105 protein-coding genes and 2 tRNA genes (1 of these 107 only partly in view) are annotated in these 114,251 nt (G+C 63.1%); 60 read left to right on the top strand and 47 right to left on the bottom strand.

The features are described from left to right. A protein-coding gene (gene msrB / locus CFE28_08405; protein ID OYU71626.1) for a peptide-methionine (R)-S-oxide reductase crosses the window boundary here: on the bottom strand, positions 1-294 show its 5' portion. Its footprint begins 204 nt before the window's first position; 294 of the gene's 498 nt are visible here — the first part of the coding sequence; its start codon is at positions 292-294; its stop codon lies beyond the left edge, outside the window. A gap of 92 nt (positions 295-386) precedes the next feature. On the opposite strand from msrB, the gene CFE28_08410 reads away from it, so the two are divergent. Both CFE28_08410 and CFE28_08415 read left to right on the top strand, forming a co-directional pair. Beyond that, positions 387-2,369 carry an acetyl/propionyl-CoA carboxylase subunit alpha gene (locus CFE28_08410; GenBank protein ID OYU70013.1) on the top strand — a complete coding sequence of 661 codons (1,983 nt, stop codon included), beginning with the start codon at positions 387-389 and terminating at the stop codon, positions 2,367-2,369. Positions 2,370-2,404: 35 nt separating this feature from the next. Continuing rightward, positions 2,405-2,794, top strand: coding sequence for a hypothetical protein (locus tag CFE28_08415; protein ID OYU70014.1), 390 nt, complete (start codon positions 2,405-2,407; stop codon positions 2,792-2,794). Here the strand turns inward: CFE28_08415 and CFE28_08420 are convergent. Beyond that, positions 2,791-3,513, bottom strand: coding sequence for a lipoate-protein ligase B (locus CFE28_08420; GenBank protein ID OYU71627.1), 723 nt, complete (start codon positions 3,511-3,513; stop codon positions 2,791-2,793). The two genes, CFE28_08415 and CFE28_08420, sit on opposite strands and share 4 nt — an antisense overlap. 62 nt (positions 3,514-3,575) lie before the next feature. On the opposite strand from CFE28_08420, the gene CFE28_08425 reads away from it, so the two are divergent. The 6 genes from CFE28_08425 (at position 3,576) to CFE28_08450 (ending at position 8,361) form a co-directional block, all read left to right on the top strand. Beyond that, positions 3,576-3,848: a hypothetical protein gene (locus CFE28_08425; protein ID OYU70015.1), complete on the top strand. Its 273-nt coding sequence runs from the start codon at positions 3,576-3,578 to the stop codon at positions 3,846-3,848. Positions 3,849-4,010: 162 nt separating this feature from the next. Then, positions 4,011-4,095, top strand: a tRNA-Leu gene (locus CFE28_08430). Between the two features lie 68 nt (positions 4,096-4,163). Further along, on the top strand, positions 4,164-5,606 hold the full coding sequence (gene mgtE / locus CFE28_08435; GenBank protein ID OYU70016.1) for a magnesium transporter: 1,443 nt from the start codon (positions 4,164-4,166) through the stop codon (positions 5,604-5,606). A gap of 68 nt (positions 5,607-5,674) precedes the next feature. Further along, entirely contained in the window at positions 5,675-6,751 is a 1,077-nt protein-coding gene (locus CFE28_08440; protein OYU70017.1) for a lysozyme, read from the top strand. Between the two features lie 66 nt (positions 6,752-6,817). Further along, positions 6,818-7,960, top strand: coding sequence for an acyl-CoA dehydrogenase (locus tag CFE28_08445; GenBank protein ID OYU71628.1), 1,143 nt, complete (start codon positions 6,818-6,820; stop codon positions 7,958-7,960). Next, on the top strand, positions 7,957-8,361 hold the full coding sequence (locus tag CFE28_08450) for a hypothetical protein (protein ID OYU70018.1): 405 nt from the start codon (positions 7,957-7,959) through the stop codon (positions 8,359-8,361). The genes CFE28_08445 and CFE28_08450 overlap by 4 nt, the downstream gene beginning before the upstream one ends. Before the next feature lie 245 nt (positions 8,362-8,606). On the opposite strand, the gene CFE28_08455 is transcribed toward CFE28_08450, so the two are convergent. Then, positions 8,607-10,295, bottom strand: coding sequence for a cyclic nucleotide-binding protein (locus tag CFE28_08455; GenBank protein ID OYU71629.1), 1,689 nt, complete (start codon positions 10,293-10,295; stop codon positions 8,607-8,609). Positions 10,296-10,408: 113 nt separating this feature from the next. On the opposite strand from CFE28_08455, the gene CFE28_08460 reads away from it, so the two are divergent. The 7 genes from CFE28_08460 to CFE28_08490 all read left to right on the top strand — a co-directional run bounded on the left by CFE28_08460 (position 10,409) and on the right by CFE28_08490 (position 17,638). Beyond that, entirely contained in the window at positions 10,409-12,031 is a 1,623-nt protein-coding gene (locus CFE28_08460) for a methylcrotonoyl-CoA carboxylase (protein OYU71630.1), read from the top strand. Between the two features lie 93 nt (positions 12,032-12,124). Continuing rightward, on the top strand, positions 12,125-12,967 hold the full coding sequence (locus CFE28_08465; protein ID OYU70019.1) for an enoyl-CoA hydratase: 843 nt from the start codon (positions 12,125-12,127) through the stop codon (positions 12,965-12,967). A 44-nt stretch (positions 12,968-13,011) separates the two neighbouring features. Continuing rightward, on the top strand, positions 13,012-13,971 hold the full coding sequence (locus CFE28_08470; GenBank protein OYU70020.1) for a hypothetical protein: 960 nt from the start codon (positions 13,012-13,014) through the stop codon (positions 13,969-13,971). A 1-nt stretch (position 13,972) separates the two neighbouring features. Beyond that, entirely contained in the window at positions 13,973-15,853 is a 1,881-nt protein-coding gene (locus CFE28_08475; GenBank protein ID OYU70021.1) for a methylcrotonoyl-CoA carboxylase, read from the top strand. Further along, on the top strand, positions 15,850-16,251 hold the full coding sequence (locus CFE28_08480; protein OYU70022.1) for a hypothetical protein: 402 nt from the start codon (positions 15,850-15,852) through the stop codon (positions 16,249-16,251). The genes CFE28_08475 and CFE28_08480 overlap by 4 nt, the downstream gene beginning before the upstream one ends. Positions 16,252-16,385: 134 nt before the next feature. Continuing rightward, complete coding sequence (locus CFE28_08485) at positions 16,386-17,204, top strand: ATPase (protein OYU70023.1); 819 nt, start codon at positions 16,386-16,388, stop codon at positions 17,202-17,204. Continuing rightward, on the top strand, positions 17,201-17,638 hold the full coding sequence (locus CFE28_08490) for a molecular chaperone DnaJ (protein ID OYU70024.1): 438 nt from the start codon (positions 17,201-17,203) through the stop codon (positions 17,636-17,638). The genes CFE28_08485 and CFE28_08490 overlap by 4 nt, the downstream gene beginning before the upstream one ends. Here the strand turns inward: CFE28_08490 and CFE28_08495 are convergent. Beyond that, the gene (locus CFE28_08495) at positions 17,576-18,994 is read right to left on the bottom strand and encodes a peptidase M15 (GenBank protein ID OYU70025.1); all 1,419 of its coding nucleotides are present in this window, start codon (positions 18,992-18,994) and stop codon (positions 17,576-17,578) included. The genes CFE28_08490 and CFE28_08495 overlap by 63 nt on opposite strands. Positions 18,995-19,293: 299 nt before the next feature. Here CFE28_08495 and CFE28_08500 point away from each other — a divergent pair, with 299 nt between their 5' ends. The 5 genes from CFE28_08500 (at position 19,294) to CFE28_08520 (ending at position 22,706) form a co-directional block, all read left to right on the top strand. Further along, positions 19,294-19,728 carry a phasin family protein gene (locus tag CFE28_08500; protein OYU70026.1) on the top strand — a complete coding sequence of 145 codons (435 nt, stop codon included), beginning with the start codon at positions 19,294-19,296 and terminating at the stop codon, positions 19,726-19,728. Between the two features lie 146 nt (positions 19,729-19,874). Continuing rightward, positions 19,875-20,336, top strand: a complete 462-nt coding sequence (locus CFE28_08505; GenBank protein OYU70027.1) for a hypothetical protein — start codon at positions 19,875-19,877, stop codon at positions 20,334-20,336. Then, positions 20,333-21,082 (top strand): glycerophosphodiester phosphodiesterase, encoded by a 750-nt coding sequence (locus CFE28_08510; protein OYU70028.1) that lies wholly within the window; start codon positions 20,333-20,335, stop codon positions 21,080-21,082. The genes CFE28_08505 and CFE28_08510 overlap by 4 nt, the downstream gene beginning before the upstream one ends. After that, complete coding sequence (locus CFE28_08515) at positions 21,079-22,242, top strand: GNAT family N-acetyltransferase (GenBank protein OYU70029.1); 1,164 nt, start codon at positions 21,079-21,081, stop codon at positions 22,240-22,242. Before CFE28_08510 ends, CFE28_08515 begins: the two co-directional genes overlap by 4 nt. 23 nt (positions 22,243-22,265) lie before the next feature. Then, positions 22,266-22,706 carry an HIT family protein gene (locus CFE28_08520; GenBank protein ID OYU70030.1) on the top strand — a complete coding sequence of 147 codons (441 nt, stop codon included), beginning with the start codon at positions 22,266-22,268 and terminating at the stop codon, positions 22,704-22,706. On the opposite strand, the gene CFE28_08525 is transcribed toward CFE28_08520, so the two are convergent. Then, positions 22,703-24,382 carry a lytic transglycosylase gene (locus CFE28_08525; GenBank protein OYU70031.1) on the bottom strand — a complete coding sequence of 560 codons (1,680 nt, stop codon included), beginning with the start codon at positions 24,380-24,382 and terminating at the stop codon, positions 22,703-22,705. The two genes, CFE28_08520 and CFE28_08525, sit on opposite strands and share 4 nt — an antisense overlap. Before the next feature lie 184 nt (positions 24,383-24,566). Then, the gene (locus tag CFE28_08530; protein OYU70032.1) at positions 24,567-25,364 is read right to left on the bottom strand and encodes a uracil-DNA glycosylase; all 798 of its coding nucleotides are present in this window, start codon (positions 25,362-25,364) and stop codon (positions 24,567-24,569) included. A gap of 125 nt (positions 25,365-25,489) precedes the next feature. Here CFE28_08530 and CFE28_08535 point away from each other — a divergent pair, with 125 nt between their 5' ends. The 3 genes from CFE28_08535 to CFE28_08545 are packed head-to-tail and all read left to right on the top strand — an operon-like array spanning position 25,490 to position 29,774. Then, positions 25,490-27,172: an electron transfer flavoprotein-ubiquinone oxidoreductase gene (locus CFE28_08535; GenBank protein ID OYU70033.1), complete on the top strand. Its 1,683-nt coding sequence runs from the start codon at positions 25,490-25,492 to the stop codon at positions 27,170-27,172. 55 nt (positions 27,173-27,227) lie between these two features. Beyond that, positions 27,228-28,910: a hypothetical protein gene (locus CFE28_08540; protein ID OYU70034.1), complete on the top strand. Its 1,683-nt coding sequence runs from the start codon at positions 27,228-27,230 to the stop codon at positions 28,908-28,910. Between the two features lie 9 nt (positions 28,911-28,919). Further along, complete coding sequence (locus CFE28_08545; GenBank protein OYU70035.1) at positions 28,920-29,774, top strand: 4-(cytidine 5'-diphospho)-2-C-methyl-D-erythritol kinase; 855 nt, start codon at positions 28,920-28,922, stop codon at positions 29,772-29,774. A gap of 62 nt (positions 29,775-29,836) precedes the next feature. Here the strand turns inward: CFE28_08545 and CFE28_08550 are convergent, their stop codons facing one another. Beyond that, entirely contained in the window at positions 29,837-31,300 is a 1,464-nt protein-coding gene (locus tag CFE28_08550) for an ammonia channel protein (protein ID OYU70036.1), read from the bottom strand. 25 nt (positions 31,301-31,325) lie between these two features. After that, positions 31,326-31,664 (bottom strand): transcriptional regulator, encoded by a 339-nt coding sequence (locus CFE28_08555; GenBank protein OYU70037.1) that lies wholly within the window; start codon positions 31,662-31,664, stop codon positions 31,326-31,328. Between the two features lie 353 nt (positions 31,665-32,017). Here CFE28_08555 and CFE28_08560 point away from each other — a divergent pair, with 353 nt between their 5' ends. The 5 genes from CFE28_08560 to CFE28_08580 all read left to right on the top strand — a co-directional run bounded on the left by CFE28_08560 (position 32,018) and on the right by CFE28_08580 (position 39,849). Further along, a complete protein-coding gene (locus CFE28_08560) occupies positions 32,018-32,602 on the top strand; it encodes a Nex18 symbiotically induced protein (GenBank protein ID OYU70038.1) in 585 nt (194 codons plus the stop codon). Between the two features lie 83 nt (positions 32,603-32,685). Further along, positions 32,686-33,612, top strand: coding sequence for a glycine--tRNA ligase subunit alpha (locus CFE28_08565; protein OYU70039.1), 927 nt, complete (start codon positions 32,686-32,688; stop codon positions 33,610-33,612). A gap of 3 nt (positions 33,613-33,615) precedes the next feature. Continuing rightward, a complete protein-coding gene (locus CFE28_08570; protein ID OYU70040.1) occupies positions 33,616-35,892 on the top strand; it encodes a glycine--tRNA ligase subunit beta in 2,277 nt (758 codons plus the stop codon). A gap of 12 nt (positions 35,893-35,904) precedes the next feature. Next, a complete protein-coding gene (locus tag CFE28_08575) occupies positions 35,905-38,601 on the top strand; it encodes a pyruvate, phosphate dikinase (protein ID OYU70041.1) in 2,697 nt (898 codons plus the stop codon). 54 nt (positions 38,602-38,655) lie between these two features. Further along, positions 38,656-39,849, top strand: coding sequence for a peptidase M48 (locus tag CFE28_08580; GenBank protein ID OYU70042.1), 1,194 nt, complete (start codon positions 38,656-38,658; stop codon positions 39,847-39,849). Here the strand turns inward: CFE28_08580 and CFE28_08585 are convergent. After that, entirely contained in the window at positions 39,846-40,961 is a 1,116-nt protein-coding gene (locus CFE28_08585; protein ID OYU70043.1) for a beta-ketoacyl-ACP synthase III, read from the bottom strand. The genes CFE28_08580 and CFE28_08585 overlap by 4 nt on opposite strands. Positions 40,962-41,130: 169 nt before the next feature. Between CFE28_08585 and CFE28_08590 the strand changes: the two genes are divergently transcribed. Continuing rightward, complete coding sequence (locus CFE28_08590) at positions 41,131-42,201, top strand: hyaluronidase (protein OYU70044.1); 1,071 nt, start codon at positions 41,131-41,133, stop codon at positions 42,199-42,201. Here the strand turns inward: CFE28_08590 and CFE28_08595 are convergent. From CFE28_08595 to CFE28_08615, 5 genes are all read right to left on the bottom strand, one after another. Then, a complete protein-coding gene (locus tag CFE28_08595; protein ID OYU70045.1) occupies positions 42,198-43,196 on the bottom strand; it encodes an adenosine deaminase in 999 nt (332 codons plus the stop codon). The genes CFE28_08590 and CFE28_08595 overlap by 4 nt on opposite strands. Positions 43,197-43,276: 80 nt before the next feature. Next, positions 43,277-45,607, bottom strand: coding sequence for an ATP-dependent Clp protease ATP-binding subunit ClpA (clpA, locus tag CFE28_08600; protein OYU70046.1), 2,331 nt, complete (start codon positions 45,605-45,607; stop codon positions 43,277-43,279). 6 nt (positions 45,608-45,613) lie between these two features. Then, positions 45,614-45,943 (bottom strand): ATP-dependent Clp protease adapter ClpS, encoded by a 330-nt coding sequence (locus tag CFE28_08605; GenBank protein ID OYU70047.1) that lies wholly within the window; start codon positions 45,941-45,943, stop codon positions 45,614-45,616. 165 nt (positions 45,944-46,108) lie between these two features. Beyond that, on the bottom strand, positions 46,109-47,389 hold the full coding sequence (locus CFE28_08610; protein ID OYU71631.1) for a DNA polymerase IV: 1,281 nt from the start codon (positions 47,387-47,389) through the stop codon (positions 46,109-46,111). 89 nt (positions 47,390-47,478) lie between these two features. After that, complete coding sequence (locus tag CFE28_08615) at positions 47,479-48,093, bottom strand: hypothetical protein (GenBank protein OYU70048.1); 615 nt, start codon at positions 48,091-48,093, stop codon at positions 47,479-47,481. 158 nt (positions 48,094-48,251) lie between these two features. On the opposite strand from CFE28_08615, the gene CFE28_08620 reads away from it, so the two are divergent. Together CFE28_08620 and CFE28_08625 are read left to right on the top strand one after the other, a co-directional pair. Continuing rightward, complete coding sequence (locus CFE28_08620) at positions 48,252-48,617, top strand: two-component system response regulator (protein OYU70049.1); 366 nt, start codon at positions 48,252-48,254, stop codon at positions 48,615-48,617. Between the two features lie 5 nt (positions 48,618-48,622). After that, positions 48,623-49,987, top strand: coding sequence for a PleD family two-component system response regulator (locus CFE28_08625; GenBank protein OYU70050.1), 1,365 nt, complete (start codon positions 48,623-48,625; stop codon positions 49,985-49,987). A gap of 87 nt (positions 49,988-50,074) precedes the next feature. Here CFE28_08625 and rpmG read toward each other — a convergent pair whose 3' ends face one another. Next, positions 50,075-50,242: a 50S ribosomal protein L33 gene (rpmG, locus tag CFE28_08630; GenBank protein OYU70051.1), complete on the bottom strand. Its 168-nt coding sequence runs from the start codon at positions 50,240-50,242 to the stop codon at positions 50,075-50,077. 97 nt (positions 50,243-50,339) lie between these two features. Next, complete coding sequence (locus CFE28_08635; GenBank protein ID OYU70052.1) at positions 50,340-51,053, bottom strand: NUDIX hydrolase; 714 nt, start codon at positions 51,051-51,053, stop codon at positions 50,340-50,342. Between the two features lie 96 nt (positions 51,054-51,149). Between CFE28_08635 and CFE28_08640 the strand changes: the two genes are divergently transcribed. After that, entirely contained in the window at positions 51,150-51,545 is a 396-nt protein-coding gene (locus tag CFE28_08640; protein OYU70053.1) for a cupin, read from the top strand. Here CFE28_08640 and CFE28_08645 read toward each other — a convergent pair whose 3' ends face one another. The 9 genes from CFE28_08645 to CFE28_08685 all read right to left on the bottom strand — a co-directional run bounded on the left by CFE28_08645 (position 51,546) and on the right by CFE28_08685 (position 62,295). After that, positions 51,546-51,974 (bottom strand): transporter, encoded by a 429-nt coding sequence (locus CFE28_08645; protein OYU70054.1) that lies wholly within the window; start codon positions 51,972-51,974, stop codon positions 51,546-51,548. It abuts the gene before it with no gap. Beyond that, the gene (rnr, locus tag CFE28_08650; GenBank protein OYU70055.1) at positions 51,971-54,271 is read right to left on the bottom strand and encodes a ribonuclease R; all 2,301 of its coding nucleotides are present in this window, start codon (positions 54,269-54,271) and stop codon (positions 51,971-51,973) included. The genes CFE28_08645 and rnr overlap by 4 nt, the downstream gene beginning before the upstream one ends. A gap of 20 nt (positions 54,272-54,291) precedes the next feature. Further along, positions 54,292-56,901, bottom strand: coding sequence for a DNA topoisomerase I (topA, locus tag CFE28_08655; protein OYU70056.1), 2,610 nt, complete (start codon positions 56,899-56,901; stop codon positions 54,292-54,294). A gap of 91 nt (positions 56,902-56,992) precedes the next feature. Next, positions 56,993-58,093, bottom strand: a complete 1,101-nt coding sequence (gene dprA, locus CFE28_08660) for a DNA-protecting protein DprA (GenBank protein OYU70057.1) — start codon at positions 58,091-58,093, stop codon at positions 56,993-56,995. Beyond that, a complete protein-coding gene (gene plsY, locus CFE28_08665) occupies positions 58,090-58,746 on the bottom strand; it encodes an acyl-phosphate glycerol 3-phosphate acyltransferase (GenBank protein ID OYU70058.1) in 657 nt (218 codons plus the stop codon). The genes dprA and plsY overlap by 4 nt, the downstream gene beginning before the upstream one ends. Before the next feature lie 148 nt (positions 58,747-58,894). Then, entirely contained in the window at positions 58,895-60,190 is a 1,296-nt protein-coding gene (locus CFE28_08670; protein OYU70059.1) for a dihydroorotase, read from the bottom strand. Between the two features lie 11 nt (positions 60,191-60,201). Then, positions 60,202-60,783: a Rossman fold protein, TIGR00730 family gene (locus tag CFE28_08675; GenBank protein ID OYU70060.1), complete on the bottom strand. Its 582-nt coding sequence runs from the start codon at positions 60,781-60,783 to the stop codon at positions 60,202-60,204. Beyond that, the gene (locus CFE28_08680; protein OYU70061.1) at positions 60,783-61,760 is read right to left on the bottom strand and encodes an aspartate carbamoyltransferase; all 978 of its coding nucleotides are present in this window, start codon (positions 61,758-61,760) and stop codon (positions 60,783-60,785) included. The genes CFE28_08675 and CFE28_08680 overlap by 1 nt, the downstream gene beginning before the upstream one ends. Before the next feature lie 58 nt (positions 61,761-61,818). Further along, complete coding sequence (locus CFE28_08685; GenBank protein OYU70062.1) at positions 61,819-62,295, bottom strand: Holliday junction resolvase RuvX; 477 nt, start codon at positions 62,293-62,295, stop codon at positions 61,819-61,821. Between the two features lie 113 nt (positions 62,296-62,408). On the opposite strand from CFE28_08685, the gene CFE28_08690 reads away from it, so the two are divergent. Together CFE28_08690 and CFE28_08695 are read left to right on the top strand one after the other, a co-directional pair. Next, positions 62,409-62,696 (top strand): Asp-tRNA(Asn)/Glu-tRNA(Gln) amidotransferase GatCAB subunit C, encoded by a 288-nt coding sequence (locus CFE28_08690; protein OYU70063.1) that lies wholly within the window; start codon positions 62,409-62,411, stop codon positions 62,694-62,696. Continuing rightward, entirely contained in the window at positions 62,697-64,169 is a 1,473-nt protein-coding gene (locus tag CFE28_08695; GenBank protein ID OYU70064.1) for an Asp-tRNA(Asn)/Glu-tRNA(Gln) amidotransferase GatCAB subunit A, read from the top strand. It abuts the gene before it with no gap. Positions 64,170-64,254: 85 nt separating this feature from the next. Here CFE28_08695 and CFE28_08700 read toward each other — a convergent pair whose 3' ends face one another. Next, positions 64,255-64,548 (bottom strand): hypothetical protein, encoded by a 294-nt coding sequence (locus tag CFE28_08700; protein ID OYU70065.1) that lies wholly within the window; start codon positions 64,546-64,548, stop codon positions 64,255-64,257. A 106-nt stretch (positions 64,549-64,654) separates the two neighbouring features. On the opposite strand from CFE28_08700, the gene CFE28_08705 reads away from it, so the two are divergent. Beyond that, a complete protein-coding gene (locus CFE28_08705; GenBank protein OYU70066.1) occupies positions 64,655-66,118 on the top strand; it encodes an Asp-tRNA(Asn)/Glu-tRNA(Gln) amidotransferase GatCAB subunit B in 1,464 nt (487 codons plus the stop codon). 46 nt (positions 66,119-66,164) lie between these two features. Here the strand turns inward: CFE28_08705 and CFE28_08710 are convergent, their stop codons facing one another. Further along, on the bottom strand, positions 66,165-68,225 hold the full coding sequence (locus tag CFE28_08710) for a peptidase S9 (GenBank protein OYU70067.1): 2,061 nt from the start codon (positions 68,223-68,225) through the stop codon (positions 66,165-66,167). A gap of 576 nt (positions 68,226-68,801) precedes the next feature. Between CFE28_08710 and CFE28_08715 the strand changes: the two genes are divergently transcribed. Further along, positions 68,802-69,071, top strand: a complete 270-nt coding sequence (locus CFE28_08715) for a hypothetical protein (protein ID OYU70068.1) — start codon at positions 68,802-68,804, stop codon at positions 69,069-69,071. Positions 69,072-69,087: 16 nt separating this feature from the next. On the opposite strand, the gene CFE28_08720 is transcribed toward CFE28_08715, so the two are convergent. Next, on the bottom strand, positions 69,088-69,837 hold the full coding sequence (locus CFE28_08720; protein OYU70069.1) for a polysaccharide export protein: 750 nt from the start codon (positions 69,835-69,837) through the stop codon (positions 69,088-69,090). An 88-nt stretch (positions 69,838-69,925) separates the two neighbouring features. On the opposite strand from CFE28_08720, the gene CFE28_08725 reads away from it, so the two are divergent. The 3 genes from CFE28_08725 (at position 69,926) to CFE28_08735 (ending at position 73,494) form a co-directional block, all read left to right on the top strand. Continuing rightward, the gene (locus tag CFE28_08725; GenBank protein OYU70070.1) at positions 69,926-71,410 is read left to right on the top strand and encodes a lipopolysaccharide biosynthesis protein; all 1,485 of its coding nucleotides are present in this window, start codon (positions 69,926-69,928) and stop codon (positions 71,408-71,410) included. A 123-nt stretch (positions 71,411-71,533) separates the two neighbouring features. Next, positions 71,534-72,235 (top strand): sugar kinase, encoded by a 702-nt coding sequence (locus CFE28_08730; protein OYU70071.1) that lies wholly within the window; start codon positions 71,534-71,536, stop codon positions 72,233-72,235. Next, positions 72,232-73,494 carry an O-antigen polymerase gene (locus CFE28_08735; GenBank protein ID OYU70072.1) on the top strand — a complete coding sequence of 421 codons (1,263 nt, stop codon included), beginning with the start codon at positions 72,232-72,234 and terminating at the stop codon, positions 73,492-73,494. The genes CFE28_08730 and CFE28_08735 overlap by 4 nt, the downstream gene beginning before the upstream one ends. Here the strand turns inward: CFE28_08735 and CFE28_08740 are convergent, their stop codons facing one another. From CFE28_08740 to CFE28_08760, 5 genes are read right to left on the bottom strand one after another with little or no spacing between them, the layout of a single operon-like run. Next, complete coding sequence (locus CFE28_08740) at positions 73,495-74,271, bottom strand: polysaccharide deacetylase (protein OYU70073.1); 777 nt, start codon at positions 74,269-74,271, stop codon at positions 73,495-73,497. After that, the gene (locus CFE28_08745) at positions 74,268-75,200 is read right to left on the bottom strand and encodes a glycosyl transferase (protein ID OYU70074.1); all 933 of its coding nucleotides are present in this window, start codon (positions 75,198-75,200) and stop codon (positions 74,268-74,270) included. The genes CFE28_08740 and CFE28_08745 overlap by 4 nt, the downstream gene beginning before the upstream one ends. Positions 75,201-75,234: 34 nt before the next feature. Further along, entirely contained in the window at positions 75,235-76,245 is a 1,011-nt protein-coding gene (locus CFE28_08750) for a hypothetical protein (GenBank protein OYU70075.1), read from the bottom strand. Positions 76,246-76,269: 24 nt separating this feature from the next. Continuing rightward, the gene (locus CFE28_08755; protein OYU70076.1) at positions 76,270-77,736 is read right to left on the bottom strand and encodes a polysaccharide biosynthesis protein; all 1,467 of its coding nucleotides are present in this window, start codon (positions 77,734-77,736) and stop codon (positions 76,270-76,272) included. A gap of 11 nt (positions 77,737-77,747) precedes the next feature. Then, the gene (locus tag CFE28_08760; GenBank protein ID OYU70077.1) at positions 77,748-79,259 is read right to left on the bottom strand and encodes a hypothetical protein; all 1,512 of its coding nucleotides are present in this window, start codon (positions 79,257-79,259) and stop codon (positions 77,748-77,750) included. A gap of 212 nt (positions 79,260-79,471) precedes the next feature. Here CFE28_08760 and CFE28_08765 point away from each other — a divergent pair. Continuing rightward, positions 79,472-79,561: transfer RNA gene (locus tag CFE28_08765), tRNA-Ser, on the top strand. 28 nt (positions 79,562-79,589) lie between these two features. Here CFE28_08765 and CFE28_08770 read toward each other — a convergent pair. The 5 genes from CFE28_08770 to CFE28_08790 form a co-directional block, all read right to left on the bottom strand. Next, on the bottom strand, positions 79,590-79,877 hold the full coding sequence (locus tag CFE28_08770) for a hypothetical protein (protein ID OYU70078.1): 288 nt from the start codon (positions 79,875-79,877) through the stop codon (positions 79,590-79,592). A 29-nt stretch (positions 79,878-79,906) separates the two neighbouring features. Beyond that, on the bottom strand, positions 79,907-81,499 hold the full coding sequence (locus CFE28_08775; protein ID OYU70079.1) for a peptide ABC transporter substrate-binding protein: 1,593 nt from the start codon (positions 81,497-81,499) through the stop codon (positions 79,907-79,909). Between the two features lie 81 nt (positions 81,500-81,580). Further along, positions 81,581-82,918, bottom strand: coding sequence for a two-component sensor histidine kinase (locus CFE28_08780; GenBank protein OYU71632.1), 1,338 nt, complete (start codon positions 82,916-82,918; stop codon positions 81,581-81,583). Between the two features lie 35 nt (positions 82,919-82,953). Beyond that, positions 82,954-83,682, bottom strand: a complete 729-nt coding sequence (locus CFE28_08785; protein OYU70080.1) for a DNA-binding response regulator — start codon at positions 83,680-83,682, stop codon at positions 82,954-82,956. A gap of 53 nt (positions 83,683-83,735) precedes the next feature. After that, complete coding sequence (locus tag CFE28_08790) at positions 83,736-84,404, bottom strand: MBL fold metallo-hydrolase (GenBank protein OYU70081.1); 669 nt, start codon at positions 84,402-84,404, stop codon at positions 83,736-83,738. A gap of 103 nt (positions 84,405-84,507) precedes the next feature. On the opposite strand from CFE28_08790, the gene hrpB reads away from it, so the two are divergent. Continuing rightward, a complete protein-coding gene (hrpB, locus tag CFE28_08795) occupies positions 84,508-86,946 on the top strand; it encodes an ATP-dependent helicase HrpB (protein ID OYU70082.1) in 2,439 nt (812 codons plus the stop codon). Between the two features lie 7 nt (positions 86,947-86,953). On the opposite strand, the gene CFE28_08800 is transcribed toward hrpB, so the two are convergent. Both CFE28_08800 and CFE28_08805 read right to left on the bottom strand, forming a co-directional pair. After that, positions 86,954-87,745, bottom strand: a complete 792-nt coding sequence (locus CFE28_08800) for an RNA methyltransferase (GenBank protein OYU70083.1) — start codon at positions 87,743-87,745, stop codon at positions 86,954-86,956. Continuing rightward, the gene (locus CFE28_08805) at positions 87,742-88,644 is read right to left on the bottom strand and encodes an SAM-dependent methyltransferase (protein ID OYU70084.1); all 903 of its coding nucleotides are present in this window, start codon (positions 88,642-88,644) and stop codon (positions 87,742-87,744) included. Before CFE28_08805 ends, CFE28_08800 begins: the two co-directional genes overlap by 4 nt. Positions 88,645-88,840: 196 nt before the next feature. Here CFE28_08805 and CFE28_08810 point away from each other — a divergent pair, with 196 nt between their 5' ends. Continuing rightward, positions 88,841-89,410, top strand: coding sequence for a hypothetical protein (locus CFE28_08810; protein OYU70085.1), 570 nt, complete (start codon positions 88,841-88,843; stop codon positions 89,408-89,410). 84 nt (positions 89,411-89,494) lie between these two features. Next, positions 89,495-90,109 carry a TetR family transcriptional regulator gene (locus CFE28_08815; protein OYU70086.1) on the top strand — a complete coding sequence of 205 codons (615 nt, stop codon included), beginning with the start codon at positions 89,495-89,497 and terminating at the stop codon, positions 90,107-90,109. On the opposite strand, the gene CFE28_08820 is transcribed toward CFE28_08815, so the two are convergent. Further along, positions 90,106-92,172, bottom strand: a complete 2,067-nt coding sequence (locus tag CFE28_08820; GenBank protein OYU71633.1) for a lytic transglycosylase — start codon at positions 92,170-92,172, stop codon at positions 90,106-90,108. The two genes, CFE28_08815 and CFE28_08820, sit on opposite strands and share 4 nt — an antisense overlap. Before the next feature lie 204 nt (positions 92,173-92,376). Between CFE28_08820 and CFE28_08825 the strand changes: the two genes are divergently transcribed. The 3 genes from CFE28_08825 to CFE28_08835 are packed head-to-tail and all read left to right on the top strand — an operon-like array spanning position 92,377 to position 94,463. Continuing rightward, positions 92,377-93,261, top strand: coding sequence for a 4-hydroxy-tetrahydrodipicolinate synthase (locus CFE28_08825; GenBank protein OYU71634.1), 885 nt, complete (start codon positions 92,377-92,379; stop codon positions 93,259-93,261). A 12-nt stretch (positions 93,262-93,273) separates the two neighbouring features. Further along, positions 93,274-93,723: an SsrA-binding protein gene (locus tag CFE28_08830; protein OYU70087.1), complete on the top strand. Its 450-nt coding sequence runs from the start codon at positions 93,274-93,276 to the stop codon at positions 93,721-93,723. Beyond that, a complete protein-coding gene (locus tag CFE28_08835; GenBank protein OYU70088.1) occupies positions 93,720-94,463 on the top strand; it encodes a GNAT family N-acetyltransferase in 744 nt (247 codons plus the stop codon). Before CFE28_08830 ends, CFE28_08835 begins: the two co-directional genes overlap by 4 nt. Here the strand turns inward: CFE28_08835 and CFE28_08840 are convergent. The 3 genes from CFE28_08840 to CFE28_08850 are packed head-to-tail and all read right to left on the bottom strand — an operon-like array spanning position 94,460 to position 96,224. Continuing rightward, entirely contained in the window at positions 94,460-94,972 is a 513-nt protein-coding gene (locus CFE28_08840; GenBank protein OYU70089.1) for a GNAT family N-acetyltransferase, read from the bottom strand. The genes CFE28_08835 and CFE28_08840 overlap by 4 nt on opposite strands. Positions 94,973-94,996: 24 nt before the next feature. Further along, a complete protein-coding gene (locus tag CFE28_08845) occupies positions 94,997-95,638 on the bottom strand; it encodes a uracil-DNA glycosylase (protein ID OYU70090.1) in 642 nt (213 codons plus the stop codon). Continuing rightward, positions 95,625-96,224: an NYN domain-containing protein gene (locus CFE28_08850; protein ID OYU70091.1), complete on the bottom strand. Its 600-nt coding sequence runs from the start codon at positions 96,222-96,224 to the stop codon at positions 95,625-95,627. The genes CFE28_08845 and CFE28_08850 overlap by 14 nt, the downstream gene beginning before the upstream one ends. A 34-nt stretch (positions 96,225-96,258) precedes the next feature. Between CFE28_08850 and folK the strand changes: the two genes are divergently transcribed. The 4 genes from folK (at position 96,259) to CFE28_08870 (ending at position 100,219) form a co-directional block, all read left to right on the top strand. Further along, positions 96,259-96,777, top strand: coding sequence for a 2-amino-4-hydroxy-6-hydroxymethyldihydropteridine diphosphokinase (gene folK, locus CFE28_08855; GenBank protein ID OYU70092.1), 519 nt, complete (start codon positions 96,259-96,261; stop codon positions 96,775-96,777). An 80-nt stretch (positions 96,778-96,857) separates the two neighbouring features. Then, positions 96,858-97,502 carry an HAD family hydrolase gene (locus tag CFE28_08860; GenBank protein OYU70093.1) on the top strand — a complete coding sequence of 215 codons (645 nt, stop codon included), beginning with the start codon at positions 96,858-96,860 and terminating at the stop codon, positions 97,500-97,502. A gap of 87 nt (positions 97,503-97,589) precedes the next feature. Next, entirely contained in the window at positions 97,590-97,949 is a 360-nt protein-coding gene (locus CFE28_08865) for a DNA-directed RNA polymerase subunit omega (protein ID OYU70094.1), read from the top strand. Positions 97,950-98,050: 101 nt separating this feature from the next. Then, the gene (locus tag CFE28_08870; GenBank protein ID OYU70095.1) at positions 98,051-100,219 is read left to right on the top strand and encodes a bifunctional (p)ppGpp synthetase/guanosine-3',5'-bis(diphosphate) 3'-pyrophosphohydrolase; all 2,169 of its coding nucleotides are present in this window, start codon (positions 98,051-98,053) and stop codon (positions 100,217-100,219) included. An 8-nt stretch (positions 100,220-100,227) separates the two neighbouring features. Here the strand turns inward: CFE28_08870 and CFE28_08875 are convergent, their stop codons facing one another. From CFE28_08875 to CFE28_08885, 3 genes are read right to left on the bottom strand one after another with little or no spacing between them, the layout of a single operon-like run. Further along, entirely contained in the window at positions 100,228-100,926 is a 699-nt protein-coding gene (locus CFE28_08875; protein OYU70096.1) for a hypothetical protein, read from the bottom strand. A 5-nt stretch (positions 100,927-100,931) separates the two neighbouring features. Then, positions 100,932-104,060, bottom strand: coding sequence for an amidohydrolase (locus tag CFE28_08880; protein ID OYU70097.1), 3,129 nt, complete (start codon positions 104,058-104,060; stop codon positions 100,932-100,934). A gap of 2 nt (positions 104,061-104,062) precedes the next feature. After that, positions 104,063-104,944 (bottom strand): taurine dioxygenase, encoded by an 882-nt coding sequence (locus tag CFE28_08885; GenBank protein OYU70098.1) that lies wholly within the window; start codon positions 104,942-104,944, stop codon positions 104,063-104,065. A gap of 149 nt (positions 104,945-105,093) precedes the next feature. Between CFE28_08885 and CFE28_08890 the strand changes: the two genes are divergently transcribed. The 10 genes from CFE28_08890 (at position 105,094) to parC (ending at position 114,210) form a co-directional block, all read left to right on the top strand. Beyond that, positions 105,094-105,987 (top strand): EamA family transporter, encoded by an 894-nt coding sequence (locus CFE28_08890; protein OYU70099.1) that lies wholly within the window; start codon positions 105,094-105,096, stop codon positions 105,985-105,987. Between the two features lie 63 nt (positions 105,988-106,050). Then, a complete protein-coding gene (pyrE, locus tag CFE28_08895) occupies positions 106,051-106,635 on the top strand; it encodes an orotate phosphoribosyltransferase (GenBank protein OYU70100.1) in 585 nt (194 codons plus the stop codon). Continuing rightward, positions 106,632-107,390, top strand: coding sequence for a pyridoxine 5'-phosphate synthase (locus CFE28_08900; GenBank protein OYU70101.1), 759 nt, complete (start codon positions 106,632-106,634; stop codon positions 107,388-107,390). The genes pyrE and CFE28_08900 overlap by 4 nt, the downstream gene beginning before the upstream one ends. Further along, the gene (locus CFE28_08905; GenBank protein ID OYU70102.1) at positions 107,387-107,785 is read left to right on the top strand and encodes a holo-ACP synthase; all 399 of its coding nucleotides are present in this window, start codon (positions 107,387-107,389) and stop codon (positions 107,783-107,785) included. The genes CFE28_08900 and CFE28_08905 overlap by 4 nt, the downstream gene beginning before the upstream one ends. A gap of 104 nt (positions 107,786-107,889) precedes the next feature. Then, the gene (gene lepB, locus CFE28_08910; protein ID OYU71635.1) at positions 107,890-108,669 is read left to right on the top strand and encodes a signal peptidase I; all 780 of its coding nucleotides are present in this window, start codon (positions 107,890-107,892) and stop codon (positions 108,667-108,669) included. An 84-nt stretch (positions 108,670-108,753) separates the two neighbouring features. Continuing rightward, on the top strand, positions 108,754-109,533 hold the full coding sequence (lepB, locus tag CFE28_08915) for a signal peptidase I (GenBank protein ID OYU70103.1): 780 nt from the start codon (positions 108,754-108,756) through the stop codon (positions 109,531-109,533). Continuing rightward, positions 109,530-110,228 carry a ribonuclease III gene (rnc, locus tag CFE28_08920; GenBank protein ID OYU70104.1) on the top strand — a complete coding sequence of 233 codons (699 nt, stop codon included), beginning with the start codon at positions 109,530-109,532 and terminating at the stop codon, positions 110,226-110,228. The genes lepB (CFE28_08915) and rnc overlap by 4 nt, the downstream gene beginning before the upstream one ends. Beyond that, positions 110,225-111,157 (top strand): GTPase Era, encoded by a 933-nt coding sequence (locus tag CFE28_08925; GenBank protein OYU70105.1) that lies wholly within the window; start codon positions 110,225-110,227, stop codon positions 111,155-111,157. The genes rnc and CFE28_08925 overlap by 4 nt, the downstream gene beginning before the upstream one ends. Positions 111,158-111,166: 9 nt before the next feature. After that, positions 111,167-111,898 (top strand): DNA repair protein RecO, encoded by a 732-nt coding sequence (locus tag CFE28_08930; protein OYU70106.1) that lies wholly within the window; start codon positions 111,167-111,169, stop codon positions 111,896-111,898. A 53-nt stretch (positions 111,899-111,951) separates the two neighbouring features. Next, positions 111,952-114,210, top strand: a complete 2,259-nt coding sequence (parC, locus tag CFE28_08935) for a DNA topoisomerase IV subunit A (GenBank protein OYU70107.1) — start codon at positions 111,952-111,954, stop codon at positions 114,208-114,210. Positions 114,211-114,251: the final 41 nt, after the last annotated feature.

Consider the following 114,251-nt stretch of genomic DNA (forward strand, 5'->3'; position numbering starts at 1 on the left):
GGTGTCGCGGATCCCGAGGACATGGCTCTGGTCGAATGGCGTGTGGAAGCTGGGCCAGCCAGTTCCGCTCTCGAACTTGGTCCTGGCCTTGAACAGGGGCAGCCCGCAGAGGCGGCAGCAGTAGACGCCGTCCTCCTTGTTGTCCAAAAGACCGCCGCAGAACGGGGCTTCGGTGCCGTGATGCAGCAAGACCTCGGCCTCTTCTCGGCTGAGGCCGCTTTCCAGACGCTTGCGTTCCGTTGCGTCGGGGGGTGTCAGATCGAAACCTGAAGGGGAGGCGGCTGGCTTGTCCATGTTGTCCACTCTAATGTCTTTGGCTGATCTACGAAAGCGCCCGTCAAAGGGTTACACCGTCGCGTCGACATAACAGTCCCAAGTCGAGGTCCATGTTTACGAAAATCCTGATCGCCAACCGCGGCGAAATCGCTGTCCGGGTCATCAAGACCTGTCGTCGGATGGGGATAGCCACTGTGGTGGTCTATTCCGAGGCTGACGCCGACTCCATGGCCGTGGAAATGGCCGACGAGACGGTCTTCATCGGGCCGGCGCCCGCTGCACAGAGCTATCTGGTGGCCGACAAGATCGTCGCGGCCTGTCGTGAGACCGGCGCACAGGCCGTGCACCCGGGCTTTGGCTTCCTTTCGGAAAACGCCGGCTTCGCCAAACGACTGGCTGAGGAGGGGATCGTCTTCATCGGCCCCAACCCCCACGCCATCGAGGCCATGGGCGACAAGATCGAAAGCAAGAAGTTCGCAGCCAGGGCCAATGTCTCTGTAGTCCCCGGCCACGTGGGCGAGATCGACGATACGGCCCATGCCATCAAGATCAGTGAAGACATCGGCTATCCGGTGATGATCAAGGCCTCAGCTGGCGGCGGGGGCAAGGGCATCCGCGTCGCATGGAACCGTCAGGACGTAGAGGAAGGCTTCCCGGCTGTCCGGGCTGAAGCCAAGGCCAGCTTCGGGGACGACCGGATCTTCATCGAAAAGTTCATTGAGAGCCCCCGCCACATCGAGATCCAGGTGCTGGGCGACAAGCACGGCAATGTGGTTCACCTGTTCGAGCGCGAATGCTCGATCCAGCGCCGAAACCAGAAGGTCATCGAAGAGGCGCCGTCGCCCCTGCTGGACGAGGCGACCCGCGCCGCCATGGGCGCCCAGGCCGTCGCCCTGGCCAAGGCGGTCAACTATGACAGCGCCGGCACCGTGGAATTCGTAGCTGGCCAGGACAAGTCCTTCTTCTTCCTGGAAATGAACACCCGCCTGCAGGTGGAGCATCCGGTCACAGAACTGATTACCGGGGTCGACCTGGTGGAACAGATGATCCGGTCAGCCTTTGGCGAGGCCATGGCGTTTTCGCAGGACGACCTGGCCATCAAGGGCTGGGCCATTGAGAGCCGGATCTACGCAGAGGATCCCTATAGGGGCTTCCTGCCGTCGATCGGCCGTCTGGTGCGCTATGCGCCTCCGGAGGAGGGGACCCTCACCGACGGCGCCATTGTCCGCAATGACGCCGGAGTGCGCGAAGGCGACGAGATCTCGATGTTCTATGACCCGATGATCTCCAAGCTTTCGACCTGGGCGCCGACCCGTATTGAGGCCATCGACGTCATGGGCTGTGCTCTCGAAGATTTCCATATCGAAGGCCTGGGCCAGAACATTCCCTTCCTGGCGGCGGTCATGGACCAGGAGCGGTTCCGCTCGGGCGCGCTTTCGACCAACTACATCAAGGATGAGTTCCCCGAGGGCTTCAACGGCGTGGCGCCGACCGACTTCCAGAGGGATCTGGTGGCCTCGGTGGCCTGCGCCATGCAGCAGATCCAGACCAAGCGGACCTCGCCAGGTCTGGCCCGTGCCGAGTGGGTTGTGATTGCCGGCTCTGAAACCCGTCACGTCAAGCTCGCCAATGGCGGCGGCGAATACCGGATGACCATGGTCGAGGATGACCGCACGGTGGTTCTGGGCGACATAGCCTGGCGTCCTGGCGATCCGACCTTCCGAGGCAGGCTGGACGGCGTGGCCTTCACCTGTGCGGTCAGGCCGGCGGCCGAGGGCTATTTCATCCGGCACAGGGCGGCCAGCCTGCGGGTTCTGGTGCTCTCGCCCCGGTCGGCGGAGTTGCATGCCAAGCTGCCGCCCAAGAAGGCCGCTGACACCTCCAAGATGATCCTGTCGCCCATGCCCGGTCTTGTGGTCAGCCTGGATGTGACAGCCGGTCAAACAGTCCGTGCTGGCGAGGCTGTCGCCGTGATCGAGGCCATGAAGATGCAGAACATCATCCGCGCCGAGCGGGACGGGGTGGTGAAGTCTGTAGGCGCCGCTGCGGGGGATTCTGTCGCAGCGGACGAGGTCTTGCTGGAACTGGTCTAGACGGCCAGTCTCACCGGGAAGTTGGAGTCGTCAGCGTGAACGGGCAGTCGGACCTGGGTAACCTGCTGTTTTCTGCGGAGGGGCGTCTTTCCCGGACGCCGTTCCTGATTGTGGCTGCGGTCCTGATCGTCACCGCCAGCGTTTACGAGTCCGTGGTGGGACCGACCCTGCACTGGCTGACCGGTTGGGTTGTCTATCCGATCCTGTTCTTCTGTGGCGCCTGCATACTTTCCAAGCGCCTGCACGATCGTGGGCGGTCTGGTTGGTTCGCGGCCCTGATTCTGGTGGCACTTGCGGCGACCTGGCCTGAGCCGGTGGGCTTTTTCGACTTTCTGTTCACCCTGGTCGTCATCTGGGGGGTGATCGAACTGGGCGTTATGAGGGGCGAGCCCGGGGTCAACCGGTTTGGCCCACCAGCCCCCTAGGCAGGGGCCTTGCCTTCGGTTGGGCCGAAGAGATCTTCAAATGCGGATTTGAGGGCGGCGTCAGCCTCATCCATCGTCACGGGCAGGCCAAGATCCACAAGACTGGTGACGCCATGCTCGGTCTGGCCGCAGGGCACGATCCCGCTGAAATGGCCAAGGTCAGGCTCAACATTCAGTGAAATCCCGTGGAAGGACACCCACTTGCGCATTTTGACCCCTATGGCGGCGATCTTGTCTTCGCGGGTCGGCGCGCCTGGGGTCCTGCGCTCAACCCATACCCCGACCCGACCCTCGCGGATCTGGCCCTCCACATTGAAACGAGCCAGGGCGGCGATCACCCAGGCCTCGAGGGATGCCACAAACTTGCGGACATCCCGCTCTCGGGCGGTCAGATCCAGCATGACATAGGCAACCCGCTGTCCGGGGCCATGATAGGTGTACTGGCCGCCTCGGCCGGACTCGAAGACAGGGAATCGGTCGGGCTCCAGCAGGTCCGCAGACCTGGCTGAAACGCCGGCCGTGTAGAGGGGAGGGTGCTCAAGCAGCCACACAAGTTCAGGCGCCTGGCCTTCCGCAATGGCCGCTGCCCGGGCCTCCATGGCCTGAACTGCATCCAGGTACCCGACAGGCCCCCGTGAGATCACCCATTCCACCGCCTGGCCATCTTTTCTCCCGAAAATCGGCGGCGTCTGGGCGGGGCTTAACGACCGGTTCAGCATGATGCCCACAATATGGCGAGGGGTGAGACAAGTCGCCATTCGCGCCTTGTTTTCGTTCGGGAATTCAAAGGTCCAGTATCTTGAGTCAAGTCAACTCCGTTAATGTCGAAATCTCGGTCGTCCTCGGGCGATCGGTTCTGCCCATGGCCCAGCTGCTGAAGATGGGCCGGGGCGCCGTGATTCCCCTCGATGCGACCGCTAACGACGAAGTCTGGATTCTGGCCAACAACTATCCCGTAGCCCGGGGCGAAATTCAGATAAATGACGAGCGGATCTCCATCGCCGTCACCGGTCCAGCCGATGTCTATGACTTTATGGCGGGCGGAAACTCGTAGAGCTCTTTCCCTTTGGATCGAAATATCTAAAGGGAGAAAAAGAGCTATAATTCAAAAACTTGGAGCGTGTTCCAAGGCGATAGCCGGTTCCCACTTATCGCCACACGCTCTAAACGCTTCACAAACCCGCCGGGCTTTGCTACGCCCCGCGGCTCACCACGCGCGGTCGTGGCGGAATTGGTAGACGCGCAGCGTTGAGGTCGCTGTGGGGCAACCCGTGGAAGTTCGAGTCTTCTCGACCGCACCAGTGAAACAGGGTCTAAGCCAAAGGCTGACGTAAAGACGAGTCGACGCATCTAGAAGGGGGAGGTCCGCATGAGCCGCGACACCGATCACCTTGAAGATGTGCGCCCCGTCGCCGATCAGGCCTTGGCCCCCCAGGTCGCCGAAGACCTGGAGGATATGGCGCTTGGCGAAGACTACGCCCTGAATCCCGACTTCGTAGCGATGGTTGTCGACGCAGCTGATCGCGGCGACGCCGAACGTCTGCGGGAACTGCTGGCGGCCCTGCACCCGGCCGACGTGGCCGACCTGATGGGCTTCCTTTCCCAGGGCGACCGTGAAGAAGTTCTGGCGCACCTCGATCCTGAAGCCCTGGCCGAAATCCTTTCGGAACTCGATACCGAGATCCGCGAGGACATCCTTGAGCAGTTGCCGTCATCTACCCTGGCCAAGGCCCTTGGTGAGATGGATTCCGATGACGCCGTGGACGTCGTCGAGGATCTCGAAGACGACAAGCGCGCCCAGGTTCTGGCGGCCATGCCTGAGGGCGACCGCACCGCCATCGAATCCTCCCTGTCCTATGAGGAAGAAACCGCTGGCCGCCTGATGCAGCGGGAAGTGGTCTGGGCGCCGCAATTCTGGACCGTGGGTCAGACGATTGATCACTTCCGGAAGGAAGCGGAGCGACTCCCGGAACTGTTTTTCGACCTCTATGTCGTTGATCCGTCCCACAATCCGGTGGGGGGCATTCCGGTCAGCCACCTGCTCAAGACGCCGCGGGATACGCCCCTGGCGCAGATCATGGATCAGATCACCGAAATCCCGGTCGACATGGACCAGGAAGAGGTGGCCTACATCTTCAACAAGTACCACCTGATCTCGGCGCCTGTTGTCGAGCCGGGCGGTCGACTTGTGGGCCAGATCACCGTCGATGACATCGTCGGGGTTATCCAGGAAGAAAGCGAAGAAGACATTCTGGCCCTGGCCGGCGTGTCCGATGCCGGACGGGACGCCGACATTGTCGGGATCGTCCGCGCCCGCCTGCCCTGGTTGCTGATCAATCTGATGACTTCGGTCGTCGCCTCGACAGTGGTTGGGGTGTTCCAGGACACCATCGCCAAGGTCATCGCCCTTGCTGTCCTGATGCCGATTGTCTCATCCCTGGGCGGAAACGCCGGCACCCAGGCCCTGACCGTGGCTGTGCGGGCCCTGGCAAGCCGGGAGCTGAACGCCGCCAACGCCTGGCGGGTGATCAACCGGGAACTCATTGTCGGCCTGCTGAATGGCCTGGCCCTGGCCCTGGTGATGGGGGCGGCGGTCTTTGTCTTCTTCCATGATCAGAAACTTGCCCTGACCATGGGTCTTGCGATCATGGCCAACCTGTTCGTAGCGGCCTTCGCCGGCATTCTGGCGCCCATCGTTCTGGAGCGTCTTGGCCGGGATCCGGCCGTCTCGTCATCCGTCGTCGTGACCTTCGCCACAGACTTCATGGGCTTCCTGGCCCTGCTCGGGATTGCGCGCCTCATCCTGTTCTGATCCGGCCCCGTTCTTGCGGACGACCCAACGGACGCCTGCGCGTCTGTGTCAAATTGGGTCAACGGGCTATGAAACCGCGATATCAGGTCTCCAAAGCCGCCATCGAGCTCATCAAGAGCTTTGAGGGCTTCCGGAATACGGCCGCCAGCCTGACCGACGGTCGCTGGACCATCGGTTATGGTCATATCCGGAGCACCCGTGAGGGGGCAGAAGTCTCTCAGCAGGATGCCGAAGCCCTGTTGATCTACGACCTGATTGATGTCGCTGACGCGGTAAACACCCTGACCTTTACGCCCCTCTCGCAGAACCAGTTCGATGCCCTCTGCGCCTTCGTCTACAATATCGGGGTAGAGGCCTTCCGGGGATCTGACGTCCTCAAGCACATCAACGAAGGCCGCATGCTTCAGGCTGCCTGCGCCATGGAGCTTTGGCGTCGCGCAGAGTTCCAGGGCAGTTCCCTGATCATTGACGCCATGGTCCGTCGTCGGGCGGCCGAAAAGACGCTGTTTCTGACTCCGGCCAGGGGTTGGGTTCCTGCGCCATCCGCCATCCTGCGCCCCATGCTGGATGTCGATACCCTTGGACAGGTTCCGAGGGAGCCTCCGACGGATGTAACTTCCCCTCTCGAAGGGGCCGATCCGACCCCGGAGCGGGTTGAGCCGCCCCTGAGTCTGGCTCGACCGGCCCCTGCGGCCGTTGGCTCCTCATCTGAGGGCCCGTCGCCATCTCCACCGTCAAACCCTTCCTGGCCCCTCCGATTTGAGACCGGCGACGCCGACCTGCGCTCTGAATCCATGCCGGCGCCAGACGTTCAGAGCGCACCTGATCCAGCGCCCGCGCCCAGGGACACATTCGGCCTTCGGCAGGACCCCTTGCCCGAACCCTCGGTCGCCGCCACCTGGAACATTGTCGACCGTCCCAAGGTCAATCTCGAACCCATCCTGACCGTTGCGGCGCCAGCCCTGGCCCTGACTATTGGCGGGATCTACTGGTCTGGCCACGGAACCCTGGGCGGAGGTTTCTTCCATCCCCTGGTTATTGGCTGGCTGGTCTGCCTGATCGGACTGGCGGGCCTCAGCTACGCCGCCTACCTGCTGCTGGTGGATCTGGGATATATCGAGCCCCTGCACGACACAGGCGACTAGCCCCGCCTCGCGCGAAGGCCCGGCTCATGGTAGATTCGATCCATGATCCCGAACCACAATCCCTCCATGGATTTCGCCCTGAGCGAGACCGCTGACGCCATTCGCGACACGACGGCGCGTTTCGCAGCTGACCGTATCGCGCCGATCGCCGCCGAGATTGACCAGTCCAATGCCTTTCCCCGGCATCTCTGGCCCGAAATGGGCGCCCTGGGGCTGCACGGCATTACGGTCGAGGAAGAGTTCGGCGGACTTGGTCTGGGCTATCTCGAACACGTGGTGGCCATGGAGGAGGTGTCTCGCGCCTCCGCTGCCGTGGGCCTCAGCTATGGCGCCCATTCAAACCTGTGCGTGAACCAGTTGCGGCGATGGGGCTCGCAGGAGCAGAAGCGCCGTTATCTTCCAGGACTGATCAGCGGAGATCACGTTGGCTCCCTGGCGATGAGTGAGGCCGGATCAGGCTCGGATGTGGTCTCCATGCGGCTCAAGGCGGAGCGCAAGGGGGACCGTTTCGTCCTCAACGGAACCAAGTTCTGGATCACCAATGCACCGCACGCCGATGTCCTGGTGGTGTACGCCAAGACGTCTCCGGAGGAGTCCAGCAAGGGCATTACCGCCTTCCTGGTGGAGAATGGCTTCAAGGGCTTCTCGGTGAGCCAGAAGCTGGACAAGATGGGCATGCGCGGATCCGATACCGCAGAGCTGGTTTTTGAAGACTGCGAAATTCCCGAAGAGAACGTCATGGGCCCGCTGAATGGCGGTGTTGGCGTTCTGATGAGCGGTCTGGACTATGAACGTGCAGTCCTGTCAGCCGGGCCGCTGGGCATCATGCAGGCCTGCCTCGATGTGGTCCTGCCCTATGTCCGGGAGCGCAAGCAGTTCGGAAAGCCCATAGGGTCGTTCCAGCTCATGCAGGGCAAGGTCGCCGACATGTATGTCGCCCTGAATTCGGCCCGGGCCTATGTCTATGCGGTAGCCAGGGCCTGCGACGCTGGAATGACCACGCGGTTCGATGCGGCGGGGGCGATCCTTATGGCGTCCGAGAATGCCGTAAAGGTCGCGGCAGAGGCCATCCAGGCCCTTGGCGGCGCCGGCTATACCAAGGACTATCCGGTGGAGCGCTTCCTGCGGGACGCCAAGCTCTATGACATCGGGGCAGGGACCAATGAGATCCGCCGGTACTTGATCGGGCGTGAGTTGATCGGCGCATGAAGGCGGCCGGGGCGATTCTGGGGATCCTGCTCCTGTCAGGATGCGCCACCCTGCCACGGGCGGCCTGCCCGGCCGGTGAGAAATCCATGCTCACCGTGCAGTTATTCTTCGGACGCAATATCGGCGGCAAGCCAGGCGTCAGCGATGCGGATTTCCGCGCCTTCAGCGACGATGAACTCACCCCCCGTTTTCCTGATGGCCTGACGGTTCTGGACGGCGGGGGGCAGTGGAAGGGCGCGGACAACACCTTGATCCGCGAGGCCTCGAAGGTCGTGATGGTGGTCGCGACACCCAGCCGGGACCTGACGCGCCGGGTTGAAGCGGCGAGGGCGGCCTATGTCACCAGGTTCCATCAGGACTCAGTCATGGTGGTGACCCAGCAGGCCTGCGTCGGGTTCTAGCCCGGGCTGGACGTGCAGATATGCGAAAGGCCGCCCCGTCGCCGGAGCGGCCTTTCCATTGTCGGACCGCTCAGCGGCCGCGCAACCTAAAAGAGCCGACGCTCACGCCTCACCAATGGAGGCCCAGGTCACGGTTTCCGCTTGCGGATGAAGACAATGAGACACTGGGTCACCTCCTTTCAGTTGTTTGAACAAGGCCTTGATATGGGCACGGATTCGCACGTCTGCAAATAGGAGATCGAGGGTCAGGTTTCCTGGTGCTGGCTGGCCCGGCGCCGCAGGTCGATCACTGGCTTGGTCAGCTTTGCGATGGCTTCCATCATGGTTTTGTAGCCCGCGCTGACGGCCGGTTCGTAGGCGGCCCAGTCGCGGATTTCGACCCCGGCCACCTCCGGGGTGATGAGCAGGTCTGTCGCCTCCCGGGAAGCGGCCAGATCGCGTCCTGAGGATACGGTGGCAGCCCGCATCAGCAGGGAGACTATGGGCGGGCCCTTGCGCCATTGACCCGACAGGATCCAGCGCCACACAGAAGCTGGCCGGGCCACGTCGTCGGCGGTGATGGACCGTCCGCGGGTGACGTCGACCCCGACAATGGGACCCAACTGCAGGGCCCTCATGATGTCGGCGGGGTAGTTCTTGAGGACAGCGCCGTCCACCAGGACATTGTTGTCCAGGGTCGCCGGCGGCAGGATGCCTGGAAGGGAGATCGTGGCGCGCAGGGCGTCCCTCAGCAGGCCGCGCTTGTGGACGTGATAGGCGCCGGTGGTCAGGTTGGAAGACACGCAGAAGAAGGGCAACCAGAGATCGGCGATATGGACCTCGCCGAAGTGTTCCTGCAGGCGGACATGAACCTTCTCGCCAAGGGTCATGGCCAGGATAGGGAAGGCGATGTCATCGAGGGGACTGGACTCGACGAAGGCCGCCTTGATCCGCTCATCCATTTCCTCCGTGTCCCAGCCCATGGCCACCCCGGCGGCGATGACGCCCCCCATGGAGGCGCCGCAGACGAAGTCCAGAGGTACGCCCTGCTCACGAAGGGCGCGGATGGCGCCGATATGAGCATAGGCCCGGGCGCCGCCGCCTGAAAGCACGAGGCCGACGGACTGCCCGGTCAGGACCCGGGCAATGCGCGCATAGTCCTCATTGCCATCCCGGCGCAGGTGGAAGAGCCGAGAAGGCATGGCGGCGTCCATCCAGGCTTCGGAGCCCTTGGGCCATTTTACCCCGCGCTTCTGGACGAGTATCAGATCCACCAGGTTCTGCGCCTGGAGGGGATCGCTGGACCGCATCAGGCCGTCCTTGGGCGGCGGAGCGTCCCCGCGTCCCACCCGGAACAGCCGGTCTACCTGGCGACCGACAACCTGCCGCCAGTTGATGTCGTCGGCTTCAGCGGCGTAGAGCACGAAATCGTAGTCGTGCTCGACATTGGAGAACCATTCGGTCGGTGCGTGCTGCGCCTCTGCTCCGATGACCGTGACCGTATAGCCCAGCTTACCGATCTCCCGGGCGATCCGGTCCACCAGAGGCCGCAGGGCGACAGGCTCGCCTATGGTCACGAAGCCAAAGACCGAAGGGACGCCCGAGGAGCTCTTGGTCGCCGCCTGCCGGCTGCGCATGATCATCAGCCGCGCCAGTTCGGTCATGACCGCAGGGCTGGCGTCACAGGCTTCGAAGAAGACGTCCCTGGGCAGGGCGAAGATCTCGGAATCCCGCAGGGCGACCACATTTCCGGTGTGGGGCACCCCCGCAATCAGGCTCATCTCGCCAGCAGGCTCCCCCGGTCGGATGACCCCGAGGAACTGCGGCTCCATGCCTTCTTCCCGGCGGAAGGCGCCAAGCCGTCCCGCTCTGAGGAAATAGAGCTGGTCAGAGGGATCGCCGCTCTTGAACAGGGTTGCGCCGCCGGGGAGGGAGAACCAGGTGGCTTCCCCCATGGCTCGTTCATCCTCAAACAGACGGGCGAGGGCCGAGTTCGTCGGGATGTCAGGCAGTGTGACCACGAAGCGGGATGCTAGCTTGCGTCGCCGCGCGGCGCTATGCCTTGCATATGCCAGTCTTGAAGTCCGCCATCGACCCCGCCAGCCCCACCTTCCAGGCCAATGACGCGCTCAATCGCGGCCTGGTCGAGACCCTGCAACAGCGTACAAGCCAGGCCGCCCTTGGCGGGCCGGAGGAAAGCCGCAAGCGACATGTGGCGCGCAGGAAGCTCCTGCCCCGTGACCGGGTCATGCGACTGCTCGACGCCGGTTCGCCCTTCCTTGAAACCGCGGCCCTGGCCGGGTTCGGACTTTACGATGACGAGGCCCCCGGGTCGGGCCTGATCACCGGGATCGGCCGGGTCAGTGGCCGCGAGGTCATGATCCTGGCCAATGATGCGACGGTGAAGGGCGGGGCCTATTTCCCCATGACCGTGAAGAAGCATCTGAGAGCGCAGGAAGTAGCCCTGCAGAACCGGCTGCCCTGCATCTATCTGGTGGATTCAGGTGGCGCCAACCTGCCCCATCAAGCCGAGGTGTTTCCGGATCGCGACCATTTTGGCCGGATTTTCTTCAACCAGGCGCAGATGAGCGCCCAGGGCATAGCCCAGATCGCCTGCGTCATGGGGTCCTGCACGGCAGGCGGCGCCTATGTCCCGGCCATGAGCGACGAGACGGTGATCGTCCGGGGTGCTGGCGAGGAAAGCCAGGGCACCATCTTCCTGGGCGGTCCGCCCTTGGTGAAGGCGGCCACCGGCGAAGTGATTTCAGCGACGGAACTGGGCGGCGCCGACACCCACGGACGCCGATCCGGTGTGGTGGACCATGTGGCCGCCGATGATGACCATGCCCTTCAGATCGTCCGTGACATTGTCGCCAACCTCAATACCCGCAAGCCCGACAGCGTGGTCCTGACCGAACCCTGCGAGCCGCTCTACGATCCTGAAGAGCTCTATGGCGTCGTGCCGGCCGATGTCAGGGCGCCCTATGACGTGCGCGAAGTCATCGCCCGGATCGTCGACGGATCGGAGTTTGATGAGTTCAAGGCGCTCTACGGGACGACCCTGGTCACAGGCTTTGCCCGGATCTGGGGTCAGCCAGTCGCGATCCTCGCCAATAATGGTGTCCTGTTTTCCGAAAGCGCACTGAAGGGCGCGCATTTCATTGAGCTGGCCTGCAAGCGGGGCATTCCCCTTGTCTTCCTGCAGAACATTTCCGGCTTCATGGTCGGCGGCAAGTATGAGGCTGGCGGCATAGCCAAGGACGGCGCCAAGCTGGTAACGGCGGTGGCCTGCGCAGAGGTTCCCAAGTTCACGGTCCTGATCGGCGGCTCCTTCGGCGCTGGAAATTACGGCATGTGCGGCCGGGCGTATTCGCCACGCTTCCTGTGGAGCTGGCCCAACAGCCGGATCAGCGTCATGGGCGGAGAGCAGGCGGCCAGTGTGCTGGCCACCATCCGGCGGGACGGGCTGGAGGCCAGGGGCGGCCAGTGGTCCCAGGCGGAAGAAGACGCCTTCAAGGCGCCTATCCGCGAGCGCTACGAGACTGAAGGCGACCCCTATTTCGCCACGGCCCGCCTCTGGGATGACGGGATCATCGATCCGGCCCAGACCCGAGATGTTCTCGGACTTTCCATCTCTGCAGCCCTGAACGCTCCCATTGGAGAGACCCGGTTTGGGATCTTCCGGATGTAGCCGACCGCGGCGGGAAATTTGCGGAAGGACAAGGGCGTGCCTATCTCACCGTGATAGGCATGATCCGAACTGTGCAACCGGAAGGACTATCCGATGACCAATCCTATCGCCGATCCCATGGTCGAGGGCGCAGACAGCAACGACATGTCTGGCCTGGTCCGCATTGATGCGACCCTGGCGGGGGCGGTCACCGTGACCCTGAACCGCCCGGAGGCGCGCAACGCCTTCAACGCCGAACTGATCGCCGCCCTGCACGAGGCCTTCACCACCCTCCAGGGCGCGGAAGGCGTGCGGGTGGTCTTTCTTAGGGGGGAGGGGGGAACCTTCAGCGCAGGGGCGGATCTGGAATGGATGCGCGAGGCCGCCCAGAGGACCGAAGCCGACAACCATGATGACGCCTTCCGCATGGCGCTCATGCTGAAGGCCCTGTGGGACATTCCGGCCCTGACCGTGGCCCTGGTCGAAGGGGGAGCCTTCGGCGGAGGCGCTGGTCTGGCCGCCGCCTGCGATATGGCCGTTTCGACATCCGCCGCAAAGTTCAGCTTCTCCGAGGTTCGCCTGGGCCTGATCGCCGCAACCATCAGCCCCTATGTGGTCGACGCCATCGGGCCCCGTGCAGCCCGGGGCCTGTTCGCAACCGGTCGGGTTTTCGATGCAGCCCATGCCGAGAAGATCGGCCTGGTGACCGAATGCGTGGCCGACGCCGCCGCCCTCAAGCAGGCGCAGTCCAGGATTTCGGAAGAGATGCAACTGGCCGCGCCAGGCGCTGTTGCGGCGTCCAAGGATCTGGTTCGCGATGTGGCCCACAGGGTTGTGGATCGCGGCTTGATGGAAGACACCGCCCGACGCATTGCCAGAACCCGGGTGAGCGAGGAAGGACAGGAGGGCGTCCTGGCCTTTCTGGAAAAGCGAAAGCCCGGCTGGGCGCAGTCCTGAAGCGGAATTTGCCTCAAGATGAATGGGGCTGACGCCGATTTAGGGTGAATTTCCCGCTTGGCCCCGGCTATGCTTGGGACCTGTCGGGCAAATGGGGCGCCAAGGTGGAGTCTGGGATTCAGGAACTTGCGACCGCGGACCTCGTGGCCGGAGAACTCGGGCGGGCGTCACGGCACAGCGCGCCCCTGGGAACGCCCTGCGCCAACTGTCAGACACCCGTGCAGGGGCCCTGGTGTCACGCCTGCGGCCAGAAGGCCGAGACCTATCATCGATCCATACTGCATCTGATCGGCGAAGCCTTCGAGGGGCTGACGCATGTGGATGGCAGGGTCTGGACCACCCTTCGACGACTGGCCACCAAACCAGCCCAACTCACCAGGGATTATCTGGACGGCAAGCGTGCTTCCCAGATCCCGCCTTTCAGACTCTACCTCGTCGTGCTTCTCGTCCTGTTCATGTCCGGATCAGTGAGCGCCTGGCTGAACCCCATGGAAGGTTCCAAGTTCATCGGCGTCCCGAAACCAGGCGAGGTTCACTTTGAAACCAAGCTCGATGATGGCAAGGCTGGCGCGGCCGTAACTGAGTGGCTTGAGCACCGGGTCATGGCGGCGGCCAGGGATCCGGAAAAACTGGTCAGCGCCATGGAGCACTGGAGCCACCAGTTCGCCATCCTGTTTGTGCTGGTCGCGGCGCCGCTTCTGACCCTGGCCTTCGTATTCCAGCGCCAGTTCTATGTTTTCGACCATCTGATCTTTTCCATGCACTCCCTGTCCTTTCAGGGCTTTCTCATGTCTGTCGTGATCCTGGCTGGAGCCTGGTTCAGCGGATCTGCATGGTTGCTGCTTCTTGCCCCGGTTCACCTGTTCGCTCACATGCGCGGGGTCTATCAGACCAGCATTTTCGGGACCCTGGCGCGCATGGCTTTTCTGTTTGTGGGTTCCTGCTTCGGGTTCGCCATCATGATGGCGGCCCTGGTGCTCGTCGGCCTGGCCCAGTTGCACTGAGATGTTCAGCTCCATCCTCGTCGCCAATCGTGGTGAGATCGCTCGCCGCATCTTCCGCACAGCCCGCCGGATGGGGATTGCGACTTTAGCGGTCTATTCCGACGCGGATGCCGATAGCGCCCACGTCCGCGACGCAGATCATGGGGTCAGGATCGGACCGGCGCCTGCCCGGGAAAGCTATCTCTTGCCAGAGGCGGTTCTTGCCGCCGCCAGGGAAGCCGGGGCTGAAGCCATTCATCCCGGCTATGGTTTTCTGTCAGAGAACGCAGACTTTGCCGAGGCCGTGATGGCCGCAGGCCTGATCTGGATTGGCCCGCCTCCGGCCGCCATCCGGGCCATGGGCCTGAAGGACGCCGCCAAGGCCCTGATGATCCAGGCAGGCGTTCCGGTGACGCCTGGCTATCTCGGCGAAGACCAGGATGCCGGTCGCCTGCAGGCCGAGGCTGACCAGATCGGCTATCCGGTCCTCATCAAGGCGGTCGCCGGGGGCGGCGGCAAGGGCATGAGGCGGGTTGAAGATTCAGCAGGCTTCGGGGCTGCCCTGGCGTCTTGCCGTCGTGAGGCCGCCGCAGCCTTTGGCGATGAACGGGTCCTGATCGAGAAATATGTCTCCCGGCCCAGGCACATCGAAGTCCAGGTTTTCGGCGATCAGTCCGGTCAGGTCGTCCATCTGTTCGAGCGGGATTGCTCACTGCAGAGGCGCCACCAGAAGGTCATCGAAGAGGCTCCCGCGCCTGGCATGACCGCAGCGGCCCGTGAGGCCATTACGTCAGCCGCCGTGAAGGCGGCCAAGGCGGTCGGCTATGTCGGCGCAGGGACGATTGAGTTCATCGCCGACGCCAGCGAGGGCCTGAGACCGGACCGCATCTGGTTCATGGAGATGAATACCCGGCTGCAGGTCGAGCATCCGGTCACAGAAGCCGTCACAGGCGTTGACCTTGTGGAGTGGCAGATCCGCGTGGCGGCGGGGGAGGGGCTGCCCCTGTCCCAGGAACAGATCCGCCTTTCCGGGCATGCCATCGAGGCCCGGCTCTACGCGGAGAATCCGGCCAGCGGATTCCTGCCGTCCATCGGATCCCTCGATCACTTCCGCCTGCCCGAAGGCGTTCGGGTCGACAGCGCCGTGGAAGAGGGTGACGAGGTCACTCCTCATTATGACCCGATGATCGCCAAGCTGATTGCCCATGCGTCCACCCGGGAGGGCGCCTCTGATCAACTGGCGGAGGCCTGTGCTTCGGTCGAGGTCTGGCCCTTGAAGACCAATGCCGGCTTCCTTGCCCGCTGCCTTGACCACGCGGATTTCATCTCGGGCGATGTGGACACCGGGTTCATCGAGCAGCGGCTGGAGGCCCTGGCGCAAAGGCCCGATCCCTCCGAGGCTCTCTTGACGGTCGCTGCTGCTGCGCTGATTGCCGCTGGCGATGACGAGGCAGCTAGCCCCTGGACAGACCTGACCGGGTTCCGCCTGAATGCACCGCCTGCGCCGGATCTGCGTGTCTACCTGGATGGCGTGGCCTTGGAGGCTCCCGTCGCCGATGAGGACTTCGAGGCTGACATACTGATGCATGATGACGCCGTGATCCTGTTCGAAGGCGGCGAGACCTATGTGATTGAAGGCCGTCCCCCCGTGAAGGACCTTGCTGCCCTGGCGGCGGGAGACGGAGACATCCGGTCACCCATGCCCGGCAAGGTGGTCTCTGTTGGCGTAGCCCTTGGTGACAGCGTCACCAGGGGACAGGTCCTGCTGGTGCTGGAAGCCATGAAAATGGAGCACGCCATGACGGCGCCGTTCGACGGCGTGGTTGAGGTCCTGTCTGTTTCGACTGGCGATCAGGTCAGTGAAGGCGTCGCCCTGGCGCGACTGAAGAGTCTGGCGCCGTGACCCTCCACATGATCCGCCTCTGCGTTGGCTGTGACACCATTGATGAGCTGGTGGACTGGCATTCCGCCCGGCCTGGACCTTGGCTTCTGCATACCCGCATGACGCCCAAGCGGGCGGACGAATTGCTGGAGGGCGGATCACTGTACCGGATCTTCAAGGGCATGATCCTTTGTCGACAGCAGATTCTGGAAATCCGGAAGGTGGGCGAGGGCGCAGCTGCAAGGTGCGAGATGGCGCTCAGCCCGGACATCATCAAGGTCGCGCCGACCCCACGACGGGCCTTCCAGGGTTGGCGATACCTGGATCCGAAGGATGCGCCGCCCGATCTGCCATCAGGGGGCGATGCGGAAATTCCTGACGATCTGGCCCGGCAGCTCCGCGAGGTCGGCGCCTGGTAACCGGCTGATTGCCGCAGGATCCTGCTTCGTCCACAGGCTGATGGCCGGTCTGCGTTGACGATCTGCCGGACCTGGGCACAGGTTAGTTTCAGTTCGCCGGGTATGATCCAGGTGTCGAGTGGAGCGTTTCGTTCATGGCCCAACCCAAGGTCATCGTCATCGGCAATGAAAAAGGCGGAGCCGGCAAGTCGACCCTGGCCATTCACCTGGTGACTGGGCTGCTCCACGGTGGCGCGACGGTCTCGATCATCGATCTGGATATTCGCCAGCAGTCCCTGGGTCACTTTTTCTCCAACCGCAGGGCCTGGCTTGCGGCCAATGGCCAGACGGCGCCAATGCCGACGGAGCATGCGCTGGAGGCCGGGCTGGCTTCCCAGCCGGAGGACGTGGTCCTGGCCAGGTTCCAGGCCGCCCTCGACGAAGCTGCAGGCTCTGACTTCATCCTGATCGACACCCCCGGCGCCGACACAGCCCTGAGCCGCGCTGCGCACGGACGGGCCGACCTGATCGTGACGCCGATGAATGACAGTTTTGTCGACTTTGACACCCTCGGGGTCGTGGATCCCGTAACCCTGGAATTGAAACGCCCCAGCCTCTACTCCGAGACCGTCTGGAACAGTCGCAAGCAAAGGGCCATGGACTCCGGCCAGTCCATTGATTGGGTGGTTCTACGCAATCGCCTGGCCCCCACAGAGGCCCGCAACCGTCGACGGGTCGATGATCGGGTCCAGGCCCTGTCGCGGCGGGTGGGTTTCCGCATCGGGCCGGGACTTCGCGATCGCGTCATCTACCGGGAACTCTTCCCATTCGGCCTGACGGTGGCTGACCTGTCGCCCTCCATCAAGCCAGTCGCCATGAGCCTGCAGCATGTGGCCGCCCGGCAGGAGCTTCGGGCCTTGATGGCCTCGCTCAACCTGCCCCTGGACGGGGCCGTTCAGGCGGCCGGAGATTGATCTATTTTCTGGCAGGGGGCGTCGTCCTGGTTCTCCTGGCGTGGATGCGCCAGTCGGGCCCAAGACTGAGGCGACGGGAGTGGCGGCTGGTGGCCGGCGCAATTTCCCTGGCCGCCTTCGCCAGCAGCGCTTTCGTAGCCATTCGGGGCGGCTGGTCTCCGGCGGTGATCCTGTTCCTGCTCGGAATGTGGCTGGCGTCTGTCACCCGGGTGTCCCCCGGTGAGCCTAAACCCCAACCCGAACCGACCATGGCTGATCACCACGCCCGACAACTGCTCGGCGTGGGTCCGAACGCGGATCGAAAGGAAATCCTTGAAGCCTATGCCCGGCTGATCAAGCTGGCCCACCCGGACAAGGGCGGCACGGATGGTCTAGCGGCGCAGATCAATGCGGCCCGGGACCGATTGCTCGGCAAGTCGGGACGAGTCAGCTGACAGTCGACGTATGGTGGGCGTAGTCGCCAGGGAGGCGGTTTGACCGTCGGCTGGATCAACCACCAGGCACGCCTGGCGCTTTTCCTTGAGCGTGCGGCAGGCAGCGCGGGCTGCAGCCTCGTCGAAGCCCTTGAACTGCGCCTTCCAGAGCTTTCGTCCGGCCTCTGAGACAACCGGCGCCGCCGATCTGGTCAGGGACGCGAAGCGCCGGCCAATGGTCTGGACCTGGGTCTCGGCAAGGCTCTTTGAGTTGAAGGCGCCGACCTGGATCGCCCAGCGGCCGCGTTCCGCCGGTCTTGCATCGGTCCGGGTGGACACATGCAGCGTCGTCGTCTTCGGGTCTACAAACTGGAACTTCTCGAGGTTTGTCGGCGCCGGCGCCGAGGTGAAGTAGACCTTTTCCGCTGTCGCATCCGGATTGGAAGCCGGAGCGGGCCTGGCGTAGACGGGCGGCGGGGGCGGTTCGAACAGGTTCTGGGCCACCATGATCTTCTCGCCGCGCTCGCGACGCCCCATGACCTCGAACCCGGTCAGCATGAGGCGCTCAGCGGTCTTGTCCCGCAGGGCGTTGGACGGACCGCCCAGGACTACGGTCACGATCCGTCGGTTATCCCGAACGGCCGAGACCGCAAGATTATAGCCCGAGGCGTTTGTGAACCCGGTCTTCAGGCCGTCTACCCCCTGCATACGGCCCAGCAGGCCATTGTGATTGTTCATCACGGTTCCGCGGAAGGTGAACTGCTGCTGGGTGAAGAGGCGATAATACTGGGGATAGTCGCGCATGACGGCGCGGGACAGGATGGCGATGTCCCGGGCCGTCGAGACCTGTCTGCTGTCAGGCAGGCCCGATGCATTGACGAAGCGGGTATTGGTCATGCCCAGATCCTGCGCCCTCAGGGTCATCATGGCGGCGAACCGGCTCTCCGATCCTCCCAGGGTCTCGGCCAGGGCGACTGCAATGTCATTGGCCGACTTGATGGCCAGGGCCTGCATGGCTTCCGACACGGTGAGGGTGTCACCGACCGGCAGACCCAGCTTTGTCGGCCCCTGGGCAGCAGCACGCGGCGAGATCGTCACAATGTCGTCGGGCTTTAGCCGCCCTGTCGAAAGGGCGTCAAAGGTCAGATAGAGGGTCATGACCTTGGTGATGGAAGCCGGATATCGCAGGCTGTCCGCCCGCTTGGCATAGAGGACCTCGCCTGTGGCGGCGTCTACAACAATGGCGGCGTACTGTGGACGTATGGTCGGCGTCTGCAGGAAGGCGCTCTGCGCCACGGCCTGCGGCGCAAGCAGCGACAGGGAAATGGCGATGCCAGATCCGATTGCAGCCAAAAGGCGGCGGGCGGGCTCGATCATGAGGTTCGTCCGTCGAAAAATACGCCGTCGGCAGGGAGGCCGACAATCAAGCCCATAGCATGACAGGCATTGCCTTGCGCGAGGGTAAACAAAGTTTGACCACGGGTCATTCGGTAGATTTTTGATTTAGCGCAATTTTGCGGCGCCACGGTTCTTAGCCAATTCATGTTGCGGTGCACAAATTCGCCTTGACTGCTGCAGTGCAGCATGAGATTTGTGTTTCGCTTTCAAGGCGAGATTCCGCCTCCCGACTGTTTCGCGGCGCACACGCCGCTTTGGTCCAAATCCGGAGAACTTCCATGGCTGCCGCCCAATCCGCCAAGTCTACCGTTGAGCAGATCACCAACGCCGGCAATTCCGCTTTCAAGGACGCCGTCGACAAGTCCCTTACCGCGCTGAACGACGTCAACGCGCACTCCAAGAAGAACCTCGAAGCCGTCATCGCTTCGGTTACGGCCGCCGCAAAGGGCGCTGAAGCCCTGACCACCGAGACCCTGGCCTATTCCAAGACCGCCATGGAAAACCAGGTCGCAGCCGCCAAGTCCCTGTCCAGCGTCAAGAGCGTGCAGGAACTGTTCGAACTGCAGTCCGGCTTCGCCAAGACAGCCATGGAGTCCTACATGACCCAGATGGGCAAGGTTTCCGAGATCATGACGGCCTCCATGAAGGATGCTGTGAAGCCGATCAACGAGCGGGTCACCGCCACGGTCGAAGCCTTCCAGGCCGCCCGCTAAAACAAGCATCCATCCCCTTCCGGGGGCCATGAGTTCGAGGCCCGAAGCCGCAAGGTTTCGGGCCTTTTTCATTTCCCGGCGGAGTCTGGGGAAATGACGTCGCGGGTCGCTTTCCCTTCAGGACAAATCGGGTCTAGAACGGGCCCATGTCGAACATTCAAGAACGCCTCACCGCCGCCGGGATCGTCCTGCCTCAGCCCGTCGCGCCCGTCGCAAACTACGTTCCCTTCGTGCGGACCGGGAACCTGGTTCATATATCAGGGCAGGTGTCGGTTGACGCCTCGGGCGGGGTGAAGGGCACAGTCGGCGTCGATGTCGACATGGAAACAGCCCGGGCGGCCGCACGGATGTGCGGCATCAACCTCCTCGCCCAGATGCGCGCGGCCTGCGATGGCGACCTGGAGCGGGTGGTCCGCGTGGTCAAGCTGGGCGGATTTGTTCAGGCCGGACCCGACTTCTTTGATATCCCTCAGGTCGTCAATGGCGCGTCTGATGTCATGGTCCTGGCCTTCGGCGACGCCGGAAAGCATGCGCGGTCGGCGGTTGGCGTCTATCGCCTGCCCCTGAATTTCGCGGTGGAAGTCGACGCCGTGGTGGAGGTTTCGTGAAGACGCAGTTCGGTCAGGCCTGGGATCTCCTGTTTCATCCCCCTGTCGCCCATCGGGGCCTCTGGAACCATGAAGGCGCCCCTGAGAATTCCCTGGCGGCCTTCCAGCAGGCCTGCGAGGCCGGCTACGGCATCGAGCTGGATGTACACCTCTCCGCCGATGGCGAGGCGGTCGTGCACCACGACTACAGCGTCAAGCGGATGACCGGCCTTGAGGGGCGCATTCGAGACTATACCGCAGATGACCTCGGCAAGATGAAACTCAAGGGCACGGACGAGGGCATTCCGACCTTGCTGGAGACCCTGGCCCTGATCGGCCACCGGGCCATGGTGCATGTCGAACTCAAGACACCCTTCGGCCAGGTCGGTCCGCTGGAGCAGCGGGTTCATGAGATCCTGATTGATCACAATGGTCCGGTCTGTGTCATCGGGTTCAACCCCTATAGCCACGCCTGGTTCGCCGAGCGGTTTCCCGGCGTTCTGAGGGGGCTGGACAGCTGGGCGTGGTCGGATGAGCAACCCCACCTTTCCAAGGAGCAGCGTCAGTCCTTTGCGCGGCTGGAGCAGGTGGCGATCGCCAAACCCCACTTCCTGGCCATGAGCCTTGATACGGTGAGCGACCCGAAGGTCGCGGCCTATCGTGAAGAGGGCATGCCCGTCGTCGCCTGGACCGTGCGCGATCCCGCCGCCTGGGAAACCGTGAAGCCCTATTGCGACAACCTGATCTTCGAGGGTTTCAGGGCGTGACGCTGAAGCCGGCGGTCAAGGTCAGCCGTCGGGTCGCCGAGATCGGCCGTGAGGCCTGGGACGCCTGCGCGCTCAATCCGGCCTATTGCGCCAATCCCTTTGTGATGTTCGATTTCCTGGACGCGGTTGAAGTGTCGGAGTGCGCCGTCGAACGCCAGGGCTGGGGTCCCCAGCATCTCTCCGTCGAGGATGAGGACGGCCGGGTGGCGGCGGTCATGCCCCTGTATGTGAAGTCCCACAGCCAGGGCGAATACATCTTCGACCACGCCTGGGCCGACGCCTATGAGCGGGCAGGGGGCAGTTATTACCCCAAGCTGCTTTGCGCCGCGCCATTTACGCCGGCGACCGGTCCGCGCCTGCTGGTGAGGCCCGGTGTTGATCGGGAGGAGGCCTGGCAGTACCTGCTGGGCGGTGCGACCGCGCTTTGCGACAGGTATGGCGCGTCTTCGCTGCACATCAATTTTCCAACGGACACGGAATGGACCTGGCTGGGCGAGCAGGGCCTGGCCATGCGCGAAGGCCAGCAATACCACTGGAACAACCAGGGCTATGCCGACTTTGACGCCTTCCTCGACCAGCTTTCATCGGGGCGACGAAAGACCATAAGGCGGGAGCGTCGGGACGCCCTGGCGGAGGTCGAGGTGGTCGCCCTCACGGGGACGGACCTTAAGGAAGAGCACTGGGACGCCTTCTACGCCTTCTACATGGACACCGGCTCGCGCAAGTGGGGACGGCCCTATCTCAACCGAGCCTTCTTTTCGCACTTGAGCCAGAGGATGGCGGACCGCGTCCTGCTACTCATGGCCCGGAGGCAGGGCAGGTGGGTGGCTGGCGCCCTGAACCTGATCGGTGACGACTGCCTCTATGGACGCAACTGGGGCTGTCTGGAGGACATTCCCTTCCTGCATTTCGAGCTTTGCTATTACCAGGCCATCGAATGGGCCATAGGCCGCGGGCTCGCCCGGGTTGAAGCCGGCGCCCAGGGACAGCACAAGATCGCCCGGGGTTACCTGCCAGCTGCCGTTCGCTCGGCGCATTATATCGCAGACCCCTTGCTGAGGGGCCCCGTAGAGGACTTCGTGCGGCGGGAGCGTGCTGCGGTGGAAGGCGAGATGGAATGGCTTTCCGAGGAATACTCACCCTTCAAGAAGGGCGACTAACCCATGGCACTAGGAGCTTTTGAATGAGCCTGGACGGTCAGTACGATCCTTCGAACATTTTCGCCAGGATCCTGCGGGGGGAAATGCCCAGCGCCAAGGTCTACGAGACTGATGACGTCTACGCCTTCATGGATGTCTTCCCCCAAACACGGGGCCATACCCTGGTCATTCCGAAGTCGTCGCAGGCCCGGAATTTCCTCGAGGAGTCTCCCGAACGGCTTGGAGCCCTGATGCAGGGCGTGCAGACCGTGGCGAAGGCCGTGCGCGCAGCACTTGCTCCCGATGGCGTCGTCATCACCCAGTTCAACGGGACTGCAGCTGGACAGACCGTGTTCCACCTGCATTTCCACATCATTCCGCGTTGGGAAGGTCAGGCTGTTGGCCGGCATGCCAGCGGCGGCATGGCGGACCCCGAAGAACTCCGGAGCCTTGCTGCCCAGATTGCGGCGAAAATCGAGGCCTAGGCTCGTCGATGACGGCTGGAACTGCGCACCTTCGCCTTCCTGGGGCTGGGCGCAGGCTGGGCGATAGGAGGCGGGTCTTCATCCCATCGGGCGTCCACATATTTCTGGCCGGAAGCGATCATGTCGAGCGTTCCCAGGTCCTGCCCGAACTTTTTCCGATAGGCCCAGTACGCCGCCATGACCTTCTCGACATAGTCGCGGGTCTCCGGCGCCGGCATGCATTCGATGACCATCAGGCTGTCATCCTCTTCGCCCAGCATCTGCGCCGTTTTCTGCAGGGTGGCCGGTCCGCCATTATAGGCCGCCACCGTCCTGAGGAGGTCAAAGCCGACACCCTGGTTCATCAGCCAGGTGACATAGTCCTGGCCCACCCGCAGGTTGATGCTCGGGTTGAAGAGCGGGCTCATATCGTCCCTCAGGCGGGGATTGCCGCTGGCGTGGACCGCCGTTTCGGGCATGAGCTGCATGAGGCCGACAGCGCCGGCTGAGGACACTACGCCGGGATTGAACCGGCTTTCCTGGCGCACAATCGCATAGACCAGCGCCCTGGGGATGGTGAAGCCCCGGCTGGGATAGAGGGCCGGTGTCGGGTAATCGGGCTCAGCGGACACGCGGGACAATGTGGCGATCGGCCTGTCTTCGGTCAGCTCTGCGTTCAGGGCGGCTGCCAGGGCTTCCCATTTGCGGCGTGTTTCAGGTGAAGCAAGGGACAGGCCGACCCTCAGCTCCTGGCCGGATTCCTCGGCCCGACCGATCTGCGCCAGGGCTGCTGCGCGGTGGGCTCTCAGATCGTCACGAACCAGGGCGATCAGATCAGCCTCGGGAACCACGGGAGGCTTCGCCGCTGGCGGCCGCCTAAAGGGGCGAGGCTCGGTTTCAAGGGGCAAGGCCGAGCCCAGGTTCTGCATCAGGGCCTGCCGCTCGGCGATCATTCCATAAAAGGTATGCGGTGCGGACGCTGCCTGTCGCAGATAGGTCTCGTTGCGCGCCCGGGCCTTGGGGTCTTTTTCGAGGACGGCTTCAGCAGCTCTTGCCGCCCAGAAAGCAGCACCGGCCCGCACCCAGATGTCCTCGGCAGGATCGTGGGACAGTGCGGCGAGATTGCTCTCGGCCTGTTCAAAGGACTTGAGGCGGTAGGCCGCCAGGCCTGCAATCCAGCGGTCTCCCGTCGCGACAGCAAGGCTCAAGGCGCGCACGGCGTCGCCATTGTAGAAGGCGAGCCTGGCCTGGCGTCCGCTGTCGACGTCAAACGGCCCTCCGGTTCCTGGGGGCACAAGAATGGTTGAAGCCCATTGCACGCCTGACAGGGCTGGCTGTGAAAGCGGGGGATCTGATGGAGCCTTTCGCCGCGCCGCCAGCTGGGCCATCCGCTCTGCGGGGGGAAGATCACTGTACTGGGACAGCCAGGCGTTCAGCTCTGCATAGTTGGACTTGTGCGCTGTCGGATGCATCAACTGGCGGAAGTTGAGATAGCCGCTCAGGGATGGATCGCCGATATCCACTGCCAGCAGGGCTGCGCCGACAAAGTCGCCCTGGTCTACGGCAGCGAAGGCCTGGGTGTAGCGCAAGGCGTCGTCGGGCGAGAGGGCCTGGGGCGCGGCGGCCCGGGTCGAAGGCGCAATGAGGCTCAGCCCGATGGCAAGGATCGCGCCCGCCCATCTAGTGAGTCTCGTCATACAGGACCTTCCGGAACCGCGACCAGTGGCCAGCCTGGGCCCGGTCTACCTAGCCGGACTGTTCCTAGAGCTTTATCCTGCGAGACGGAACCGCCTCAAGGGATAAGGCTCCAATTCAAAAAGGCAGGGCAATGTGAGGCGCGGCAGAGTCCCGGTCTGCCGGGGAGTGGGCAAACCTGCCTGATCAGCGCGCAGGGCGGTCGAGACGCTCGCTCAGGGTCAGAAGGTCCGCCCAGGCCATTTTCTTGGCGGCGGGCTGTCGCAGGAGGAAAGCCGGGTGAAGGGTGGCCAGGGCGGGGAGCTCGATCTGACCGTCGGAACTGCGCCACTCAATCCAGCGGCCGCGGAGGGACAGAATGCCTTCGTCTCGCTTCAGCATGGCCTTCGATGAAGGGCCGCCGACACAAAGCAGAAGTCTGGGCTGGACCAGGGCGATGGCCCGCTCGACGAAGGGCATGCAGACCGCCTGCTCTTCGGGCGTGGGGTTCCGGTTGCCCGGCGGTCGCCAGAACACCGAGTTGGTGATGAAGACCCGATCGGTAATCCCTACTGCTGCGAACATCCTGTCCAGCAGTTGGCCCGCACGTCCCACGAAGGGCTGGCCGCGCTGATCTTCCTCCTGCCCTGGGCCTTCGCCGACGACAAAGATCGGGGCCTCGGTCGCGCCGCGACTGAAAACCGCCTGCTTGGCGCCCTGAAACTTCAGGGGACAGCCATCGAATGCGGATATTGCCGCCTGCAGCTCTTCCAGGGTCTGGCATGCCTGCGCCGCCTGCCGGGCGTCCTCGACATGGGCGGAGACGTCCTGCGTTGCGACTGCGGGTTTCTGTCGCCCAGGGAAGGCCTGAGGCGGGGCCGGGCGAACAACCGGAACCGCCCCTGCGGCGATCCGGTCAATCGGCTCATCAAGCAGAATTGAGTCAATGCCGGCCTCAGCCCAGAACGCGAGCAGGCTTTCGGCAGTGGCGTCGGCAAGTCTCATTGCGGTCCGAAAATCAATTTTGGCGGCATTGGTGCTTGACCGCCCTTGTGCAAGCTATTGATAAGTCCCCAAAGGGATCAAGACCAGCCGCTCCTTGATGCGGATGGAAGGGGAGCTTCAGAACCATGAGCCAAGCCGCTGACGCCATCGAACGCGAAGCGATGGAATACGATGTGGTCATCGTTGGCGCGGGGCCATCCGGCCTTGCCGCGGCGATCCGTCTGAAACAACTGGCCGAAGCCGCCGGAACCGAGATTTCGGTGGCCGTGCTCGAAAAGGGCTCCGAGGTCGGCGCACATATCCTGTCGGGCGCCGTGATTGATCCCAGCGGCATTCAGGAACTGCTTCCCGACTGGAAGGAACTGGGCGTTCCGCTTGAAACCAAGGTGAGCCGCGACAAGTTCGTGATGCTGGGCCCGCAAGGCGCGCTGGACATCAGCTTCCTGCCTTTCCCCAAGTGGATGCTGAACCACGGCAACTACATCGCCAGCCTTGGCAATGTCTGCCGCTGGATGGGGGCCCACGCGGAAAGCCTCGGCGTTGAAATCTATCCCGGCATGGCCGCGTCGGAAGTCGTCTATGACGAAAAGGGCGCCGTGAAAGGCGTGGTCGCAGGCGTGTTCGGTGTTGGCAAGGACGGCGAGCCGGGGCCTGACTATCAGCCAGGCATCGAACTGCACGCCAAGTACACCTTCATCGGTGAAGGCGTGCGCGGGTCCCTCTCAAAGCAGCTCCAGGCCAAGTTTGGCCTGACGGAGGGCCGTGACGCCCAGAAGTTCGGCATCGGCATCAAGGAACTCTGGCAGGTGCCGGACGCCAACTTTGAGTCCGGTCTGACCCAGCACACCTTCGGTTGGCCCCTGGACAACGCCACGGGCGGCGGCAGCTTCATGTACCACTTCGGGGACAACTACGTGTCCATCGGCTTTGTGGTGCACCTGAACTACAAGAACCCCTGGATCTCGCCCTTCGACGAATTCCAGCGCTTCAAGACCCATCCTTCCATCCGCGGCTATCTGGAAGGCGGCAAGCGCATCGCCTACGGGGCTCGCGCCATCACGGAAGGCGGATCGCAGTCCCTGCCTCAGCTCTATTTCCCGGGCGGCGTTCTGCTGGGTTGCTCGGCCGGCATGGTCAATGTTCCCCGGATCAAGGGCAGCCACAACGCCGTCAAGAGCGGCAAGCTGGCGGCGGAAGCAGCATTTGCGGCCATCACTGAAGGCCGGGGCGGCGACGAACTGGCGACCTATGAAGATGCCTACAAGACATCTTCCATCGCCAAGGAACTCTGGAACGTCCGCAATTTCAAACCGCTCTGGTCGAAGTTCGGCACAGTGCTGGGCATACCGCTGGGCGGTCTCGACGCCATGCTCGCCACCATTCTTGGCGGATGGTCGCCCTGGGGCACCCTGAAGCATGGCAAGTCCGACGCCGCCTCGACGGGCCTCGCCAAGGACTACAAGGAGATCGTCTATCCCAAGCCCGATAGCGTCCTGTCGTTTGACAAGCTCTCATCGGTCTTCCTGTCGGCGACGAACCACGACGAAAACCAGCCGGCGCACCTGAAGCTGAAGGATCCCTCGATCCCGATCTCGGTGAACCTGCCGAAATACGGTGAGCCGGCGCGTCTGTTCTGTCCGGCGGGGGTCTATGAGGTGCTCTATGACGAGCAGGGCGAGAACCCCAAGTTCCAGATCAACTTCCAGAACTGCGTCCACTGCAAGACCTGCGACATCAAGGATCCGTCGCAGAACATCAACTGGACGACGCCCCAGGGCGGCGACGGCCCGAACTATCCGAACATGTAGGCCTTGAAGGGCGAAGGCGGGTTGCAGCAGGGGCGGAATTCATGAGACTGCGCCCATGACTCAATTCCGCCTCGCCGCCGGTCTCGCTCTCGCTGCAGTCCTTGGCGGCTGCGCAACCCAGCCCCCCCAGATGGCGGACCTGTTTCCGACCTCGTCCTATGGCCTCTATCTGGCGGGTAACGGCGCCCTTGCTGACGGGCGCAATCGGGAAGCCGCTGACTATTTCTCCAGAGCCCAGAATCTGGCTGACGACAGCGAAGGCCTGGTGGGCGAGCGTGTGTTTGCGTCTTCGCTACTTGCCGGTGATGTCACCCGGGCTGCGGCCATAGCGCCGATTGGTGAAGGAGACGAAGTCCAGAGATTTAGTCTCGTCGTTCAGGGAGTAGAGGCCCTGGCCCGTGGCGACGCCAAGGTCGGCCGTCAATTGCTTGCGCCGGAAAAGACACCCTATCCCCATAAGGTCCTGGCGGTTCTGCTCTCGCCCTGGGCAGCAGCCATGGCCGGCGACACCCAGTCCTCGGTGGTCCGACCACAATCGAGCGGCGACAAGGTCGTCGACTATTTCGGCTTGCTCGGACAGGCGCACCTCTACGAGCGGGCTAACCGGTTTGACGAGGCCGAGACCGACTTCAAGATCCTGGCGGCCGGGGATACGCCGTCCACCCTGTCAGCACTGGCCTATGGCGGCTTTCTGGAGCGTCGGGGCCGGCGGCTGGACGCCATTGCCCTCTATGGCAAGGCTCTGGCCGGACAGCCCATGGACTCCCAGCTGAAGGCGGCCCTTCTACGGGCTCAGTCCGGCAAGGGCAGGGCGCCGGCGGCGCCCACCCTGAGACAGGGGGCGGCCCAAGCGATTGTCGCGCCAGCCATTGTCGTCCTGAACGCCAAGCAGAACCAGATGGCTCTGGCCTACCTGCGCCTGGCCCTGAGGCTGGATCCGGAACTCAACAATGCCTGGCTTCTGGTCGGTGACCTCTTGCAGGACGCCGGTGACAGGGATGGGGCAAGGCAGGCCTATTCGATGGCCAGGCCAGGTTCACCGGAGTATCAGGCTGCGCAGTCGAAGCTGGCCTGGTCCTATCAGGCCGCAAAGGACCCGACGACCGCCATCGCCATGGCCCGCGCCATGGCTGCGAAGGGCGACATCGACGCCAGGATGACCCTGGCCGACCTGCTTCGGGTCAACGAGAAGTATGAGGAATCCGCCGAGGTCCTCACGGGGATCATGGGTTCGTTACCGGATTGGCGACTGCTCTACGCGCGGGGCGTGGCCTATGACCGCGCTGGCCGCTGGGCGGAGGGCGAGGCCGATCTGCTGGCTGCCCTGAAACTCCAGCCTGACGATGCAGAGGTGCTGAACTATCTGGGTTATTCCTGGATTGACCGTGGCCAGCACCTCGATAGCGCGCTCAGCATGGTCCAGAAGGCAGTCAGCCAGGCGCCGCAGTCTGGCGCCATGGTCGACAGTCTGGGGTGGGCCTATTTCCGGATGGGTGACTTCAAGAAGGCGGTTGCGACCCTCGAAAACGCCATTGAGCTGGAAGCGGGCGATCCAGACATCAACAACCATCTGGGCGACGCCTATTGGCGGGTCGGCCGTAAGGACGAGGCCGTATTCCAGTGGCGCAGGGTCCTGACGCTCGATCCTGAGGCCAAACTCAAGGCTGAAGTCGAGAAGAAGCTGGTCTCGGGCCTGCCCGACCTTGTCGACGGCCCTGTGCAGCCCAAAGGGGTCTAGGTCTGGCGGATGGCTGGAAACTGTCTGGCTCCGGCCAAGGTAAACCTGTTCCTTCATGTCGGCGCGCCATCGGAAGATGGCTTCCATCCCATCTGCAGCGCCATGGTCTTTGCTGATGTCGGTGATCTGGTGTCCCTGGACCCGCGTCCGGGCCTGACGCTTTCCGGGCCATTTTCCCCCGGCCTTGATGCTGGAAGCGACAATCTTGTGACCCGGGCCATGGGAGCACTCGGCGACCATTTGCCCAAGGGAGCGGGCCTGCACCTTGAAAAGAGACTCCCGATCGCAGCGGGACTTGGTGGCGGATCCAGCGATGCAGGCGCAGCCCTGCGCCTGTTACGCAGCACCTATGCGCCTGAGATGTCTGATACGGTCCTAGAGGCTCTCGCTGCGAGCCTTGGGTCGGATGGGGCGGCCTGCCTCTGGGCGAAATCGGTGCTGGCGCAAGGCCGGGGCGAGCGCCTCTCACCCTGGGATCTACCCCCGGACCTGCATGGCGTCCTGGTCAATCCACGGGTCGCGGTTTCCACGGCGGGGGTCTATCGGAAGTATGACGAGATGGCCGTCTTCTCCGATACGGCTCCGCCTGCGCGTCCGGATCTCTTCGTCGATGCAGAGGCGCTGGCCCGCTGGCTGACGAAAACGCGGAACGACCTTCAGTCGCCGGCCCTGGCGATGGAGCCGGTCATCAGTGATGTGCTTGATGTGTTGGAGTCTGGCCCCGGCGTCCTTCTGGCCCGCATGTCGGGATCGGGTGCGACCTGCTTCGCCCTCTGCAGTGACAGGAGGCGGGCTGAGATCCTTGCCTCCAGAGTGAGCCAAGGTCACCCCGATTGGTGGGTCCAGGCCTGCAGTTTCAACTGACGCCCAAATGAAAACGGGGGCCGCAAGGGCCCCCGTTCCCGGATTGACGAACAGTCTCCAGTCTATTCGTGCAGGGCTTCCCCGTGGAGGGAAGTGTCCAGACCTTCCACTTCGGCCTCTTCCGACACCCGCAGTCCGGTTGTGAACTTGCAGATGTAGAGGATGACCAGGGTGGCGACGGCGGTCCAGGCCATGGTGATGACGACACCCTTGGCCTGGGTCAGGACGTTTGCGCCTTCGCCCAGGGCATTGATGGTCTTGTCAGCGAGGAGGCCGGTCAGAAGCGCGCCGGCAATGCCGCCGATGCCGTGGACGCCGAAGGCGTCAAGGCTGTCGTCGTACTTGAAGATACGCTTCACCCAGACTGCGCCGAGGTAGCAGATTGCGCCAGCGACGATGCCGATGATCAGCGCGCCCTGAGGATTGACGAAGCCGGCGGCAGGGGTGATCGCGACCAGACCGGCTACGGCGCCCGAGGCGAGACCCAGCATGCCGGGCTTCTTGCGCTCGATCCATTCCACAACCATCCAGGCCAGAGCTGCGGCTGCAGCTGCGATCTGGGTGTTCAGCATGGCGGCCGAGGCGACGCCGTCTGCAGCCCATTCCGACCCGGCGTTGAAGCCGAACCAGCCAACCCACAGCAGGCTCGCGCCGATCATGGTGTAGACCAGGTTGGAGGGAGCCATGTTCTCGCTGCCATAGCCCTTGCGCTTGCCGAGGACCAGGGCGCAGACCAGACCGGCTACACCGGCATTGATGTGCACGACGGTGCCGCCGGCGAAATCCAGAACGCCCATCTTCGAGAGGAAGCCGCCGCCCCAGACCCAGTGGCAGACCGGCGCGTAGACGAACACCGACCACAGGGCCATGAACAGAAGCATGGCGGAGAATTTCATACGCTCGGCAAAGGCGCCGCAGATCAGGGCAGGGGTGATGATCGCGAAGGTCATCTGGTAGGTGATCCAGAGCATTTCCGGCAGACCCTTGGCGGCGCTGTAGGCCGTATCAACGGTCACACCACCAAGGAAGAAGCTCTTGAAGCTGCCGATGAACGGCTGCAGGGCTTCATTCTCGTTGGTGCCGAAGGCGAGGCTGTAGGTCGCGACCATCCAGACCACGGTCACCAGGCAGGTGATGGCGAAGGACTGGGCCACGGTCGCGATGATGTTCTTGCGACGAACCATGCCGCCATAGAACAGCGCCAGTCCCGGGATGGTCATCATGAGGACCAGAACCGTTGAGGTCAGGATCCAGGCCGTGCCGGCAGAGTCCAGCTCCAGCTTGACCTGGTGGGGGAGGAGGGCAGGTCCAGGTGCTTCAGCTTCTGGCGCTGCAACAGCGGGGGCTGCTGCTTCCGGCGCTACGGCCGGAGCGGCTTCAGGTGCGGCTGGGGCAGCTTCCGCCGCCGGAGCGGCTGCAGCAGGCGCAGCGGCGTCCTGCGCTATGGCGGAAGCTGCAAACGGCGCCCCCGCCAGAGTGGCGGCGAGGACAAGTCCCGCCAGCCTGTTCATTCCAAAGAGTTTCATGTGTTTATCCCCTGGTCCTGATCCGTTAGAGGGCCGCGGCGCCGGACTCACCGGTCCGGATGCGCACAGCGTCCTCGACATTGAGGACAAAAATCTTTCCGTCGCCGATCTTGCCGGTGGAGGCCGCAGCCTTGATCGCGTCGACGACCTTGGCGGAGGCGCTGTCTTCAATGACGGCCTCGAGCTTCACCTTCGGCAGGAAATTCACCTGGTACTCAGCGCCCCGATAGATTTCGGTCTGACCCCTTTGACGGCCGTAGCCCTTAACTTCAGAGACCGTGAGACCTTCCACACCGGCAGCGACAAGCGCTTCACGCACGTCGTCCAGTTTGAAGGGTTTGACGATCGCAACGATCATTTTCATCCGCTCGCTCCCGCTCGGCGCTGAGGATTCCCCCCGGCCGCGCCCTAAGTGTTTCCAGCCGATCCAAAGGCGGATGGCGTTCCAACGCTAACGAGACATGAATGGAATGATGCGCTGCGGCGGGCTGTCGCGCCGTAAAAGGCCACTGGCGCCTGAAAATCAGGCGATATACGGGGCCTATGGTCTAAAAATGAGCACTTCCTGCCTTCCTCTTGTGCTTGCTCAGCAGGCAGGCGCCTGCAAACCGCCCCGTTTCTGCCTGAAAACCGGTCGGGTAATTCGAGACCGGTAGTCAAACCGGTCCTGTCTCGCTAAGGGCAGGTTCAGATCATTGCAGCTGGGAATTCCTTTCAATGAAGCGCTTCATTTCCATCTTGGCCATGACCGGTTTTATGTCCGGCGTCGCCTTCGCCCAAACTCCGGCCCCGGCTGCACCTCCGGTCGCAGCATCCCTGGCGCCTGTGGCGCCGGCGGGCGATGTCATCGACACCCTCAAGGCCTCAGGTCAGTTCACGATCTTCTTGAGATCCGCTGACGCCGTCGGCCTGACCGCCTTCGTCAAATCCCTGAAGGACGTTACGGTTCTGGCCCCGACAGACACGGCGTTCCGAAGCATGCCTGCTGCCGACATTCAGGCGCTGATGGCTCTGGCCAATCGTGCCGAGCTGCAAAAGACAGTTCTTTATCACTTCATCCCCGCGCGGGTTCCCACGGCGGACTTTGCTGGGGCTGCGCGGACAGCCGTGACCCTGGCCAAGCTTCCCGTCGAGATGGAAGGGGGCAAGCCGCCCGGGGTCAACGGCGTCGCCTTTGTCCAGATGGACATTGTCACCTCCAATGGCGTCATTCATGTGATCGACAGGGTGCTGTCGCCCAATGCGGCGCCGCCCCCGGTTGTCGTTCCGGAAACCGTGGCTCCGGCCGCCAAGCCGAACTGACGACTTTCCTTCACGAAAGCTTGAAGCAATGGTCGGCGGGCCCTATGGTCCGCCGACTTTTTTGCGGTTGCGAAGCCACGCCCATGTCGAACAAAAAGCCGCTTTCCTTTCAGGGTCTTATCCTGAAGCTCCATGACTATTGGAGCGCGCAGGGATGCGTGATTCTGCAGCCTCACGATGTAGAGGTCGGGGCAGGGACCCTCCACCCCGCCACGGTTCTGCGGGCGCTCGGCCCAAAGCCCTGGCGGGCGGCCTATGTTCAGCCGTCGCGGCGGCCCGGAGACGGCCGCTATGGGGAAAACCCCAACCGCCTGCAGCACTATTACCAGTACCAGGTCATACTGAAGCCGAACCCCGAGAACCTGCAGGAGCTCTATCTGGGCAGCCTTGAGGCCATCGGCCTGGACACCCGCCAGCATGACATCCGCTTTGTCGAGGACGACTGGGAAAACCCGACGGTCGGCGCCTGGGGGCTGGGCTGGGAAGTCTGGTGCGACGGGATGGAAGTCACCCAGTACACCTATTTCCAGCAGGTGGGCGGTCTGGATGTCTGGCCGGTAGCCGGGGAACTGACCTACGGTCTCGAACGTCTGGCCATGTACATCCAGAATGTGGATCACTTCACGCAGCTGGCTTTCAATGATCCGGATGGCCCCGCGCCCATGACCTATGGCGATGTCTTCCTGGAAAACGAGCGGCAGCAATCCGAAGCCAACTTCCACCTCTATGACGTGGATACCTTGAAGCGGCAGTTCGAGGACATGGAGACCCAGGTTCCCAGGCTGCTGCAGGGGCGGGGGCCGCAGGGACAGGCGACTGTCCTGCCAGCCTATGATCATGTCCTGAAGGCCAGCCATCTGTTCAACCTGATGGACGCCCGGGGCGCCATCGCCGTGGCTGAACGGCAGAGCTATATCGGTCGCATCCGTGACCTGACCAAGATGTGCGCAGAGGCCTGGGTCGCCAATGAGGGCGGCAATGGATCATCGGCTCCGGCGGAGAAGGCCTGACCCATGCCCCAGTTGCTGATCGAGCTCTTCTCGGAAGAAATCCCGGCCCGCATGCAGATCCAGGCTGCCCGGGATTTCGAGCGCATGGCGCGGGAAAAGCTGGCCGCTGAAGGCCTGTTGCCCGAGGGATTGAAGACATTTTCCGGCCCCCGTCGCCTGACCCTGGTGGCCGAAGGCCTGCCAGCTGCCCAGGGCGATCGCCACGAAGAGCGTAAAGGCCCTCGCGTTGGTTCGCCGGATGCAGCCATGTCCGGCTTCCTGCGTTCAACGGGTCTGAAAATGGCCGATCTGGTGGAGAAGGACGGGGTCTGGTTCGCCCACATTCATCGCGCGGGCCGCCCGACGACCGAGATCGTCGCGCAGATGATGGACGAGATCGTTCGCAACTTCCCATGGCCAAAGTCCATGACCTGGGGCCGCGGAACCCTGCGTTGGGTCCGTCCGCTCAAACACGTGCTCTGCCTGTTCGATGGCGAGCGGGTGCCCTTTACCATTGATGAGGTCGAGAGCGTCGATTTCACCCGTGGCCACCGCTTCATGGGCTCGGGCCGGACCTTCAAGGTCAGGGATTTCGACAGCTATGTCGCCGGACTGGAGAAGCATTTCGTCATCCTCGATCCGGAACTCCGCAAGGAGAAGATCCTCGAGGCGGCCAAGACCCTTTGCTTCGCGCGGAATCTCGAACTGGTGGAGGACGATGGCCTCCTCGATGAGGTCGCCGGTCTCGCTGAATGGCCGACGCCTGTGCTGGGAAACATGGATCCAGCCTTCCTGGACCTGCCGCCCGAAGTGATCCGCACCTCCATGCGGACGCACCAGAAGTACTTCGCCGTCAGGGACGCGGCGACCGACAGGCTCGCACCGCACTTCATCACGGTCGCCAACATCGAAGCGGTGGATGGCGGCGCCGAGATTGCCCGCGGCAATGCAAAGGTGCTGTCAGCCCGTCTTTCAGACGCCCGGTTCTTCTGGGATGAGGATCGCAAGATCCGTCTTGAGGATCGGCTGGAAAAACTCCGTGGCGTGACCTTCCACGCCAAGCTTGGAACCCTGGCCGAGCGGGTCGAACGCCTGGAGCACCTGGCCAAAGCCATAGCCCCCCGGGTCGGCGCTGATCCTGTGAAGGCCGTGCTGGCTGCAAGGCTCTGCAAGGCCGATCTGACCACCGGCATGGTGGGAGAATTCCCGGAACTCCAGGGCCTGATGGGCGGTTACTACGCCCGTGCCGAGAAGATCAGCCCCGTTGTCGCTGACGCCGTCCGCGACCACTACCGTCCTGTGGGTGCCTCCGATGAGGCCCCTGATACGCCTGTCACCATGGCTGTGGCGCTTGCCGAGAAGATCGACACCCTTACGGCCTTCTTCGCCATCAACGAGAAGCCCACCGGTTCCAGGGATCCCTATGCCCTGCGCCGTGCAGCCCTGGGTGTGATCCGCATTCTTCTGGGGTCTGAATCCCGTGCGCCGGTACGGCAACTGGTCAATGACTGGTATGAGTCCCTACGGTGCTATGTGGACCCGGGCCGGGCCCTCTATATCTCGACCCGGCGGACAACGGGCTATCTGGGGCCGGAGTCCCGGGCGCCATCGCAGGTGTTCGCCGCCTACCTTGAGGAATTTGACGCCGCCCTCGTCGAGGGCGTGCCACAGGTCGTGACCACTAAGGACAATTTCGACATCCGGTTCGACCGTACGGCCGCCGCGGGCGATCCCCCGGAAGGCGAGGTCATCTTCACCTTCCGTCGATACGCCGAGGTTTCGGAAGAGGTTCTGGCCTTCCTGGCGGACCGCCTGAAGGTGGCTTTGCGTGATCAGGGCAAGCGCCACGATCTGGTAGATGCGGTCTACGCCCTTGGCGATGACGACCTGGTTCGCATTGTGGCCCGGGTGGAAGCCCTGTCGGACTTCCTGGTGACCGAAAACGGCGCAAACCTGCTGGCGGGTTACAAGCGGGCGACCAATATCCTCAAGGCTGAGGAAAAGAAGGGCGCCCTTCCAGATGGCGACCCTGCGCCCATGGCTGGCGCGTCTTCCGAGGAACTGGCGCTCATCGAGGTGGTTGGGTCTGTTGAACCCAAGGTGGTTCAGGCGATCAATGCCGAAGACTTTGCCGCCGCCATGCGCGCCCTGGCGGGACTGCGTGGGCCGGTCGACGCCTTTTTCGAAAAAGTGCTGGTCAATTCCCAGGTCCCCGCTGAGCGGGAAAACCGACTGAAGCTGCTGATCCAGGTCCGCGACGCCATGGGCAGGGTCGCCGACTTCGGTCAGGTCAATAGCTAGGAGATATCCGCGATGTCGACCGATACGATGGCCAAGGCGCGCTGGGTCTATTCCTTTGGCGGCGGCCACGCCGACGGCGACTCCTCCATGAAGGAAATCCTGGGCGGCAAGGGCGCCAATCTGGCGGAAATGTCAGCCCTGGGCCTGCCGGTGCCGCCCGGCTTCACCATCACGACCGAGGCCTGCAACCACTATTACGACAATGACAAACGCTATCCGGCGGACCTGAAGGACCAGGTCGCATCCGGGCTGGCGACGGTGGAAAAGCTGACAGGCAAGGCCTTTGGCGATCCGCAGAACCCCCTGCTGGTTTCCGTGCGCTCCGGCGCCCGGGCATCCATGCCGGGCATGATGGACACAGTCCTCAATCTTGGCCTGAATGACCAGACCGTCGAAGGTCTGGCCAAGCTGGCCGGCGACCGCCGCTTCGCCTTCGACAGCTATCGCCGCTTCATCCAGATGTTCTCGAATGTGGTGCTCAACATTGACCACCATGTGTTCGAGGAGATCCTTGATGAGCACAAGGACCGGCTGGACCTCTATGTGGACACGGCCCTGTCGGCAGATGACTGGGAAAATGTTGTCCGGGACTACAAGGCCGTCGTGGAGAAGGAGAGGGGAGAGCCCTTCCCGCAGGACCCGCAGGCCCAGCTGTGGGCGGCCATTGGCGCCGTATTCTCAAGCTGGATGAATGACCGCGCCAAGTTCTACCGGCGCATGCACGATATCCCGGAAAGCTGGGGCACCGCCGTCAATATCCAGTCGATGGTGTTCGGTAATATGGGCGACACCTCGGCCACCGGGGTTGCCTTCACCCGCAATCCCTCGACGGGCGACAAGTCCCTTTACGGCGAATTCCTGATCAATGCCCAGGGCGAGGACGTGGTGGCCGGCATCCGCACGCCCCAGGCCCTGACCAGGGCGGCCCGCGAGGAGATGGGCGAGCGCGCCCTTTCCATGGAAGAGGCCATGCCGGAGGTGTTCGGGCAGTTCAAGTCGGTGGTGGAGCGCCTTGAGCACCACTATCGCGACATGCAGGACATCGAGTTCACCGTTGAGATGGGCCGGCTCTACATGCTGCAGACCCGCAACGGGAAGCGCACGGCCAAGGCGGCCCTGAAGATCGCCGTGGACATGGCGAGCGAAGGCCTCATCACCCAGGAAGAGGCGGTGATGCGGGTTGAACCCTCCAGCCTTGATCAGCTGCTGCACCCGACAATTGATCCGAACTCTCCGCGCGACCTGATCACCTCGGGCCTGCCGGCTTCCCCGGGCGCCGCCACCGGCAAGATCGTCTTCGACGCCGATGAGGCCGAGCGGCTGGGAACGGCCGGCGAAGCCGTGATCCTGGTCCGCGAGGAGACCAGTCCGGAAGACATTCACGGAATGCATGCTGCGCGCGGCATTGTGACGGCGCGGGGCGGCATGACCAGCCACGCCGCCGTCGTGGCGCGTGGCATGGGACGTCCCTGCGTCTCGGGCGCCGGAGAGATCCAGATCGACGAAGCCGCCGGTGTTTTCCGCGCCAGGAACCGCACCTTCAAGGCTGGCGACATCATCACCATCGACGGATCCAAGGGCGACGTCCTGTCCGGCCTGGTGCAGATGATCGAGCCTGAACTGACAGGCGACTTCGCGACCCTGATGGGGTGGGCTGACCAGTCCCGCCGTCTGAAGGTCCGCGCCAATGCGGAAACGCCCCTGGACGCCCGGACGGCCCGGCAGTTCGGCGCCGAAGGCATCGGCCTTTGCCGCACCGAGCACATGTTCTTTGATGAAACCCGTATCGCCGCGGTCCGTGAAATGATCCTGGCTGACGACGAGGCTGGTCGGCGCAAGGCCCTGGCCAAGATCCTGCCCATGCAGCGGGCGGACTTCGTCGAGCTCTTCACCATCATGGAGGGGCTGCCGGTCACCATCCGGCTCCTCGACCCGCCCCTGCATGAATTCCTGCCTCATACGGCCGAAGACCTTGAAGCCGTCGCCAAGGCCACGGGGTTGGACGCTGACAAGCTGATGCGTCGGGCCAAGGAACTGCATGAGACAAACCCCATGCTGGGCCATCGGGGTTGCCGGTTGGGCGTTTCCTATCCTGAAATCTATGAAATGCAGGTGAGGGCGATCTTCGAGGCCGCTTGTGAAATCGCCGAAACAGGCAAGACCCCACCGGTGCCCGAGGTCATGCATCCCCTGGTCGCCAAGGGCGAGGAGATGAACTACCTGCGCAAGCTGACGGACCGGGTCGCTGAAGCAGTCATGGCTGAGCGTGGCCTGCGCATCACCTATCAGGTGGGCACCATGGTCGAATTGCCCCGGGCTGCCCTGAGGGCTGGCGATCTGGCCGAGACGGCCGAGTTCTTCTCCTTCGGCACCAATGACCTGACCCAGACAACCTTCGGCATCAGCCGCGACGACAGCGGCCGGTTCCTGAATGCCTATATCGAGAAGGGCATCTTCGATAAGGACCCCTTTGTCAGCCTGGACCAGGAAGGCGTCGGCGACCTGATCCGCATCGCGGCCGAGCGCGGCCGCAAGACCCGCCCGGACATCAAGATGGGAATTTGCGGAGAGCACGGCGGCGACCCTGCCTCCATCGCCTTCTGCGAGGATGTCGGCCTGGATTATGTGAGCTGCTCGCCCTACCGACTGCCCATTGCCCGGCTTGCCGCGGCGCAGGCGGCGATTGGCGAACGGGAAAAGGATCGGTAAGCTTACACTAGGTAAGCTTGGCGGGAGTCGCCGGGCCAGAAGAGGGCTGGGCCATTGGCGCAATTTGATCCCGCTGCGGCGACCCAGGCCTATCTTGCCGTCCTGACGGAGGCGCAACACGCCAAAGCGGTCGCCTACACCCAGGGCGGGCACTGGATGCTGCTCTGGGGCGCGCTCGCAGCCATCCTTGCAGCCGTTCTTGTCCTGCGGTCAGGTATTCTGGTCAGGGTCCGCACCTGGGTGGAAGCGGGCAGATCGAGACCGCTTCGCGCCGTTCTGGCCGTGGTGATTGTCGACAGTCTGCTGGAGTCTGTGCTTGTCCTGCCCTGGTCCGGCTATTCAGACTGGTGGCGTGAAAAGTCCTATGGCCTCTCGAGTCAGGGGTTTGGCGCCTGGCTCGGTGAGTGGGCCCTGACGAATGTCCTTTCCCTCGTCCTGCTGCCGCTCCTTGTTCTTGGGCTCTATGTCCTCATCCGGCGCACGCAGAAGACCTGGTGGCTCTGGGGCGCCTTCCTGTCCGCCGGCTTCCTGATCCTCCTGATGATTGTCAGGCCGATTGTCGTTGAGCCCCTTTTCAACGACTACACCCCGGCGCCGCCCGGCCCGGTGAGGGACGCCGTGGTCGAGATGGCAAAGGCCAATGGCGTGCCGTCGGACAAGATCTTCATCTATGACGGCTCCAAGCAGTCAAACCGCTACACGGCTAACGTATCAGGGCTTTTCGGGACCGCCCGGGTGGCGATGAGCGATGTAATGTTCAAGAAGGACGCCGATCTTGCCGAAGTGAAAGGCGTCGTCGGTCATGAGATGGGACACTATGTCCACCATCACGTCCTTTGGTTCATGGCCGTTTATGGGTTACTGGCCCTGGCTGGATTTTTCGCCGTCGACCGCTTGTTCCCTCTGGTCCTCAAGTGGACAGGCGCCAAGGGTGTTCAAGGCATAGCCGACCCTGCAGGCTTCCCCGTATTCGGCATCATCCTGACCTGCCTGGCCCTGGTGTCGACCCCCGTCCGGGTTTCCATGATCAGGATCGCCGAGACCGACGCTGACAGGTTTTCCCTGGCCCAGGTAAATGAACCCGATGGCCTTGCACGCGCTCTGGCCAAGACCATCGAGTACAGGGCGGCCTCGCCCGGCAAGCTTGAGGAAGTCCTGTTCTATGATCACCCGGCGGTCAGCCGCCGGATCCGGATGGCCATGGACTGGAAGGCGACCCATCCAGCCAACCCGCCGGCCAGGCCCTAGCGCTTGCGGACGAAGACCGTTCCGGCCGAGTAACCCGCGCCGAACGAACAGATCAGACCCAGGTCTCCGGGCGCAAAGTCTTCGTTGGCGGAATGGAAGGCTATGACCGATCCGGCGGATGACGTGTTGGCGTATTCGTCAAGGATGATCACATTCTCCTCGCGGCTGGGGTCGCGGCCCAGCACCTTGCGGCCGATCATCTCGTTCATGTTGATATTGGCCTGATGCAGCCAGAGACGCTTGAGTGACGTTGGATCCAGCCCGAGGTCAGAAGCGTGTTCAAGGATCATTTCCGAGACCATGGGCACCACTTCGCGGAACACCTTGCGGCCCTCCTGGACGAAGAGCTTGTCCCGGGCGCCGATCCCCTCAGGGGCGGTCCGGTTGAGGAATCCGAAATTGTTGCGGATATTGTTGGAGAACTGGGTCTTCAGCCGCGTTCCCAGGATTTCCCATCCGCCCGTCGCCAGGTCGGCGCGCTCGACAATGATGGCTGTGGCCACATCGCCGAAGATGAAGTGGCTGTCGCGGTCGCAGAAATTCAGGTGACCAGATGTGATTTCCGGGTTCACCACCAGCACAGCCCGGGCGGACCCTGAGGCGATATAGTCGACGGCGGTCTTGATCCCGAAGGTGGCGGAGGAGCAGGCGACATTCATGTCGAAGCCAAAGCCGTCAATACCCAGCTCCTGCTGGATCTCGATCGCCATGGCCGGATAGGCGCGTTGCATGTTGGAGGCGGCGCAAATGACGGCGTCGATCTGGCTGGCGTCCTTGCCCCATCGCGCGATTGCGTCCCGCGCTGCGGCCACGCCGATCTCGGCCATGATCGAGGGCTCGTCATTGCTGCGCTCAGCAATGATTGGGCGCATGACCTTCGGATCGACAATTCCGCTGCGGTCGATGACATGTCGCGACTTGATGCCGGATGCCTTTTCGATGAAGGCCTCCGATGATGGCGTCAGGGCCTCTGTTTCTCCGGCGGCGATCGCCTCGGCATGCTCGGCATTATACGCCTCGACATAGGCATTGAAGGCCACGACCAGCTCGGCATTGGAGACGGTCTGCTCCGGCGTATAGAGCCCGGTAGCGGCGATGACGGCTGAATGCATGGGAAGGCTCCACGAAGTGCAATCCATCAGGATTGGAGAGGCACCGAAATAGCAGCTTTTCCCGGAAGGTCAGCAGGTTCTTCACCCCGAAAGGGCGGGCGGAGCCGGGAAATTCTGCCTAGGATGTCGCCAGTTCGCCGCTGAATCGAGACGGACCAAGGGGGATTTCATGTCGGATCTGGCGCCGGTCGGCATTATCGAGGGCTATTATGGGGAGCCATGGTCCTGGGCGGCGCGGGCCGAGCAGGTCTACTTCCTTCAGCCCCATGGCCTCGAATTCTACATGTACGCCCCCAAGGCGGACGCCTTCCTGCGCAAGCGCTGGCGAGAGCCCCATCCGGACGGCCAGGCCCATTCCATCAGCGAGTTCGCCACCCATTGCCGGCAGAGCGGGGTGCGCTTCGGGGTTGGACTCAGCCCGTTTGAACTCTATCGGGACTTCAATGCTGAAGCCCAGGCGGACCTGGCGGCCAAGCTCAAACACCTAGAGAGTCTGGGCGTGGAGGAACTGGGCATCCTTTTCGATGACATGCGCGGTGATCTGCCCGGCCTGGCCGACACCCAGATCCGCATCGCCCACTGGATTGCCGAGCGCTCGTCAGCCAGCCGGATCATTCTCTGCCCCACCTATTACTCCGATGACCCCATGCTGGACCTTGGCTTCGGCCGCCGCCCCCCGGGCTATCTGGAAGCCATGGGGAAAGGGCTGGACCCGTCCATCCAGATGTTCTGGACTGGCGAGGAGGTCTGCGCCCGGGAATACAGCCCCGCCCACCTCCAGCGGGTTGGAGACCAGATGCGCCGCAAGCCGGTGCTATGGGACAATTATCCCGTCAATGACGGCCCGCGCATGTCGCCCTTTCTGTTCATCAGGTCCGTGACCGGGCGTCCGGCGTCGATCCGGCCCCATCTGGCGGCTCACGCGGTAAACCCGGCCCTCCAGCCTGTCCTGTCTCGCATCCCCATCCTGAGCCTGTTCGAGAGCTATGGCGTGGGTGAGGATTATCAGTATCTGGGGGCCTTCAACCGGGCGACCGAGGCAGTTCTGGGAGAAAGGCTGGCTTCGGATGTCCAGCGGCACCTCATGTTCCTGAATGACGTCGGTCTGGAAGGTCTGGGCGAACGGGTGGCCTGGCTCCGCCAGAGATATGCGGCGCATGATCATCCCGCCGCCGTGGAAGTGGTGGACTGGCTTGATGGCCGCTGGCGTATGACCCGCGAGATGATGGATCACGCCTAGCCGGCGTAGGCGTCGATCCGCGCAAGGTGGTTCCGGACCTCCGCCGGCGAAAGGAAGGAGCCGGTAAAGCTGTTCTTCGCCAGAACGATCAGGTCATCGCGGGTGAGATTCAGGGCGCCGGCTGTCTGGCGCCAGTTTTCGCCCAGGTATCCGCCGAAATAGGCCGGGTCGTCTGAGTTGATGGTCGGCTTCAGGCCAAGATCCAGCATGCGCTTGAGGGGATGGACCTTGAGGTCGTCCACCACACAGAGTTTCAGGTTGGACAGGGGGCAGACGGTGAGGGTCATGCCCTCGGCGTTCAGACGGCTCACCAGCTTCTGGTCCTCAAGGGCGCGGTTGCCGTGGTCGATGCGGTCGACCTTGAGCAGGTCCAGGGCCTCCCAGACATATTCCGGCGGACCTTCCTCGCCCGCATGGGCCACCAGCTTCAGGCCCCGTTCCCGCGCAGCTGTGAAGACCTTGACGAAGCCGGAGGGGGGGAAGCCCTTTTCCGAGGAGTCGAGGCCGACGCCTGCAATGCGGTCCAGCCAGGGCTCAGCCATCTTCAGGGTCGCCAGGGCAGCGTCTTCGGGCAAGTGGCGCAGGAAGCAGAGGATCAGCTTTGAGGTGACCCCAAGGTTCTGCTCCGCCCAGGCCATGCCGGCCAGCAGGCCCTCGGCGACAACCGCGAAGGGCACACCCCGGTCTGTATGGGTCTGGGGATCGAAGAAGATTTCGGCATGGACGCCGCCATCGGCCGCGAGCCTGGTGAAATAGGCGACTGCCAGATCACGGAAGTCTTCCTCGGCCAGCAGGACCTGGGCGCCCTGGTAGTAGATGTCCAGGAAGTCCTGCAGGTTTGAGAAGGCATAGGCTGCACGGACAGCTTCGACGCTGGCGAAGGGCAGGGCGATGCTGTTGCGCCTGGCCAGGTCGAACATCAGTTCGGGCTCGAGGCTGCCTTCAATGTGCAGGTGGAGTTCAGCCTTGGGCAGGCCGTTGATGAAGGTGTTCATGGGGCGACCTCAAAAGGAATGGCGGGCGAAGAAAAGCCCCGGAGTCGCCTCCGGGGCCAATCATTGGGAAGGCCGAAAGCCTAGTCCGCCAACTCGGGGGTAGACTTCTTCGATTTGCGTGCCGGCCGCTCGACAATCGGGGCGCCGGGCTCACGGCCCTCTTCCTCGATCTCGAAGGCCAGCTTGCTGTCCTTCAGCACCACCTTGACGTGGCCGCCCTTGACCAGACGTCCGAAGAGGATCTCGTCGGCCAGGGGCTTCTTGATATGCTCCTGAATGACCCGGGCGAGGGGCCGGGCGCCGTAGAGTTCGTCGAACCCGTTCTTGGCCAGCCAGTCGGCGGCTTCGTCGGTGGTTTCGATGGTCACGTGGCGATCGGCCAGCTGGGCCTCCAGCTGCATGACGAACTTCACGACAACCTGACGGATGATTTCCGGAGTCAGGGCGCGGAACTGGACGATGGCGTCCAGACGGTTGCGGAATTCCGGTGTGAAGAGGCGCTTCAGGGCCTCATCAACCTCGTCCTCCTGCTTGCCGCGACCAAAGCCGATGGCGTTGCGCTGGGCGTCAGAGGCGCCCGCATTGGTCGTCATGATCAGGACGACATTGCGGAAATCGACCTTCTTGCCGTTGGCGTCGGTGAGCGAGCCGTGGTCCATCACCTGCAGCAGGATGTTGAACACGTCCGGGTGGGCCTTTTCGATTTCGTCGAGCAGGACCACGCAGTGGGGATGCTGATCGACCGCGTCGGTCAGCAGGCCGCCCTGGTCAAAGCCCACATAGCCCGGAGGCGCGCCGATGAGGCGGCTGACGGTGTGACGTTCCATGTACTCGCTCATGTCGAACCGCATGAGTTCGATGCCCATGGTCGAGGCCAGCTGGCGAGCAGTTTCGGTCTTGCCCGTGCCGGTTGGACCCGAGAACAGATAGCAGCCGATGGGCTTGGTAGGATCCCGAAGGCCGGCCCGGGCCATCTTCATGGCGGCGGACAGCTGCTCGATGGCGTTGTCCTGGCCATAGACGGCGCGCTTCAGGTCCTCATCCAGCTGCTTGAGGGCTTCGGTGTCAGACTTGGAGACCGATTTCGGCGGAATCCGCGCGATCTTGGCCACCACGGCTTCGACTTCCTTGAGGCCGATGGTCTTCTTGCGGCGGCTTTCCGGCAGCAGCATCTGGCTGGCGCCGGCTTCGTCGATGATGTCGATCGCCTTGTCGGGCAGCTTGCGGTCGGTGATGTAGCGGGCCGAAAGCTCCACCGCCGCCTTGATGGCGTCGTTGGTGTACTTCAGCTTGTGGAAGTCCTCGTAATAGGTCTTCAGGCCCTTGAGGATCTTGATGGTGTCCTCGATCGTCGGCTCATTGACGTCGATCTTCTGGAAACGGCGCACCAGGGCGCGATCCTTCTCGAAGTGCTGGCGGAACTCCTTGTAGGTGGTCGAGCCCATGCAGCGCAGGGTTCCTGAGGCGAGGGCGGGCTTGAGCAGGTTGGAGGCGTCCATGGCCCCACCAGAGGTCGCGCCTGCTCCGATCACCGTGTGGATCTCGTCGATGAACAGGATGGCGTCCGGGTGGTTTTCCAGCTCCTTCATCACCTGCTTGATCCGCTCTTCGAAATCGCCGCGATAGCGGGTGCCTGCCAGCAGCGAGCCCATGTCGAGGGAGAAGATGGTTGAGCCCGCCAGGACTTCAGGGACCTGCTTGTTGATGATCTTGCGGGCCAGACCCTCAGCGATGGCGGTCTTGCCGACACCGGGATCGCCAACCAGCAGGGGATTGTTCTTGGTGCGGCGGCAAAGAATCTGGATGCAGCGCTCCACCTCCGGCATGCGGCCGATCAGGGGATCAACCTTGCCCTGCTTGGCCTTCTCATTGAGATTGACGCAGTAGGCATCCAAGGCCTCTCCACCGGTCTTGGTGTTCGGCTTATCCTCGTCTTCGGTGCCCTTCACGGGCTTGGATTCGCTGGCGCCGGCCTTCTTGGCAATGCCATGGGCGATGTAGTTGACCGCGTCGTAGCGGGTCATGTCCTGCTCCTGCAGGAAATAGGCCGCATGGCTTTCCCGTTCGGAGAAAATGGCGACCAGAACATTGGCGCCAGTCACTTCTTCCCTGCCAGAGGACTGTACGTGAATGACCGCGCGCTGGATCACGCGCTGGAAGCTGGGCGTTGGTTTGGCGTCTTCCCCGTCATCCACCACCAGGGACCGCAATTCATTGTCCACGTAATTGGTGAGTGTGGTTTTAAGCGCGCCAAGGTCGACGTCGCAGGCTGTCATCACGCCGACCGAGTCTTCGTCATCGATCAGAGAGAGCAGCAAATGCTCCAGGGTGGCGTATTCGTGCTTGCGCTGCGTGGCGAAAGCGACGGCGCGATGGAGCGAGTCTTCGAGTTGGCGCGAGAATGACGGCAAGGTCGCCTAGTCCTTTTCCATGGTGCATTGAAGCGGATGTTGGTGCCGTCTGGCAGTCTCGATAACCTGAGCTACCTTGGTTTCCGCTACTTCGTAGGTATAGACGCCACACACCCCAACACCGTGCTGGTGTACGTGCAGCATGATCTCCGTCGCCTCTTCGCGAGACTTGTGGAAATACTGTTCCAGAACGTACACGACGAATTCCATCGGCGTGTAATCGTCGTTCAAAATCAACACTCTGTAGAGCGAAGGCTTTTGGGTCTTCGTCTTTGTCTTAGTGATCACCGTCGTACGGTCGCCCGTCGCCTGATCACCTTGCTTACGCTCGGCCATCGAACAGGTCTCCAAACGGCCGCATCGCCGCTCCTGTCCCGTGATTAGATATGGAATCTGGCGCGGTTTGAAAGGGTTGAATTCAAATCAGGCCGACAGATCGTGTGGATGGCCCAAGATTTGCGCCTTCGACAGGAGGCCGGATGGGATGTCTGGCGGAACCATTCAATCCGAAGGCGGTGTTTTCCGGCCAAGGGCGCGGCCGGAAGTCAGGGCGGCGGATCCGAATCGAGCCCGCAGGGCGTCGGCCGTCTTTTCACTGGCCAGGCTTCGCCTTTCCTCATCTCCGAAGAAATCGGATTCCACCGCCTGGGCTTCGATCAGTTCGGAAATGCCCACGCCGATCAGCCGGAAGGCGCGGCCGGGCCGACCAGCCTTGAGTTCGGCCGCCATCAGTTCACGCGCTACCGAGAGTATGGTTCTGCCGGTCTGGGTGGGGACCGGCAGGGCGCGGCGCCGGGTCAGGATCCTGAAGTCGTCGCCGCGGAGCTTCAGGGTGACCACCCGTCCGGCAAAGTTTGAGCTTCGGGCGATACGCCCGACCTTTTCGGCCAGGGGAACCAGCTGATCGTCGAGGTCCTCAAAGGTCTTGAGGTCCGAATTGAAGGTGGTCTCGGCGCTGATCGATTTTCGGATCTGATCCGGATCGACGGCGCGATTGTCCAGGCCCTGGGCGAGTTTGTGGAGGCGAAGGCCATTCTGGCCAAAGTGTTTGGCCAGAATCTTCAGGTCGGCCCGGGCAATGTCTCCCACGGTCGAAAAGCCTCCGGATTCCAGGCTCTTCACCATGGCCGGACCGACGCCGGGCAGAATTCCGACGGGTCTTGTAGCCAGAAAGGTCTTGGCCTCGGCGTGACCAATGACGGAGAAGCCCCGGGGTTTGTCGAGGTCTGACGCAATCTTCGCCAGGAACTTGTTGGCGGCCAGACCGATGGAGACCGTTATCCCGACCTCTGCTTCGATCTGCGCCTGCAGTCTTGCCAGGGTGATGGCTGGTGAAGCCCCATGCAGGCGCGCCGTCCCCGACAGATCCATCCAGGCCTCGTCCAGGGACAGGGGCTGAACCAGAGGCGTCAGGTCCCGCATCATCGCCATGATGCGTTTGCTCTCAGTGCGATACTTCTGGAAATCCGGTTTGATGACAACGGCTTGCGGGCAGGCCTTGAGGGCCTTGAACATGGGCATGGCCGACCGGACGCCCGAAATGCGGGCGATATAGCAGCAGGTGGTTACAACCCCGCGGACTCCGCCACCGACAATGACCGGGCGATCCCGAAGTTCCGGCCGGTCGCGCTTTTCAACCGAGGCGTAAAACGCATCACAGTCCATGTGGGCGATTGAGAGGTCGAAGATCTCGGCGTGAGTCACGATCCTGGGAGAACCACATGCAGGACACCTGCGGTCCATTTCACCGGTCTTGAGGCAATCGCGGCAAAGGCCTTTCACCACTTGGGCTCGCCTGATGTCATCATGTCAGAAGGGACTCGCCAGATTGGGGGCGATCCTGTTTTGTTCCCGATCAGGAGCGTCTTCAACTAGGAAATCGCGGCCTCAATCGCCAGTTGCAGTTCGCTCCAGTCATCGATTCGCCGGTGCAGGTCGGGCTTGGCGGGCGCCATGGTTCTGAGTCTCGGGTCTGCAACAATCTGGAAGCGGCTGATCTGCGGCGCATGCTCGGCCACGGAGTCCAGGTTGGACAACATGTCATCCACGAAGGCGACCGGGCCGGAAACCTGCCTGGCCATTGCCGCCGCCAGGGGCCCTTTGGGACCGCTGTTGAGGATCAGGGGATAGTCCATGCGATGGCGGCCCAGCCAGCGGGCCCGGGCCAGGCGACCATGGCCTGGCGCATTTGTGAGGATCACAATGTTTGCAAGTCTGGAAAGCTCGTGGAGGGCTTCACGACCGCCCTCGGCCAGGGCCATATCCCCGGCGGCGTGCCGGAAAAAGTCGTCGAAATGGGTTTTGCCCAAGCTGACGTCCAGATGCTCGGCTTCACCCGGCTGGTAGATGTTCTGGAAGAGGGCGAAGCGCTCGAGGCGGAATTCCAGTCCCTGAAGGGCCAGGTAGTCGGCAAAGCCCTGCATGAAGAGGCCGAGAACCTCGTCCACATCGACAATCACCAGGGGCCGCGTGCGGTCCAGGCCCATGCCGACCAGGTCGGGACTCTTTACGATTGTGGCGGGTGTCTCTGACACGGTGTCTCCGGCGCGACTAACGTGAGTTTAAGGATATCCGTGTGATCAATCGGGAAATGGTGGGGCCCGGACAAGAATCGCCCGGGTTCGAGTACTTATTCGGGACGTAAATGGTCAAAAAAATCCTCATCGTCGAGGATAACGAGCTCAACATGAAGTTGTTTCATGATCTGCTTGATGCTCAAGGCTATCAGACCCTGCAGACCCGTGAGGGACTGCAGGCGCTTTCGATTGCGCGTGAGCACCGGCCGGATCTGATCCTGATGGACATCCAGCTTCCCGAAATCTCTGGTCTCGAAGTCACCAAATGGCTGAAGGAAGATGATGAGCTTGCCTCCATTCCTGTGGTCGCCGTCACAGCCTTCGCCATGAAGGGTGATGAGGAGCGCATCCGCGAAGGCGGCTGCGAAGCCTATATCTCCAAGCCTATTTCCGTTTCGCATTTCCTCGAAACCATTCGCAGACTGCTGGAATAGCCGCCATGACCGCGCGAATCCTCGTCGTCGATGACATCGAAGCCAACGTCAGGCTGCTCGAAGCCAAGCTGACGGCGGAATACTACGAGGTCCTTGTGGCCTATGACGGACCAACCGCCCTGGCCAAGGCCCAGGCGGAAAAGCCCGATATCATCCTGCTCGATGTCATGATGCCCGGCATGGACGGTTTTCAGGTGTGCCGCCGGCTGAAGGATGATCCCGAGACCCGGCATATCCCCATAGTTCTGGTCACCGCCCTCGACGGCCGCTCCGACCGTATTCTTGGCCTTGAGGCCGGGGCGGACGAATTCCTGACCAAGCCCATCGACGATGTCATGCTTTTCGCCCGGGTCCGCAGTCTGACCCGGTTGAAGATGGTCATTGATGAGCTGCGCGAGCGGGAGGCCTCCGGCCGCCGTATGGGCGTAATTGCCGGCGCGTCAGCACGACTTGGCGGCACCGGCGGCCGAATCCTCATTGTGGATGACCATGAGCGTCAGTCAGAGCGTATCGCTTCGGAACTGTCGATCGAGCATCGTCCCATTGTCGAAAGCGATCCCGAGAAGGCCCTGCTTTCGGCCAAGGGGCCTGTGGACCTGATTATCGTCAACGCCACGGCGCGGACCTTTGACGGTCTGAGGTTCACCGCCCAGATCCGGTCGGATGAAGCCACGCGGCATCTGCCCATTCTGGCGGTCGTCGACTTCGATGAGCGCAACCGGCTGGTCAAGGCCCTGGACCTCGGGGTCAGCGACATCCTGCCCAAGCCGATAGATCCCCAGGAACTGGCCGCCCGGGCCCGGACCCAGATCAAGCGCAAGCGCTATACCGACTATCTGCGGGACAATCTGGACCATTCCCTGGAATTGGCCGTTACGGACCAGCTGACCGGCCTGCACAATCGTCGCTACATGACCGGGCAGCTTGACGCCCTGGTGAAGCGCGCTGTTCTGGGTGGGGATCCCGTCTCGACCCTGCTGATCGACATCGATTTCTTCAAGCGCATCAATGACAGCTATGGCCACGATGTGGGCGACGAGGTCCTCCGGGAATTCGCAGTCCGTCTGGCCTCGAATGTCCGGGCCATCGACATTCCCTGCCGGTTTGGCGGTGAGGAATTCGTCGTGGTCATGCCCGACACCAAGCTGGAAGACGCCGAGCGGATCGCCGAACGAATCCGTCGCCATGTGGCTGGCTCACCCTTCCGGGTCATGGGTGGTTCAGAACTGCTGAGCGTGACCATTTCCATTGGCGTCGCCGCGACGCTTGGTGAAAAGGACAAGCCTGAATTGCTGCTCAAGCGGGCGGATGAGGGCGTCTACGAAGCCAAGGCCCAGGGGCGCAACAAGGTCATCGCCAGGGCCGCCTGAACACCTCGGCCGCCCATTCAGCCATAGAAAAAGCGCCCGACCTTGCGGTCCGGGCGCTTCTTTTTGATCGGTAGGGGCTTTCGCGACCTACTTGATCTTGCCTTCCTTGAATTCCACGTGCTTGCGGACGACCGGGTCGTACTTCCGCATGACCAGCTTCTCGGTCTTGGTGCGCGCATTCTTCTTGGTCACGTAGAAAAAGCCGGTGTCTGCCGACGAATTCAGGCGAATCTTGATTGAGGCGGGCTTCGCCATGATCGATCCTTGGGCGGGGCCGGACGCGGGAGCGCGACGGCGGGTGTTCTAAAGAGCGGCGGAAAATACGAATCCCGGCGCCAAAGTCAATGGCGCGCTACAGAACTCTTGGTTTTGTCGGTCCCATCCGGAAGCGCATGTAGGGAATAGGCCGATCCGGTTCCTCCAGACGGGCCTCGGCTTCCTTGATCACCGAGCGGGTGACCATGGGAAGATTGAGCTCCAACGCCTCTTCAAATTCGAACCAGGCGATCTCTTCCAGCTCACCGCAATCGGGCTGACGTTCGAGGCTGATCAGCCGTTCGGCGTCAGCCATCAGGAACCAGGTGTCGAACCGCTTGGCCAGAACCGGCGGTGTCACTGCACGATAGATTATGGACAGGGCTTCCAGGTCGGGCATGGCGCCCTGAGCCAGGAATTCCCGCCAGGGGCCTGCAGCAGGTCGGGGATCCGCCTGTTTGGCCAGGAGAAGACCAGCCTCCTCAAACGTCTCCCGAATGGCGGCCAGGGCCAGGGCGCGCCCGCGATTGCCTGGCAGGTGGGCGTGGAACTTTCCCGCCACCTCCGGCTTCAGCTCGGTGGCGAAGGGCGCCCGGAAGTCAGCCCGGTCAATCCTGCCGCCGGGAAAGACCCAGAGATTGGGCATGAAGTCATGGCCGCCATTGCGCTTGCCCATCAGGACGCGGGGCTTCGGGCCATCCCGTCTGATGATGAACAGGGTCGCGGCGTCTCTCGGCTTGACGGCGGGGGCGCCTTCAGGGCGCATGCGGGATCCGTCAGAACGACGGACGGGGGGCGTTTCTTCGGTCATGTCCGAAGTCTAGGACCGGTTTTCGTTCTAGGGAACGGTGCCCTTACGTCAATTCTGTACTCTGTTTGCCCGCGTCGCTGATTTTTGGGAGGATCCATGTCCCCGAAACCCTTTGTCCTCAAGCAAGCCGACATCCCCCTTGAGGCGTGGGACGATCCTGTGAAGGGGGTGGTTTCCTGGCGCACCCTGCTGAGCGCTGACCGGACCCCATCGCGGGGCCTGACCATGGGTGTGGCCGATGTGCCGGAGGGTGAGGGCGGGGCGCCCAAAATTCACCGCCATGCCGAGGACGAGGCCTATTACATCCTGTCCGGGAAAGGGGTCATGCAGATCGACGGGGTCGACTATGACCTTGCGCCGGGGGACACCGTTTTCATTCCGGGCGGGGTCTGGCATGGCGCCCGCGGCGTGGGATCAGAGCCCCTGAGGCTGCTCTACGTCTTCGCCGCCGAGTCCTTCGACACCATTGTTTACGAGTTTCCGGAAGCCTGATCAGCCCCGATAGGCGACCAGGACGGCGCCGCCGGCGATCAGGGCCACGCCCAGCCAGTTGGGCAGGGTAAGCTTCTCGCCCAGCAGGGCCGCGCCAAACACAGCCACAAGCACGACCGAAAGCTTGTCCACCGGCGCCACCTGCGCCGCGTCGCCAAGCTTCAGGGCGCGGAAATAGCACAGCCAGGAACCTCCAGTGGCCAGTCCGGACAGAACCAGGAAGGTCCAGGTCTTGCGGCTGACCGAGCCCAGGGGCTGCCACTGGCCAGAGGCGACCACGATCCCCGTGGTGATGGCCAGGATCACGGTCGTGCGGATCATGGTGGCGTAGTCGGAATTGATGTTCTCGATCCCGATCTTGGCGAAGATGGCGGTGAGGGCGGCGAACCCCGCTGACCCCAGCGCCCAGGGAAGCCAGTTGGCGATCATCGCCTCTTTCCCTTGCGCACGCCCTTTGGCGGACCGCCGCGCTTGCGAGCGTCCTGAGCACCGGGTTTGCGATTGCGTTGCGCCATACGGGGTCGGGGGGCGTTCGCATCTGCGGGCGCCGGCGAAGAGAGCATTTCGAAGACCAGGCCGCCGGTCACTGGAGTGGCCTCCAGCAATCGGACGACAACGGGCGTGCCCAGCATCCAGCGGGAACCGCTTCGTTCGCCCACCAGGGCGTGCAGGCGGTCATCATGGATGAAGAACTCATCCCCCAGCCGCGATATCGGAACCAGTCCATCGGCGCCGGTCTCCTCCAGGCGGACAAACAGGCCGAACCGGGTGACGCCGGTAATCCGGCCGGCGAACTCGGCGCCGACCCGGTCTGCGAGGAAGGCGGCGACATAGCGATCCGTGGCGTCCCGCTCGGCGGCCATGGCCCGGCGTTCGGCAAATGTGATCTGCTCGGCCGTGTCCTTGATGTGGGAAATGTCCCAGTCAGTGATCCCGTCGTCCCCGAAGCCCAGCGCGCGGATCAGGCCGCGGTGAACGATCAGGTCGGCGTATCGGCGAATGGGCGAGGTGAAGTGGGCATATTTCGCCAGGTTCAGGCCGAAGTGGCCGATATTCTCGGCGGAATAGATGGCCTGCATCTGGCTGCGCAGGACCACCTCATTGATGATGGCGGCGTGGGGGCTCTCATGGCTCTCGGCCAGCAGCTTGTTGAACCGGTCTGTGCGGGGCGCCTCGCCCTTGGACCAGGCGATGTCCAGGGTCGCCAGGAACTCGGCCAGGGACTGGACCTTTTCCTGACTGGGGGTGTCGTGGATCCGGTAGATCAGCGGGGTCTTCTTCGCCTCGAGGGTTTCGGCGGCGCAGACATTGGCCTGCACCATCATTTCCTCGATCAGCTTGTGGGCTTCCAGGGCGGCGCGGGGCTGGATCGAAGCGACTTCGCCATCGGAATTGATGTTGATCCGACGTTCGGAACTTTCGATGGCCAGGGGCGAGCGTTTGTTCCGTCCGATCTTCATGCACTCATAAGCGGCGTACAAGGGCTCCAGGACGGCCTTGAGCAGCGGGCCGGTCACATCATCCGGCTGACCGTCCACGGCCGCCTGCGCCTGCTCGTAGGACAGTTTCGCTGCTGACCGCATCAGGCCCCGAACAAAACGGTGGCTCCGCTTGCGGCCATCTTTGTCGAACACCATGCGCACGGCGAGGCAGGCCCGGTTCTCGCCCTCCCGGAGCGAGCACAGTCCTGCGGACAGCCGTTCGGGCAACATGGGCTCCACCCGATCGGGGAAATAGACGCTGTTGGACTTTTCCCGGGCTTCCCGGTCCAGGGCTGTTCCCGAACGGACATAGGCGGCCACGTCGGCGATGGCGACCCAGACCACCCAGCCCCCGGGATTGCCGGCGTCGTCGTCCATCTGGGCATAGACCGCATCGTCGTGATCCCTGGCGTCCGGCGGATCGATGGTGATCAGCGGGATGTCGCGCAGGTCTTCCCGGCCAGCCAGGGTCGGCGGCTGTGCAGCGTCAGCTTCCGCTTCGGCTTCGGAACTGAAGCCTGTGGGAATGCCATGGGAATGGATGGCGATCAGCGAAGCGGCGCGGGGATGGTCTTCGCGGCCGACCACTTCAAGGATCTTGCCGCGCTTGGGGCCATAGCGGCGCTCGGAGGCTACAGGCTGGGCCACAACAAGATCGCCGTCCCGAAGGTCGATGACGCCTGCGCCGTCAAGGACGAGGCTGTCCTTGGACTTGCGGTCCACAGGCTCCAGCCTGACCTCGCGATTGGCCTTGCGGACGACGCCGAGCACCTTGTGAACGCTGGTCCCCAGCTTCTTGATCAGACGGGCTTCGATTTCTCCGTTCTCCAGGGTCTCGAAGCGGACCAGCAGGCGGTCGCCCAGCCCAGGGGCGCCAGCGGCTACTTCGGACCTGTCAGGCGACAGCCTTACGGCCCGGGTGTCGTCGCTCTTGGTCAGGCGGACGAAGAGGTCGCCGTCCGTGTCGCGTTCGGTGACATCGACGACCCCGACGGGGGGCAGGGCGCCAAAGGCGGCAAAGCCCTTGCGGCCGCGGCGGCCCAGGTCGCCCGAGCTCTCCAGCTCCTTGATCATGTCCCGCAAAGCCTTGCGGTCAGCCCCCTTGAGCCCGAAGGCCTTGGCAAGGTCGGACTTGTCGGCTTCACCCGCCTCGCGGATGAATTTCAGCAGGGTTTCGCGATCAGGCAGGCCCTGGGCGGGCTTGCTGACGAAGCGTGAGGCTTTGGGGGCGCGGAGTTTGGCCATGGCCCCCTATAGCGCGTGAATCAGGCTTTCGCCGCCTTCTTCGTTGCAGGCTTCTTGGCAGCTGGTTTTTTGGCCGGGGCCTTCTTCGCGGCAGCAGCCTTGGGTTTGGCTGCAGCCTTGGCCTTGGCGGGCTTCTTGCCGCCGCCCTTGGCGACCCGGTCGGCGATCAGCTGCACGGCTTCTTCCAGGGTGATGTCCTTGGGATCTGCGCCCTTGGGAATGTTGGCGTTGGTCGAGCCGTGCTTGATGTAGGGACCATAGCGGCCCGACAGGATCTTGATGGACGCGCCGTCCACCGGGTGGGCGCCAAGATCCTTCAGCGCGGCGCTTTCGCCCCGTCCGCCCCGACCGCCGGCCCGCTTTTCGGCCAGAACGGCGACGGCGCGATTGAGCCCGACCTCGAAGACCTCATCGACGCTGGGCAGGTTGGCATAGACCCCGTTGTGCAGGACGAAGGGCCCGAACCGGCCGATCCCCGCCGTGATCATGATGTTGTCTTCAGGGTGCAGACCCACATCCCGCGGCAGGCGCAGGAGGCGCAGGCCCTTCTCGAGATCCATGTCTGGAGCCGACCATCCCTTGGGCAGGGAGATCCGCTTGGGTTTGTCGCCTTCGCCCAGCTGGACATAGGGACCGAACCGGCCGGATTTCAGGAAGACAGTCAGCCCGGTTTCGGGATCGACCCCAAGTTCGCGGTCGCCATTGTCCTGGGCGGCGTCCTCATCGGACTGGGCGATCTGACGGGTGAAGCGGCACTCCGGATAGTTGGAGCAGCCGATAAAGGCGCCGAACTTGCCGGTCTTGAGGGACAGCTGACCTGCGCCGCAGGTCGGGCAACCCCGTGGGTCAGAGCCGTCAGCCTTGGGCGGGAAGATGTGCGGCCCAAGGGCGACATTGAGGGCGTCGAGGACATTGGTGACCCGAAGCTCGGCGATCTCGCCGACCGCGCCGTGGAAGTCGTCCCAGAATTCCCGGAGGAGGACCTTCCAGTTCAGCTCTCCGGCCGAGACCAGGTCGAGCTTTTCCTCCAGGGCCGCCGTGAAGTCGTACTGGACGTACTTGCGGAAGAACTGCTCGAGGAAGGCCGTCACCAGCCGTCCCTTGTCCTCGGGAATGAACCGGTTCTTGTCCATGCGGACATAGGCCCGGTCCCGCAGGACGGTCAGGATGGAGGCATAGGTCGACGGGCGCCCGATCCCCAGCTCTTCCATCTTCTTGACGAGGCTGGCTTCGGAATAGCGCGGGGGCGGTTCGGTGAAGTGCTGGTCGGCGCGGGCGTCGATCACCCTGGCGTCGGCGCCCTCCTTGACCTGGGGCAGGCGGCCGCTTTCCTCGTCGTCGGCGTCGTCGCGACCTTCCTCGTAGACCGCGAGATAGCCATCAAACAGCACGACCTGACCGGTGGCGCGCAGGCCGGTCTGGCCGTCGCCGCTTTCCAGTTCGATGGTGGTCCGCTCGATCCGGGCGGCCTCCATCTGGGAGGCGATCATCCGCTTCCAGATCAACTCGTAAAGGCGGCCGAGGTCGCTCTCCAGGCGCAGGGACCCGGGATTGCGGGCCAGAGAGGTCGGCCGGATGGCCTCGTGGGCTTCCTGGGCGTTCTTGGCCTTGGTCTTGTAGATCCTGGGCGCTTCGGGAACGTATTCCTTGCCATAGATGCCGCCAATGACCTGGCGGGCTTCCTGCAGGGCCTCAGGCGCAGACTGGACGCCATCAGTCCGCATATAGGTGATCAGGCCGACGGTCTCGCCGCCGATGTCGATCCCTTCGTACAGCTTCTGCGCCGCCTGCATGGTGCGCTGGGCGGAGAAGCCGAGCTTGCGTGCGGCTTCCTGCTGCAGGGTCGAAGTGGTGAAGGGCGGGGCAGGGGACCTGCGGGCCGGCTTTTTCTCGACTGAGGCGATCTTGAAGGTCGCGGCCTTCACGGCAGCCTGCGCCGCCCGGGCGCCGGCCTCGGAATTCAGGTCGAACTTGGTGAGGCGCTTGCCCTCATGCTTGACCATGCGGGCCAGGAAAGGATCGGTTCCAGCCGAGACGTCCGCCTCTACCGTCCAGTATTCCTGGGTGTCAAAGCTCTCGATCTCGATTTCGCGGTCGACAATCAGGCGAAGGGCGACGGACTGCACCCGTCCTGCGGACCGGGACCCCGGCAGCTTGCGCCAGAGGACGGGCGAAAGGGTGAAGCCCACGAGATAGTCCAGGGCACGGCGGGCCAGATAGGCGTCCACCAGCTCCATGTCGATGTCCCGCGGCGACTTCATCGCTTCGGTCACGGCGGTCTTGGTGATGGCGTTGAACACCACCCGCTCGACCTTGGCGCCCTTGATGGCCTTCTTCTTGGAGAGGACCTCAAGCACGTGCCAGGAGATGGCTTCCCCTTCACGGTCGGGGTCGGTGGCCAGGATGATGCGTTCGGCCGTCTTGGCGACATCAGCAATGTCGTTCAGGCGTTTGGCCGCCTTGGGATCGACGTCCCACGACATGGAGAAGTCGTCGTCGGGCCGAACCGATCCGTCCTTGGCCGGCAAGTCGCGGACATGGCCGTAGCTGGCCAGAACCGTATAGTTCGAGCCCAGATACTTATTGATGGTCTTGGCCTTTGCGGGGCTCTCGACAACGACGAGGTTCATGCGCGACGGGTGATCCCAAGGGCCGAAAGCCCGGACTGAAAAGGGAGCGGAAGGTGGGGCTGACCCCCATAGCTGTCAACTGCTCAAGAAATTAGGTCGCAGCTACGGCCCCTCCAGGGCTGAATTCCGCACGCCCTGCAAGTTCAAGTTCCGCAAGGGCCGCGAGCACAGGACCGGCATGTCCGCCGGCTGCGCGGATGAGGTCGTCCCTTGATACCGGGGTCGGCGACAGCAGAGCGGCGACCTGCTCGCAAAGGTCGTCGAGGCCAGTGTCGAACCCGCTTTCCACGTCCGAAAGCCAAGGCGTTTGAGGCGCCTGGAAGCCGCCAAATCCTTCGAGGGCGCGCAGGACGTCGTCAACGCCCTCGCAGATCGCGGCGCCCTGGCGGATCAGGTCATTGCAGCCCTTCGCCCGCGGATCGAGGGGAGAGCCAGGCACGGCAAGAACCTCACGGCCCTGTTCTGCGCCCATGCGGGCGGTGATCAGCGAGCCCGACCGCATTTCGGCTTCCACAACCACAATGGCCCGGCTCAGGCCGGAAATGATCCGGTTGCGCCTGGGGAAGTCGCGGGCCTGGGCGATCTGGCCCGGGCGGCTTTCCGAGACAACGCAGCCCTGGTCGACGATCTGCTGGTAGAGCTTGTCGTGTTCCCGGGGATAGACATCGTCAATTCCGCCCCCCAGCACGGCGACCGTGCCCGAGTGCAGGGCGCCTTCGTGGGCCGCGCCGTCCACGCCCCTGGCCAGTCCGGACACCACCACAAAGCCGGCGGCGCCGAGTTCCCCTGCAAGGGTGCGGGCGAAGCGCTGGCCTGCAGCCGAAGCTATCCGGGCGCCCACAATGGCGACTGTGGGGCGGTGGAGCTGGTCAACATCCCCACGCGTCCAGATCATGGGTGGCGGCGCGTCCAGGGCGGCGAGATTGGGCGGATAGTCAGGGTCACAGGAAAGCAGCAGCCTGGCGCCCAGGGCCGCTCCGGCCTCCAGTTCGGCCTCTATCTCCTCCCGGGAAGGAATGGCGGACGCCGCTTCACGCTCCCGGCCCTGAAAGCCGGTCGGCAGGTTCTCAAGGGCCTTGGTGGGATTGCCATAACGCTTGAGCAGGAAGCCAAACGAGACCGCCCCGACCATGTCGGTGCGCGCCAGACGCAGCCAGTCCCGCCGCTGGGAAGGCGACAGGGCCTGGGTCATTGCTCCGCAGCCTCCGCCGCCTTCTTGGCGCCGATCCGTGGTTCCTCGCCCTTGAGCAGCCTACGGATGTTTTCCTGGTGCCGGACGAAGATCAGAATGGCCATGAAGAGGGCCAGGGCTGTGACGGGGTAGGGTTGGTCAAAGATCAGAAGGGCGAGCAGTGGCGACAGGGCGGCGGAGACCAGGGCCGCAAGGGATGAAATGCGCAGGATGTAGGCGATGATCAGCCAGGTTGCGCCGGCCGCCAGACCCAGGGGCCAGGCTACGGCGATCAGGGTGCCATAGAAGGTCGCCACGCCCTTGCCGCCCTTGAAGCCCAGCCAGACCGGGAAGAGGTGGCCCAGAAACGCAGACCCACCGGCCAGGGCGCACAGCAGGGTGCGGGTCTCGGGCGCCTGCCCGTTGGAGAAAATCCAGGCCAGCAGGACAGCCAGGGCGCCCTTGCCGCCATCGCCAATCAGTGTGAGGGCCGCCAGATCCCGCCGACCAGATCGCAGGACATTGGTTGCGCCGATATTGCCGGAGCCGATGGCGCGGGGATCGCCGGCGCCAGCGGCCTTCATCACCAGGACCCCGAAGGGGATGCTCCCGAGCAGGTAGCCGCCGATCACGGCGATAGCGACCAGTTTCGCGTCAATTCCCAAGGCCAGCATGCGCGTCTTTCCCTTCAGATGATCGTGGAGGAATCCTAGTCGGCGGAGGGGCCGACGTCACCTGCGGGCCCCAGATTGGCGCAATCTGCAGGTGTTCGTCAAATGTTCTCTATTTCAACGTCGGTCAGGTGGCGTGCGCTTGAGGGTCTCAGTCCTCGGCCCGATAGACAATCCGGCCGTCCACGAGGGTCATTTTCACCCCGCCCTGCAGGCGGCGTCCGTCAAACGGGGAGTTGCGGGACTTCGACTTCAGTTTGTCGAGGTCCACAACGATCGGCTCATTGAGATCGCAGATGACCAGATCGGCCGGACTGCCCTTGGCCAGCTTGCCGGCGTCGAGGCCCAGAAGTTCCGCTGGGCGGCTGGTCACGCTGCGCATCAGGTCAAGCAGGGGAATCCGCCCTTCATGATAGAAGGCCAGCAGGGCCGGCAGGAGGGTTTGCAGCCCAACAGCGCCGGGCGCGGCTTCATCAAAGGGCAGGCGCTTGTCTTCCGCCGGCGCCGGGGCGTGGGCCGAGACGACAATGTCGATCAGGCCGCTGGCCAGGGCTTCAATGGTCGCCTGGCGGTCATCCTCGCCGCGAACCGGCGGATCGAACTTCACGAAGGTCCGGTAGTCGCCAATGTCGATCTCATTGAACGACAGGTGATTGATCGAGGTTGTTGCCATGACCGAGAGGCCCTTGGCCTTGCCCCTCGCCAGACTTTCCAGAGCGCAGGCTGTGGTTACCTGGTCCACCAGAAGACGGCCGCCAGTCAATTCGACCAGGGCCAGATCCCGCTCCAGCATGATCTTTTCGGCGATGGGCGGAACGCTAGGCAGGCCCATGCGGCCGGCGAATTCGCCTTCGGTCGCAGCGGCGCCAGCCGAGAGCCAGGGGTCAGCGGGGCGATGGGCGACGATGACGCCAAAGCTGGCGGCATAGGCCAGGACCCGACGCATGACCTTGGAGTCGACAATGGGTCGGTCGGCGTCGGTGACGTAGACACAGCCGGCGTCCCGCATCAGGCCGATTTCGGCCATGCGCTTGCCTTCGCAGCCCTTGGTAGCTGCGCCGGCGGGATAGACGTGGACCAGTTCAATGTCCCGCGACCGGCGCAGGATGAAATCAACGACCGAAGCCTCGTCGATGACCGGATGGGTGTCGGGCTGCAGGACGATGGAGGTGACGCCGCCCGCAGCCGCGGCGAGGGATGCGGACTTCAGGGTTTCCCGGGTCTCGAAGCCCGGTTCGCCGGTCTTGACGCGCAGGTCGATCAGGCCGGGGGCGAGCATGGCGCCCCTGGCGTCAATCACTTCGGCATCATCGGACAGGCCTGCCGGGCTTTCACCCTTGATGACGTCTGCAATCCTGCCGTCGCGGATCAAAAGGGCGCCAGGGCCGTCATAGCGGCTGTCAGGATCGACGAGTCTTGCGTTGAGGATGGCGAGGGGGCGGGACATTCCTGGGGCCTCTATAGCTCGAACCGCTCAAGCCACTTTTCCGAAACCGGCGCCTCATAGGCCGCCAGGGCGTCGAGCAGTGCTGCGGGATCATCGCTGAAGGTCAGCATGTCTCGGTGGACTGGCTTTACGAAGGCCTCTTTCACCGTGTGATCGAGGAAGGCGGCCAGTCCGTTGTAGTAGCCGGAGACATTCAGAAAACCAGCGGGTTTGCCGTGGAAGCCCAACTGGCCCCAGGTCCAGATCTCGAAGATTTCTTCCAGGGTGCCGGCGCCGCCGGGCAGGGCGACAAACCCCTCGGAAAGGTCCGCCATCCGCGCCTTGCGCTCATGCATGGACGAAACGACTTCAAGGCGTGTCAGGGAGGTGTGGGCCAGTTCCTTGGCGGCAAGGGCTTCCGGCAGGACGCCGACAACTTCACCGCCAGCCGCAAGGGCGGCGTCAGCGACGGCGCCCATCAGACCAACCTTGGCGCCGCCATAGACAAGCACCGCATTCCGCTCGGCGATGAGGCGACCCATGGTGGTTGCTGCGGCGAGGTACTGCGGATCCTTGCCCGGGCTGGACCCACAGAAGACACAGACCGACCGCATCAGTCATTGTCCAGGCGAGCGGCCAGGGAAGCCAGGATGGCCATGCGGGCGGCCACACCCATTTCCACCTGATCCTGGATCAGCGAGACATTGAGGTCGTCAGCCACGTCGGAGTCGATCTCGACGCCCCGGTTCATGGGCCCGGGATGCATGACCCTGACATGGGGCGCCGCATGGGCCAGTTTTTCCCTGTCCAGACCCCAGAACCGGAAATACTCCCGCTGGGATGGCGCCATGACGCCATCCATGCGCTCCAGCTGAAGGCGCAGCATCATCACCACGTCACAGCCAGCAATGCCTTCGCGCAGATCATGGAAGATGCTGACCCCCCAGCGGGCGGCCTCGGCAGGCATGAGGGTCGGCGGTCCGACCAGCCGGACCTCGGCGCCCATCATCTGAAGGAGGCCGACATTGGACCTCGCCACACGGCTGTGCAGGACATCGCCGCAAATGGCGATCCTAAGGCCCGCGATCCGGCCAAAGGCCCTGCGCATGGACAGGGCGTCCAGCAGGGCCTGGGTAGGATGTTCGTGCTGGCCGTCGCCGGCGTTGATCACCGAGCATGAGACCTTCTGGGCCAGCAGGGAGGCTGCCCCCGATGATGCGTGCCGGATGATCAGAATGTCCGGCTGCATGGCGTTGAGGGTCACCGCCGTGTCGATCAGGGTTTCGCCCTTGGAAATCGATGAGGAGCGGGGGCTCATATTGACGGTGTCTGCGCCGAGACGCTTGCCCGCAAGCTCGAAGGAACTCTGCGTCCGGGTCGAGTTCTCGAAGAACAGGTTCATCAGGGTTCGACCCTTGAGCAGGTCGAGTTTCTTGGCCGTCTGACGGTTCAGGGTGACGAATCCGTCGGCCAGATCCAGAAGTCCTGCGACTTCGACCGGGTTCAGGTCCTGAATGGATAGGAAATGCCGCCGCGGAAACGGGAAGGTCCGTCCCAGGACCTCGCTCAGACCAAGAGGCGAAGCAGTCATTGAAGAGGTCTATTAGGCGAGGTCGGTGCGGGCGCCAAGGGCCCGGTCTGAACCGCGATCAGGCCTGCAGATTTCTCAGGCGTTCCAGGGCGCCCTGCAGGATCCATCCCGCCGCCATCTGGTCCACCAGGTCTGCGCGCCTGGACCGGGAGGCGTCAAACTCATCAATCAACACCCTGTTGACCGCCACGGTTGACAGTCGCTCATCCCAGAAGGCGATCAGCAGACCTTCACGCAGGCGCAGCAGGTTGCGGGCGAAGGCCCGGTTGGACTGGCAGCGGGTTCCTTCCGTGCCGTCCATGTTGACGGGCAAGCCAATCACAAGCCCGGCCGCCTCCCGATCATCCATCAGCTTGAACAGGGCCGCAGCGTCGAGGCTGAACTTGGTCTTCTCAAGGGTCTTCAGGGGGGAGGATATGGTCCTGGTCGGATCGCTGACCGCCACGCCTATGGTCTTTTCCCCCAGATCCAGCCCGAAAAGCGCGCCCAGACGGGGCAAATGCGCGGGAAGGTCTGTAAGTTCAACGACGGCCATGGGGGTGCATAACCCGTGGCGCTGCGGGCACCAAGGGGCCTAAGTCCACAGCAAGTCTTGTCAAAGCCGCCCTGCCGCGGCTAACCCACACCTTACAGATCAAGGAGGGCCCCATGGCCATCGACGCGGCGACCGTACGCAAGGTCGCCAGGCTGGCGCGCATCGCCCAGCCGGAAGAACGCCTGGAGCCGCTGGCCAAGGAGCTGAGCGGTATCATGGCCTGGATCGAGCAGCTGGCCGAAGTGGACACGGACGGCGTGGTCCCGATGACCTCTGCCGTCTCCATGCCCATGCCCCTTCGCGAGGATGTGGTGACAGACGGCGGCGATGCGAATGTCGTCCTGTCCAATGCGCCGAAGTCCTCCGGCGGGTTCTTTGTCGTGCCCAAGGTGGTGGAATAGATGTCCGACCTCACACGCATGACTCTGAAGGCCGCCCTCGACGGCCTGGAAGCCAGGACGTTTTCGTCGGTCGAACTGACGCAGGCGCATATCGACGCCGTGGCCCAGTCCCGCGCCCTGAACGCCTTCATACTGGAGACGCCGGATCAGGCCCTGGCCATGGCCCGGGATGCCGACGACCGGCGGGCGAAGGGGGAGGCCGGTCCTCTCACCGGCGCGCCCCTGGGCATCAAGGACCTGTTCTGCACCAAGGGCGTCCGCACCACGGCCTGCTCGAATATTCTCGGCAACTTTGTTCCCGAGTATGAGTCCACGGTCACCTCGCATCTCTGGCGGGACGGGGCGGTCATGCTGGGCAAGCTCAACCTCGATGAGTTCGCCATGGGCTCGTCGAACGAGACCTCCGCCTTTGGCTCGGTGGTCAATCCGTGGCGGCGTAGTGGCAGTAATGCAAGTTTGACCCCTGGCGGTTCGTCCGGTGGTTCTGCGGCGTCGGTTGCGGCCGACCTCTGCCTGGGGGCAACCGCGACTGACACAGGCGGATCCATCCGCCAGCCGGCCGCCTTTACGGGGACGGTCGGCATCAAGCCAACCTATGGCCGATGCTCGCGCTGGGGCGTTGTGGCCTTCGCCTCGTCTCTCGATCAGGCCGGCCCCATAGCCAAGACGGTGGAAGACGCCGCAATCCTGCTCAAGTCCATGGCGGGCCATGACCCCAAGGACGCCACCAGCCTGGACGTCGACACCCCGGATTTCGCCAGTTTTGTCGGCAAGTCGGTCAAGGGCCTGCGGATCGGCATTCCGAAAGAGTATCGGGTAGACGGCATGCCGCCGGAAATCGACGCTCTCTGGGAACAGGGTATCGCCTGGCTGAAGGAAGCCGGCTGCGAGATTGTCGAGGTCTCCCTGCCGCACACCAAATACGCCCTGCCGGCCTATTACATCGTCGCTCCGGCCGAAGCCTCCTCGAACCTCGCCCGCTATGACGGCATGCGCTACGGCCTGCGGGTCGAGGGCGGCAACCTGACCGAGACCTACGAAAACACCCGGGCCAAGGGCTTTGGCGAGGAAGTGAAACGCCGCATCCTGATCGGCACCTATGTGCTCTCGGCTGGATACTACGACGCTTACTATCTCAAGGCGCTCAAGGTCCGTCGCCGAATCGCCGATGATTTCGAGCAGGCCTTCGGCAAGGTCGACGCCCTGCTGACCCCGACAGCGCCCTCCGCAGCCTTCGGCCTTGGGGAAAACGCCGATGACCCGGTCGCCATGTACCTGAATGACATCTTCACGGTGACGGTGAACCTGGCAGGCCTTCCGGGCATGAGCATACCGGCCGGCGTTGACGCCAATGGCCTGCCCCTGGGACTTCAGCTGATTGGCCGAACCCTGGATGAGGGGACCCTGTTCTCTCTGGGCGGGGCTCTGGAAAAGGCGGCGGACTTCCGGGCAAAGCCGACCCGTTGGTGGTAGGCGAAAGTCCCTGAGCTCCAGGCAACAAAAAGCCCCCAAGCCGGACCGGCGAAGGGGCTTTTCATTATGGGGTCGAAGGGACCGCTTACGGCTTGGGCAGCTTGTCCAGGTCAGCCTGAACGGTGGCCAGGATTTCGTCGGTCAGGGCGCCCTGGCTGAGGGGCTGAAGGGCCTTCAGGGTCATGGCCTTGAACTGGTCGAACGCCGGATGCGAGGTCAGCATCGGGACGTCCTTGTCGAGAATCGCCTTGGTGGCAGGGTTGGCGGCCAGATCTTCGATGGTGGTGGTTTCGACGTTCGGCGCGTCGGCAGCCAGGGCGGCGCCCGCGGCGAGGATCATGGACAGGCCAGCGAGGCTGGCGGCGAGCATCTTCTTCATGGTCGGGTTCCTTCCCGGGGAGGTTTTTGGTGGCGGCAGAAAGCGCGATTTCATTGACTTGCGCAAGACACTTCCGCTTCGGCGCGGGCGGCACTAGAAGCAAGGCATGTCTGATACCTCAAAGCTGATACAGGGCCGCACCGGCCAGTGGGAAATTGTTCTGGGCCTGGAAATCCACGCCCAGGTCGCCTCGAACGCCAAGCTGTTTTCCGGAGCCGCCGTCGGTTTCGGGGCGGGACCGAACCAGCAGGTCAGCCTGGTGGATGCGGCCATGCCCGGCATGCTGCCGGTGATCAACCGCCACTGTGTCGAGCAGGCGGTGAGGACCGGCCTCGGCCTCAAGGCGCAGATCAATCTGCGAAGCCTGTTTGACCGGAAGAACTACTTCTATCCGGATCTGCCGCAGGGCTATCAGATCAGCCAGTTCAAGGACCCGATCGTCGGAGAGGGCGAGGTTATCGTCGAGCGCGACGACGGTTCGACCTTCACGGTCGGGATCGAGCGCCTGCACCTGGAACAGGACGCCGGCAAGAGCCTGCACGATCAGGATCCCAACGCCACATATGTTGACCTGAACCGGGCCGGCACCGCCCTGATGGAAATCGTCTCCCGTCCCGACATGCGCTCGGCGGAGGAGGCGGCGGCCTATGTGAAGAAGGTCCGCACCATCCTGGTTTATCTGGGCACCTGCGACGGCGACATGGAGAAGGGCAATCTCCGCGCCGACGTGAACGTCTCCGTACGTCGTCCGGGCGAGGGCCTGGGCACCCGCTGCGAGATCAAGAACGTCAATTCCTACCGCTATATCCAGCAGGCCATCGAGTATGAGGCCCGCCGTCAGGTCGAGATTCTTGAGGATGGCGGCAAGATCGATCAGGAGACCCGGCTGTTTGACCCGACAAAGGTTGAAACGCGCTCCATGCGGTCCAAGGAAGAGGCGCACGACTATCGTTACTTCCCGGATCCGGACCTCCTGCCCCTGGAGCTTGATCCCGCCTGGGTCAAGGCGATCGAAGAGTCGCTTCCGGAACTGCCGGACGCCAAGAAGGAGCGGCTGCAGTCGCAGTATGGCCTGACTGCCTACGACGCCGGCGTGCTGATCATCGAGCAAGCCAGGGCGGACTATTTCGAAGCCGCGGCCAAGGGCCGCGACGCCAAGCTGGTGTCAAACTGGGTGACCAATGAGCTGGCGGCCAAGCTGACGGCAGGAAGCCTCGACATCGAGGACAGCCCGCTGAAGCCTGACGAGATCGCCGAACTGGTGGCTCTGATCGAAGAAGGGGTCATCTCCTCCAAGATCGCCAAGGATGTGTTTGAGCGCATGTGGGCGGGCGAAGGCCGCCCGCGGGGCATTGTTGAGGCCCAGGGCCTGCAGCAGGTTTCGGATACGGGCGCGCTGGAGAAGATCATTGACGACCTGATCGCCGGAAATCCCGGTCAGGCGGCGTCTGTGAAGGAAAAGCCGCAGGCCATCGGCTGGTTCGTGGGCCAGGTGATGAAGGCGACCGGGGGCAAGGCCAATCCCGGGACGGTCAATCAGCTGCTGAAGTCAAAACTCGGCATCGACTAGGCGGATACGGAAAGGGGGGCCTGAGAGCCCCCCTTTTTTGTCCTGCCTATTTGGCGGTCCAGCGGTCCAGCCAGTTGAAGACGGTGTCATGCCATTGAAGTCCGTTTTCGGGCTTCAGGACCCAGTGGTTCTCATCCGGGAAGTAAAGGAACTGGCTTGGCACCCCCTTGCGCTGAAGGGCAGTGAATGTGCCCAGGCCCTGCTCCAGGGGGACCCGGAAGTCGTTCTGGCCATGGATCACCAGCTCCGGCACATTCCACTTGGCCACGTGATTGACCGGGTTGAAGGCCTGATAGCCCTTGGGATTGTCATAGGGCGTGCCGCCATTCTCCCATTCAGAGAACCAGAGTTCTTCGGTGGAATAGCCCATGGCGTGGGTGTCGAAGAGCCCGTCATGATTGACAAGGCACTTCCAGGGCTTTGACCAGTTCCCGGCGATCCAGTTGATCATGAAGCCGCCATAGGAGCCGCCCAGGGCGCAGGCGCGATCGCCATCCAGGAAGGAATACTTCCCGAGGGCGTAGGCCCAGCCCTTCTGAAGGTCCTCCAGCGGCCGGTCGCCCCAGTGCTGGGAGATCGCGTCCGTAAAGCCTTGACCGTAACCGGTCGAGCCGTGGAAATCGATCATGACCACGGCATAGCCACGCCCGGCATAGGTCTGGGCGTTCCAGCGATAGTGGAAGAGGTTGCCGAAGCTGCCCTGGGGGCCGCCATGGATCAGGAAGGCGACCGGATAGGTCTTGCCCGGCTGATAGTCAGCGGGCTTCACCACATAGCCATGGACCGTCTCGCCGTTCCAGCCAGGGAAGGTGAACTGTTCAGCCTCGCCCATGGTGATGGCGGCCAGGCGCTCGGCATTGTGGTCTGTGAGGGGAACAGGCGACTTGGCGCCGGTCTTCAGGTGGTAGACCTGGGCAGGCGTCTTGAGATTGTCCTGGGTCAGGAGCAGGCCATCCTTGGCGAAGTCGAAATCAGCGACGTGGCCCTGGCCGGTGATCGCGGTTGGGGCTCCGCCCTTGGCGACCGAGAAGGCGAAGATCCGGGTCTGGCCCAGATCCTGGGCAATGCCGAAGATGGTCTTTCCATCCCTGGACCATTTGAAGCTCTCGACGGACCGGTCCCAGCTTGGGGCGAGCTCTCTTGTGATCCCTGTCTTCAGATCGCGGACCATCAGACCGTTGCGGTCGGACTCGAAACCCGGACGCTTCATGGCCAACCAGGCCAGCTTTGAGCCATCCGGGGAAATTGCCGGAGCCGCATCTCCCGCCAGATTGCCTGCGGTCAGATTGGCTGGCGCACCTTGGCCAGAAAGCGAGACCTTGAAGAGATCGAAATTGGTCTGCCAAGGCTCGTCCCTGCCAGCGATCCGCGCCGAAAAGATCACGGCGGCGCTGTCGGCCGTGAAGGTGAAGTCACCCTCATCGCCGAAGGGCTTGGAGGGCGTGTCGCCATCAAAACCGGGGGTCAGCTCCACGGCGGCGCCGGCGCCAACTCCGTTCTCATCCAGAGACAGGGCGAACAGGTGGTTCTTGGTTCCGTCGGCCCATTCGTCCCAATGCCTGACGAAGAGCTTGTCATAGACCTTGCCGGATTGTGGCTTGGGCGCTTCGTTGCGGGAGACCGTGCACTCCAGCGTCTTGCAGTCCGGATAAACGGCCAATCCGACCACGAGGGACTTGCCGTCAGGCGCCAGACGGAAGGCCTGGACGGGGAGGGGGAGTTTGGTGACCTGGGTCGCCTTTGCGCCATCAGCGTCCGTCTTCCAGACCTGGGGAGATCCAGACCTCGAAGACATGAAATAGATCCAGCGTCCGTCCGTCGACCAGCGACCAGAGGACGCGCCGCCATCTGATATGGCCATGCGTTGTGGAGTCGAAGCCTTGGCGGAAAGGTCCAGGCGCCAAAGGCTTTGTACGCCACGATTCTTTGCCCAATCGGTTGAACGGAGTTGGTAGATGGCGAAGGCGCCCGAGGGGGACACCCTCACGTCGGCAACCCTCTCAAAACTGCCCATATCCTTTGGGGTCAGTCCCTTGATGTCGCCGGCCAGGGCCGAAGAAGCGGCTGATAGCGTGAGGGCCGCTAGGGCGAACAAAAGACGGCGCATGGACGGTCGAATCCTTGGAGCGATGGGTCAGGTGGTTCGCTAGCATGGTGCGCTCTGGCGAGCCAATAAAGCGCGCACCCGATCAGGCGAGTTCAGAGGGCACCTGCGGTCATGGCGTTGTGCTTTTTGTGGTCGTCACCGACCTGCAGAAGCGGCGTGTAGACGTAGATGTTCCTGCAGGCGTTGCTCACCGCCCGGGTAATGGCAAGGTCCGCAGGTAAGACTTCCGTTGTCGCCATGGGTTCATTCCGCTGAATGCGGTGACGCTAGGGTGATTGGCGCCGGAGCCGAAATGGAATTGCTGTACGACCTGAAATTGCGATCGTTCAGGTCGAGAGCCAAATCGATCGACCGGTCCGGCAGACAGGACCGCGACAGTTTGTCGCGGCGTTTAGTGGCCAACTCTACCGTGTAAATACTCAAAATCGGGGATTCAGCGCGTCAAATGGACTGAAATTACAGACAGGCCTAGCGGCGCTTAACTATATCTTCAGCGAAGGTCGACTTTCCTGAACGCATCGGACTTGGGGCGGGCTCCAGAATGGAACCCGGAGAGTCAGAAAAAGGATCGAACTCATGCTTGCGAGCGTGGAATCGGAAGTCGGACTGCCCTTGCCGGGGCCAAACGCCACCGGCGATGAACTGTTCAAGATGGGCCTCCTCTATTCAACTGGACAGGGTGGAGCGCCGCTGGACTATGTTTCAGCGCACATGCTCTTCAACCTGGCGGCCATGCGCGGCTCCAACGAGGCCAAGGTCTATCGTAAGGAACTGAGCCAAGAGATGGGCTCGGAAGAAGTGGCTGAAGCGCAACGCGCCGCGCGCGAGTGGCTGGCCCACGGCTAGACGGGTCCGACAGGGGTCAGTAGGTTTTCTGGCCCAGGGCGTAGTTGAATCCGAACTGGATCGGCGAGAGGTCCCGGAAGTACTGCTGGACGAAGAGGGTTGCGTTGGCGACCCCGCTCTTCGGCACATAGACGATATCAAATCGACGCAGCGGTATCAGCTCGGCTGCGCCTGAGGTCAGCCCTTTCTGCAGGTTGACCGTGCGGATCATGCCACGGCCATCCGGGCCGCGTCGCAGGATGATGACCTTTCTCCGATCTGAAGAATTCAGGAAGTCGCCAGCCTGGATCACGGCGCGCAGGGCGTCGCCGTCACCGACCAGGTCAAAAACACCAGGATTCTTGACCTCTCCTCCCACAAACACCTTCAAGGGCGCCGCCTTTGGCGTGATGTCCACCTGCGGTCGGAGCAGTTGGACCGAATAACTGCGGACCAGGGCGTCATGCAGTTCGTCCAGGGTGCGGTCCGCAGCCATGTGACTGCCAATCAGGGGCAGGGTGATGCGACCGTCCGGTTGAACGATCACAGCCTTGGACAGCTCAGGCGCGGTCGGAATGCTGACGTCGAGCTCGTCACCCGGGTAGAATCGATAGGGCGGCTCGTAGTCGCTCCAGGTCGCATAGGGAATATTGCCGAACTCGCCGGCCGGGGTCTGGGCCCTGATTTCCAGTTTCGCGCCGCCTGATGTCCGCGGGTTGGCGCAGCCGGCTCCCAGCAGCACGAGGATGATGGCGAGACCGGTCATGGAGGCGTGGCGGCTAGGCATGGTCACGAAGGTTAATGAGAATGGGTAATAGATCGTTAATGGTCCGGCGCGAGGTTCAGGGGGTCAAGGCTAGAAAAGTCGAAATTCCATGGTCGCTCAGCTGTCTGCAAATGTCCGTTCAGGGCGGGGAGATGCCATCACCCGTGATGATCTCTATGACTATGTAGAGCGTCTCGCGAGAGAGAAGTGGCTGATTTTAGGCGTTTTCTTCACCATATCTATCCTGGGCGTCCTGGCTGCCACCCAGATGAAGACGACCTATCCAGTCTATTCCAGTGTTCTTGTGCGACTCGGCCAGGAATATGTTTACGAACCAAGGGCTGGCGACGCCGGCCGTGGCGCCGTTCCCGATTCTGATCAGGTCATCCAGTCTGAAACGGAAATTCTCGGTTCAGCCCAGCTGAAACAGCGGGTCATCACCAAGCTTGGGCTCTCCAGGATCTATCCCGAGATGGCCAAGGAATATTCGGCCAGTGACGCCGCCGGCAAGAAGAAGATCATGGCGGACGCGCTTCAGTCTTTGGAAAAGAATACGGAAATTGAGACGGCGCCCGACACCCCGATCATCAAGCTGAGTTTCAAGGGAGACTCGCCCGAGATTGCGGCGCTGGTACTGAACACCCTGCTCGAGGAGTATCTGGTCTATCGCCATGGCGTTCTGGGTGACCCGGTAAGTCCGGCCATCGCCGAGCAGAAGGGCCTGCTTGAGTCGCGTCTGGGCCAGGCGGATCGGGACCTGCAGGAGTTCCTGATGGTCAACCAGATCGGGGACTTCACGGCCGAAAAGACGAATGTCAGCCAGCTCCTCGCCCAGGTGGAACAGCAACGCCTGCAAACTGAGACCCAGTTGCAGGACAGGATCGCCAGGCTCGCAAACCTTTCGTCGCAAATGGGCGTCATCAACAAGGAAGTCGGCCTCTACCGGGATTTCTCTGGCGCCGCGAGCGACAAGCTGGCCGCCCTTCGGGTCCAGAGGGAGGACCTTCTGTCCCGCTACAGGAATGATGCGCGACCTGTGCAGGAGATCGACAGTCAGATCGCCCAGCTGGAAGCCGGGATGGCGGCTGGCCGGACGAAGACCGAAGGCGCCAAGCGTCTGGGTATCAATCCGGTCTATCAGACGGTGGAAACCGAGAGGGTCACCATAGCTGCGGACATCGCTGCCCTGCGGCAGTCCCTGGTGGCGCAGAACGAGCAGGTGTCGAAATTGACCCAGAGAAGCCTCAAGCTCGCTGCGCTTGAGCCCCGGTTCCAGCAACTGACCCTTGGTCGTGACGTCCTGCAGGCCAATGTGCGCGACTACACCGTGAAGGAAGTCCAGAGCCGCGCGTCTCAGGACATCGCCGCCTCGGAAAACGACAATATCCGGATTGTCAGTCGGGCTATCCCACCGACCAAGGGGGTAAGCCTGAAGCGACCCGTGGCCATGCTGGCGGTTCTGGTGGCGGGTTTTACAGCCATGTGTGTTGGCCTGATCCGCATGCTTCTGAGGCCTGGTCTCGTCACCAGACGTGTGGCTGAACGCGCCTTCGCCCTGCCAGTCCTGGCAAGCGCAGGCTTCAAGGCGGGCTGATCCAGCTTGGATCCTGCCCCGCTCGTCAGCGGTATTCGCCGTATTCCGGTAGGGTAATCGGGGACGTACGGTTTCCTGCCGTTTGGCGCTACATTGGCCCATTGCGTAGCCACGATTCGAGTCATGGTCGACCTGAGCGATGAAATTGCGGAGCTGTGGGAAGCCTTGGGTTCGCCAGGGGCGGCAGGGGCTCGCGTCATCCAGGTCGTAGCCGCCCGTCGCGGCGAAGGGGCATCTTCAGTCGCCCGAGCCCTTGCAGCCCATGCCTGCCGCAGCGCCTTGCGCTCAGTGTGGCTTGTAGACCTCGACATTCTTGCCGGCGCACAGTTCTCGGCGCTTTCGGGCGAAGAGGCCCACTATGGGAAACTGGGGCCGGCCGCCAGCGCCAGTCCTGATGGATCGATGTTCTTTACCCTTCGTCCGACTGCGCTCTCCGCCGCAAGGACGCCGATTGCCGATGCAAAATATCTCTCGGCGCATCAGGTGGGCGACGCCAGATGGTGGGTCACCAGGTTTCAGAGCGAGAGACTCCAGCCTGGCCAGAACCTGCATGTGATCGGAGACCCCGCCTACTGGTCTACCCTCCGTCGTCATGTGGATGTCATCATCGTTGACTGTCCATCTCTGGACAGGTCCGGAGCAGCCCTCACCCTGGCTAAGAACATGGATCAGACCGTGATCGTCGTTGCGGCCGATGAGGTCGATGTCCGTCCCCCCGCCATGCTTCGGGATGCACTGGTGGAGGCAGGCGCCAGCGTCAGCGGCCTGTTCGTCAACCGCGCGGGGATGGCGCCAGCGCTCAAGCAAAAGAGCCAGCGACGGTGACGGCGATCCGGGAACTCCCTTTTGAGGAGGCCAGGCCCATCGCCCTGGGGCGGACCGCAAACTTCATTGTCTCGATCGCCATCCTCCTGACCTTCAGCCAGGCGTGGGTTTTTCCCATATTGGGTGACAAGGGGAATGCTGCGGCCAGCGGCCTTGTGCGTAACCTGTTTTTCCCGGCCTATGGCCTCGGGTTGATCCTTCTGGCGACCTCCCTCAGCCAGTCATTTCGAGCGGTCTTGCGCCAACCCTTCCTCATTGCCTTGATGGCGATCGTCACCGCTTCAATTCTGTGGTCGGTGGCGCCTGACCAGACCGAGCGTCGTGTTATAGCCATTCTCGCGACCACCCTTTGCGGCGTGGTGATCGTGGCGCAAAGGTCCTGGGCGGAACTGACCTCGCTCCTGGCGACGACCTACGCAATCCTGGTCGTGCTCTGCTTTGCCTTCGCGATCCTGCTGCCCTCCATTGGCATCATGCACGAGATATTCCCGGGGGCGTGGCGCGGCGTCTGGTCGGAGAAAAACCATCTTGGCGGCGACATGACCCTGGCTGTCTGCATCTTTGCGTCGGCTGCCGTGCTCAATCCCCGGCAAAGAATCCTCTGGGTAGTTTTTGTGGTCCTCGCAATTGTGCTCATCCTGTTATCGACTTCCAAGACCTCACTGGTCGCAGCCGCTCTTGGCCTGGGCGGCCTGGTGTTTGTCTTGCTGGTTCAGAGAGGGGCGATCATGGCCGTGCTGGTCACCTGGATCACTGTAGTCACTGTCGGCAGTGTTGCGGCGTTTGTCTTGCTGGCCCCTCATGTGTTTTTCGACCTGCTGGGCAAGGACGCGACCTTTACCGGAAGAACCAATGTCTGGGGCCCGATCCTGCGGCAGGTCGAGCAGCGTCCCTGGACAGGCTTCGGATATGGTGCGGTCTGGACAGAGGAGGGGCGGTGGGGCCCCTTGCCCTGGATCGTAAAGCAGGCAGGCTTTCGAGCTCAGCACGCCCACAATGCGTGGTTGGAACAGTTGCTAGGGATGGGTATTCCCGGCCTCGCAGCCTTCATACTGATGCAGGTGCAATTCCTGATCGCGAGTATAGTATCTGCCTACCGGAACAACGGAGGATATCTCGGGCTTTCCTTCATCCTGTGCTACACATTGATGTGCATAACAGAGAGCATCGCAGTCAATTACAATGATTTTCGCTGGGTTCTGTTCACGGCGATAGCTGTAAAGCTGTGCTGGCCTGACAGGGAAGCCCAGGCGTACTGACTAGGATGTGGCGTAGGTGATCGCTTCAATGCCTGCCTTGACGGTCACAATGTCGAAGCCTTCGTTTTTTGCTTCCTGAACCAGGCGTTCCAGAGCCTCGGGCGTGCATCCCCAGGCAGAGGGGGAGGGCGCGACGTCATGGGTGTAAAGGATCAGCCAGCCCTTTTCCGCCTTTGCGCGCCTCAGCCAATGGCGAGCGGTGGCTTCACCTTCTGGGCCCTCGATCCCGACAGCAGGCGCCTGATTCAGATCCGTGCCCGTGGAGACGATCCCGGGATGTAGGGCGCGGAGGCTGTTGAACCTGGATGTCAGGGTGGACTTTGCCGCTGCTGACACATCTCCGTACGGATAGGCGAAGTTCTCCGGGGCAGGCAGTCCCCAGGCCTTGAAGGCTGCGGCGTTCAGATCAACGTCTTCCCGAATTTCCGAGCCCGAGGCTTGCCCGCAGTCGAGGTGGGAGTTGGTGTGGCATCCGACTTCATGCCCCCGCCGGGCAAGGTCGAGATAATCTTCTGGACCCGCGCACACACCCATCGGCGCAATCTGTCCACAGAGCCCGGCCGCAGCGTAGAACGTGCCCCTCACGCCATGCCGCTCAAGTATCTCCGCCCCAAGTCCAGTCGCGCTCAAGGGAGCGTCATCGAAGGTGATGCTGAGAAGCGGGCGATCAGGTCCCCTCCGCGCGCGGCGACGATGCATGATCCGGGAGAGGCGTCGCCTGACCTTGCCGAAAATCGACCGATCAGCGGCATAGGCTGTTTCAGCCGGCGTGGTCATACCACCTCCGCATAGAGTGCAGCGCGGTAGAGACGCATGGAGAAGGCGCGAACCTTGGTCGGCAGGGACTGTGTCAGCGCCACGGCCTTGAGGATCGGTCTCCACGTCCTGCGTAGCGGAGTCATGCTCAGGAGTTTTGCGACCTTGTAGCTCGGATAGCCGGCGACGATGGTCCGATGCGCAGCGATAACCCGGGCAAAGTTGGCCACCGACTGCTCATACTTCGCGGCGACGGTTTCTGCCGTGTCCAGCCCAAGGTGTGTCGCGGTATTGTCGATATGGCCGATTGTCCAGCGCTTCGACACCCGCATGCTCCACTCCACGTCTTCCCAACCCCACCCCGTGAATGCGGGGTCGAAGCCTTCTTCCGCCAGGATGTCTGCGCGGATCAGAAGGTTGGAGGTAAAAATGTACTTCTCCGGCGACTGTCGCCTGACCTCTGCAGTCACCGTGTCGCTGTGTGAAGCCATGGCCCTGTGGAGCGCATAGGCCCTGTCATGGCTTGCCTGGTCGAGGGAGAACCCGCCGAACACGACGTCCGGGCGATCATGATCAATCGTGTCGAGCCATGTCTGTATGAAACCCTGACTGTCAGGGAGCATGTCACTGTCGAGGAAAAGAAAGTAATTGCTCTGTGCGGCCTGCATCAGGTGATTTCGGCCGGCCGAGCGCCCTTCATTTTCAGACAATGTGATGAGGCTTGCCGGATAAGGCTGGGCTTCCAGACAGGCGATGACGGTTTCAGTGAGGCTTGGCTGCTTTGATCCGTCATCGATCAGGATGATCTCGATATCGCCGCCCTGCATGGCGCTATCGCGTCCAAGCGCCTCAAGAAGCAGGGCGGGAGATTCCTTGTAGAACGGCGTGAGTATGCTGAGCCGCGGCTTTGCGCCTCCGTCCCGACGGAAGTGGGTAATGGTCTGGGCCATGGATCGAGTTTGCGTGAAAAGCGCTTGAAAAGTCTTAAGGTTTCGCGATTGCAAAATAGGCGGCGGCATAGGTCTGCGCCGACTGTTGCGGGCTCAGCGTCGCTTTCACGAACTCACGCGGTCTGTAGTCATCACGACGTTCCATGAACCTATCAAGGCTGGCGGTGAACTCTTCCATGCCGGTGAACTTCCCGCCGCAAGCCTCTGAAAAGAAGGGAACGCACGATGCCTTGGGCGGACTTCCGAAGTGTTCCGCCGCCTGGGGGTCAGCCCAGTAGCCCCGGTCCCAGGCCAGAATGGGGACATTACAGGACATGGCTTCCTGGTAGGCGAGGCCCTGGGTTTCGTTTTCGCTGAGGAAGATCATGCCGCGGGCTGCAGTCAGGAGCTCGTGATAGAGCGGGTGATCGTAATAGCGGTAGCGGATCGTTCTGTGGCTCAGGCCCCGAGCATCCAGCTCACGGCGGATGGGCTCTATGAGGTTTTCGGCATAGGCCTCGTAGTCCCAATGGATTTTGTCGTAGATGATGAAGTCGAGGGTCTTCGGTCCACCGGAACGATCAGGCCATGCCTCGGTGTCAATTCCGGCAAACCACTTGACGCACTTGCCCGTGTATTGCGTCTCGAACAGGTCGTACATCCAGTCAGCCAGGCAGACATAGGCGCGGAAGCGTTTGTCCTCAAACAGGTCGGGAGCCTGGCCGGGCTGGTCATACAACGAGGGCCCAAGCAGGGCTGGATTTGGCAAGGTCCAGTTGTCCAGCAGGGAAAGATTGCCGATGACCCCGACGGGGTAGCCGGGATTGGCCCGGGCCAGGGCGTAGTCATTGACGATGACCTCATGCCCGGCTTCGGACAGTCCGTGGCACATGGCCTGGAAGGACATGCCGAACCCTGAGACCTTCTGATTGCGGTGCAGCTTCTGCCAGATGGGCCGGATGATGCGCTTCAGGTACCGGTCCCCGGGGAACAGACTGTCATTTTCATGTTCCTTGTAGAAAAGGAGCACCGGGTTCGCAGCGCCTGGGGTCGGGTCGTAGGTCAAACTTCTTCGGGCCATGTCTGGATCTCAGGCGGTCGTGGTGGATGGCAGGAACTTTGCCAGCAGGCGTCGGGCATGGCTGCGGGCGCCGCAGATATCCAGTCCGAAAATCAGGGCCCCATAAATCAGGATTCCCAGAGGGGGCTTGATCACCAACTCGGCCATCATGCCCAGGGGCGGGACCTTCGACAGTATGAAGCCCATCAAGGCGGCTGAAGCGGCGATCTTGGCGAGGTCGAAGATCGGGACTGGCAGGGCTGTCGCCCGCAGGCCCAACAGCCAGGATGAGGCAATGCCTATGGCGAAACTCAGGGCATAGGCGAGGGCGGCGCCCTGAAGTCCCATCCTGGGTATCAGGAACAGGTTGAGGGCGATGTTCGCCAGGGCCGGCGCACTCATGGCAAGGATCAGTAGATGGGTCTTCTTGGTGAGCGAGAATGGCAGGAGGAAATAGCCATTGTTCAGCCCGGCCAGCAGGGCGCCCAGGGTGACTAATGGAGTGATGGCAAGCGCATTGCCGCGCAGGTTTTCGCCGATCAGCAACTCGGTAAGAGGCGAAGCCAGGCTGATAAGTCCTGCAACAGCGGGGAAGGCCAGGAGGGCAATGAGCAGGATCTGCTGCCGGGCCTCATCCTTGAGCGCCTTGTCCCCACCGGTTTCCAGGGCGTTGATCATGGACGGGACACCGGCGGCCCCGAACCAGATGAACAGGACGTCGATGACCCGGGACGCCAGCGAAAACCCCGCCTGGTAGGCGCCGACATCCGCTTCGCTCATGAAGTGGGCGATCAGGAACCTGTCGAGGGTATAAAGGCCAAGGGAGAGAATGAGGCTCAGGGTGATCGGAAATCCGTACCTGGCATAGCTGACCGCCTTCGGGGCGGACCAGACGCCGCGCCGGGCTCTGCCCCAGTCTTCGCGGACAAAGAATGGCAGGAGGATCAGGGCCATGACCCCAGCCCCCAGCAGGGGCGCGCCGCCCTTGAGGCCGAGATAGGCGAAAAGGACGCCCAGCAGGAAGCCACCGCCGGTCTGGAGCATGTCTATACCGGCGGATGCGCTCACCCGGCCTTCCGAGCGCCTTTGTTCCTGCGCCATGCGCAGGAGGGATCGGGAGACAATGCTTATCAGGCCAGCGCCTATGGCAATCTTCAAGGCCTGACCGCCCGGGGTCGGGGTCGGCCACAGATAAAGCCCGAGTGCGCTGATCCCGATCAACAGCAGGGCGACGGCGGCGAACAGACGATAGAGCGTGCCGTAGAGTTCGGGCGCATCGACGTCGTCATTCTTTTCGACCGGGTAGAACCGCGCCATGGCGGCCTCGATCCAGCAGAAGCAGGCAGTGTAGGCCAGGCTGGTCACGCCGAGCGCCAGGGCATAGCGCCCGTAGTCCTCCGGCGAGAGGATGCGCGTGAATATGGTCAGTGTCAGAAAGCCGATCACGCCCTGGAGCAGGTTGGCCGGCAGATAGCCCATCAGTCCTTTGAGGAACACGAGGGCGCGACCTAACGGATGGCCTTGGTGTCGCCGATCAGGACCGGGACAGTGATGAACATTATCCAGAGGTCCAGCCAGAAGGATTGGCGCTGGATGTATTCGATGTCGAGCGCGACCCTGCGCTCCACCAGTTCCGGAGTGTCCACAGGGCCCCGAGAGCCCTTGATCGCAGCCCATCCCGTCATTCCAGGCTTCATCTGATGTCGATGGGCGTACTCGGCGACGAGACGGGCGCTTTCCACGTCACCGGTCTTCATGCCGATGGCATGGGGCCGGGGGCCAACAAGGGACATCTGGCCAGCCAGGACGTTGAAGATCTGGGGCAGTTCGTCGATCGAGGTCTTGCGGATGAAGCGGCCGACGCGGGTGACCCGGGCATCCCCAGCCCGGACCTGCTGATGCGCCTTGGCGTCCGTCATCTCGACGCGCATGGAGCGGAACTTCCAGACCAGGATTTCCTCATTGTTGAAGCCGTGGCGGCGCTGCCGGAAGAAGATCGGTCCCGGGCTGTCAAGCTTGATGGCGACCATTGTGGCCAGCATGATGGGAAAGGTCAGGACCAGGGCCAAAGCCCCGATGACCACGTCCTGGATCCGCTTGAACAGGGCGCGGACTTCGTTGGAGGGGGGGCCTGAAATGTGAGCCAGGGGCACGTCGGCGATCCGGCTGATCGCGTCAGACTCCCGGCCGTCTTCATCCTTGTCCAGCAGCAACACGATTTCATTTGGCAGGACCTGCAGGCGCTCGATCAGTTCACGCACCCTCTGTCGGGCCTTTGAAGGAACCGAGATCACCAGGCGGTCCACGTAGGGCATGATCCGATGGTTCATCAGGTCCCGGGTTCCGCCCAGAACCGGAACGCCCTCGACCGTAGAAGGGCTGCGGGCCGCGCGGTCATCGAACAGGCCCAGGACGTGGGCGTCGCGACTTTGCAGCAGGCTGTTGATCAGTCGGCTGGCCGCGCCGGTGGCCCCGACCACGATAATGTTTGGCGTCAGTCGTCCTGTCGCCCGCCAGCGCCTGACCAGGGCCCACCAGAGGATGTGCAGTCCCAGGACTGGAAGGGCCCCAAACAGGGCCCAGAGTTGAAACGCCCTGGGCACGGCTTCACTGCTGCCGCTGAAGATGAGCACCAGGGCTGCGGCGCCAAGGCTGGCGCCCATGGCGGCGCAAACGACAACGGCCTGGATAGCGATGTTTTCGCGTCGGGAGAAGTTGTACGCCCCGGCCATGGCCAGCATGAGGGGGGAGGAGGCCGCTGCGACAATGACGGTGAGAAGTCGCAGATCCAGGGATGGCATGGCCTGGTGGACCAGGGCTGCGCCTATGCACAGGGCCAGAATATCGCCGATCTGGAACATCCGGGTGACCAGCCGGCCAGACAGGCGCCGGCGGGACGGCTCAAGCACGGCAGGGCGCATGGGGCCGCGACGGTCAATGCTCTGACCAGGCAGATCTGTGGCTTGCGGCTCGTCAACGGAGGCGCGGACCTGTCGAGGCAAGGGCTCGGCGAGGGACATGTGTAAGCAGTTACCCGTGAAAGACCGCCATCAGACTAGTGGGTCCGTCTGACCCTGCGGTTAACGGAGTACCGGTTTCTGAAACTTGGTGGGTGATGTCACGCTTTGCGGACTTCCCCGATGCAGCGGCTTCGGCTATGAGGACCCTCCCAATCCGGACCGCTGGTCGGCACGCTTTTGGGACTGGGAGAAAACCCAAAACAAATCAAAGTGGTGACGTGGCCGAGTGGCTGAAGGCAACGGTTTGCTAAATCGTCATACCCGAAAGGGTATCCAGGGTTCGAATCCCTGCGTCACCGCCACTTCCTCCAGTCGCCCGATCTGAAGCGCTCATTCGTCTTCCGCCAACGGGAAAATTTCGATGCTGGCGCCTGCCAGATAGGCCGGATTCTGCGCGACCAGTTCGCGGGCCTGATCCAGATCGCGACACTTCAGTCGGATGAAGCCCACAGGGGCTGATGTCGGCGCGGGATCGCCTTGCAATCTGAGACTTGCGCCGGATGACAGGGAACTGCCGCCACAGAATACGCCTTCAGCCATCAGTCCACCGATGTAACGATCCCAATCGCCGGTTTCAGGAGATGTGGCGTCGCCGTGCATGAGGACGAGAAATTCCATGGTCAGTCCTGCTCCCGTCTTCCGGAGCCCTAGCCTGGCTTCACGCACAGCCAGCGGGCCCGGTGAAAATTCTCGGCATTGTCCACCCAACCGGTGATCCGGTTGGCCACCAGGTTGCGGTTCACTACGAAGAACAGGGGAATGGTGGCCTCATCATTGAGCATGATCTGCTCTGCCTGGGACAACAGCTCTGCGCGCTTGTTTATGTTGGCTTCGTGATCGGCGGCGTCCAGCAGGGCGTCGTAGATCTTGCTGTTATAGTCCCCATAGTTCTGACCGCCGGTATCGGACTTGAACAGGCCGAGGAATGTGGTGGCGTCATTGAAGTCAGCATACCAGTTCATCACCCCCACATCGAAATCACGCATCCGGAAGGCTGCGAAGGCGATCTGGGACTCGTTCTGGACCACTTTCGCACTCACGCCGATTTCGGCCCAATCTGCCTGCACTGCCTGGCTGATGAGGATGCTGTCTGGACTGTTTGGCGTCTTGATCTCAAAGGTCAGGGGATTGTCCGGACCGTATCCGGCCTGCGCCAGAAGCCGGCGGGCGTCGGCAACCCTCTGGGCGCGGGTCTCTCCGGCCCAGAAGGTGTGGGCCCCGTATTTGAAATTGGCCGTTCCAGGCGGAACAAAGGAATAGGCGGCGGCCTGACCTGCGCGCATGAGCTTTTGGGTGATGAACTCCCGGTCCACGGCCTTTGAAAGCGCACGCCTGACCCGGATGTCCTTGAAGGCCGCATTGTCCCGGGTGTTGAACGACATATAGCTGGTCGCCAGGGAAACGTGGGTTCTGGCGACCCCAGGCATGTCGGCCCTGATCTGATCGATCCGGTTGGACTGGAAGTTGGTATTGATGTCCAGTTCACCCTTCCTGACCCGACGCTCAGCCATGATTGAGTCATTGGTCGGGTAGTATTTGATCCGGTCGATACAGACCTTGGCGGCGTCGTAGAATGTCGGGCTCTTGTTGACCTCGATGTGGTCGCCAAGCTTCCAGCTCGCAAGCTTGAAGGGCCCATTGCCCACGAAGTGGGCGGGTTGCGTCCAGGCGTCGCCCCACTTTTCAACCACATGCTTCGGGATCGGGTAGAAGCTCTGGTGCTTGGCGATTTCAGGCAGGTAGGGCGCCGGGTGCTCGAGGGTCAGCTGAAGGGTCCTGGCGTCCAGGGCCTTTGCGCCAAGGGCTTCCGGCTTCACCTTGCCTTCGTTGAGGGCCTGCCCGTTCTTCAGGATGTAGACGAGGTAGGAATAGATCGAAGCCGTCTTTGGGTTGAGGATCCGCTGGTAGGCGTAGACAAAGTCATCTGCGGTAACCGGAACCCCGTCAGACCACGAGGCTTCACGAAGGTGGAATGTCCAGACCAGTCCGTCCGGGCTGGTTTCCCACGACGTCGCCATTCCCGGAATCTGCTCAGCGCCGGGGCCATCTGTCGTCAGTCCGATAATCAGGTCAGCAATGACCGAAAAGTCGTCCAGCAAGGTCGACCTTTGTGGGTCCAGGGTCTCGACCTCTGAATTGTTCCCGAACTCGATGCAGACCTTGCCTTCTGGGCAGTCAGGTCGGGTGGCCTGCTGCTGGCAGGCCGAAAGCCCCAGGGAGGCGATCAGGAAAATGAACAAGCCGAGGCGACGCAAGGGGGGACTCGCAAGGTTGACGAACGTCACAGGGGTCGCACTCCTGAGGCCCGTTGTCGAGGCGGCCTAGAGCGGCAGCCTGACCCGTGCTGTCAGTCCGCCCTCGGACCTGTTCTCGAGTTCAACTTCACCCCCGTGTGCGCGGGCGACGGAGCGAACCACTGCAAGGCCCAGGCCGATCCCGCCTGTATCTCGATTGCGGGAAGGCTCCCTGCGGTAGAAGGGCTCAAAGACCCGCTCGCGCTCATCGTCCGGAATGCCCGGTCCATCGTCCCGGATTTCGATGACAGCGAAGCCGTCCAGTCCAAGGACGCGCACCTCGACCCCGCCGCCGAATTTCACGGCATTCTCCAGGAGGTTGGTGAACAGTCGCCGCAGGGCCACCGCGTCACCGTTCAGAACAACGCGGTCGCGATCTGTCAGCGTAACCTGAGCGCCCGTTTCAGACATTTCATCGCAAAGGCTCTCGACCAGGGTCGAGATTTCCAGAGGGGATCTTTCACCGGCGTGGCTGGCGTCGCGGACAAAGGTCATGGCGGCGGAGATCATCTGGTCCATCTCATCGATGTCCTTGGCCATCTTCCGGCGAAGATCTTCGGGCGCGGACTCGATACGGAATTTCAGGCGTGTCAGGGGAGTCCTCAGATCATGCGCGATGGCCCCTACCATGGCGGTCCTGTCCTCGACGTATCGTTGGAGCCTGCTTTGCATGTCGTTGAAGGCCACGGCTGCGACCTTGATTTCCGAGGCTCCTGTCAGGGACAGAGAGATTGGTGTGGACTGTGGATCGCGTCCAAGGCGCTCAGCCGCTTCGGAGAACAGCTGGTAGGGCCTGGCCATCCGCCTTGCGACTATCCAGGCCAGGGGCGCCATGGCCAGGGCTGTAATCAGGAACCAGAGCACCAGTCTTTGCTGCCAGGCCTCGAGGCCGAAGACAGGGGCAGGCTTGACCACTCGCCACTGTCCATCGGCTTGCTGGACGCTGACGGCGAAGGGGGCGACCAGGAACAGTTCCTCGTGGCGCGCGCCCTGTCGCGCCAGCTGGTCGCGGACAATGCGGAGCACACGACGGTCAGCGAAGGGGCTTCTGTCCCCTGTGATCCGGACCCTGTTGTCATCTATTTCCAGGGATCCGGCTATCGCCCTGCGAAGGGACCGGGCGTTACGTCCTTCCATTGGAGGATTGGGCGGTGAAGGCGCCATACGCACCTCGAGCGGGCGCCGTTCAGCGAAGGGCGGCGGCAGTCCGCGATAGACCTGAACCACCTCGGTGATGCGATAGAAGTCGGGCGAGGGCGGAGGAAGGTTGAAAATCAGCAGGAGGTTCACGGCCTGGGCTGCGATCAGACTGATGCTGATCAGAGTCAGAATCTGGGCGAAGATGGAGCCTGAGGGGCGCGCCAGGCGCTGCGCCAAGCCACTGCCGGACCGGGCGGGACTCAAAGCTTTCTCACCTTGGCCGTAAACATGTAGCCCTCATTGCGGATGGTACGAATGAGGTTCTGACCAGCTGCGCCCTCGTCCAGCTTCCGTCTCAGGCGGCTGATCTGCACATCGATCGCCCGGTCAAAGGAGTCAGAGTCCGGCCCCCTGGCCATATCCAGCAATTGATCCCGGGTCAGGACGCGTTGCGCGCGTTCGACAAAGGATCTCAGGAGCGCAAACTCACCCGATGAGAGGTGAACCATGACTCCATCGGGGGTCCGCAGTTCGCGCCGGACCAGATCAAGGCGCCACCCGGCGAATTCGCAGCCGGGGCCCACCGACCGTTCCGAACCCCGCATTTCAGCACGACGCAGGACCGCTCTAACCCGGGCGAGCAGTTCCCGCGGATTGCAGGGCTTGGGGAGATAGTCGTCGGCCCCCAGTTCGAGACCGACGATCCGGTCAGTGTCTTCCCCCATGGCGGACAGCATGATGATCGGTGGCGCATCCGGGCCGCTGAGACGGCGGCATATGGCCAGGCCATCCTCTCCCGGCAACATGACGTCGAGAACAATCAGGTCTGCCGGCCCCATGGCCAGGGCAGAGTCCATCTCGCGGGAGTTTCCGGCAGTCCGGACATCGTAGCCGTGCTGGCCAAGGAATTCAGAGACCACGTCGCAGATTCCAGGGTCGTCATCGACCATCAGAATGCGCGCAGCCATGGGTTCTGTTGGCGGGGTCATGACGTCCCGTTTAGCTGAGCCTTGCGACCGCCAAATTTCAGGCCGGACAAAAATCAGTCCGCCAGGACCTCATCGGCGACAAAGGGGTTGGTCTTCCGCTCCTGGCCAAAGGTGGACATGGGGCCATGTCCCGGAACGAAGGCGACATCGGAACCCAGAGGCCAGAGCTTTTCGGTTATGGCCCGGATCAGATCCCCATGATTGCCTCTCGGAAAGTCTGTCCGGCCGATGGAGCCCTGGAAAAGGACATCGCCAACCTGTGCAAAGCGCGCCTCGCGGTGGAAGAAGACGACGTGGCCCGGCGTATGGCCCGGGCAGTGGATGACCTCGAACTCCGTCTCGCCCAGGGTCACGACATCACCATCCTGCAGCCATCGGTCGGGTGTGAAGGTACGCGCTTCCGGCATGCCGTACTGTTTTCCTGAGTCCGATATCCGGTCGATCCAGAACTGGTCATCCGGATGGGGCCCTTCGATCGGGCACCCGGTCAGGTCTTTCAGTTGGGCTGTGCCACCCGCATGGTCCATGTGACCGTGGGTGATCCAGATCTTCTCAAGGGTCAGGCCATGGGTCGCCAGGGCCTCCATCAACCGGGGCACTTCTCCGCCCGGATCTATGATCGCCGCCTTCAGGGTCTTGGCGCACCAGACAATGGTGCAGTTCTGCTGCAGCGGCGTGACAGGGGCGATGAGGGCCCGGATGGGGAGGTCTGGATTTGCCATGTGTCTAACATCGGTCCTTTGCAGGCGATTGAAAAGAGCCGGTTGTCTTCCTTGTCTGGCGAGTGGCCTTGGCGGATCTGCAGTCGGCGGCTAGACCCTGCCCATGCTTCCCATTGAGGACGTCATCCCCCAATTGCAGGCCGCCCTTGCGGGCTCGACCTGTGCGGTGCTGGTTGCGCCCCCCGGGGCGGGCAAGACGACTGTGGCGCCGCTCAGATTGCTGGACGAGCCCTGGTTGTCCGGGCGCAAGATCCTGATGCTGGAACCCCGTCGTCTCGCGGCTCGCATGGCGGCTGAGCGGATGTCTGCAACCCTTGGCGAGCCGGTAGGCGAGACGGTTGGTTACCGGGTCCGCCTGCAGAGTCGTGTCTCAGCCCGGACCCGGATCGAAGTGGTCACCGAAGGCGTGTTCAGTCGCATGATCCTGGATGATCCCAGCCTTGAAGGGGTTGGCGCCGTCCTGTTCGACGAGTTCCATGAGCGCAGCCTTGATGCCGACCTTGGCCTGGCCCTGGCCCGGGACGCCCAGCTTGTCCTTCGCGATGATCTCAGGATACTGGTCATGTCCGCGACCCTGGATGGCGCAGCGGTAGGGCGTTTGCTCGGGGACGCACCGCTTGTGGAGAGCCAGGGGCGGGCCTTTCCGGTTGAGACCCGGTACCTTGGCCGAAGCGATGGCCTTGAGGATCATGTGGTTCGCGCGGTTGAACGGGCCCTGGCGGCCGAAGTCGGCAGTCTCCTGGTTTTCCTCCCGGGTCAGGCCGAGATCCGCCGAACAGAAGAACGGCTGCGCGACAGGATCAGGTCTGCCGACGTGATCATTGCACCGCTTTACGGCGCCATGGATGCTGCAGCCCAGGATCACGCTGTTTCGCCTGCAAGGCCCGGGACCCGCAAGGTTGTGCTGGCCACCTCCATTGCTGAAACCAGCCTGACAATTGAGGGCGTCCGTGTCGTGATCGACTCCGGACTGGCAAGGGTTCCGCGTTTTGATCCGGCATCCGGACTGACCCGCCTGGCCACGGTCAGGGTCAGCCGCGCCGCAGCTGACCAGCGTCGGGGCCGGGCCGGCCGAACCGAGCCCGGAGTCTGCTACAGGCTTTGGGATGAAGCGGAAACCAGGGCGCTTGCAGCTTTTGCCGCCCCGGAAATCCAGGAAGCCGATCTGACGGGCCTGGCCCTTGATCTGGCGCGATGGGGGGTAAAGGACGCCTCGGGTCTTGCCTTTCTGGATCCACCGCCTTCGGCTGCCTTCACAGAGGCGCGTAGTCTTCTGCAGCGACTTGGAGCCCTGACAGAGGCGGGCGTCATGACGGGACACGGTGAAGCCATTGCCGCTTTTCCCCTGACGCCACGGCTGGCCCACATGGTCCTGAAGGCCGCTGAGCATGGGCAATCCGACCTGGGCGCGGAGATAGCGGCGCTGGTTTCGGAGCCTGCCCTGGGCGGAAGGGAGACGAGCCTGATCCACAGGCTGGAAGCGTTCCGGCGTGATCGTAGTCCACGCGCCAAGGACAGCCGTGCGCTGGCGGCCCGGTGGGCGAAGCAGGCCGGGCGGAAGGGATCATCCCCCCAGCTCTCGGAAGGCCTTCTGCTTGCGCTCGCCTATCCAGAGCGGGTGGCCAAGGCGCGGGGACCCATGGGTGAGTTCCAGCTGGCCAACGGTCGGGGCGCCTATCTGGACGCGACCGAGGTCCTGGCCCGGGAGCCCTGGCTGGCCATTGCGGAATTGGGCGGCGGAGATCGGCGCGACCGGATCCGCCTCGCGGCATCGGTTGATCCGTCAGAAATCGAGGTCCTCTTCGCTGATCAGATCGAGTCCGAGGTCCGGCTGGAGGAGTCTGGCGGGGGGAGGTTGCGCGGGGTGAGGGTCCGTCGCTTGGGGCGGTTGATTCTGGATCAGCAGATCGATGAAAACCCGGATCCGGTGCTGGTTGCGGAGGCCCTTGTGGACCGGGTGCGGCGGGATGGGATCGCAAGTCTGAAATGGGGGGAGGGGGCAATGATCCTCCGCCACCGGATCGCCTTCCTGCAGGAACTTGGTGAAGTCGATTGGCCAGATTTCTCGGATCAGGGGCTCATCGCCAGTCTCGGGGAATGGCTTGCGCCGCTGGTTTCGGGCCTGCGCAGCCTGAAGGATCTCAGGTCCGCAGATCTGGAAGCTGCCCTGAAGGCTCAGATTCCCTGGGATCGATTGAACGCCCTTGAGAAGGCCCTTCCGGCGCGGTGGACTGCCCCGACCGGGAACAGCTTCGCCATCGACTATGGCGCAGATGGCGGGCCGCGGGTGGAAGTCCGGGTGCAGGAAACCTTCGGGCTGAGCCAGCATCCTGCAATTGCCGGCGGTCGGGTTCCTCTCACGCTTGCCCTGTTGTCACCGGCGCATCGGCCTATCCAGACCACAAAGGATCTTCCTGGATTCTGGGCTGGCTCGTGGAAGGATGTACGCTCTGAGATGCGTGGGCGATATCCCAAGCATGTCTGGCCAGAGGATCCGGCTTCCGCCACGCCGACTGCGAGAGCCAAGCCGCGAGGGACCTGATCGGCCTTCAGGCCGTGGCGGCGTAGATCATGACGCCGGTCGCCACCGAAAGATTGAGGCTGTCAGCCCGCCCGCGCATCGGGATCTTCACATTGACGTCGCAGAGCGCCGCAAGGTCGGGGGTCAGCCCCTGCTGCTCATTCCCCATCAGGATCAACGAGGGTCTGACGTATTTTGCTGTGCTGTGGGTGACCGTGGCTGTCAGGAGGGTGCCGATGACGGATCCTGGCCATGACTTGCGCCACTCGGAGAAGGTCGCCTCAGAGGCCCTTACGATGGGAACCGCGAAGACGGAGCCCATGGTCGCCCGCACGGCTTCCACCGAATAGGGATCGCAACATTCGCCGACCAGGATGACCGCACCACAGCCGGCGGCGTCTGCGGTCCGGATGATTGTGCCGAGATTTCCGGGATCCCTCACCCGGTGCAGGGCGACGAAGGCCAATGCGCTGGCAGGGACCAGGTCATTGAGATCGGTGAAGACCTGCCGGAAAACGCCGACGACCGCCTGGGGATTATCCCGGCGCGAGACCTTGGCAAGAATGTCCTGTGTGACCTCGATCACCTCTCCACCGCCTGATCTGGCTGCGGATATGGCGCGGTGAAGCAGGGGATGGCCCTGGGCTTCCTGGCCATACATGAGGATCTGCGGGGCATGCCCCAGCTCGACCGCCTCGGTAATGATCTTCAGGCCCTCGGCGACAAACAGGCCGGTTTCGTCCCGGTCCTTGCGCAGGTGCAGGGCGCGCACGGCCTTGACCGTGGGATTGGTCAGGGAGGTGACCGTTCGAGCGCTCATGACGTCCAGCGGGCGTAGAAGCTCATGCCGATCTCGCGGGTTCCATCGTCCTGTGTGAGGGCAAGCTCGCCCCACTCGATGGCGCCGCCACGGTCAGCCAGCTTGTCAGAGAGCAGGCCCGCCAGAGCCGCTCCTGAAATGCGCTCGGCATAGGCGTTGAGCAGCAGGAATGAGGCAGTGTCGGATAGCAGTTCGGCGCAAAGCCCCGCCAGTTCCGGCAGGTTCTCGAAGAGCTTCCAGATTTCTCCATCAGGCCCTCGACCGTATTTCGGCGGATCCAGAATGATCCCGTCATAGCGGTTGCCGCGGCGTACCTCCCTCTGGACATACCTGCGAGCGTCTTCGCAGATCCAGCGGATGGGGCGGTCGTCCAGCCCGGACAGGGTGGCGTTTTCCCGCGCCCAGCCAATGGCCTTTTTCGAAGCATCCACGTGGGTCACAGCCGCCCCTGCAGCGGCGCAGACAAGGCTGGCTACCCCTGTATAGCCGAACAGGTTCAGGACGCGCGGCTGCCCCTTGAAGGCGCGGACCTTCCCATCCAGCCAGGCCCAGTTCGCAGCCTGTTCCGGGAAAAACGCCAGGTGCCGGAAGGCGGTGAAACGACCTTTGTAGCGAACATCTCCCCAGGCCATGGGCCACGTGTCCCTGGGCTGGGCCTTGAATCGCCACCGTCCTGCATCTTCCTCGTCGGTGGGGTCAAAGACGGCGTCCGCCTTTTCCCAGATCTCGGCCGGGAGTTTGGGCGCCCAGAGACATTGCGGTTCTGGCCGCACGACACTGTAGGGGCCATAACGCTCGAGCTTGCGGCCGTTACCACTGTCCATGAGGGCATAGTCCCCCCAGCCGGTCGTGCGCATGACGCCCGGCTTGTCGGCGACGGCGGGATGAAGCTTGGTCATCTGCGGCAGTTACGAGGGGCTGGCGTGATTGTCCAGATCACGGTTCGCCGGGCTCCCTGCCGTCAGATCATGAAGTCGCCTCCGCCAACCTCTTGTGCAGGCGGGTCATCGAGTGGCCTAGTAGGACGCCTTGAGGTGCAATTCTGGCGGTTGTCGGATACCTGTCTAAGGGACGCCGCCGATCCGGGGAGACAAAATGCAGGAATGGATCTTGCCAGCGCTCCTTGGGCTCGGGCTGGCGGCGGCGACGGGGCTGCGCACCTTCATGCCGCTGCTCATGCTCTGCATTGTGGCGCGACTTGGATGGTTCGGCGTGGACCTGAACCCGCAATTTGCCTGGCTTGGTTCAACAGGGGCATTGGTCGCCCTTTGCGTCGCCACAGTAGTGGAAGTCATTGCCGACAAGGTTCCTGTGGTCGACCACGCCCTGAGCGCTATGGGAACACTCACCCGTCCCTTGGCCGGGGCCCTGGCGGCCGGGGCGGTATTTGGCCATGCCGATCCCGGGATCGCAGCCATTGCAGGGCTGGTGATCGGCGTTCCGACTGCTCTCGCATTCCATGCGGCGCAATCCAGCACTCGCCTGGTCAGTACCGCGACGACGGCTGGACTGGGTAATCCGGTCCTGTCGGTTCTTGAGGATGTCGGCTCCGTCGTGATCGCGGGTCTGGCCTTCGTCGCACCACTGATCGGGGCGGTGATCGTCAGCCTGATCCTGATCCTGGGGATGTTGCGCCTCCGGCCGAGGTCTGGTCCGACGGATTAGGAAGGGCCGCTTGCGTCGGAGGCAGAATTGTCATCCTGTCACATAACAGGGGTGGAAAGGCTGGAAGTGACGGAACTTGCGACAATGCGCCGTTCGGCGCGCAAGCCGAAGGGCGATGGACATCTGAGGCGCGCCGAAATCCTGGAGGCCGCCGAGCGGATCTTTGTGGCCAATGGCTATGAAGGCGCCACCATCCGCAAGATCGCCGATGAGGTGGGTGTTTCCTCGACCGCGCTTTACATGCACTTCCCCGACAAGGGCTGCATTCTTCTGGAAATCTCCGAGCGGACCATCCGGCAATTGCTGGAGCGCAATGCTGAAATCGCCGCCATGCCTGTGGATGCCGCCCGCCGGGTGGAGCTCATGCTGGAGTCCTACATGGCTTGGGGGCTGGAGCACCCAAACGCCTACATGCTTGTCTTCTGTAGCGTCACCCCGGTTTCAGATGTGCTTGGCGACAGCCTCGCCGAGATTTCCGCACGTTGTTACGACATCTTTTCCGGAGGGGTCCGTGAGCTCGGTCTTCAGGGGCGGCTCAAGACCGGTGACGCAGACTCCGTTGCCCAGACCCTCTGGGCTGCGACCCATGGCGTGGTGGCGCTCTTGATAACCCGTCCGGATTTCGAATGGGCGCCAAAGGCCGAACTGATGCGGGTAACCCTGCACGGCCTCATGCAGGGCCTGATCGAACCCGTCTAGGGCGGATTGGGAATGGGCGTATTGGCGCCGCCGATTGGCAGGGCCGCCGCCGTTGCCGTCACAGGGCTATAACTGTAGGCGCCGCGTTTCAGATCAGCCGAAAGTGTCAGCGGCCCGCTGCCATTGTTCAAACGGGCGCGGTAGACCTGCATCCCTTCCATCACGCGCATGACGTAGTTCCGCGTTTCCGAGAAGGGAATGCACTCGATGAAATCAATGGGATCGGTTCCGCCGCCGCGCGGATCGCCGCAGAAGGCCGTCCATGACGTCGGGCGACCCGGACCGGCATTGTAGCCCGCGATGGCCATGACATAGGACCCGCTGAAGGTGCTGACCAGTCCGCCCAGGAAGGTGGATCCGAGCCGCATATTGTAGTCAGGTTCGTAGAGCCGATCGACGGAATAGCTGACCCCGGTCTTGCGTGCGACGGCGGCTGCGGTTGCTGGCATGAGTTGCATCATGCCCCTGGCGCCCACGCCCGATCGCGCCATCGGATCGAAACTGCTCTCCTGCCGGGTTATGCCGAGCACAAGCGCAGGTTCGGCCGCATCCATTGTTTCGGGCGGTGTGCGAACCGGATATCCCCGCTCGGGAAGGACAAAGCCCCTCTGGGCGGCTGAGCGAACCACCTTCATGGACGTGTCCTGATCGCCATAGCCGCGGACCAGATCCACCAGCAGGGCCTCTTCCTCTGCCGAAGGGAGGACATCATCCAGGGCCAGAACGAAGGTGCGGAAGAGGTCCCGGTAACCGGACTCCATCAGCAGGCGGGAGGCGCGAACAGTATCGCGGGCTTCAAACCGGGCGCGGTCTGCGCTCTTGATCACCGGGTCCCGACCCAGATCCAGCCTGGTCAGTCCCGCTTTTTCCGCGGCCAACTGGCCATAGAAGGTGCTGTTGTATCGGGCGCCAGCCTCATAGAAGGGCTGAGCGGCGTCCATTCCGGCCAGGGCTTCAACCGCTCGGCCCCGCCAGTAGAGGGCCCGTCCGCGCGTGATGGGTGAAGAGCCGATGCGCTCCAGGGCCTTGAAATGCTCTTCTGCTACAGCGGGTTTTCGCAGGCGGGTAAGGGCGATCCAGCCAGCGTAGAACTCGGCCTCGGCGGCGTCAGCGCCGCTGGTCAGGCCTGAATTGGCCGCCGCATCGTAGGCGCCCTGACTGTCCCCCGCCTTGAGGGCGGAGAGGGTCAGTTGGTACCGCTCATCCCAGACCCTGCTGGCCATTTCAGCGTTCAGGGAATCTGGAGCCGGTCCCGCCAGTTCGGCCCGGGCCTGGGCGTCCTGGCCACGCCGTCGGGCGTAGACGGCGCGTTCGAACCGTAGACCCGGATCCTGGGCAAGCTCTGCCGGCACGGACGCAGCCAGAGAGAGGGCGTCTGGCGTCCCTTGTCTCAGGGCCAGCCTGGCTCGGGCGAGGGCCTGATGATCCGGCGGAAGCAAGGCCACCATGTCCCGCGCCGCCGGGCCCTGCGCGCCGAAGAGCAGGATCTGGGCCCGACGGATGTGATCGTCCTGCGACAGGGCGTCACCAAACCGGGCGAGCATGGTTCTCTGGATCTCGGCCTCGAAGGCTCGGGTGCGCCAGGCGTTTCGGACATTGGCGTTGGCGGCGGCCGCCTGGCCGGTCGCACGCTGAGCCCCGGCGAGAGCCAGAACCCCTTCCGCTGTGGCGGGCTCGCCACCCCCGAACCAGTTGATGATCTGCTGCGAGGTCAGACCAGAGGTTTCGAGCTTACGCTCTGCCGCAGTCTGGCGTTTGCTGGCCCGGGCCCATCCCGCCAGATCCCTGCGGGCCTGGTCCAGTTCGAAGAAGGTCAGCCGTTCAGCATTGTTGTCCACCAGGGACCAGAGGGCGATCTTCCGGGCAATATCGTCTGATATCTGGGGAAGGATTGACCGGACAGCGTCAACATTGCCGGTCCGGGCGCTCTCCAGAGCCTGTTTCAGGCGCTCGGTGTCGTCTGTCGAGATACGGCTGGCATAGCCCGTTGATGGGGTCTGGATGAGTTCGGGCGCCGGCTTGCCCTCTGCACCTGGTGTCTGTGCAGGTTGGGCTTCAGCCATCCCTGCCAGCAAGGCGACGAGGGCGGATGCGAGGACTGAACGGCTGACTTTGAACGACAATCCAGGAACTCCGGAACCCTTGGTGCGGCGCACACACGAAATAACCGACTCAATTGGTTGCGACATAGGGGGCTCGCGCCATATTGTCCGCCCCAATCTTGAGGTCGCAACACTTGACCTCGTCTTCACGGCTTTTTGCAGACCATGTCCAATCCGATCTTCAGGGGCGTCATGCCCGCCCTCGTCACCCCGTTCCGCGAAGGACAGGTCGATGAGGCGGCGTTCGTCAAACTGGTGGAGCGTCAAGTGGTTGGCGGCGTGCACGGGGTGGTTCCGGTTGGAACAACGGGCGAGACCTCGACCCTGAGCCATGATGAGCATCGTCGTGTGGTGGAGCTGTGCGTACAGACGGTGAAGGGCCGCATCCCGGTCATAGCCGGGGCAGGGTCAAACTCGACGGCGGAGGCCATTGAGTTGGCGAGGCATGGCAAGGCGGTCGGAGCCGACGCGGTGCTTGTGGTGACCCCATACTATAACCGCCCCAGTCAGGAGGGGCTTTACGCCCACTATGCGGCCATCAACGACGCCGTTCAGATTCCGATCTTCGTCTACAATGTTCCCAGCCGGACCAGCGTCGACGTTTCCGACGCCACCCTGGCCCGCCTTGCCCTTCTGCCGAACATTGTCGGGATCAAGGACGCTACGGGCGACATGACCCGCGCGACGGTCCAGAGGATTACCTGCGGCGACGACTGGATCATGCTGTCGGGCGATGATCCCACGGCCCTCGGCTATATGGCCCATGGCGGCCAAGGCTGCATTTCCGTAACGGCCAATGTGGTCCCCGACCAATGCGCGGCCTTCTACAATGCGGCGCTGAATGGTGACGCCAAGGCTGCGCTTTACTGGCAGGACCGGTTGGTCCGCCTTCACAAGGCCATGTTCACTGACTCGTCCCCAGCGCCCGCAAAGTACGCTCTGTCCCAGCTTGGCCTGTGCGACGAGGCGGTGCGCCTGCCGCTGGTTTCGGCGTCGGAAGCGTCCCGCGCCGAAGTCAGGGCCGCCCTGCAGGAGGCCGGCGTCCTCTGACGCGGAAATCCTGTGAAGCTCATCGCTGAAAACCGCCGCGCGCGGTACGACTATTTCCTGGAAGAGACCTTTGAGGCGGGCCTGATGCTGACCGGCACCGAGGTCAAATCCCTCCGTGTCGGCCGGGCCAATATCGCTGAGTCCTATGCCTCGGTCGAAGGCCGGGACATTGTCCTGATCAATTCCGACATTCCGCCCTACGGCCAGGCCAACCGGTTCAACCACGAGCCGCGGCGGCACCGGAAACTGCTGCTGCATCGAAAGCAGATCGAGAAGCTGATCGGCGCTGTCCAGCGGGAAGGTCGCACCATCATTCCGACCAAGCTCTACTGGAATGAAAAGGGGCTGGCCAAGCTTGAGCTGGCCCTGGCCAAGGGCAAGCAGAACCACGACAAGCGCCAGGCCACCGCCGACCGTGACTGGCAGAGGGACAAGGCCCGCCTCTTGCGCGACCGGGGTTGATCGCCAAGGGCGATATCGAGGCCATCGAGCGCGCGACCCTGGCGGGGCTGGGCTGCGACCCTGTCGCCGAATCTGCAGGATGGCTCATGCCCATGGTTCCAGCCCCCATGGGCCGGGCCAAGAGCGCCGTTCCGACCCGGCATGATCGGAGCATCCACCCAGGTCAGGCAGACGCCATCATCGCGGCCTACAGGACGGCGGGTCTTGATCCCATTTTCCGTATGCCGGATGCAGCAGGGCATGCTCAGACCCGCAATCTTCTGGCAGGCATGGGATTCAGTCCGAGCCTGCGGCCGACCCTGGTCATGGTGGCCGACCTTGATGCGGTCGCCCAACTTACCCAGGCGCCGGCGAACTTCGAGACGGCCCCGGATGAGGGGTGGGGCGCCGTCTTTGCTGGGCCAGGCTTTGACCCTGTGGAGGGACAAGCGCGCGTTCGCGTCCTGGCTTCAGCTAGGAACACCCAGTTTGGCCAGGTGGAGCTGGACGGCCAGGCCGCGGCCGTCGGTGTCGGCAACTTCAATCATGGCTGGGTGTCGATCCACGGCATGCGAACGGCTCAGTCTGCCCGGGGCAGGGGCTATGCTGCCGCCATTCTGGCCGGCCTGGCCAGGATCGGATTGGACCGAGGTTTCACCCGAGCCGTCTTGCAGGTGGAAGAAGGCAATTGGAGCGCCCTCAACCTCTACCGCCGGGCAGGTTTCAGGACCGCCTGGCGCTACGACTACTGGAAGGTCTAGGTCTCGCCTGCATGAAAAAGCGGGTGGAATGACACCACCTGCGCGGGAGAAGGATCGCCGAGGGGACGAACCATATAGTACTCAGCGGGCTCCCCCGGAGGCGCGAGGTCCGCCCTCACTACAAACCCGAAACGCCTGTAGTAAGCCGGATTGCCTGTGAGGATGCAGCCGGCCGCGTCAAGGTCCATGAGCCTTTGAAGACCCGCCTCAATGAGCAGCCTGCCGATCCCCAGACCTTGAACTTCCGGCGCGACCGATACCGGGCCTAGGGCGTACCAACCCGGCGCCCCATCAGCGGAGCTGGCTGGCGAAAAGGCGATGTGGCCGACGACCTCGTTCTCCCGGACGGCGACCAAGGACAGCGTCAGGGCGTCAGCATCCCTCAGGGCGTTGATCAGATCCTGCTCATCGCCAGCAGCAAAGGCCATGGGTGCAAAGGCCCGCTGGGTGAGCTGATAAATGGCGTCATGGTCGCCAGTCTGTTCATCGCGGAGAATTGGCTCAGCCATGGTGATACTACCGCCCAATCGAGCCTAACCTTCGATCAGCTCCCGCGCCCTGCGGAAGACGGCCTCGAACATGTCAGCCGTCAACCGCCCTGTGTTCGTATTGAGCCGTGAGCAGTGATAGCTGTTCAGCACGATGTAGGGGCCGGCCTTGAACTCTGTCCCGTGACCCGGCAGGCCTGCGGATGCCTTGAGCCCAAGTGCCTTGAGCACATTGCGTCTTGAAACGTCCCCCAGGGTGATGATCACCTTCAGGTTTGGCATGGCCTCAAGCCGGGCGGTCAGAAACGGCCGGCAAGCGTTCTCTTCCGAGGTCTCAGGTTTGTTGCCAGGTGGGGCGCAGCGCACCGCGTTGGAAATCATCGCATCGACCAGCTCGATCCCGTCATCGGGTCTCGCATCATAGGTTCCGCGGGCGAAGCCGGTCTTGATCAGGGTCTCGTAGAGCATGACCCCGGCATGGTCTCCGGTGAAGGGTCGGCCTGTCCGGTTCGCGCCTGTCCTGCCCGGGGCCAGGCCCATGACCATGAGCCGGCCATTGGGGTCGCCAAACGAAGGGGCTGGGCCGTTCCACCAGGCAGGGTTAGCGCGCTGGTTCTCCGCCCGGTAGGCCACCAGGCGGGGGCAGCGGGGGCAGTCCCGGGCCGGTTCGGCCTCAGTCTTCGGCATAGGTGTCGGTTTCGCGATCGCTGGAGGTCCGGCTTTCCTGGATGAACCGGGGCAGGCGAGAGGGTCGACCAATCATGTCCGCCAGATCCGCCAGGTCTATGAAATTGTCAGCCTGGCGGCGCAGGTCATCGGAGGCCATGGGGGGCTGGGATTTCACAGTTGAAACCACGGTCACCCGGGCGCCCTTGCGCTGGACGGCCTCAACCAGAACCCGGAAGTCGCCGTCACCAGAGAACAGCAGCAAGTGGTCGGCGTGTTCAGCCATTTCCAGCATGTCGACCGCGATCTCGACATCCATGTCGCCCCGCCACCGCTTGCGCCCCTGGGCGTCGGTAAATTCCCGGGCCGACTTCGTCACCAGACGGAAGCCGTTATAGTCCAGCCAGTCCACCAGGGGGCGGATGGGAGAATATTCCTGATCCTCGACCAGGGCGGTGTAGTAATAGGCCCGGATCAGGACCCCACGCTTGCGGAACTCTTCCAGCAGCTTGCGGTAGTCGATATCGAAACCCAACCCCTTGGCGGCGGAGTACAGGTTGGCTCCGTCGATGAAGAGCGCCAGCTTGTCGGTCGGATAGAATGTCATTGAGGTCGGAAATCCATGATGGGGGCTGGGGCGCATGAACCTGGATGAGGCGGTGATCGTCGCTCTGGGCGGAAATCTGGCCGGCGACTTTGGGTCGCCACAAGCTCTTCTGGAAGCTGCGCTCTCTCGTTTCGCCCAGGCGGGATTGCCTGTGGTGCGCCGGTCGTCCTGGTGGAAATCCGCCGCCTGGCCGGACCCGACCGCCAACGAGTATCGCAATGCCGTTGTGGTTGTCGAGACGCAGCAGGGCCCGGAAGAGACGATTCGAACATTGTTCGGCCTGGAGTCCGAGTTTGGTCGATTGCGAAGCGCCCGAAATGCTCCGCGAACCCTCGATCTGGACCTCATCGCGCACGGTCGAACGCTTCTCGATACAGCAGAGCTGATCCTGCCCCATCCGCGGGCGGCTGAGCGATTCTTCGTAATGGGTCCGCTGGCCGACATTGCGCCGCATTGGCGGCATCCAGTTCTCGGCGAAACCGCTGAAAAACTGGCGCGATCTGCTCCGATCGGTCGTGATTCAGCGCCGATTGCATCGCCGACTGGACCGTGACGATTCCTCTCAGCCGGCTTCGAAAGGGCGCTTGTCGATTGACGGGCGCCCAAGGGAAGGCTAGCCGAACCTGAGCATTAATTCGGGATACGCTTTTGGCCTATCGGCTTGTCATTTTTGACTTCGACGGAACGCTGGCGGACAGCGCCGACTGGTTCATCTCGATGGTGAATCAGGTGGCGGAGAAATTCCGTTTCCGGAAGATCACCGAGGCGGAGATCGAGATGCTCCGCGGGCGATCCTCGCGGGAGGTCGTGGCCTATATGAAGGTGCCCGCCTGGAAGATGCCTTTCATCGCCAGGCACACCCGCAAGCTTGTGGCCGAGAACATTTCCGAAATGAGCCTGTTCCCCGGCGCGGACCAGATGCTGATGAGCCTGGCCGACAAGGGGATCATGATCGCCCTGGTCAGCTCCAACGCCGAAGCCAATGTCCGCAAGATCCTGGGCCCAACCTGCGCCGACCTGATTTCCCACTATGCCTGCGGCGCGTCGATCTTCGGAAAATCGCCCAAGTTCCGGGAAGTCCTGCGGCGGACCAAGGTGGCCAAGTCCGAGGTCATTTCCATCGGCGACGAAACCCGTGACATCGAGGCGGCGACCGATGTGGGTCTGGCGTCCGGAGCCGTGACCTGGGGCTATACCCGCCCCGATATCCTGGCCAACCACAAGCCGACCTATCTTTTGGACACCATGGAACAGGTCATCGAGACCGTCGCCGGCTAGACTTCTCCGCCGGTCAGGGTTTGCGGCGTTGCACAAAGACGCCAAACCCTCTATTTTGTCAGGTTCTATCCGCTTCCCGAGGATTTCATGGCTCGCGTCACCGTCGAAGACTGCATCGAAAAAGTCCCCAACCGTTTCAGCCTCGTGCTGCTGGCGGCGCATCGCGCCCGGGCGATTTCGGCCGGTTCGCAGATCATGGTCGACCGTGACAACGACAAGAACCCCGTGGTCTCCCTGCGGGAAATCGCCGACGACGTGGTCAATTCCGACGACCTGCGGGAAAACCTGATCACCACCCTTCAGCGGGTTGATGAGCGCTCGGAAGCCGAGGAAGAGGCCGAAACCCTCGCCCTGCTGGCCGATCCGACCCACATGCAGATGAGCGAGCTGGAGCTGATCCGCGCCCTGCAGAGCGATCGCGACGGTGGCCAGGAGGAGCGGTACTGAGCCCCGAGGGCGCAGAACCTCTCTCCAGCACGGCGGCGCAAGATCCACCGCACGCCGAACCAACAGACACGCCGGTCCCTGACACCGTCAGACGGCCGCGCATGCTTCGCCAGTATGAGCTGATCGACAAGGTCCGGTCCTATGACCCGACCGCCGATGAGGCCATCCTCAACCGCGCCTATGTCTACGCCATGCGCATGCATGGGGCCCAGAAGCGGGCCTCGGGCGATCCCTATTTCGCCCACCCCATCGAAGTGGCCGGCATCCTCACCGACTACAGGCTGGATACGGCCACCATCGTCACGGCCCTGCTGCACGATGTGATCGAGGACACCCCGGTCACGCCGGATGACATTTCCCATCTGTTCGGCGCTGAAATCACCGAGCTGGTGGAGGGCGTCACCAAGCTGACCAAGCTTGAGCTGAACAGCGAGCACACCAAGCAGGCCGAAAACCTGCGCAAGTTCATACTGGCGATTTCTAGGGATGTGCGGGTGCTGATGGTCAAGCTGGCCGACCGCCTGCACAACATGCGGACCCTGCAGTACATCAAGGCGCCGGCCAAGCGAGAGCGGATCGCCCGGGAAACCCTGGACATCTACGCCCCCCTGGCCCGGTCGATTGGCTGTCACCGGATCTGCACCGAGCTTGAAGAACTGGCCTTCGAGCACCTCAATCCCGTGGCCCGCAACGCCATCTCCCGTCGTCTCGCGGCCCTGCGGACCGAGCAGGGCGGGGCGGTGGACGTGGTCTCCCGGGAAATCACCGCAAGGCTCGAGGCGGCAGGGCTGTCTGCCCGGGTCTTTGGCCGGGAAAAGAACGCCTATTCCATCTGGCGCAAGCTGCAGCGCAAGTCCCTGGGCTTTTCCCAACTGTCCGACATCTACGCCTTCCGGGTGATCGTCAGCACCGAAGAGGAATGCTACCGCGCCCTGGGCGTGGTGCACATGGCCTGGCCGTCGGTGCCGGACCGGTTCAAGGACTATCTCTCAACCCCCAAGCGGAACAATTACCGCTCCCTGCACACCACGGTCGTCGGCCCCAAGGGGCTGCGGATCGAGATGCAGATCCGGACCGAGGACATGGACCGGGTGGCCGAGGACGGCGTGGCGGCCCACTGGCGCTACAAGGACAAGTCCTACGGCTTTGACGCCGACCACCAGGCTGCCGCCGGTGGCCGCGACCCCCTGGTCAATCTGCGACACCTGGTCCAGGTGCTGGAGCACGGCGGCGACGTGGACGAGCTGGTCGAGCACGCCAAGCTGGAAATGTACCTCGACCAGGTCTTCGTCTTCACCCCCAAGGGCAAGTTGGTCAGTCTGCCCAGCGGCGCCATGCCCCTGGACTTCGCCTATGCCGTCCACACCGATGTGGGCGACACCTGCATTGGCGTGAAGATCAATGGCGACCTCAAGCCCCTGCGGACAGTTCTGGTCAATGGCGACGTGATCGAGGTGGTCCGGGGTCCAAAGCCCGTGGTCCCGCCGGACTGGCGCTCGCTGACGGTTACCGGCCGCGCCCGCTCTGCCATCCGCCGACACATCCGCCAGTCGGAAAAGGAAGAGCTGACCCGCCTGGGCCGCGCCACGGTGGACCAGACCTTCGCCCGGGCCGGCAAGTCCCGCAGCCATGTCTCCCTGATCCCGGCCCTTGAGCGCTGGGGCGTCACCACGGAAGACGAAATCTTCGAACTGATCGGTCGCGGCCGGGTTTCCCCAGCCCAAATCCTCGATGTCATCTTCCCGGGGCTGAAGCCCGCCGACCGCGAGGCCGCCACGGCGGTCCGCCGGATCGAGGACGGCAAGGCCGCCAGGCTCTATGTCCGCGGCGGCGGTGTCACCTCAGGGGTCGCCCTGCATTTCGGCGACTGCTGCACCCCGGTGCCCGGCGACCGCATTGTCGGCATTGTCGGTGAAGACAAGACCAGCCTGACCATCCACACCATCGACTGCGCCAACCTCGCCCAATACGAGGACCGCGAGGAGATGTGGCGCGACCTGCAATGGACGCCGGAGGCCGAGCGCAACACGGTCACCCAATCCCGCCTGACAGCCACCATCCGCAACGCCCCTGGCGTTCTGGGACAGGCCTGCACCGTAATTGGCGACGCCGGCGGAAACATCGTCAACCTGCGCATGCACCTGCGCCAGGAAGACTTCTTCGACGTGGACTTCGACGTCGAGGTCAAGGACGCCCGCCACATGACGCACATCGCGGCGGCGCTGAGGGCAAACCCATCGATCGAGACGGTGGATCGGGCCAAGGGGTAGGCGGAGCACTAGCTCCCCGACCGGCTCTTCACATAGGCCCGGGCCCGCTCCTTGCTCTCCACAATGGCATCACGGGTCTCGGTGATCAGGCGGCTGACCAGAGGATCCTTCTGGATGGCTGTCCAGTAGGCCATCAGCTTGGGATGGCGCTGCAGGGGATCGTCCATGTTGAAGGTCGGTGGGGCCCATTCCGTGGTCAGGATCAGTTGGGGCGCCAGGGCGCCGTCGGCCTGGCTGATTGCCTTGCCCACGGCATAGCCTTCCTCGCCGATGAACTGTTCGAGATAGGCCAGGGCGTCGTTGATCTTGCCGAAGGCCCTGTCGATGCCTTCCTGGTCCCAGGTCTTCCGCGGGCGGGCGGAGTAGTCGAACAGGGGGACCATGGCCATGACCAGGTAGAAGTCGCAGATCCGGCTGAGCAGTCGCATGCGGGCCCGGTCAAAGGGGTCGGCGGGGCGCAGGGAGGGTTCGGGATAGGCGTCCTCCAGGTATTCGCAGATCACCTCGCTCTCGGGCATGGCGCGACCGTCATCAAGGACCAGGGCGGGCACCCGGCCGATGGGGTTGATCTTGAGGTATTCTTCCTTGGTCAGGCCGTCATAATGAAAGCCAGGCGGCTGGATGATGTCGGCGGTCAGCCCCTTGGCCATGAGCAGCAGGCGAACCCGGGTCGGAAAGGGGGAGTCATAGGTCTGGAACAGTTTCATGGGGCTCAGGCCTCGGTAGCGATGAAGGTGCGCCGGCCGGAGGGTGTGGCGCAGAAGGGGTCCGTGCAACAGGCGGCGCGACCGGAAGCGATATAGTCGGCGTCATGCCACCAGGGTTGGCTGGCGGCGGCCATGGCGAAGGGTGAAGCGGCCCGGGCTTGCCGTACCGGGGATGAGAAGGGACCGATAAGGCCCGGGATATCAAATACTTCTCCGTTCTTCATCACCCTGTCGACAGCGGCGGCGTCCTCGATCCGCGCCAGGGGATCGCCTCGGCAGATGACCAGGTCTGCGAGGGCGCCCTTGGAGAGATAGCCCAGGGGCTGGTCCAGGAAGTCTCCGGCGGCCCGGGTGGCCGTCCGCAGGGCCTCGACGGGCGTCATGCCATAGCGAACCATGGCCCGCAGGTTCATATGCAGGCTGATCCCGTTGAAATCGATGGGAGAGTCCGTGCCCGTGACCACCTTGCCGCCGGCCTTCAGCATGGCCCGCAGGTGGGCCACATTCCGCTCCAGGGACTCTAGGGCTGGCGCCAGATCACCCTTGGTGGACATGTCGACCCGGGCCTTCAGTCGGGCATACTCCCATGGCGGATAGAGGGCCCTTGTGCGGGGGTCATCCACCAGCGAGCGGTCCTGGGCATAGAGGGCTGCAGAGGAAAACAGGGTGGGCGTGCGCCGGGCGCCGCTGGCGGCGAAGAGGGCTGTCACGTCCTGATAGCTGGCCCCCAGGAAACTCGCGGTGCGCGAATAGCCGAACCGGCTGGTGGCCCCCATGTGCTCCATGCCGTCCAGCCCGAAGGCCAGGGCCGGGTAGTGATAGTGCGAGGTTACTGGCAGGCCGTTGGCGTGGGCCCAGGTCGTCAGATCCCGCTGGGCGTCCAGGGGCAGGCGGACATAGGCCTTGATCAGGTCGTAGCTGAGGGACGAGACCCTTTCGAGCTCCAGAGCCATCTGGCCAGGCTCGGTCACAGGCCGCATGAAGTTGTAATAGATCCGGCCACCGTCAATGGCCTCGCCGGTGGCGAAATAGCGCGGGCCGATCCGGGCGCCGGAATCCAGGGCCTCGCGGTCTTCCACCATATGATAGGCAGGCGAGCCCGGGGAACGGGTTGTTGTCACGCCGAGGGAAAGCCAGAGCCGTCCCTCGCGGTCGCCATAGGCGTAGCCCGCCATCTGCCGGTGGGCGTGCATTTCCACCAGGCCGGGAATGACTGTGGTTCCCGCGGGGGCTTCGACCAGGCGGGCGTCCTTTGGGCCGCGGCCCTTGGGGACGATGTGGGCGATGCGGTTGCCGCTGATGACAATGTCCAGGTCCTTGCGGGCCTCTGCGCCAATGCCGTCCCAGACCCGGGCTGCGCGGACGACAGTCCTGCCCTGGGGCCTGGCATTGGCCCATTTCAGATCGAGGGGCACATCCCTGGGCGGGCCGCCGTCCAGGGAGAGAAGGCGCAGCTTACCGGCTGACAGGTAGAGCAGGGTGTTGGAGTCGCCAGCCCAGCTGGGGGCGTCAGTAACTTCGTTGTTCAGGACCTTGGGACGGCCGATGAAGCCCCCCTGCGGGTCGACCTCCACCACCCAGAGGCGGCTGGCGAAGACATAGGCGAGGCGGGCTCCGTCCGGTGACCAGACCGGGCCGTCATCGCCCCGGACGCCCAGGGACTTGTGGGCCGCATGGGGCTGATAGGTGGTCTTCGATGTGGCGACATCGACAGTCAGGATCTCGCTCAGGCCCTCGCGATAGCGGGCCGAATAGGGTTTGAAGGCGGCCAGGGCGATGGTCTTGCCATCGGCGCTCCAGCTGGGCCGACCTGGCTCCCAGATGGCAGGCAGGATCTGGCGGATCTTGCCGGTGGCGACCTCGGCCGTATGGAGGGCCCCGGTCTGGTCCAGAAAAGCCAGGGTCTTGCCGTTGCGCGACCATGCGGGTGCGAGGGCGGCGCCGGAATGGCGGGTGATCTGGCGGTCCTCGCCGGTCGCCAGGGTGCGTACCCAGACCTGCAGATCGCCGCCGCGGTCGGTGGAATAGGCAAGGGACAGGCCATCGGGCGACCAGGCGGGGTCGCACTTCCAGAACCGGTCCTTTGTCAGAGCCTTGGCCGGGCCGCCCAGAGGCATGATGTAGAGGTCGTTCAAGGCCCGGAAGGCGATCTGGGCGCCATCGGGTGACAGGACCGGACTGCCGATTCCCACTACCGGGCTCGGAACCGTGGAGTCAAAATTCCGGCCACGCTTCCGGTAGAAGGGCCGGGCGACAGGTATCCGGACCTCGAATGGAACAGCCTTCCGGCCAGCCGCACCCTGCCGCTGGATCTGGCCGTCCGCAGCAAAGATCATGTCGCCGTTTGGCAGCCAGGTTGGCCTGAACGGAAAGACGTCAGCACCCTTCACCAAGACGGCATCCGCCGTCCTCAGTTCAGCCTTGCCCTCATCCAGGTGGGTGAAGACCAGTTTCGTGCTCTCAGGGCTGAAGTTTGGGCTGTGAACCTCACCTGAGCTCGCTGTAAAGGCGACCGTCCTGGCGCCGCCCAAGGTCAGGGTCTCGATGCGTCTGCGATCAACCACATAGGCCAGGGTCTTGCCGTCCGGCGACCAGCAGGGTTGACAGGCCTGCCCATCGGCTTCGGCCACCAGCTTCGGCGCGCCTCCGGTGATCGGCATGATGTGAATGGCGTAACGGCCAGTCGCGTCCGCAGCAAAGGCTATGGTTCCGCCATCCGGGGAAACCCGGGGCTCACGACAGTCGAACGGTCCGCTGATCAGTTGTGTCAGCCCTGTGCCATCAGCCTTGACGGACCAGATATGGAAATTGCCGGCCCGATAGGACTGGAAGACCAGGGTCTTTGAGTCAGGCGTCCAGTCGGGCTGGGCGCCGTCGGTCAATTCATCGGTCAGCCTCCTGGCCGGACCGCCTGCAACGGGCAGGGTCCACATCGAACCGTGTAGGTCCATGGCGATGGACTTGCCGTCCGGAGAAGCCGCGACCGCCAGGTTGGTCCCTTCAGTGACGGTCACCATGCGGCTGTTTGTTGCTGCAGCCTCACTCGACCCGGACAGGGCGCTGGCTGCGACAGCGACGCCGCCTATGGTCAGGAGATCGCGACGGTCGACGCCGCCCTTGGCCTTGCGGTTCATGGTCAGGCCTGGGCTGGGGTTAGCAGGGCGGTATTCGCTGAAAGTGTCAGGCCAGGGCCCGGGTCTACTGTCACCCGGCGCATGTGCCGACGCTGTCCCGGATAGTCATTCAGGGCGTAGTGCCAGACCGAGCGGTTGTCCCAGAAGGCCACGGCGCCCGGCGACCAGCGGAACCGGCAGGTGAAGGCCTCGCTACGGCAGTGGTCGAACAGGAAGTCCAGGAGGGGCTTGGACTCCCGCTTGCTCCAACCCTCGAATTTCGTCGTGAAGGCCGGGTTCACATAGAGCGCCTTGCGGCCGGTTTCCGGGTGGGTGAGGACCACAGGGTGGATAAACTCACCTACTGCGCCCTCAGCCTCGACGACCTTCATGGAGGCGCGCTTCTGGGCGGAGTGGCCGCTGGAGGAGTATTCCCGCCCGGCGGAATGGACGGCATTCAGGGTGTCGAGGGTCGCGCGCAGGGCAGGTGTCAGGGCCTCATAGGCCGCCGCCTGGCTGGAGAACAGGGTGTCGCCACCCCAGTCAGGGAGTTCGATGGCATGAAGGATTGACCCAATGGCCGGGGTTTCGAGGAAACTCATGTCCGAGTGCCAGCCGCCGCCGAAGTTTGTCTTGTCGGAGGGCTCCTTGATGATCTCCATGACCTCTGGATGGTCATCCATGCCCGATACGTAAGGATGGATGTTCAGGGGGCCAAAGCGACGGCCAAAGGCGGTCTGCTGGGAGGGTGACAGGGCCTGATCCCGGAAAAAGATCACCTGATGCTCAACAAAGGCGGCACGGATCTGGGCGACGACGTCGTCAGACAGTTGCTCGGAAAGGTCGACGCCGGAGATTTCTGCGCCCAGCGCCCCGGCGACCTTCCGGATCTTGATCTTCGACATATTGCGGCTCCCTGAACGACGAACAGTCCGGGAGATAACCGCATGCCCGGGGCCGCGTTTCAATAGTTGCAGGCGTGGGAGGGGTCCGGGGCCCCGATAGCGCTCCAGCCCCTGCAATGCTAAGGCGCCGGCGATTTGGGGGATTTTCGATGACGGCGACGGCGCTTTCCTGGCGGCATGCCCTGCTGGCCTTTGTGGTCGTGGCGATCTGGGGCAGCAATTTCGTGGTCATCAAGGTGGCCCTGGCGCATCTGCCGCCCCTGACCTTTGCAGCCCTGAGATTTGGACTGGCTTTCTTCCCGGCGGTCTTTTTCTTCAAGCGCCCGGAGGTCCCGCTTCGCAATCTGGCGGCCTATGGCATGCTCATCGGGATCGGACAGTTCGGTGTCCTCTATATCGCCATGGGTCATCAGATCTCGCCGGGTCTGGCCTCTCTGGTGGTTCAGTCCCAGGCCTTTGTGACCATTGGGCTGTCCGTCTGGCTGACCGGTGAGCGGGTCCGGGCCTTCCAGGTGGCGGCCCTGGCCCTTGGCGCGGCTGGCCTTGGGGTCATCCTGACGCACACCGACGCCACGACAACGCCTCTTGGGCTTGGCATGGTCCTGTTCGCCGCGGTGTCCTGGGCCCTGGGTAATACGGTCCAGAGATCGACCCCGGGGGTCAGTTCCCTGTCCTTCGTGGTCTGGTCGAGCATTTTCGCCGTTCCGCCGCTGATCGTTCTGGCCCTGATGTTCGACGGCCTGCCAGCCATCCAGCGGGGGTTGGTCAATGCTGACCTGGGCACCTGGGCCGCTGTGCTCTGGCAGTCCCTCGGCAATACCCTGGTCGGCTATGGCGCCTGGGGGTTCCTGTTGGCGCGGTATCCGGCGGCGACGGTTTCGCCCTGGTCCCTGCTCGTGCCGGTCTTTGGAATGGGCGCCTCGGCCGTCCTGCTTGGCGAGGCCCTGCCGGTCTGGAAGCTGGCGGCGGCCGGGCTGATCCTGGCCGGGCTGGCGGTGACCGTTCTGGGGCCGCGGATCTGGGCCGCCAAACCTGCGACCTGATCGCCAAGGCGGATGACAGACGGGGGGCTATTCGGTAAGGCCGGACGCACAGGAGATACATCCATGAACACCGAACAGGTCCTCGACGAATTCCGCGGCGCAGGCGCCCTGCGCGAAGGTCACTTCATCCTGTCCAGCGGGCTGCATTCCGGCACCTTCCTGCAGAAGAACCTGGTCTTCCAGTATCCCGACCGGACCGAGCGCCTGTGCAAGGCCCTGGCGGAACTTATCACCCAGACCGTGGGCAAGGTGGATGTCTGCATCTCGCCAGCGGTAGGTGGTATCATTCCCGGCTATGAGACCGCCCGACACCTGGGTGTTCCCTCGCTCTATGTCGAGCGGGAAGGGGGCGAGTTCAAGCTGCGCCGAGCCTTCTCGATCGAGCCCGGCGCCCGGGTCGCCATGGTCGAGGACATTGTCTCCACCGGCCTGTCGTCCCGGGAATGCGTCGACGCCATCAAGAAGGCCGGCGGTGAAGTTGTGGTTGCGGCCTGCCTGGTGGATCGCTCTGGCGGACGCGCCGATCCCGGCGCACCTTTCATCGCCCTGGCGCGGCTGGATGTCCCGGCCTATCCCGCAGACCAGCTGCCGCCGGAACTGGCCGCCATTCCGGTGGAGGACCCCGGCAGCCGGAGACTTTCCAAGTGAACAGGCTTCGTCTGGGCGTCAATATCGACCACGTCGCGACCATCCGCAACGCACGTGGGGCTGACTATCCTGATCCTGTCCGCGCCGCGGAACTGGCCATGGCCTCTGGCGCAGATGGCATTACGGCCCACCTGCGTGAGGACCGCCGCCATATCTCGGACAGCGACATCGAGTCCCTGGCGCGGGTAACCCGCAAGCGAGGCATTCCGCTTAATTTCGAAATGGCCGTGACGCCTGAAATGGAAGCCATCTGTCTGGCTCATCTCCCCCATGTAGCCTGTCTCGTACCCGAGAGGCGTGAGGAAGTGACCACGGAAGGCGGGCTGGATGTTGTTGGTGGGCATAACCGCATTGCCGGCTCGGTCCGCAGGTTCCTTGACGCCGGCATCAGGGTGTCCTGCTTTGTGGATGCAGACCTGGCCCAGATCGCTGCGGCGAAATCCGTCGGCGCACAGGTGGTCGAGCTGACGACGGGCCCCTATTGCGACGCCGTGCGCGAGGGCTCGCCTGAGGCGCCCCGACTGCTCAAGATCCTGCATGAGGCCACAGAAGAGGCCACGCGATTGGGGCTTGAGGTCCATGCGGGTCATGGAATTGACTATGAGACGGTCAGCGCCATCGCCGCCATTCCTCAGGTGATGGAGCTGAACATCGGGCACTTCCTGATCGGCGAGTCGATCTTTGTCGGCCTGTCACCCGCTATTGCCCGCATGCGCCTGTTGATGGACGCTGCCCGGGCCGAGGTTGCGGCGTGATCGTCGGCATCGGCTCTGACCTGTCAGATATCCGCCGGATCCAGGGCAGTCTGGACCGGTTCGGGACACGGTTCACCAACCGGATCTTCACCGAGCTGGAGCGCAGCCGGTCGGACCGGAAGACAGACCCTGCGTCCAGCTATGCCAAGCGTTTTGCGGCCAAGGAGGCCTGCGCCAAGGCCTTGGGGACCGGCATGCGGGCCGGGGTCTTCTGGCGGGACATGGGGGTGGTGAACATGCGTTCCGGCCAACCTACCATGGCCTTGACGGGCGGCGCCCTGACAAGATTGAACGCCATTACGCCGGAGGGGCATCGGCCAGTCATCCATCTGTCCCTTACGGATGACCACCCCTATGCCCAGGCCTTCGTGATCATCGAGGCGCTTCCGCTCTAGGCTCCCGGCCTTTCTGAATGTTCACTCGCCAGAATTACCGCAGCATCGTATGCAGCGGCTGATTTGATTTCGTCCGGCTGGCCGGATTGACCAAGGACCTGTCTATGTCTGAAGCCGCGCCCGCTACTGATGCCACCCAGGAAACCCCGGAAGTCAACGAGACCTGGGAGATCATCAAGACGGTCGCCATCGCCCTGCTGATCGCGCTTTTCCTCCGGGTCCTGGTGTTCCAGCCCTTCACGATTCCCTCAGCCTCAGAGGAACCGAACCTCTATGAGGGGGACTATGTGCTGGTGACGAAGTTTGACTATGGCTGGTCGAAGCACTCCATCCCGCTCAGCCCGCCGCTGTTTTCCGGACGGGTCTTTGGCAGGGCGCCCGCCCGGGGAGACATCATCGTCTTCAAGCTGCCGCGGGACAACAAGACCGATTACATCAAGCGGCTGATCGGCCTGCCCGGTGACCGGGTCCAGGTTCGCGACGGCCTGCTCTACATTAATGGCAAGGAAGTCCCGCGGACGGTGACAGCCACGATCGAGGAAACCGGCGGAACCGAGTCGATAATCCCGGTGCAGCGGGTCCAGGAAACCCTGCCTGAGGGCCGCAAGATCATGACCAATGACTTCGGGACCAACTACCCCCTGGACAATACCGAGGAGTTCACGGTTCCGGCCGGAAACTACTTCTTCATGGGCGATAACCGGGACAACTCAGCTGACAGCCGACTTTCAATTTATGATGGCGTCGGCATGGTGCCGGAAGAGAATCTGGAAGGCCGGGCCCGGTTCGTGCTTGTTTCCTGGAAGAAGGGCGCGTCTCTGTTCAAGCCATGGACCTGGGTGCTGGATCTGAATTTCAGCCGTTTTGGTCGGGTGGTGCACTAGGGTCAGCCTGCGACTTGCCGCAGACAGGTCTAGCCGCTAGCTAAGGGCGAGGCCTTGGCCTGCTTGAGCCACGCGGACCCTTTCATGACATCCAACCCGACTTCTGAAGAGGACGCCGCGCCGCCGGCAGCCCTGAAGGAACTCGCGGAGATCGTCTGGACCATAGGTCTGGCCCTCATCCTTACCCTGATCCTGAAGGTCCTGATCTTCCAGCCTTTCACCATCCCCTCAGCCTCCATGGAGCCGAACCTTCTGGAGGGCGACTACATTGTCGTCTCGAAGTTCTCCTACGGGTTTTCGCGACACTCCATTCCCTTGAGTCCCCCCGTCATGACCGGAAGGATTTTTGGACGTGAACCCCAGCGTGGGGATGTGGTCGTCTTCAAACTGCCCAGGGATGGCCGGACGGACTATATCAAACGGTTGATTGGCCTGCCCGGTGACAGGGTCCAGATGAAGGGCGGGGTGATCTATCTGAACGACGCCCCCGTTCCGCGCCGATCCCTGCCCACGGTGATGATGGATTCCGGTTATGGCTTCACCAGGAGCGTCGAGCGGTTTGAGGAAACCCTGTCCAATGGCCGCAAATACGTGACCTATGACTACGGAAGCGACGGCGACCTGGACAATACGGCGGTGTTTGTCGTGCCGGCCGGGCAATATTTTGTCCTTGGCGACAATCGCGATAACTCATTGGACAGTCGGGTTCCCAACGCCATCGGGGTCGGGTTTGTCCCGGCCGAGAACATAGTGGGCAAGGCGCAGGTGATCCTGCTTTCCTGGAACAAGGGCGCCTCATTGCTCGAGCCATGGACCTGGTTCACCCATGCCCGTCCTGATCGCTTCTTCCGGTCCCTGCGATGAACCGCCGCGCCCAGGCTGTTGCGGACTTGCAGGCCAGGATCGGTCACCAATTCGCCGATATGGAACTGCTCGAACGGGCATTGACCCATTCCAGCGTCGGCAATGGTGGAACGAAGATCCGCGATAATGAGCGTCTAGAGTTTCTCGGCGACCGGGTGCTGAACCTGCTGGCCGCCGAGCAGCTGACCGAGGTCCGGCCTGCGGCGCGGGAGGGCGAACTGTCCCGTTGCATGAACCAGCTGGTCAATTCCCATACCTGCGCCCGGATCAGTCGCAATATCGGCCTGCGCGACGCCATGCGCGTTGACGCCAGCGCCAGCAAGGTCGGGGCCCGGGACAGCGACCGGGTCCTGGGCGACGCCTGTGAGGCGATTATGGCTGCGCTCTACCTGGATGGCGGACTTGAGACGGCCCGGCTCTTCTTCCGGCGGTTCTGGGCTGACGAGTTCAATGAGCTTGATGCCCCCCAGAGCAAGGATTCCAAGACCTTGCTGCAGGAATGGGCTATGGGACGCGGCTTGCCCGCCCCGGACTATGTGGTGGTCGACAGCCAAGGACCCTCCCACGCCCCGATTTTTACCATTGAAGTCCGACTGCCCGGTTTTGACGCCGAGACCGCCAGGGGCGGTTCCAAGCGTGAGGCCGAGAAGGCTGCGGCCGCTTTGATGCTTGCCAAGAGAGAACTCGAACCATGACCCGCGCCGGCTTCGCCGCGATCATCGGCGCGCCCAATGCGGGCAAGTCGACCCTGACCAACCGACTGGTGGGGGCCAAGGTCTCCATTGTCACCCAGAAGGTTCAGACCACCCGGTTTCCGGTGCGCGGCGTCGCTATGGCCGGAGAGGCCCAGATCGTGCTGGTGGACACCCCCGGTATCTTCTCGCCCCGCCGCCGGCTGGACCGGGCCATGGTGCGTTCGGCCTGGGGCGGGGCTGATGAGGCCGAGGTGGTGGTCCATCTGGTGGACGTGCAGGCCGAGCTGTCGGTCGGCGACGGGTCCGCCAAGGCGGCGGACAAGCGGGCCGTCATAGATGTCGAGACCATCATTGAAGGCCTGAAGGCCTCCAACAAGCAGGCGATCCTGGCCATCAACAAGATCGACGGGGTCAAGCGCGAGCGCATGCTGGCCGTGGTTCAGCGGCTGTTCGAGACCGGCGTCTATTCCGAGGTCTTCATGATTTCGGCCGCCGATGGGGCTGGGGTAGACGACCTGAAGGCCCGCCTTGCAGACCTGATGCCCGAGAGCCCCTGGCTCTATCCGGAAGAGCAGACCGCTGATTTGCCGGTGCGCCTTCTGGCGGCTGAAATCACCCGGGAAAAGATCTACCTGCGTGTCCACGAGGAGCTGCCCTATGCGGCGGCGGTGGAGACCACCTCCTTCGAGGAGCGCAAGGATGGCTCTGCCAGGATCGAGCAGACCATCTATGTGGAGCGCGAGAGCCAGCGCCCAATCGTTCTGGGCAAGAACGGCCAGACCCTGAAATGGATCGGCCAGAAGTCCCGCGAAGAGTTGATCGAGCTTCTGGACAGGCCCGTACACCTCTTCCTGACGGTCAAGGTCGACGAGACCTGGGCCGACAAGCGCGAGTTCTATGGCGACATCGGTCTGGACTTCGACGTCTAGGGCCGCCGCATGGAATTCCAGGACGAGGCCTATGTTTTGTCCGCCCGCGCCTTCGGCGAGACCGGGGCCATTGTCGAATTCCTGACGGCCCATCATGGCCGCTATGCGGCGCATGTGGCGGGCGGTGCATCCCGGCGCATCAAGCCCTTCCTGCAGGCCGGCGCCCGGGCCTTGATCCAGTACCGCGCCAGGGTTTCCGAGCAATTGGGCGCAGCGACCCTCGAGCCGGTGGGGGAGGGGCCATCAGCCCTCTTTGATGATCCTCTGGCCCTAGCAGGGCTTTCAGCGGCCGCTGCAGTGGCGTCTGCAGCCCTGCCGGAACGTGAACCTCATCCCGGCGCCTTTCTGGCCTTTGAGGCCCTGTCATCAGCCCTGGCCTTTCCCGACATCTGGCCAGCGGTGTTTGTGCGCTTCGAAGCGGGCCTGCTGCAGGATCTCGGTTTTGGTCTCGACCTCTCGAAGTGCGCTGCGACCGGCCTGGTGGACGATTTGATCTATGTCTCGCCCCGAACAGGTCGCGCGGTCAGCCGGGAGGCTGGAGAGCCCTACAGGGATAAGCTGCTGACCCTGCCGCCCTTCATGCTGTCCTCGCAGTCGGGACTGGCGCCAGGGGATGTAGGCGCGGGTCTTGCCCTTACGGCCCACTTTCTGGAAGCCTTTGTCTTCGGGCCCCTCAACCGGCCTTTGCCCCCGGCGCGCTTCTGGTTGATCGACAAGCTGACCGACGCCCAACGCCTGTGACGTAAGCGCCGGAGCCCGCTAAGACGGAAGCTGAAACCTCGGTCTGATTCGATATGTCCAAACCCCTGCTTCCGCCGTCGGACGGCGACGGCGACCGCATCATTGACGAACCGCTCAGCGACGCCCTCTCACGGCGTTACCTGGCCTATGCCCTGTCGACCATTACCGGGCGGGCCCTGCCTGACGTCCGTGATGGTCTGAAGCCGGTCCACCGCCGCCTGCTGTTCGCCATGCGCCAGCTGAGGATGGATCCGAACACCACCGCCAAGAAGTGCGCGCGGGTTGTCGGCGACGTCATCGGCAAGTTCCACCCTCACGGCGATGTGGCTGTCTATGAGGCCCTGGTGCGCCTGGCCCAGGACTTCGCCCAGCGCTACCAGCTGGTGGATGGCCAGGGCAATTTCGGCAATATCGACGGCGATAACGCCGCAGCCATGCGATACACCGAGTGTCGTCTGACCGTCGCGGCCCAGCTGTTGCTGGATGGTATTGATGAGGACGCCGTCGACTTCCGGCCAACCTATGACGGGGAAGACGAAGAGCCGGTGGTTTTGCCGGCCGGTTTCCCGAACCTCTTGGCCAATGGTTCGAGCGGCATCGCCGTGGGCATGGCGACCTCGATTCCGCCTCACAATGCCGCCGAACTGATCGACGCCTGTCTTGTCCTTCTGGATAACCCGCAGGCCTCGACCCTGGACCTGTTGGAGCACGTTCAGGGTCCGGACTTCCCCACAGGCGGCATTGTCGTCGAGCCCAAGGCTTCAATGGCCGAGACCTATGAGACCGGTCGGGGCGGGGTGCGCCTCAGGGCCCGCTGGTCCAAGGAAGACAATGGTCGCGGGACCTATCAGATCGTCATCACCGAGATTCCCTATCAGGTGAAGAAGGCTGATCTGGTCGAGCAGCTCGCTGAACTGATCGAGGCCAAGAAGGCGCCCCTGCTGGGGGATGTTCGCGATGAGAGCGCCGAAGACGTGCGCCTGGTCATCGAGCCCAAGAGCCGCAATGTCGAGCCTGAGGTCCTGATGGAGAGCCTGTTCAAGCTCTCCGATCTCGAAACCCGGTTCCCGGTGAACATGAATGTGCTGAACGCCCGGGGCGCACCCGGCGTCATGGGTCTGAAGGGCCTCCTGCAGGCCTTCCTCGATCACCGTCGCGAGGTTCTTGTCCGCCGCGCCCGGCACCGGCTGGCCAAGATCGAGGCCCGGCTGCACATACTGGATGGCCTGGTCATCGCCTTCCTCAATCTGGACGAGGTGATCCGCATCGTCCGCTTCGAGGATGAGCCCAAGGCCAAGTTGATCGAGACCTTCGATCTCAGCGACATCCAGGCCGACGCCATTCTCAACACCCGGCTGCGGCAACTGGCCCGGCTGGAGGAGATGGAACTGCGCCGGGAGCATGCAGAACTGGCGGAAGAGCGGGACGGCCTGCTCAAGATGCTGGGGTCGGACCGGCAGCAGTGGAAGCTGGTGGGCGTGGGGCTGAAGGATGTCCGCGCCATTCTTGGGCCGGATACCCAGGTCGGGCGCCGCCGGACCACCTTTGAAGACGCTCCAACGGTGGATGCTGACGCGGCCATTGAAGCCATGATCGTGCGCGAGCCGATCACCATCATCCTCTCGGCCAGGGGCTGGATCCGCGCCGCCAAGGGTCGTGTGGAGGACCCTTCAGAGCTGAAATACAAGGAAGGCGACAAGCAGGGCTTCGTGGTCCCTGCCGAGACCACCGACAAGCTGTTGATCCTGGCATCAGACGGTCGGTTCTTCACCCTGCCGTGCGACAAGCTACCTTCAGCGCGGGGCCATGGGGAGCCCGTGCGCCTCATGCTCGATCTGGACGACAAGACTGACATCGTCGACGTCTTCACCCACAAGCCTGGCGCCAAGCGCGTTCTGGCTTCGAAGGAGGGCTATGGCTTCCTGCTCCCGGAGGACGAAGCCATCAGCTTCCGCCGGGCGGGCAAGCAGGTCCTCAGCGTTGGCGCCAAGGGCGCCGCCTTCGCCCTGCCGGTCGCGGGCGATCATCTTGGCGTCATCGGCGATAACGGGAAGATCCTGATCTTTCCCCTGGATGAACTGCCCGAAATGGTCCGTGGCAAGGGCGTGAAGCTGCAGGCATACCGCGAAGGCGGCCTGCGTGACGCTGTTGTCTTCAAGGCGGAAGACGGGGCCACATGGATCGACACGGCGGGCCGTACAAGGGTCTGGACCGAATGGAAGGACTGGTTGGGTCGGCGGGCCTCAGCGGGCAAGATCTCGCCCAAGGGCTTCCCGACAAACAAGAGATTCCGGCCCAAGCCGGGCAGCTAGGCGTGATGGTGTTTGCCAGCTAAGCTTTGGCCGAATTCAAG

The organism is Alphaproteobacteria bacterium PA2 (genome assembly GCA_002256425.1).
Taxonomy (GTDB): domain Bacteria; phylum Pseudomonadota; class Alphaproteobacteria; order Caulobacterales; family Caulobacteraceae; genus Phenylobacterium.

Coding starts and splice junctions, on each gene's coding strand:
- CFE28_08410 (OYU70013.1), top strand. CDS start 387: ATGTTTACGAAAATCCTGATCGCCAACCGCGGCGAAATCGCTGTCCGG.
- CFE28_08420 (OYU71627.1), bottom strand. CDS start 3,513: ATGCTGAACCGGTCGTTAAGCCCCGCCCAGACGCCGCCGATTTTCGGG.
- mgtE (OYU70016.1), top strand. CDS start 4,164: ATGAGCCGCGACACCGATCACCTTGAAGATGTGCGCCCCGTCGCCGAT.
- CFE28_08440 (OYU70017.1), top strand. CDS start 5,675: ATGAAACCGCGATATCAGGTCTCCAAAGCCGCCATCGAGCTCATCAAG.
- CFE28_08445 (OYU71628.1), top strand. CDS start 6,818: ATGGATTTCGCCCTGAGCGAGACCGCTGACGCCATTCGCGACACGACG.
- CFE28_08450 (OYU70018.1), top strand. CDS start 7,957: ATGAAGGCGGCCGGGGCGATTCTGGGGATCCTGCTCCTGTCAGGATGC.
- CFE28_08455 (OYU71629.1), bottom strand. CDS start 10,295: ATGGGGGAAGCCACCTGGTTCTCCCTCCCCGGCGGCGCAACCCTGTTC.
- CFE28_08460 (OYU71630.1), top strand. CDS start 10,409: ATGCCAGTCTTGAAGTCCGCCATCGACCCCGCCAGCCCCACCTTCCAG.
- CFE28_08465 (OYU70019.1), top strand. CDS start 12,125: ATGACCAATCCTATCGCCGATCCCATGGTCGAGGGCGCAGACAGCAAC.
- CFE28_08475 (OYU70021.1), top strand. CDS start 13,973: ATGTTCAGCTCCATCCTCGTCGCCAATCGTGGTGAGATCGCTCGCCGC.
- CFE28_08485 (OYU70023.1), top strand. CDS start 16,386: ATGGCCCAACCCAAGGTCATCGTCATCGGCAATGAAAAAGGCGGAGCC.
- CFE28_08495 (OYU70025.1), bottom strand. CDS start 18,994: ATGATCGAGCCCGCCCGCCGCCTTTTGGCTGCAATCGGATCTGGCATC.
- CFE28_08500 (OYU70026.1), top strand. CDS start 19,294: ATGGCTGCCGCCCAATCCGCCAAGTCTACCGTTGAGCAGATCACCAAC.
- CFE28_08505 (OYU70027.1), top strand. CDS start 19,875: ATGTCGAACATTCAAGAACGCCTCACCGCCGCCGGGATCGTCCTGCCT.
- CFE28_08520 (OYU70030.1), top strand. CDS start 22,266: ATGAGCCTGGACGGTCAGTACGATCCTTCGAACATTTTCGCCAGGATC.
- CFE28_08525 (OYU70031.1), bottom strand. CDS start 24,382: ATGACGAGACTCACTAGATGGGCGGGCGCGATCCTTGCCATCGGGCTG.
- CFE28_08530 (OYU70032.1), bottom strand. CDS start 25,364: ATGAGACTTGCCGACGCCACTGCCGAAAGCCTGCTCGCGTTCTGGGCT.
- CFE28_08535 (OYU70033.1), top strand. CDS start 25,490: ATGAGCCAAGCCGCTGACGCCATCGAACGCGAAGCGATGGAATACGAT.
- CFE28_08540 (OYU70034.1), top strand. CDS start 27,228: ATGACTCAATTCCGCCTCGCCGCCGGTCTCGCTCTCGCTGCAGTCCTT.
- CFE28_08545 (OYU70035.1), top strand. CDS start 28,920: ATGGCTGGAAACTGTCTGGCTCCGGCCAAGGTAAACCTGTTCCTTCAT.
- CFE28_08550 (OYU70036.1), bottom strand. CDS start 31,300: ATGAAACTCTTTGGAATGAACAGGCTGGCGGGACTTGTCCTCGCCGCC.
- CFE28_08555 (OYU70037.1), bottom strand. CDS start 31,664: ATGAAAATGATCGTTGCGATCGTCAAACCCTTCAAACTGGACGACGTG.
- CFE28_08560 (OYU70038.1), top strand. CDS start 32,018: ATGAAGCGCTTCATTTCCATCTTGGCCATGACCGGTTTTATGTCCGGC.
- CFE28_08565 (OYU70039.1), top strand. CDS start 32,686: ATGTCGAACAAAAAGCCGCTTTCCTTTCAGGGTCTTATCCTGAAGCTC.
- CFE28_08570 (OYU70040.1), top strand. CDS start 33,616: ATGCCCCAGTTGCTGATCGAGCTCTTCTCGGAAGAAATCCCGGCCCGC.
- CFE28_08575 (OYU70041.1), top strand. CDS start 35,905: ATGTCGACCGATACGATGGCCAAGGCGCGCTGGGTCTATTCCTTTGGC.
- CFE28_08585 (OYU70043.1), bottom strand. CDS start 40,961: ATGCATTCAGCCGTCATCGCCGCTACCGGGCTCTATACGCCGGAGCAG.
- CFE28_08590 (OYU70044.1), top strand. CDS start 41,131: ATGTCGGATCTGGCGCCGGTCGGCATTATCGAGGGCTATTATGGGGAG.
- CFE28_08595 (OYU70045.1), bottom strand. CDS start 43,196: ATGAACACCTTCATCAACGGCCTGCCCAAGGCTGAACTCCACCTGCAC.
- CFE28_08605 (OYU70047.1), bottom strand. CDS start 45,943: ATGGCCGAGCGTAAGCAAGGTGATCAGGCGACGGGCGACCGTACGACG.
- CFE28_08615 (OYU70048.1), bottom strand. CDS start 48,093: ATGGGCCTGGACCGCACGCGGCCCCTGGTGATTGTCGATGTGGACGAG.
- CFE28_08620 (OYU70049.1), top strand. CDS start 48,252: ATGGTCAAAAAAATCCTCATCGTCGAGGATAACGAGCTCAACATGAAG.
- CFE28_08625 (OYU70050.1), top strand. CDS start 48,623: ATGACCGCGCGAATCCTCGTCGTCGATGACATCGAAGCCAACGTCAGG.
- rpmG (OYU70051.1), bottom strand. CDS start 50,242: ATGGCGAAGCCCGCCTCAATCAAGATTCGCCTGAATTCGTCGGCAGAC.
- CFE28_08635 (OYU70052.1), bottom strand. CDS start 51,053: ATGACCGAAGAAACGCCCCCCGTCCGTCGTTCTGACGGATCCCGCATG.
- CFE28_08640 (OYU70053.1), top strand. CDS start 51,150: ATGTCCCCGAAACCCTTTGTCCTCAAGCAAGCCGACATCCCCCTTGAG.
- CFE28_08645 (OYU70054.1), bottom strand. CDS start 51,974: ATGATCGCCAACTGGCTTCCCTGGGCGCTGGGGTCAGCGGGGTTCGCC.
- rnr (OYU70055.1), bottom strand. CDS start 54,271: ATGGCCAAACTCCGCGCCCCCAAAGCCTCACGCTTCGTCAGCAAGCCC.
- topA (OYU70056.1), bottom strand. CDS start 56,901: ATGAACCTCGTCGTTGTCGAGAGCCCCGCAAAGGCCAAGACCATCAAT.
- dprA (OYU70057.1), bottom strand. CDS start 58,093: ATGACCCAGGCCCTGTCGCCTTCCCAGCGGCGGGACTGGCTGCGTCTG.
- plsY (OYU70058.1), bottom strand. CDS start 58,746: ATGCTGGCCTTGGGAATTGACGCGAAACTGGTCGCTATCGCCGTGATC.
- CFE28_08670 (OYU70059.1), bottom strand. CDS start 60,190: ATGTCCCGCCCCCTCGCCATCCTCAACGCAAGACTCGTCGATCCTGAC.
- CFE28_08675 (OYU70060.1), bottom strand. CDS start 60,783: ATGCGGTCGGTCTGTGTCTTCTGTGGGTCCAGCCCGGGCAAGGATCCG.
- CFE28_08680 (OYU70061.1), bottom strand. CDS start 61,760: ATGACTGCTTCGCCTCTTGGTCTGAGCGAGGTCCTGGGACGGACCTTC.
- CFE28_08685 (OYU70062.1), bottom strand. CDS start 62,295: ATGGCCGTCGTTGAACTTACAGACCTTCCCGCGCATTTGCCCCGTCTG.
- CFE28_08690 (OYU70063.1), top strand. CDS start 62,409: ATGGCCATCGACGCGGCGACCGTACGCAAGGTCGCCAGGCTGGCGCGC.
- CFE28_08695 (OYU70064.1), top strand. CDS start 62,697: ATGTCCGACCTCACACGCATGACTCTGAAGGCCGCCCTCGACGGCCTG.
- CFE28_08700 (OYU70065.1), bottom strand. CDS start 64,548: ATGAAGAAGATGCTCGCCGCCAGCCTCGCTGGCCTGTCCATGATCCTC.
- CFE28_08705 (OYU70066.1), top strand. CDS start 64,655: ATGTCTGATACCTCAAAGCTGATACAGGGCCGCACCGGCCAGTGGGAA.
- CFE28_08710 (OYU70067.1), bottom strand. CDS start 68,225: ATGCGCCGTCTTTTGTTCGCCCTAGCGGCCCTCACGCTATCAGCCGCT.
- CFE28_08715 (OYU70068.1), top strand. CDS start 68,802: ATGCTTGCGAGCGTGGAATCGGAAGTCGGACTGCCCTTGCCGGGGCCA.
- CFE28_08720 (OYU70069.1), bottom strand. CDS start 69,837: ATGCCTAGCCGCCACGCCTCCATGACCGGTCTCGCCATCATCCTCGTG.
- CFE28_08725 (OYU70070.1), top strand. CDS start 69,926: ATGGTCGCTCAGCTGTCTGCAAATGTCCGTTCAGGGCGGGGAGATGCC.
- CFE28_08730 (OYU70071.1), top strand. CDS start 71,534: ATGGTCGACCTGAGCGATGAAATTGCGGAGCTGTGGGAAGCCTTGGGT.
- CFE28_08740 (OYU70073.1), bottom strand. CDS start 74,271: ATGACCACGCCGGCTGAAACAGCCTATGCCGCTGATCGGTCGATTTTC.
- CFE28_08745 (OYU70074.1), bottom strand. CDS start 75,200: ATGGCCCAGACCATTACCCACTTCCGTCGGGACGGAGGCGCAAAGCCG.
- CFE28_08760 (OYU70077.1), bottom strand. CDS start 79,259: ATGTCCCTCGCCGAGCCCTTGCCTCGACAGGTCCGCGCCTCCGTTGAC.
- CFE28_08770 (OYU70078.1), bottom strand. CDS start 79,877: ATGGAATTTCTCGTCCTCATGCACGGCGACGCCACATCTCCTGAAACC.
- CFE28_08785 (OYU70080.1), bottom strand. CDS start 83,682: ATGACCCCGCCAACAGAACCCATGGCTGCGCGCATTCTGATGGTCGAT.
- CFE28_08790 (OYU70081.1), bottom strand. CDS start 84,404: ATGGCAAATCCAGACCTCCCCATCCGGGCCCTCATCGCCCCTGTCACG.
- hrpB (OYU70082.1), top strand. CDS start 84,508: ATGCTTCCCATTGAGGACGTCATCCCCCAATTGCAGGCCGCCCTTGCG.
- CFE28_08800 (OYU70083.1), bottom strand. CDS start 87,745: ATGAGCGCTCGAACGGTCACCTCCCTGACCAATCCCACGGTCAAGGCC.
- CFE28_08805 (OYU70084.1), bottom strand. CDS start 88,644: ATGACCAAGCTTCATCCCGCCGTCGCCGACAAGCCGGGCGTCATGCGC.
- CFE28_08810 (OYU70085.1), top strand. CDS start 88,841: ATGCAGGAATGGATCTTGCCAGCGCTCCTTGGGCTCGGGCTGGCGGCG.
- CFE28_08815 (OYU70086.1), top strand. CDS start 89,495: ATGCGCCGTTCGGCGCGCAAGCCGAAGGGCGATGGACATCTGAGGCGC.
- CFE28_08820 (OYU71633.1), bottom strand. CDS start 92,172: ATGGCTGAAGCCCAACCTGCACAGACACCAGGTGCAGAGGGCAAGCCG.
- CFE28_08825 (OYU71634.1), top strand. CDS start 92,377: ATGTCCAATCCGATCTTCAGGGGCGTCATGCCCGCCCTCGTCACCCCG.
- CFE28_08840 (OYU70089.1), bottom strand. CDS start 94,972: ATGGCTGAGCCAATTCTCCGCGATGAACAGACTGGCGACCATGACGCC.
- CFE28_08845 (OYU70090.1), bottom strand. CDS start 95,638: ATGCCGAAGACTGAGGCCGAACCGGCCCGGGACTGCCCCCGCTGCCCC.
- CFE28_08850 (OYU70091.1), bottom strand. CDS start 96,224: ATGACATTCTATCCGACCGACAAGCTGGCGCTCTTCATCGACGGAGCC.
- folK (OYU70092.1), top strand. CDS start 96,259: ATGAACCTGGATGAGGCGGTGATCGTCGCTCTGGGCGGAAATCTGGCC.
- CFE28_08865 (OYU70094.1), top strand. CDS start 97,590: ATGGCTCGCGTCACCGTCGAAGACTGCATCGAAAAAGTCCCCAACCGT.
- CFE28_08870 (OYU70095.1), top strand. CDS start 98,051: ATGCTTCGCCAGTATGAGCTGATCGACAAGGTCCGGTCCTATGACCCG.
- CFE28_08875 (OYU70096.1), bottom strand. CDS start 100,926: ATGAAACTGTTCCAGACCTATGACTCCCCCTTTCCGACCCGGGTTCGC.
- CFE28_08880 (OYU70097.1), bottom strand. CDS start 104,060: ATGAACCGCAAGGCCAAGGGCGGCGTCGACCGTCGCGATCTCCTGACC.
- CFE28_08885 (OYU70098.1), bottom strand. CDS start 104,944: ATGTCGAAGATCAAGATCCGGAAGGTCGCCGGGGCGCTGGGCGCAGAA.
- CFE28_08890 (OYU70099.1), top strand. CDS start 105,094: ATGACGGCGACGGCGCTTTCCTGGCGGCATGCCCTGCTGGCCTTTGTG.
- pyrE (OYU70100.1), top strand. CDS start 106,051: ATGAACACCGAACAGGTCCTCGACGAATTCCGCGGCGCAGGCGCCCTG.
- lepB (OYU71635.1), top strand. CDS start 107,890: ATGTCTGAAGCCGCGCCCGCTACTGATGCCACCCAGGAAACCCCGGAA.
- lepB (OYU70103.1), top strand. CDS start 108,754: ATGACATCCAACCCGACTTCTGAAGAGGACGCCGCGCCGCCGGCAGCC.
- rnc (OYU70104.1), top strand. CDS start 109,530: ATGAACCGCCGCGCCCAGGCTGTTGCGGACTTGCAGGCCAGGATCGGT.
- CFE28_08925 (OYU70105.1), top strand. CDS start 110,225: ATGACCCGCGCCGGCTTCGCCGCGATCATCGGCGCGCCCAATGCGGGC.
- CFE28_08930 (OYU70106.1), top strand. CDS start 111,167: ATGGAATTCCAGGACGAGGCCTATGTTTTGTCCGCCCGCGCCTTCGGC.
- parC (OYU70107.1), top strand. CDS start 111,952: ATGTCCAAACCCCTGCTTCCGCCGTCGGACGGCGACGGCGACCGCATC.